At 33.2% G+C, this 115,343-nt stretch carries 107 protein-coding genes and 6 pseudogenes (2 of these 113 only partly in view); 29 read left to right on the forward strand and 84 right to left on the reverse strand.

The features are described from left to right. The 6 genes from IDG63_RS00840 to IDG63_RS00865 all read right to left on the reverse strand — a co-directional run. On the reverse strand, window positions 1-217 hold the beginning of the coding sequence (locus IDG63_RS00840) for an osmoprotectant ABC transporter substrate-binding protein (protein ID WP_000721550.1). It extends 725 nt beyond the left edge of the window; the window shows 217 of its 942 coding nt (coding positions 1-217); the start codon lies at window positions 215-217; its stop codon lies off the left edge, out of view. 16 nt (window positions 218-233) lie between these two features. Further along, the gene (locus IDG63_RS00845) at window positions 234-869 is read right to left on the reverse strand and encodes an ABC transporter permease (RefSeq protein WP_000569113.1); all 636 of its coding nucleotides are present in this window, start codon (window positions 867-869) and stop codon (window positions 234-236) included. After that, on the reverse strand, window positions 866-2,092 hold the full coding sequence (locus tag IDG63_RS00850; protein ID WP_000948972.1) for a betaine/proline/choline family ABC transporter ATP-binding protein: 1,227 nt from the start codon (window positions 2,090-2,092) through the stop codon (window positions 866-868). Before IDG63_RS00850 ends, IDG63_RS00845 begins: the two co-directional genes overlap by 4 nt. Before the next feature lie 326 nt (window positions 2,093-2,418). After that, on the reverse strand, window positions 2,419-2,538 hold the full coding sequence (locus tag IDG63_RS00855) for a hypothetical protein (protein WP_001789925.1): 120 nt from the start codon (window positions 2,536-2,538) through the stop codon (window positions 2,419-2,421). 79 nt (window positions 2,539-2,617) lie between these two features. Next, a complete protein-coding gene (locus tag IDG63_RS00860; protein ID WP_001791736.1) occupies window positions 2,618-2,758 on the reverse strand; it encodes a hypothetical protein in 141 nt (46 codons plus the stop codon). A gap of 3 nt (window positions 2,759-2,761) precedes the next feature. Further along, window positions 2,762-3,361 carry a YdeI/OmpD-associated family protein gene (locus tag IDG63_RS00865; RefSeq protein ID WP_001291519.1) on the reverse strand — a complete coding sequence of 200 codons (600 nt, stop codon included), beginning with the start codon at window positions 3,359-3,361 and terminating at the stop codon, window positions 2,762-2,764. Between the two features lie 179 nt (window positions 3,362-3,540). Between IDG63_RS00865 and IDG63_RS00870 the strand changes: the two genes are divergently transcribed. Both IDG63_RS00870 and IDG63_RS00875 read left to right on the forward strand, forming a co-directional pair. Beyond that, window positions 3,541-5,178 (forward strand): APC family permease, encoded by a 1,638-nt coding sequence (locus IDG63_RS00870; protein ID WP_001030711.1) that lies wholly within the window; start codon window positions 3,541-3,543, stop codon window positions 5,176-5,178. 665 nt (window positions 5,179-5,843) lie between these two features. Then, the gene (locus IDG63_RS00875; RefSeq protein ID WP_000700926.1) at window positions 5,844-7,196 is read left to right on the forward strand and encodes a carboxylesterase family protein; all 1,353 of its coding nucleotides are present in this window, start codon (window positions 5,844-5,846) and stop codon (window positions 7,194-7,196) included. 61 nt (window positions 7,197-7,257) lie between these two features. Here IDG63_RS00875 and IDG63_RS00880 read toward each other — a convergent pair whose 3' ends face one another. The 6 genes from IDG63_RS00880 to IDG63_RS00905 form a co-directional block, all read right to left on the reverse strand. Then, a complete protein-coding gene (locus IDG63_RS00880; protein ID WP_000026194.1) occupies window positions 7,258-8,445 on the reverse strand; it encodes an MFS transporter in 1,188 nt (395 codons plus the stop codon). A gap of 395 nt (window positions 8,446-8,840) precedes the next feature. Then, the gene (locus IDG63_RS00885) at window positions 8,841-9,617 is read right to left on the reverse strand and encodes an ABC transporter permease (RefSeq protein ID WP_000072147.1); all 777 of its coding nucleotides are present in this window, start codon (window positions 9,615-9,617) and stop codon (window positions 8,841-8,843) included. Further along, window positions 9,610-10,272 (reverse strand): ABC transporter ATP-binding protein, encoded by a 663-nt coding sequence (locus IDG63_RS00890; RefSeq protein WP_000923529.1) that lies wholly within the window; start codon window positions 10,270-10,272, stop codon window positions 9,610-9,612. The genes IDG63_RS00885 and IDG63_RS00890 overlap by 8 nt, the downstream gene beginning before the upstream one ends. Window positions 10,273-10,519: 247 nt before the next feature. Continuing rightward, the gene (locus IDG63_RS00895) at window positions 10,520-11,596 is read right to left on the reverse strand and encodes a M42 family metallopeptidase (RefSeq protein WP_001076673.1); all 1,077 of its coding nucleotides are present in this window, start codon (window positions 11,594-11,596) and stop codon (window positions 10,520-10,522) included. Between the two features lie 355 nt (window positions 11,597-11,951). Then, a complete protein-coding gene (locus IDG63_RS00900) occupies window positions 11,952-12,218 on the reverse strand; it encodes a Txe/YoeB family addiction module toxin (protein WP_000074045.1) in 267 nt (88 codons plus the stop codon). Next, window positions 12,218-12,475 carry a type II toxin-antitoxin system Phd/YefM family antitoxin gene (locus IDG63_RS00905; protein WP_000587619.1) on the reverse strand — a complete coding sequence of 86 codons (258 nt, stop codon included), beginning with the start codon at window positions 12,473-12,475 and terminating at the stop codon, window positions 12,218-12,220. The genes IDG63_RS00900 and IDG63_RS00905 overlap by 1 nt, the downstream gene beginning before the upstream one ends. A 358-nt stretch (window positions 12,476-12,833) precedes the next feature. Here IDG63_RS00905 and IDG63_RS00910 point away from each other — a divergent pair, with 358 nt between their 5' ends. Next, complete coding sequence (locus IDG63_RS00910) at window positions 12,834-13,289, forward strand: YehR family lipoprotein (protein WP_000732082.1); 456 nt, start codon at window positions 12,834-12,836, stop codon at window positions 13,287-13,289. A gap of 167 nt (window positions 13,290-13,456) precedes the next feature. On the opposite strand, the gene IDG63_RS00915 is transcribed toward IDG63_RS00910, so the two are convergent. Continuing rightward, on the reverse strand, window positions 13,457-15,034 hold the full coding sequence (locus IDG63_RS00915; RefSeq protein WP_000143491.1) for an FMN-binding glutamate synthase family protein: 1,578 nt from the start codon (window positions 15,032-15,034) through the stop codon (window positions 13,457-13,459). A 194-nt stretch (window positions 15,035-15,228) separates the two neighbouring features. On the opposite strand from IDG63_RS00915, the gene lnsB reads away from it, so the two are divergent. Then, window positions 15,229-15,978, forward strand: a complete 750-nt coding sequence (gene lnsB, locus IDG63_RS00920) for a CPBP family lipoprotein N-acylation protein LnsB (RefSeq protein ID WP_000072464.1) — start codon at window positions 15,229-15,231, stop codon at window positions 15,976-15,978. 223 nt (window positions 15,979-16,201) lie between these two features. Here lnsB and cntE read toward each other — a convergent pair whose 3' ends face one another. The 11 genes and pseudogenes from cntE to IDG63_RS00975 all read right to left on the reverse strand — a co-directional run bounded on the left by cntE (window position 16,202) and on the right by IDG63_RS00975 (window position 27,651). Then, complete coding sequence (cntE, locus tag IDG63_RS00925; RefSeq protein WP_000675406.1) at window positions 16,202-17,395, reverse strand: staphylopine family metallophore export MFS transporter CntE; 1,194 nt, start codon at window positions 17,393-17,395, stop codon at window positions 16,202-16,204. Window positions 17,396-17,406: 11 nt separating this feature from the next. Beyond that, window positions 17,407-18,156 (reverse strand): ABC transporter ATP-binding protein, encoded by a 750-nt coding sequence (locus IDG63_RS00930; RefSeq protein ID WP_000590515.1) that lies wholly within the window; start codon window positions 18,154-18,156, stop codon window positions 17,407-17,409. Next, window positions 18,149-18,964, reverse strand: a complete 816-nt coding sequence (gene cntD, locus IDG63_RS00935) for a staphylopine uptake ABC transporter ATP-binding protein CntD (RefSeq protein ID WP_000173870.1) — start codon at window positions 18,962-18,964, stop codon at window positions 18,149-18,151. Before cntD ends, IDG63_RS00930 begins: the two co-directional genes overlap by 8 nt. Next, complete coding sequence (cntC, locus tag IDG63_RS00940) at window positions 18,961-19,830, reverse strand: staphylopine uptake ABC transporter permease subunit CntC (protein WP_000584765.1); 870 nt, start codon at window positions 19,828-19,830, stop codon at window positions 18,961-18,963. Before cntC ends, cntD begins: the two co-directional genes overlap by 4 nt. Continuing rightward, complete coding sequence (opp1B, locus tag IDG63_RS00945; RefSeq protein WP_000472246.1) at window positions 19,827-20,762, reverse strand: nickel/cobalt ABC transporter permease; 936 nt, start codon at window positions 20,760-20,762, stop codon at window positions 19,827-19,829. Before opp1B ends, cntC begins: the two co-directional genes overlap by 4 nt. A 12-nt stretch (window positions 20,763-20,774) precedes the next feature. Then, window positions 20,775-22,373 (reverse strand): staphylopine-dependent metal ABC transporter substrate-binding lipoprotein CntA, encoded by a 1,599-nt coding sequence (cntA, locus tag IDG63_RS00950; protein WP_001229084.1) that lies wholly within the window; start codon window positions 22,371-22,373, stop codon window positions 20,775-20,777. A gap of 139 nt (window positions 22,374-22,512) precedes the next feature. Continuing rightward, window positions 22,513-23,817 (reverse strand): staphylopine dehydrogenase CntM, encoded by a 1,305-nt coding sequence (gene cntM / locus IDG63_RS00955; protein ID WP_000040587.1) that lies wholly within the window; start codon window positions 23,815-23,817, stop codon window positions 22,513-22,515. Beyond that, complete coding sequence (cntL, locus tag IDG63_RS00960) at window positions 23,810-24,628, reverse strand: D-histidine (S)-2-aminobutanoyltransferase CntL (protein WP_001058843.1); 819 nt, start codon at window positions 24,626-24,628, stop codon at window positions 23,810-23,812. Before cntL ends, cntM begins: the two co-directional genes overlap by 8 nt. A 10-nt stretch (window positions 24,629-24,638) precedes the next feature. Further along, window positions 24,639-25,460 carry a histidine racemase CntK gene (gene cntK, locus IDG63_RS00965; protein ID WP_001081680.1) on the reverse strand — a complete coding sequence of 274 codons (822 nt, stop codon included), beginning with the start codon at window positions 25,458-25,460 and terminating at the stop codon, window positions 24,639-24,641. A gap of 744 nt (window positions 25,461-26,204) precedes the next feature. Continuing rightward, window positions 26,205-26,570: a hypothetical protein gene (locus IDG63_RS00970; RefSeq protein ID WP_000931253.1), complete on the reverse strand. Its 366-nt coding sequence runs from the start codon at window positions 26,568-26,570 to the stop codon at window positions 26,205-26,207. 262 nt (window positions 26,571-26,832) lie between these two features. Continuing rightward, window positions 26,833-27,651 (reverse strand): annotated as a pseudogene (locus tag IDG63_RS00975) (SDR family oxidoreductase). Between the two features lie 231 nt (window positions 27,652-27,882). Between IDG63_RS00975 and IDG63_RS00980 the strand changes: the two are divergent. Further along, the gene (locus IDG63_RS00980) at window positions 27,883-29,421 is read left to right on the forward strand and encodes an AbgT family transporter (protein ID WP_000202037.1); all 1,539 of its coding nucleotides are present in this window, start codon (window positions 27,883-27,885) and stop codon (window positions 29,419-29,421) included. A gap of 111 nt (window positions 29,422-29,532) precedes the next feature. Here the strand turns inward: IDG63_RS00980 and IDG63_RS00985 are convergent, their stop codons facing one another. The 3 genes from IDG63_RS00985 to IDG63_RS00995 all read right to left on the reverse strand — a co-directional run bounded on the left by IDG63_RS00985 (window position 29,533) and on the right by IDG63_RS00995 (window position 31,772). Further along, on the reverse strand, window positions 29,533-29,955 hold the full coding sequence (locus IDG63_RS00985) for a carboxymuconolactone decarboxylase family protein (protein WP_001146762.1): 423 nt from the start codon (window positions 29,953-29,955) through the stop codon (window positions 29,533-29,535). A gap of 451 nt (window positions 29,956-30,406) precedes the next feature. Next, window positions 30,407-30,826, reverse strand: coding sequence for a DUF1433 domain-containing protein (locus IDG63_RS00990; RefSeq protein ID WP_001034771.1), 420 nt, complete (start codon window positions 30,824-30,826; stop codon window positions 30,407-30,409). A 250-nt stretch (window positions 30,827-31,076) separates the two neighbouring features. Further along, window positions 31,077-31,772, reverse strand: coding sequence for an SDR family oxidoreductase (locus IDG63_RS00995; protein ID WP_000217449.1), 696 nt, complete (start codon window positions 31,770-31,772; stop codon window positions 31,077-31,079). A gap of 288 nt (window positions 31,773-32,060) precedes the next feature. Between IDG63_RS00995 and IDG63_RS01000 the strand changes: the two genes are divergently transcribed. After that, on the forward strand, window positions 32,061-32,342 hold the full coding sequence (locus tag IDG63_RS01000) for a single-stranded DNA-binding protein (RefSeq protein ID WP_000220938.1): 282 nt from the start codon (window positions 32,061-32,063) through the stop codon (window positions 32,340-32,342). Beyond that, window positions 32,278-32,459: pseudogene (locus IDG63_RS01005) on the forward strand (hypothetical protein). The gene IDG63_RS01000 and the pseudogene IDG63_RS01005 overlap by 65 nt, the downstream one beginning before the upstream one ends. A 138-nt stretch (window positions 32,460-32,597) precedes the next feature. Here the strand turns inward: IDG63_RS01005 and IDG63_RS01010 are convergent. From IDG63_RS01010 to IDG63_RS01070, 12 genes and pseudogenes are all read right to left on the reverse strand, one after another. Beyond that, window positions 32,598-32,789, reverse strand: a complete 192-nt coding sequence (locus tag IDG63_RS01010; protein WP_001224379.1) for a hypothetical protein — start codon at window positions 32,787-32,789, stop codon at window positions 32,598-32,600. 560 nt (window positions 32,790-33,349) lie between these two features. After that, entirely contained in the window at window positions 33,350-34,144 is a 795-nt protein-coding gene (locus tag IDG63_RS01020) for a tandem-type lipoprotein (RefSeq protein ID WP_000581905.1), read from the reverse strand. Between the two features lie 113 nt (window positions 34,145-34,257). Then, entirely contained in the window at window positions 34,258-35,052 is a 795-nt protein-coding gene (locus tag IDG63_RS01025; protein ID WP_000581898.1) for a tandem-type lipoprotein, read from the reverse strand. Window positions 35,053-35,161: 109 nt separating this feature from the next. Next, a pseudogene (locus IDG63_RS01030) lies at window positions 35,162-35,925 on the reverse strand (tandem-type lipoprotein). A gap of 108 nt (window positions 35,926-36,033) precedes the next feature. Then, window positions 36,034-36,141, reverse strand: a pseudogene (locus IDG63_RS01035) (Csa1 family protein); the annotation flags it as partial. A gap of 316 nt (window positions 36,142-36,457) precedes the next feature. Beyond that, entirely contained in the window at window positions 36,458-36,745 is a 288-nt protein-coding gene (locus tag IDG63_RS01040) for a hypothetical protein (protein WP_000521958.1), read from the reverse strand. A 2-nt stretch (window positions 36,746-36,747) separates the two neighbouring features. Beyond that, complete coding sequence (locus IDG63_RS01045) at window positions 36,748-37,074, reverse strand: hypothetical protein (protein ID WP_000495498.1); 327 nt, start codon at window positions 37,072-37,074, stop codon at window positions 36,748-36,750. Beyond that, complete coding sequence (locus IDG63_RS01050) at window positions 37,074-38,399, reverse strand: hypothetical protein (protein ID WP_000083863.1); 1,326 nt, start codon at window positions 38,397-38,399, stop codon at window positions 37,074-37,076. Before IDG63_RS01050 ends, IDG63_RS01045 begins: the two co-directional genes overlap by 1 nt. Further along, a complete protein-coding gene (locus IDG63_RS01055) occupies window positions 38,396-39,181 on the reverse strand; it encodes a tandem-type lipoprotein (protein WP_000581876.1) in 786 nt (261 codons plus the stop codon). Before IDG63_RS01055 ends, IDG63_RS01050 begins: the two co-directional genes overlap by 4 nt. 247 nt (window positions 39,182-39,428) lie before the next feature. Continuing rightward, window positions 39,429-40,178 (reverse strand): annotated as a pseudogene (locus IDG63_RS01060) (tandem-type lipoprotein). Between the two features lie 291 nt (window positions 40,179-40,469). After that, window positions 40,470-41,708, reverse strand: coding sequence for a DNA cytosine methyltransferase (locus tag IDG63_RS01065; protein WP_001033636.1), 1,239 nt, complete (start codon window positions 41,706-41,708; stop codon window positions 40,470-40,472). Between the two features lie 99 nt (window positions 41,709-41,807). Continuing rightward, window positions 41,808-43,277 carry a Sau3AI family type II restriction endonuclease gene (locus IDG63_RS01070; RefSeq protein WP_000446878.1) on the reverse strand — a complete coding sequence of 490 codons (1,470 nt, stop codon included), beginning with the start codon at window positions 43,275-43,277 and terminating at the stop codon, window positions 41,808-41,810. Window positions 43,278-43,394: 117 nt separating this feature from the next. Between IDG63_RS01070 and IDG63_RS01075 the strand changes: the two genes are divergently transcribed. From IDG63_RS01075 to IDG63_RS01085, 3 genes are all read left to right on the forward strand, one after another. Next, complete coding sequence (locus IDG63_RS01075; RefSeq protein WP_072414260.1) at window positions 43,395-45,203, forward strand: phospho-sugar mutase; 1,809 nt, start codon at window positions 43,395-43,397, stop codon at window positions 45,201-45,203. A gap of 283 nt (window positions 45,204-45,486) precedes the next feature. Beyond that, the gene (scrA, locus tag IDG63_RS01080; protein WP_000678764.1) at window positions 45,487-45,753 is read left to right on the forward strand and encodes a SaeRS system activator ScrA; all 267 of its coding nucleotides are present in this window, start codon (window positions 45,487-45,489) and stop codon (window positions 45,751-45,753) included. Between the two features lie 143 nt (window positions 45,754-45,896). Then, window positions 45,897-46,205 carry a hypothetical protein gene (locus IDG63_RS01085; RefSeq protein WP_000217714.1) on the forward strand — a complete coding sequence of 103 codons (309 nt, stop codon included), beginning with the start codon at window positions 45,897-45,899 and terminating at the stop codon, window positions 46,203-46,205. A gap of 107 nt (window positions 46,206-46,312) precedes the next feature. Here IDG63_RS01085 and IDG63_RS01090 read toward each other — a convergent pair whose 3' ends face one another. The 4 genes from IDG63_RS01090 to sarT form a co-directional block, all read right to left on the reverse strand. Then, window positions 46,313-46,516 carry a hypothetical protein gene (locus IDG63_RS01090; RefSeq protein WP_072398205.1) on the reverse strand — a complete coding sequence of 68 codons (204 nt, stop codon included), beginning with the start codon at window positions 46,514-46,516 and terminating at the stop codon, window positions 46,313-46,315. A gap of 10 nt (window positions 46,517-46,526) precedes the next feature. Next, window positions 46,527-47,720: an MFS transporter gene (locus IDG63_RS01095; protein WP_086095916.1), complete on the reverse strand. Its 1,194-nt coding sequence runs from the start codon at window positions 47,718-47,720 to the stop codon at window positions 46,527-46,529. 382 nt (window positions 47,721-48,102) lie between these two features. Next, window positions 48,103-49,914 (reverse strand): G5 domain-containing protein, encoded by a 1,812-nt coding sequence (locus IDG63_RS01100; protein ID WP_049286609.1) that lies wholly within the window; start codon window positions 49,912-49,914, stop codon window positions 48,103-48,105. Between the two features lie 304 nt (window positions 49,915-50,218). Then, a complete protein-coding gene (gene sarT / locus IDG63_RS01105; protein WP_000998872.1) occupies window positions 50,219-50,575 on the reverse strand; it encodes an HTH-type transcriptional regulator SarT in 357 nt (118 codons plus the stop codon). Between the two features lie 323 nt (window positions 50,576-50,898). Between sarT and sarU the strand changes: the two genes are divergently transcribed. After that, complete coding sequence (gene sarU, locus IDG63_RS01110) at window positions 50,899-51,642, forward strand: HTH-type transcriptional regulator SarU (RefSeq protein WP_000386367.1); 744 nt, start codon at window positions 50,899-50,901, stop codon at window positions 51,640-51,642. A 211-nt stretch (window positions 51,643-51,853) separates the two neighbouring features. Here the strand turns inward: sarU and galU are convergent, their stop codons facing one another. The 14 genes and pseudogenes from galU to IDG63_RS01170 form a co-directional block, all read right to left on the reverse strand. Beyond that, on the reverse strand, window positions 51,854-52,720 hold the full coding sequence (gene galU / locus IDG63_RS01115; RefSeq protein ID WP_000721337.1) for a UTP--glucose-1-phosphate uridylyltransferase GalU: 867 nt from the start codon (window positions 52,718-52,720) through the stop codon (window positions 51,854-51,856). Window positions 52,721-52,899: 179 nt separating this feature from the next. Continuing rightward, a complete protein-coding gene (gene fnbB / locus IDG63_RS01120; RefSeq protein ID WP_000841393.1) occupies window positions 52,900-55,788 on the reverse strand; it encodes a fibronectin-binding protein FnbB in 2,889 nt (962 codons plus the stop codon). Beyond that, window positions 55,772-55,873 (reverse strand): annotated as a pseudogene (locus IDG63_RS14985) (hypothetical protein). Before IDG63_RS14985 ends, fnbB begins: the two are co-directional and overlap by 17 nt. Before the next feature lie 595 nt (window positions 55,874-56,468). Then, entirely contained in the window at window positions 56,469-59,495 is a 3,027-nt protein-coding gene (gene fnbA, locus IDG63_RS01125) for a fibronectin-binding protein FnbA (RefSeq protein WP_000794652.1), read from the reverse strand. After that, window positions 59,479-59,580, reverse strand: a complete 102-nt coding sequence (locus IDG63_RS01130; RefSeq protein ID WP_001790696.1) for a hypothetical protein — start codon at window positions 59,578-59,580, stop codon at window positions 59,479-59,481. Before IDG63_RS01130 ends, fnbA begins: the two co-directional genes overlap by 17 nt. Before the next feature lie 382 nt (window positions 59,581-59,962). Further along, the gene (locus IDG63_RS01135; RefSeq protein ID WP_086095913.1) at window positions 59,963-61,321 is read right to left on the reverse strand and encodes a gluconate:H+ symporter; all 1,359 of its coding nucleotides are present in this window, start codon (window positions 61,319-61,321) and stop codon (window positions 59,963-59,965) included. Window positions 61,322-61,437: 116 nt separating this feature from the next. Continuing rightward, window positions 61,438-62,991, reverse strand: a complete 1,554-nt coding sequence (gntK, locus tag IDG63_RS01140; RefSeq protein WP_000876662.1) for a gluconokinase — start codon at window positions 62,989-62,991, stop codon at window positions 61,438-61,440. A 23-nt stretch (window positions 62,992-63,014) separates the two neighbouring features. Next, window positions 63,015-63,695, reverse strand: a complete 681-nt coding sequence (locus tag IDG63_RS01145) for a GntR family transcriptional regulator (protein WP_000990133.1) — start codon at window positions 63,693-63,695, stop codon at window positions 63,015-63,017. Between the two features lie 153 nt (window positions 63,696-63,848). Then, the gene (locus tag IDG63_RS01150; RefSeq protein ID WP_000073993.1) at window positions 63,849-64,613 is read right to left on the reverse strand and encodes a MerR family transcriptional regulator; all 765 of its coding nucleotides are present in this window, start codon (window positions 64,611-64,613) and stop codon (window positions 63,849-63,851) included. A gap of 164 nt (window positions 64,614-64,777) precedes the next feature. After that, window positions 64,778-65,470 (reverse strand): GTP pyrophosphokinase, encoded by a 693-nt coding sequence (locus IDG63_RS01155; protein ID WP_000289136.1) that lies wholly within the window; start codon window positions 65,468-65,470, stop codon window positions 64,778-64,780. Between the two features lie 230 nt (window positions 65,471-65,700). Beyond that, window positions 65,701-66,117, reverse strand: a complete 417-nt coding sequence (locus IDG63_RS01160; protein ID WP_001117047.1) for a DUF2188 domain-containing protein — start codon at window positions 66,115-66,117, stop codon at window positions 65,701-65,703. A gap of 138 nt (window positions 66,118-66,255) precedes the next feature. Beyond that, window positions 66,256-68,079 carry an FUSC family protein gene (locus tag IDG63_RS01165; RefSeq protein ID WP_000586385.1) on the reverse strand — a complete coding sequence of 608 codons (1,824 nt, stop codon included), beginning with the start codon at window positions 68,077-68,079 and terminating at the stop codon, window positions 66,256-66,258. A gap of 511 nt (window positions 68,080-68,590) precedes the next feature. After that, window positions 68,591-68,794, reverse strand: coding sequence for a hypothetical protein (locus IDG63_RS14645; protein ID WP_001641230.1), 204 nt, complete (start codon window positions 68,792-68,794; stop codon window positions 68,591-68,593). Window positions 68,795-68,987: 193 nt separating this feature from the next. Then, on the reverse strand, window positions 68,988-70,265 hold the full coding sequence (locus tag IDG63_RS01170; protein WP_000660709.1) for a pyruvate MFS transporter: 1,278 nt from the start codon (window positions 70,263-70,265) through the stop codon (window positions 68,988-68,990). Window positions 70,266-70,811: 546 nt separating this feature from the next. Here IDG63_RS01170 and uptA point away from each other — a divergent pair. From uptA to IDG63_RS01195, 5 genes are all read left to right on the forward strand, one after another. Continuing rightward, entirely contained in the window at window positions 70,812-71,423 is a 612-nt protein-coding gene (gene uptA, locus IDG63_RS01175; RefSeq protein ID WP_000435044.1) for an undecaprenyl phosphate transporter UptA, read from the forward strand. Between the two features lie 517 nt (window positions 71,424-71,940). Then, the gene (locus tag IDG63_RS01180) at window positions 71,941-72,636 is read left to right on the forward strand and encodes an ABC transporter ATP-binding protein (protein ID WP_000382903.1); all 696 of its coding nucleotides are present in this window, start codon (window positions 71,941-71,943) and stop codon (window positions 72,634-72,636) included. A 1-nt stretch (window position 72,637) separates the two neighbouring features. Continuing rightward, entirely contained in the window at window positions 72,638-73,408 is a 771-nt protein-coding gene (locus IDG63_RS01185; protein ID WP_000536966.1) for an ABC transporter permease, read from the forward strand. A gap of 373 nt (window positions 73,409-73,781) precedes the next feature. Continuing rightward, window positions 73,782-75,746, forward strand: coding sequence for a fructose-1,6-bisphosphatase (locus tag IDG63_RS01190; RefSeq protein WP_000192173.1), 1,965 nt, complete (start codon window positions 73,782-73,784; stop codon window positions 75,744-75,746). A 341-nt stretch (window positions 75,747-76,087) separates the two neighbouring features. Continuing rightward, on the forward strand, window positions 76,088-77,167 hold the full coding sequence (locus IDG63_RS01195; protein ID WP_001549787.1) for a YkvI family membrane protein: 1,080 nt from the start codon (window positions 76,088-76,090) through the stop codon (window positions 77,165-77,167). A 104-nt stretch (window positions 77,168-77,271) separates the two neighbouring features. Here IDG63_RS01195 and mhqD read toward each other — a convergent pair whose 3' ends face one another. The 3 genes from mhqD to mhqR all read right to left on the reverse strand — a co-directional run bounded on the left by mhqD (window position 77,272) and on the right by mhqR (window position 79,366). After that, window positions 77,272-77,865 (reverse strand): methylhydroquinone degradation carboxylesterase MhqD, encoded by a 594-nt coding sequence (gene mhqD, locus IDG63_RS01200; protein WP_000680461.1) that lies wholly within the window; start codon window positions 77,863-77,865, stop codon window positions 77,272-77,274. A gap of 21 nt (window positions 77,866-77,886) precedes the next feature. Then, entirely contained in the window at window positions 77,887-78,855 is a 969-nt protein-coding gene (gene mhqE, locus IDG63_RS01205; RefSeq protein ID WP_000002679.1) for a ring-cleaving dioxygenase MhqE, read from the reverse strand. 76 nt (window positions 78,856-78,931) lie between these two features. Continuing rightward, a complete protein-coding gene (gene mhqR / locus IDG63_RS01210) occupies window positions 78,932-79,366 on the reverse strand; it encodes a MarR family transcriptional regulator MhqR (protein ID WP_000376238.1) in 435 nt (144 codons plus the stop codon). Between the two features lie 227 nt (window positions 79,367-79,593). Between mhqR and IDG63_RS01215 the strand changes: the two genes are divergently transcribed. Further along, window positions 79,594-79,878, forward strand: a complete 285-nt coding sequence (locus IDG63_RS01215) for a GNAT family N-acetyltransferase (protein WP_000067118.1) — start codon at window positions 79,594-79,596, stop codon at window positions 79,876-79,878. Between the two features lie 170 nt (window positions 79,879-80,048). Continuing rightward, on the forward strand, window positions 80,049-80,855 hold the full coding sequence (locus IDG63_RS01220; protein WP_000863985.1) for a VOC family protein: 807 nt from the start codon (window positions 80,049-80,051) through the stop codon (window positions 80,853-80,855). Between the two features lie 119 nt (window positions 80,856-80,974). Here the strand turns inward: IDG63_RS01220 and IDG63_RS01225 are convergent, their stop codons facing one another. Beyond that, a complete protein-coding gene (locus IDG63_RS01225) occupies window positions 80,975-81,646 on the reverse strand; it encodes an NAD(P)H-dependent oxidoreductase (RefSeq protein WP_000069102.1) in 672 nt (223 codons plus the stop codon). Window positions 81,647-81,915: 269 nt separating this feature from the next. On the opposite strand from IDG63_RS01225, the gene IDG63_RS01230 reads away from it, so the two are divergent. Beyond that, window positions 81,916-82,908: a D-lactate dehydrogenase gene (locus tag IDG63_RS01230; protein WP_000161536.1), complete on the forward strand. Its 993-nt coding sequence runs from the start codon at window positions 81,916-81,918 to the stop codon at window positions 82,906-82,908. Window positions 82,909-83,156: 248 nt separating this feature from the next. Here IDG63_RS01230 and IDG63_RS01235 read toward each other — a convergent pair whose 3' ends face one another. Continuing rightward, window positions 83,157-83,957 (reverse strand): Cof-type HAD-IIB family hydrolase, encoded by an 801-nt coding sequence (locus IDG63_RS01235; protein WP_000237517.1) that lies wholly within the window; start codon window positions 83,955-83,957, stop codon window positions 83,157-83,159. Window positions 83,958-84,277: 320 nt separating this feature from the next. Here IDG63_RS01235 and IDG63_RS01240 point away from each other — a divergent pair, with 320 nt between their 5' ends. Both IDG63_RS01240 and IDG63_RS01245 read left to right on the forward strand, forming a co-directional pair. Then, on the forward strand, window positions 84,278-84,913 hold the full coding sequence (locus IDG63_RS01240) for an ATP-binding cassette domain-containing protein (RefSeq protein WP_000773917.1): 636 nt from the start codon (window positions 84,278-84,280) through the stop codon (window positions 84,911-84,913). Window positions 84,914-84,918: 5 nt separating this feature from the next. Beyond that, window positions 84,919-85,650 carry a peptide ABC transporter permease gene (locus IDG63_RS01245; protein ID WP_001792480.1) on the forward strand — a complete coding sequence of 244 codons (732 nt, stop codon included), beginning with the start codon at window positions 84,919-84,921 and terminating at the stop codon, window positions 85,648-85,650. A gap of 161 nt (window positions 85,651-85,811) precedes the next feature. Here the strand turns inward: IDG63_RS01245 and srtA are convergent, their stop codons facing one another. After that, the gene (srtA, locus tag IDG63_RS01250; RefSeq protein ID WP_000759359.1) at window positions 85,812-86,432 is read right to left on the reverse strand and encodes a class A sortase SrtA; all 621 of its coding nucleotides are present in this window, start codon (window positions 86,430-86,432) and stop codon (window positions 85,812-85,814) included. Window positions 86,433-86,625: 193 nt separating this feature from the next. Here srtA and IDG63_RS01255 point away from each other — a divergent pair, with 193 nt between their 5' ends. After that, the gene (locus tag IDG63_RS01255; protein ID WP_000617355.1) at window positions 86,626-87,117 is read left to right on the forward strand and encodes a GNAT family N-acetyltransferase; all 492 of its coding nucleotides are present in this window, start codon (window positions 86,626-86,628) and stop codon (window positions 87,115-87,117) included. A 493-nt stretch (window positions 87,118-87,610) separates the two neighbouring features. Here the strand turns inward: IDG63_RS01255 and IDG63_RS01260 are convergent, their stop codons facing one another. The 5 genes from IDG63_RS01260 to IDG63_RS01280 form a co-directional block, all read right to left on the reverse strand. After that, a complete protein-coding gene (locus IDG63_RS01260; protein ID WP_001549802.1) occupies window positions 87,611-87,781 on the reverse strand; it encodes a hypothetical protein in 171 nt (56 codons plus the stop codon). 61 nt (window positions 87,782-87,842) lie between these two features. Beyond that, a complete protein-coding gene (locus IDG63_RS01265; protein WP_031774933.1) occupies window positions 87,843-87,941 on the reverse strand; it encodes a hypothetical protein in 99 nt (32 codons plus the stop codon). A gap of 18 nt (window positions 87,942-87,959) precedes the next feature. After that, window positions 87,960-88,859 carry an L-serine ammonia-lyase, iron-sulfur-dependent, subunit alpha gene (gene sdaAA, locus IDG63_RS01270; protein WP_000460421.1) on the reverse strand — a complete coding sequence of 300 codons (900 nt, stop codon included), beginning with the start codon at window positions 88,857-88,859 and terminating at the stop codon, window positions 87,960-87,962. Between the two features lie 13 nt (window positions 88,860-88,872). Beyond that, a complete protein-coding gene (gene sdaAB, locus IDG63_RS01275) occupies window positions 88,873-89,553 on the reverse strand; it encodes an L-serine ammonia-lyase, iron-sulfur-dependent subunit beta (protein WP_001140234.1) in 681 nt (226 codons plus the stop codon). A gap of 2 nt (window positions 89,554-89,555) precedes the next feature. After that, window positions 89,556-90,599: a PTS sugar transporter subunit IIC gene (locus tag IDG63_RS01280; RefSeq protein WP_000353634.1), complete on the reverse strand. Its 1,044-nt coding sequence runs from the start codon at window positions 90,597-90,599 to the stop codon at window positions 89,556-89,558. Between the two features lie 549 nt (window positions 90,600-91,148). Between IDG63_RS01280 and IDG63_RS01285 the strand changes: the two genes are divergently transcribed. Together IDG63_RS01285 and IDG63_RS01290 are read left to right on the forward strand one after the other, a co-directional pair. Continuing rightward, complete coding sequence (locus IDG63_RS01285; RefSeq protein WP_001177188.1) at window positions 91,149-91,352, forward strand: hypothetical protein; 204 nt, start codon at window positions 91,149-91,151, stop codon at window positions 91,350-91,352. A gap of 182 nt (window positions 91,353-91,534) precedes the next feature. Beyond that, window positions 91,535-92,470: a DMT family transporter gene (locus IDG63_RS01290; protein ID WP_072362001.1), complete on the forward strand. Its 936-nt coding sequence runs from the start codon at window positions 91,535-91,537 to the stop codon at window positions 92,468-92,470. 80 nt (window positions 92,471-92,550) lie between these two features. Here IDG63_RS01290 and IDG63_RS01295 read toward each other — a convergent pair whose 3' ends face one another. From IDG63_RS01295 to cidR, 8 genes are all read right to left on the reverse strand, one after another. After that, a complete protein-coding gene (locus IDG63_RS01295; protein WP_001228169.1) occupies window positions 92,551-93,519 on the reverse strand; it encodes an alpha/beta hydrolase fold domain-containing protein in 969 nt (322 codons plus the stop codon). Between the two features lie 132 nt (window positions 93,520-93,651). Further along, window positions 93,652-93,996, reverse strand: a complete 345-nt coding sequence (locus tag IDG63_RS01300; RefSeq protein WP_000240662.1) for a thioredoxin family protein — start codon at window positions 93,994-93,996, stop codon at window positions 93,652-93,654. A gap of 41 nt (window positions 93,997-94,037) precedes the next feature. After that, window positions 94,038-94,448 carry an acyl-CoA thioesterase gene (locus tag IDG63_RS01305; RefSeq protein WP_000206033.1) on the reverse strand — a complete coding sequence of 137 codons (411 nt, stop codon included), beginning with the start codon at window positions 94,446-94,448 and terminating at the stop codon, window positions 94,038-94,040. Between the two features lie 364 nt (window positions 94,449-94,812). Continuing rightward, the gene (ptsG, locus tag IDG63_RS01310) at window positions 94,813-96,879 is read right to left on the reverse strand and encodes a glucose-specific PTS transporter subunit IIBC (RefSeq protein ID WP_000473675.1); all 2,067 of its coding nucleotides are present in this window, start codon (window positions 96,877-96,879) and stop codon (window positions 94,813-94,815) included. A gap of 300 nt (window positions 96,880-97,179) precedes the next feature. Continuing rightward, window positions 97,180-98,919 carry a pyruvate oxidase gene (locus IDG63_RS01315; RefSeq protein ID WP_001062658.1) on the reverse strand — a complete coding sequence of 580 codons (1,740 nt, stop codon included), beginning with the start codon at window positions 98,917-98,919 and terminating at the stop codon, window positions 97,180-97,182. A gap of 46 nt (window positions 98,920-98,965) precedes the next feature. Further along, window positions 98,966-99,655, reverse strand: coding sequence for an LrgB family protein (locus tag IDG63_RS01320; protein WP_001001019.1), 690 nt, complete (start codon window positions 99,653-99,655; stop codon window positions 98,966-98,968). Continuing rightward, window positions 99,648-100,043, reverse strand: a complete 396-nt coding sequence (cidA, locus tag IDG63_RS01325) for a holin-like murein hydrolase modulator CidA (protein WP_000549734.1) — start codon at window positions 100,041-100,043, stop codon at window positions 99,648-99,650. Before cidA ends, IDG63_RS01320 begins: the two co-directional genes overlap by 8 nt. Before the next feature lie 212 nt (window positions 100,044-100,255). After that, complete coding sequence (gene cidR / locus IDG63_RS01330) at window positions 100,256-101,134, reverse strand: cidABC operon transcriptional activator CidR (protein ID WP_000351761.1); 879 nt, start codon at window positions 101,132-101,134, stop codon at window positions 100,256-100,258. A 166-nt stretch (window positions 101,135-101,300) separates the two neighbouring features. Here cidR and IDG63_RS01335 point away from each other — a divergent pair, with 166 nt between their 5' ends. Both IDG63_RS01335 and IDG63_RS01340 read left to right on the forward strand, forming a co-directional pair. Continuing rightward, window positions 101,301-101,519, forward strand: a complete 219-nt coding sequence (locus tag IDG63_RS01335) for a sterile alpha motif-like domain-containing protein (protein WP_000011687.1) — start codon at window positions 101,301-101,303, stop codon at window positions 101,517-101,519. 389 nt (window positions 101,520-101,908) lie between these two features. Beyond that, window positions 101,909-102,340, forward strand: a complete 432-nt coding sequence (locus IDG63_RS01340; protein ID WP_000455861.1) for a CHAP domain-containing protein — start codon at window positions 101,909-101,911, stop codon at window positions 102,338-102,340. Window positions 102,341-102,477: 137 nt separating this feature from the next. On the opposite strand, the gene IDG63_RS01345 is transcribed toward IDG63_RS01340, so the two are convergent. Beyond that, entirely contained in the window at window positions 102,478-103,755 is a 1,278-nt protein-coding gene (locus tag IDG63_RS01345) for a hydroxymethylglutaryl-CoA reductase, degradative (RefSeq protein ID WP_001180325.1), read from the reverse strand. 253 nt (window positions 103,756-104,008) lie between these two features. Here IDG63_RS01345 and IDG63_RS01350 point away from each other — a divergent pair, with 253 nt between their 5' ends. After that, window positions 104,009-105,175, forward strand: a complete 1,167-nt coding sequence (locus IDG63_RS01350) for a hydroxymethylglutaryl-CoA synthase (RefSeq protein WP_000151982.1) — start codon at window positions 104,009-104,011, stop codon at window positions 105,173-105,175. Between the two features lie 164 nt (window positions 105,176-105,339). Here the strand turns inward: IDG63_RS01350 and IDG63_RS01355 are convergent, their stop codons facing one another. Beyond that, window positions 105,340-105,861 (reverse strand): methylated-DNA--[protein]-cysteine S-methyltransferase, encoded by a 522-nt coding sequence (locus IDG63_RS01355; RefSeq protein WP_000455990.1) that lies wholly within the window; start codon window positions 105,859-105,861, stop codon window positions 105,340-105,342. A gap of 408 nt (window positions 105,862-106,269) precedes the next feature. Here IDG63_RS01355 and clpL point away from each other — a divergent pair, with 408 nt between their 5' ends. Further along, a complete protein-coding gene (clpL, locus tag IDG63_RS01360) occupies window positions 106,270-108,375 on the forward strand; it encodes an ATP-dependent Clp protease ATP-binding subunit ClpL (RefSeq protein ID WP_001058023.1) in 2,106 nt (701 codons plus the stop codon). Window positions 108,376-108,443: 68 nt separating this feature from the next. Here clpL and IDG63_RS01365 read toward each other — a convergent pair whose 3' ends face one another. From IDG63_RS01365 to farE, 4 genes are all read right to left on the reverse strand, one after another. After that, entirely contained in the window at window positions 108,444-108,614 is a 171-nt protein-coding gene (locus tag IDG63_RS01365; protein ID WP_000111118.1) for a FeoB-associated Cys-rich membrane protein, read from the reverse strand. 12 nt (window positions 108,615-108,626) lie between these two features. Then, window positions 108,627-110,621, reverse strand: a complete 1,995-nt coding sequence (feoB, locus tag IDG63_RS01370; protein WP_100127009.1) for a ferrous iron transport protein B — start codon at window positions 110,619-110,621, stop codon at window positions 108,627-108,629. A gap of 11 nt (window positions 110,622-110,632) precedes the next feature. Further along, entirely contained in the window at window positions 110,633-110,860 is a 228-nt protein-coding gene (locus IDG63_RS01375; protein ID WP_000932073.1) for a FeoA family protein, read from the reverse strand. Window positions 110,861-111,075: 215 nt separating this feature from the next. Then, the gene (gene farE / locus IDG63_RS01380) at window positions 111,076-113,565 is read right to left on the reverse strand and encodes a fatty acid efflux MMPL transporter FarE (protein WP_001051423.1); all 2,490 of its coding nucleotides are present in this window, start codon (window positions 113,563-113,565) and stop codon (window positions 111,076-111,078) included. A gap of 144 nt (window positions 113,566-113,709) precedes the next feature. Here farE and farR point away from each other — a divergent pair, with 144 nt between their 5' ends. Next, window positions 113,710-114,258: a fatty acid efflux pump transcriptional regulator FarR gene (gene farR / locus IDG63_RS01385; protein WP_000665238.1), complete on the forward strand. Its 549-nt coding sequence runs from the start codon at window positions 113,710-113,712 to the stop codon at window positions 114,256-114,258. A 76-nt stretch (window positions 114,259-114,334) separates the two neighbouring features. On the opposite strand, the gene IDG63_RS01390 is transcribed toward farR, so the two are convergent. Both IDG63_RS01390 and pruA read right to left on the reverse strand, forming a co-directional pair. Continuing rightward, on the reverse strand, window positions 114,335-114,502 hold the full coding sequence (locus IDG63_RS01390) for a hypothetical protein (protein WP_001798825.1): 168 nt from the start codon (window positions 114,500-114,502) through the stop codon (window positions 114,335-114,337). 111 nt (window positions 114,503-114,613) lie between these two features. Next, window positions 114,614-115,343: the end of an L-glutamate gamma-semialdehyde dehydrogenase gene (gene pruA / locus IDG63_RS01395; RefSeq protein WP_000259692.1), read on the reverse strand. It continues 815 nt past the right edge of the window; the window shows 730 of its 1,545 coding nt (coding positions 816-1,545); the start codon falls outside the window, past its right edge; its stop codon occupies window positions 114,614-114,616.

Genomic DNA, 115,343 nt, shown 5'->3' on the forward strand with positions numbered 1-115,343 from the left:
CTAAATTATTTACTAATGTTGGCTTTATCTTACCATGTGTATCATGCTCTATTAACAACCGTAACATATGTGAAATAATTTGCGATTCGCTTGTTGATAATGCTGTAATTTTGACATCATTTTTCGTGCTCTTACTACCTAGTCCGGGCAAACTACATCCAGATAATACGGTAAGCGATAAGACAAACACGACAAGTATATATTTAATTTTCTTCATTATCTTAGCCTCCTAATTATCCAGATACTTTTAAGCCTTTGGGAACTACCCATTTTTCAACTAAAGCTAATAAGGCATCAACACCTAATGCTAGTGCAGTAACGAGTACCGTTGCAGTTACAATCATCAGTGGATCATATAAATTTAAACCATTGAAAATGAAATCACCTAATCCACCCGCACCTACATAACTTGCAAGTGTAGCCCAACTAATTACATACACAGATGACAAACGAATGCCACCAATGATAAGCGGCAATGCTAACGGCAATTCAACATCCTTCATCAATTGAAATTGTGTCATTCCCATACTTTTTCCAGCTTCTTTAATGTTGCTATCAATATTTTGAACACCGAGTACCGTGTTATTTAAAATAGGTAATAATACATAAATAAATAGCGCTACAATTGCAGGCGTTTTACCAACACCAAAAATCGGTATCATAATAGCAAGTACAGCTAGTGTTGGAATAGTTTGTAAGACACCTGCCACAGTTAATATAATATTGGCAGTTCGCTTTGTTTTTGATAATAAAATGCCTATAGGTACTGCAACAATGATGGCAAGTAATAATGCCACTATAGAAATATAAAAATGTTCCAGTGTTTTCGACATCAACTGTCCACCATGTTCATGTAGGAACTCAATCATGATTTATCACCTCCTATGTCACGTACTTTGACATTAGTAGTGTGTTGCTCATGCATTTTTGAGGACGCAGTGTCTTCCCCCACATGTTCTGTTTGCACTGCATCCTCACTATCGCCCCAAATCGTGTCATATACAATGTCAACAACATTGGCACGCGTAATCAGTCCTACTAAACGTTGCTTATCATCTACGACAGGTACATTCCTAACGTTTCTTTTTAAAATCGTACGTACAGAATCTTGTAATTTAGAATCAATTTGAACGGTGTAAATATGTTGTTGCATGGTATCTCGTAAACTTTTGTGTCCACGTATACCCTGATTTATATCTTCAATATCTAAGAATCCAAGTAAATGGTTGTCACTATCAACGACAAAAATCGTATCTACACGCTTTTGTCTCATAATATGAACAGCATCATTAAGCGTTGCATCTGCCTGTATCGTGATTGGTTTAATCATTACACCTTCTACAGTCTTGTCATTGGGACGGTCTTGAATCAGTCTATTTTGTCCTATAAAATCACGTACAAAATCATTTGCGGGATGTCTTAAAATATTGTCTGGTGTATCAAATTGCACCACCTTACCTTCTGACATAATACAAATTTTGTCTGCTAATTTAATCGCTTCATCCATATCATGTGTTACAAAGATAAACGTCTTGCCTAATTTTCGTTGTAACGTTTTAACTAAATCTTGTAACGTATCTCTCGTAATAGGATCCAATGCACCAAAAGGTTCATCCATTAAAATAATATCTTGTTCGGCCGCAAGTGCTCTTACAACACCGATACGTTGTTGTTGCCCACCTGATAGTTCTGCTGGATAACGCTCTAAAAATGACTCCGGTAAATCCACAAGTTTAATTAATTCCTTTGCACGTTTATCCTTTTCTTCTTTAGTCCATTTCAACAATTTGGGTACCAATACAATATTCTCTTTAATCGTCATATGAGGCATTAACCCAATTTGTTGAATAACATAGCCAATATTTCTACGCAATTCGACAGGATTCATACTCCGAACATCTTTACCATCAATTTCAATTTGTCCTTCTGTCGCTTCAATCATACGGTTTATCATTCTTAAAGCAGTCGTTTTGCCACTTCCACTGGTTCCAATAAATGCGATAAATTCCCCAGATTGAATATCTAAAGAGATGTCATCTACTGCCTTTTTATTACCAGAATAAATTTTCGTTAAATGCTTAATACTTAACATAATCATTTCTCCTTCCTCATAAAAAATATGACGAATGATACGCATAAAATAAAAAGACCATTATCGCAATTGTTAAACAAATAGAGTCATAAGTTAAACAAGTACACATCATGGTCTTGATTATGTAGAATTTTATATTTTTCATCTGTAATGTGAATACTTAACAGTAAACGGCGCTATGTATGTTGAATTTCTACCGATTACTTTGTTTGCACATTCGTATATTCGACATTTAAAACTAACATACTCTATATGATGTTATTAAACATTATTATTTTATCTTTGGCAACTAAATAGATAACTCATATTTTTTAAAAGCGAATTTATTATCGCTCAATTGGTTGTTTTATAGCAAAAAAGTGTCGAAAATGTGAAATATTATTACAAAAGTCGAATTTTTGTAATAATGCACACGCATCCATTGTTACAGACGGACAACCGCCCATCCGCCACTCACAAAGTCATCCTTATATTTTAATATCTTCATCATTCATTGTAGACACCCTTGCCTTTTGCTAACATTTTCTACTCCCAAGCCTGTAACGGAATTCCAACGTCAAAGTGTTGCCCATGACAGACACACCTAAAAAAACAACCAACAGCATGAGCCATTGGTTGTTTCGTGTCATCTTGTATGTTGTTGTATAACCGGTATGCTTTACTCATTAATTACTTATCATGCATCCCTTTACCTTCTAGTATTTGGTTAATATACTTTTCAACACGCTTTTGTCTTGTTTCACTGCGTTTAGCTTGTCCAATATGATATATATATTGATGTTGTCTGCCTGGCGTTAATTTATAAAATGAAGACTCTAACTGTGGCATTTCTTCGAACTTAGCTTCTAACTCTTTAGGAATAACATATTCCTCTGTTTTCTTCATTTCAACTTTTTTACCAGCTTTTTCAGCTTTAATTGCTTCAGCTAGATAATATTTAATTTCTTCGGTACGTGCTTGAATCTCTGTTAAATTTTCAAATCGTAACTGACGAGCTGCTTGCACCTTTTCAGTCTGTTGAATGAGTGTATGATATTTATCCTCCAAAATGGCACCTTTATGAAATAATAGTGCAACATAATTTTTGAAGCCATGGATAAGTACTACATTTTTATTATTCAACGTGTAACAAGGATGCATCCATTTATACGCTTCCTCTAATTCTGTTTCATTAAAGATTAACGCTCTCAAATATTTATATTCTTCTTGCCATTGACTCTCTTTATTTAAAAATGCTTCAACTTGTTCATTTGATTGTTTCTCACTCATAGTCATCACTTCCATTTTGTTTTTCAATACACATTGTATTATATATCCTAATTTTATAAAAAACTAATTTTACAAATGCTTTTGCGTTCTTACAAAAAATACATTTGACTATTATTATAATAAGCGTATAATTGTCGCATATTATTTTTTGTATTTTTGGCAATAACGAAGGAGTATTTATGAATAAAGACAAGCAATTGCACAACGACAAAATCAATCTATCCCAATTAGTCTTATTAGGGTTAGGCTCTTTAATAGGATCTGGTTGGCTATTTGGTGCGTGGGAAGCATCATCAATAGCTGGACCAGCAGCAATCATATCATGGGTTCTTGGATTCCTAGTCATTGGAACCATTGCCTATAACTACATTGAAATCGGCACAATGTTTCCTCAATCAGGTGGCATGAGTAACTATGCCCAGTATACACATGGCTCATTATTAGGCTTTATTGCTGCTTGGGCGAATTGGGTGTCTTTGGTGACAATAATACCTATCGAAGCTGTGTCAGCTGTTCAATATATGAGTTCTTGGCCGTGGCATTGGGCGAAACCAATGAGATATTTAATGGAAAATGGCTCTATTAGCACATACGGATTGCTAGCTGTATATCTCATCATTGTTATTTTTTCATTATTAAACTATTGGTCCGTAAAACTTTTAACATCATTTACGAGTTTAATTTCTGTATTTAAATTAGGCGTACCCATGTTAACCATCATCATGTTGATGCTATCAGGATTCGACACTTCAAATTACGGCCATTCGGCAAGCACATTTATGCCTTACGGAAGTGCACCGATTTTTGCTGCAACAACAGCATCAGGGATTATTTTTTCATTCAATTCATTCCAGACAATTATTAATATGGGTTCAGAAATTAAAAATCCTGAAAAAAATATCGCAAGAGGCATCGCTATCTCACTGTCAATCAGTGCAGTGTTGTACATCATTTTACAAAGTACGTTTATCACTTCTATGCCTCAATCAATGTTACAACATAGTGGATGGAATGGCATCAACTTCAATTCACCATTTGCAGATTTAGCTATCTTATTAGGAATTAATTGGCTCGCAATTTTACTATATATTGAAGCTTTTGTATCACCATTCGGTACTGGCGTGTCATTTGTCGCCGTTACAGGTCGAGTTTTACGAGCAATGGAGAAAAATGGACATATCCCTAAATTTCTTGGGAAGATGAATGAAAAATATCATATCCCCCGTGTAGCAATCATCTTTAATGCCATCATTAGTATGATTATGGTTACATTATTTAGAGATTGGGGTACGCTAGCAGCAGTTATTTCTACTGCAACTTTAGTAGCCTATTTAACTGGCCCAACGACAGTGATTGCATTAAGAAAAATGGGACCAACAATGACTCGTCCATTTAGAGCAAAAATTTTAAAAGTAATGGCACCATTATCATTTGTATTAGCTTCATTAGCTATATATTGGGCAATGTGGCCAACAACGGCTGAAGTTATTTTAATCATTATACTTGGATTACCAATCTACTTCTTCTATGAATATCGTATGAATTGGCGTAATACAAAGAAACAAATTGGTGGTAGCTTATGGATTATTGTATATTTAATCGTGCTATCAATACTGTCATTTATAGGAAGCAAAGAATTTAAAGGCTTAAATATGATTCACTATCCATTTGACTTTATCGTTATTATTATTGTGGCGCTTATATTCTATTACATCGGTACAACGAGTTCATTTGAAAGCGTCTATTTCCGTCGCGCAACACGAATCAATACGAAGATGCGTGAGTCACTAAATAATGAATCAAAGTCATCTCATTAAATATTTTAAAATACAGTGCCATATATGATTTCAACACACACACATTAACCAACCATTGATTTCAACATCTTGGTTGGTTTTTTATTTTGAAAATCGGTTATAAATAACTAACATAACAAGATGATGATCAGGCTGGGACATAAATCAATGTTCTATGCTCTACGAAGTTATATTGGCAGTAGTTGACTGAACGAAAATGCGCTTGTAACAAGCTTTTTTCAATTCTAGTCAGGGGCCCCAACACAGAGAATTTCGAAAAGAAATTCTACAGGCAATGCAAGTTGGGGTGTGGGCCCCAACACAGAGAATTTCGAAAAGAAATTCTACAGGCAATGCAAGTTGGGGTGGGACGACGATAAAGAAATACTTTTTCTATAGAAATTAGTATTTCTTATGCATGAGTTTTACTCATGTATTCATATTTTTAAGTACACATTAGCTGTGGCTAATGTATAAGAACCACTACATAATAAATCATTAGTGGCTCTTTATCATTTCTGTCCCACTCCCGTAGAAGAACATCATATAATGCTGAAAAAGGTTTGAGTTAAAACGGATATCAAGTTCGTCTGATTCAGTCACAAAATTGTCTTGTTATACTTGTCACCTATCATCTATAGACCGTAGTATGATTATATTGGGGATGATAAAGGAGGTTAATAAATATGAAAATTAATACTACAGGTGGTCAAATTCATGGTATTACACAAGATGGTTTAGATATCTTCTTAGGCATTCCTTATGCAGAACCACCAGTTCATGACAATCGCTTTAAACATTCTACGTTAAAAACACAATGGTCAGAGCCAATTGATGCAACCGAAATACAACCCATCCCACCGCAACCAGACAACAAATTAGAAGATTTTTTCTCCTCACAATCTACAACTTTTACTGAACATGAAGACTGTTTATATCTAAATATTTGGAAACAACATAATGATCAGACGAAGAAACCTGTCATCATTTATTTTTATGGTGGTAGTTTTGAAAATGGTCATGGTACAGCCGAACTCTATCAACCGGCACATTTAGTACAAAATAACGACATTATCGTTATTACATGCAATTATCGTTTAGGCGCATTAGGGTATTTAGACTGGTCATATTTTAATAAAGATTTTCATTCCAATAATGGACTTTCAGATCAAATCAATGTCATAAAATGGGTGCATCAATTTATTGAATCCTTCGGTGGCGACGCTAATAACATTACTTTAATGGGTCAGTCTGCAGGCAGTATGAGCATTTTGACTTTACTTAAAATAACTGACATTGAGCCATACTTCCATAAAGTCGTTTTGCTAAGTGGCGCACTACGATTAGACACCCTTGAGAGTGCACGCAATAAAGCACAACATTTCCAAAAAATGATGCGCGATTATTTAGATACAGATGATGTTACGTCATTATCGACAGATGATATTCTTATGCTAATGGCGAAGCTAAAACAATCTCGAGGACCTTCTAAAGGGCTTGATTTAATATATGCGCCTATTAAAACAGATTATATACAAAATAATTACCCAACAACGAAACCAATTTTTGCGTGTTATACAAAAGATGAAGGCGATATTTATATTACTAGTGAACAGAAAAAATTATCGCCGCAACGCTTTATCGACATTATGGAATTAAATGATATTCCTTTAAAATACGAAGATGTTCAGACTGCGAAGCAACAATCTTTAGCGATTACACATTGTTATTTCAAACAGCCGATGAAGCAATTTTTACAACAACTTAATATACAAGATTCAAACGCACAACTATGGCTTGCTGAATTTGCATGGCATGATACTTCTAGCGCACACTATCGCAGTGCTTACCATATTCTAGATATGGTATTTTGGTTCGGAAACTTACAAATATTAGCAGCACATCAATATCCAACAACTGCTCACCTTAAATTTTTAAGTCGACAAATGCAAAATGATTTAGCTAATTTTGCTAAAAGCGGTAAAATGCCTTGGCCGATGTATCATAATGAACGTCGCTATTACCGCACATATCAATAACGTTATCGCATCTAAAAAAGCACACCTGAATTTGATAGCAGGCGTGCTTTTCATATGAGAATTATGATGATTTAAATGTTTTAGCATAATGATTATTTTTCAATGTGAAAACAACGATTAATCCTAATGCACCAATGATGGCACTCGTATACGTGATAGCTTGAACAGAAACATGTGTCATGACCAAGCCTCCAATAATGCCTCCAACACCAATACCAGCGTTTAAACTAGACATGTTCCAACTCATTACTTGACTTGTGTCGCCTTCAACATGTTGAATCACACCGCTTTGCACTGCTGGATTAGTACTCCATTGCATGATATTCCAAATAAATAGTCCTGCTAACAATAGACCTGAACCAGGTAAGATTAAATTCATAAGTAACATCATGACGATAAAAATAGAAACAGAAATCATTAACCAACGCTTACTTGTAATTTTATCGGAGAATATACCACCTAATGATGTTCCAATAACGCCAGCGATTCCATTTACTAGAAGTGCTAATGAAACGAATGACATATCATGACCATTAGATAAAATAAGTGGATTTATAAAGACGAATGTCACTGAGTTTGCAATCAATACTAAAAACGTAATAATTAAATATTTTGCTACTTCAGCAGGTCTTAATATTTTCGAAGTAACATGATTTTCATGAGATGGTGTCTCATGATTCACAGGGCCTCGTTGTATTTCCTGATCCTTCGGTAAATAGATCATCATCAAGAAGCCAACAATAATACTCACAATAATTAAGAATAGAAATGTATAGCGCCAACCTACTAAATCGCCGATAACCGTTCCAATTGGTACACCAAAAACATTGGCCCCACTAAACCCTGTATAGACAAGTCCAATCATTTTGCCACGATTTTTAGGTGCTGATAACATCGCTGTAATAGCTAATACTTTTACGATAATTAGTGCTGCTGCTGCAGATGAGATAATTCTACCAACTACTAATATTGAAAAATTTGGCGCTACAGCAATAATGCCATTACCAATGATAAATATAAGTAATGTCCATAATAATACAGGCCTTGATGAAAAACGGTTCGTTAATTTAACCAGAATAGGTCCACATATCGCAAATGTTAAAGCGTACATTGTCACTAATTGACCAACGACAGCTTCTGATACATGTAAGTCCTGACTCATCAAGTTCATAATTCCTGCAACCATCATTTCAACCATTCCTACGATAAAAATACTTAAAATGAATGTAAATAGTCGCATGATTGACATTTTAAAACTCCTTTCAAACAAAATTTCCGATATTCATTTCCCTTAGAATAACGATTTATTAAAAAATGTGTGCAACACAATTTTATATATAACCGTTCTATTATATAATATTTTGCTTTAATTTTCTGTGCTTAATTGGAAAATTATTGAAATTGTTTTTCAGTATTTGAAAAATTAACACAAGTATGTCATTTAATAATTATGTATAATTACTTCAGTTTCAACAATAACTCCAAAAAAGCACGCACGCTTTATATGTCAGAACAGATAACTGACTACAAAGTATGCGTGCCTTTATGAATATTTTCGCTGAGCTAAATAATAGCATTACTATATGTGCGCGTCACTTCATTTCCAATTAAAACTAATGCCTAAATCTGATGCGGTAAAATCTATCATGATTCACTCTTAACATCAGTATTTCGTGCTACTAATTGATGTCTTGCATTGAAAAATTGACCATAGCTTAAATATGTCGCAATCAAAGCAGACATAATGGTCGCAGTTGTATGAATAAACACGACTAACAATTGAAATTTAATCGCTTGTAAAGGTGGTACGCCACCAATAATTAAGCCTGTCATCATACCAGGAATCGACACAAGCCCATATGTTTTAACCGAATCAATTGTTGGCACTATAGCTAAACGAATACTTTCACGTATTGCACCTTTAGAAGCCAATTTAGGTGTAGCTGCAAGTGATAGTTTAGATTCAATATTAGTACCATCTTGTACGAATGCACGATCTAAATTCTGGTAAGCTAAATTAATTGCAATCAAGCCATTATTAGCAAGCATGCCGCCAATAGGTATAACTTCATTGGCTGTAAATTGAATGGCCCCTGTCGCAATAGTACCTGCAAGCGGTAATGCCGTTCCAATGAAGATAGCTAGAAATGATATCCAAAACACATGATGCATCACTGGTGATGCTCGACTAATTGTATTCCATGATGCATTAATAATAATGACCAATACACATAAAATAAGCAGCCATTTATCGTTTATTTTAAAAATATAATGCAGCAAAAATCCCAAAATGATTAATTGCACCACTGCGCGTAGTGTCGCAACAATTAAATCTTTAATAATATGTAAACCTTCTTTATATGAAATGATAATCGGAATGACTAAAAGCAATGCCGTCAATCCAAGTGCCGTATTACTCATGTTGATTCAACTCCTCAACCTTAGAAATTTTGCCATCAACAATCGTTATGCGCTTTTGAAAATGTCTCATACTTTGATCATCACTATGGGTAATCCACATGATAGCAACATCCTGTTCCACTAACTTAAAAATGATATTTTCTATCTTTTCTTTATTATGAACGTCTAATGCACTGGTCGATTCATCTAATAAAAGAATATCCGGTGTATACATCAGTTGGCGCGCTATAGCAATTCTTTGCCGCTCACCACCCGACATATTTTCCACTTCCGAACTTAATTGATAATGTCCCAAACCGACATCTTTAATTAATTGCTTTGCACGTTTTCTATCAAATTTATCATTACGTGCAAGTGATGGGAATATCATGTTATCTTCAATCGTTTCACCAAACAAGTCACTTTGCTGCATCAAATAACTGATTCGTTGACGCAATTCTTCCGGGTCATAATCATTATAGGGTTTACCTTTAAAATAAAGTTCTCCACTAGTTGGACTAATCAAATTACATATTTGCTTTTGAAATGTACTTTTACCACTACCTGATGGACCTATAATGGCAATACTCTCGCCTTTATCTACTTTTAGACTGATATGATTTAGTATGATTCTATCGCTCGCTTTATACACTAAATCTTTAATTTCTAACAACATTTGCACCGCTCCTCATGTAATATATCAGGTATATTATTCCCGTTTTTTTGGTTTTTAGTGCAATTACATTTAAGAAAAAATCATTTTCTTGTAATATCAAAATTTAGGCATAATTGATTTTCAGCATTTAAATTAAAAACAAAAAATCCTATTAACATGGATACTGTCTAATGACTAAGAATTAAAGTTAGACAATTGTTTAACAACCTACCATATTAAAAGGATTCTTTATTATTTATGGATTTGATTACCACATGATATTTTTATAACTTTCATCATTCAATGAACGGACAATTTCAGTAACAAGACGGATAGAATTTTCATAATCATCTACATTGAGCACTGAAACATTAGAATGCATGTATCGCAGCGTAACACCGATTGTCATCGTTGGAATACCTTCATTTGCGACATGAATACTTCCCGCATCTGTACCTCCACCTGGTGTCGTATCCCATTGTACTTCGATGTTATGTTCCTTAGCTACATCTTTAATATGCTTACGCAAACCTTGGTGAGCAATACTTGTAGCATCCATCATAATGACAACTGGACCACCGCCTAGTTTACTATCGCTCGTTTGACCTGACATACCTGGGGTATCATAAGCAATACCTACATCGACAGCTATCGCCAAATCTGGTTTAATTGTATTCGCTGCCACTTTCGCACCACGCAAACCAACTTCTTCTTGCACTGTGGCACCACTGTATAAGTTAATTCCAATATTTTCATCTTTTAAACGTTTTAATACCTCAACAGCTAATGCACAGCCATAGCGATTATCAAATGCTTTCGCAGTTAAATATTTATCATTTGCAAGCACTTCAAATTCACTATATGGCGTAACCATATTGCCTACTTCAACGCCAGCTTCTTCAGCTTCTTCCTTGCTACTAACACCAATATCTATAAACATATTTTTGATTTCCATTGGCTTTTTACGTTCTTCAGGCGTTAAGACATGTGGCGGTTTAGAACCGATGATACCTCTAATTTCTTTGCCCGAATCTGTTGTAATCGTTACTTTTTGAGATAACATGACTTGATTCCACCATCCACCAACTGGCGTAAATGAAATAAAACCATGTTTATCAATCTTTGTTACCATAAAACCAACTTCATCCATATGACCAGAAATCATAATTGAGTATTGACCATTCTCAGCATTTTTCTTTCCAAAAATGCCACCCAAGTTATCTTCAATAATTTGATCACTGACAGGCTCTATATAGTTACGCATTGCTTCTTTAACTTGCATTTCATAACCAGCAATGCCGTTTACATCTGTTAAATGTTTAAGTAATTTGACTGACTGATTCATGTTATTCATCCTCCTGTATTTCAACTTAAAACTATTGTATCACTAACTTTCAGAAAAACGTTCCCTACCGCTTTATCATTTTCAGGCTTAAATATTTTTAAAATTTTGTGAGGAATCCGCTTCAAAAAACTCATATTTCTAAAATTTAATATTCCGAAAAAGTCACAATTTAAAATTCCTTATTATAATACGTTATTCTTTTATTGTTACTAATTTCAATCTGTTTAGTCTTGCGCTATTATAAAATTAAAAAGTGTAGAGATAACAACGCATTAACGTCGCTATTTTCCCTACACTTAAATACTAGTTTCTTTAATTAACTTATCATTAAAGTTATTCAGATATTGAATATTCATTAATCATAATGTGACCATGCCGATAGTATTAATACTACTTTATTTCGATCATCTATGGTATAGACGACCCTGTGCTGAAGGTTAATTCTTCTTGAATATCGCTCTAAATATTTAGGTTCTAATTTTTCAAAGGATTGTGTTATTTTATAAGGATCATTTTTTAAAGTCTCAACAATTTCTATAAATGTCTTCTTTAAATAAGGATGTTTTATTTTCTTTAAATCTGATTTCGCTGAATTTTTAATCTTAACCGTGTAATTGCTCATTAAAGATTATCCCAATCAATATCATCTATATTTGTTGTACCACTACTATCTTTTTCTCTTTCTCTTACTTTGTCCATTGTACCAGTAGATACAAGATACATTGTCTCTTGTATACTTTTCCAATCTTCTAAACCTATAATCACAGCATTATTTTCGGCATTATTACCACTAATATAAATTGGTTCGTGATTATTATTAACATTTTTTAGTAATTGATAAAAATCTTTTCTCGCTTCTGTAGGGCTAGTGATAATCATATAAACCCTCCTTTGTTTTCTGTTACGCTAATTATAGCGTACGCACTTGAGTACGTCAATATTACCAACGATTTCATCGTATTCTTAATACCTATATGCTATCGTTCACAAACTTTTGTTCTTTTCTTCCAACATACCGCCTATAATGCTCAAAAAGAAATCAGCAGTGGAACACACTACGTTCCCTACCGCTTTATCATTTTCAGGCTTAAATATTTTTAAAATTTTGTGAGGAATCCGCTTAAAAAAACTCATATCTTCAAAAAAAATGACAAAATTTAAATTTTTGAATAACATCATTTTTTAGTAAATGTTATAATTTCTTTATAATACAAATATCGAAAGAAGGCGACTGACTTTGAAAAAATTATGTTCATTAATTGTAGTAGCATTAGTTTGTATCATTGCATTATCAGCTTGTGGTAAAGAACAAACCAAAACATATGAAGGTGATGTTAGTGGTAAACATGTACTAACTTCTATCACATATAAAGATGATAAAGTTTTAAAACAGTCTACAATCAACACAATTAAATATGACGATCTAGGTATGGATAAAGACGAAGCCAAAAAGTTATTCGCCAAATCTGAAAGTATTTTCAAAGACCTTAAAGGCGTAAAATACAAAGTAGACTATAAAGATAAAAAAGCAATTGAACACTTAGACATAGATTACACAGAAGTTGACATGAAAAAATTAAATAAACGTCTTGGTGTTTCAACTAAAGAAAATAAAGATATTAGTTTTGAAAAACTTGAAAAGCAATTAAAGCACAGAGGCTTAAAAGAAAAAGATAAAATGGACGACAAATAGTTTATAACATAAAAATGCCCTCAGATAAGACTAAGGTTACAAACCTTAACTCATATTCTGAGGGCTTTAATATTTGAAATTCTTGTGTGACCAGCATCCACTACTAATATAAAATTATTTGCAGTAACGCTAAAATCCGCTGCTTTCATTTTCCCGAAATAATTAAGTTAACTAATGAGTTTTAATTTATAATCATGTATCGTTTGTAACTCACCATCGACTTTTCGATATACAATATGATCAGCAGTAATTTCTGTAGGACTGGATACGCCAACAGCTGCTGCAATATTGAATAAGCCTTCATGCAAACTTGTTACATAGTTTGTGACACGATATTGCTTTTCTCCAACAATCAATGCTTTTTCTTTTTTCGCATCTGTCGTTGCAACACCTACAGGACATGTATTCATATGGCATTGTTGACTCATAATACAACCGACACTAATCATCATGCCACGTGCGATATTTACAAAATCTGCACCTAAACCTAGTGCAATCGCAATTTTATCTGGTGTCACTAACTTACCAGATGCCGCCAATTTCACTTTATCTCGAATACCATATTTTTCTAACATGCCAGACACAATAGGTAGAGCTGTAAATAGCGGTAAGCCAACACCATCTTGTAATTCTTGGAATGTTGCACCAGTACCACCTTCACCACCATCAATCGTAATAAAGCTTGGATACTTATCTAATTCCACCATCGTACGTACAAGTGTTTCAATTTCTGAAACTTTGCTTACTACAATTTTGAATCCTACTGGTTTTTGACCTAATTGCTGCAACTGATCGACGAAACGAATCAAATCTTCAGCATTATGAATAAATTCGTAACGGTTAGGTGAATTGATCGTTTTATAAGGTTCAACATTTCGGATTTTAGCAATTTCTTCGTTTACCTTTTCAGCTTCCATATGACCACCACGAGTCTTAGCACCTTGTGCCAACTTCAGCTCAAATGCGCGTACATTAGATAACTGTGCAACCTCTTTAAATAAATCTTCACTAAAATTACCTTCTTTATCACGAACACCAAATAAACCGGGACCAATTTGGAAAATGATATCCCCATTACCTTTTAAATGATATTCTGATAAGCCACCTTCACCTGTATTCATCCAAGTGCCCGCTTTAGCTAGACCTTTAGATAAAGCTGTAATGGCATTTTTTCCTAAGGCTCCATAACTCATACCAGATTGTCCTACGATACGTTTTAAAATAAATGGATGTTTTAAATGTTCACCTAATTTTATTGCATGGTCATCACTTAAGTAATACGGATCAATCTTTGTCGGCACACGATATTCTTCACGACTAAATAAACGCTCATTCGCGATTTTATAAATGAATGTTGATAACAATGTTGTATTATCTACTGAAATCTCATTACGTTGCATCGGAAACATTGTGTTCTGTATGTAAAAGCCGTCTTGATAATCTTTAGTAGTACCGAAGCTGGTCATACGAGAGTTATATTTTCCAGCCAAAACGATATTTTTATAATCATTACGTGAAAAAGGTTTCCCTTCATTATCCCCAGAAAATAAATACTGACGTAATTCCGGTCCCATTTTTTCTGAAATATATCTAATACGTGCTAGTAAAGGATAATTCCTTAATACACTATGTTGTGATTGTCTTTTATCTTTAATTAACCAAATAAGCCCGATAACAATAACCGTAAGCAGGAAGCCTACAACGATAATGTTAACTATAAATTGCATGACTGTAAGAAACGTCATTACAATACCTCCCCCCAAAATTTCAATTCAATATTTATGATACACCTTACAAAACAAAACACAATGGAAGCGCTTCATTTTATAAAACAATTTTATGATATGTTTTTCATTTTAAATTTTAATGTATAAAACATACAATACAAAGTAATATGTGCTAAAGTATCTATATAATACAACTATTTAAGAGGTATACTATGTCAAATACAAATAAACATTACATAGAAGAAGAATACGCTACTGAACAATCGCGTTTTTTCAAACGTGATATTGGATTTATTTTCCTTTATATATTTTTGGTTAACATCTTGCCAATCATTATCGTCTTTTTAACTTTTGGGTTAGTAGCTGTATTCACTCAACAAGCCCCATGGGGTTTCTCTTTTCCTATTTCAATGAACATTAGCTATTTACTCGCAGTTATTCTTTCATTAGCTATTTTTCGTCGGATGCATGAAGATGCGTTTATTCCAATGATACGTTCGCAAATCATTGCCAGCACCAAATATAAATGGCATATTCTTATATCATTTACATTAAGTATCGTACTCTTTTTACTTTTAAATTATTTCGATATTTTCGCACTAAATGTAGATGCCTTTACTGTCTTTGACATTTACCCGCTCATTAGAGATTATGGTTCCATCAGTTTAATAGTAATGTTGTGGTTAACCATTATATTAAATACTTTAATTTGTCAACTTATTTTCCGTCATATTTTAATTCAAGAATTAAGCAGAATCATGCCTTTAAAGATTACAATAGTATTGTCCATTATCCTTGAAACTCTGTTCTACTATCCATACATTGATACATGGTGGGAATTCATTCCAGCATTGATACTAGCTAGTAGTGCGACTTACTTATATTTAAAGTCAAACCGTAATTTTATGGTGAGCTATTTCTATCAATTAGCAGTTATACTCGTTTTGCATATTTTCATGTAAAATTTTTCAGAGTATTATCCATTATCCATACACATCAAAAAGCACACTTAAAAGTCAGTATCACAACTCACTTTTAAGCGTGCTTTATTTAGATATACTGTCGTTCTAAAAACGAGCCATATAGAATGTTTCATGTCCTAGCATGAAGCACATGAATCGCCATGCTCAATATACCTTTTAAAATTTAAATATTCATTAACTTAATATGCTTTAATTCACTTCATTAAAGACTACTCGCTGGACGTGGTGTTGGCTTTTTCAAGAAACTCATAATCATTATTACAATGACTAACATACCACAAATTAGATACATCCATTTAAATCCTACTAAATCGGAAATAGGTCCCATCAATGCGCCACCTAACGATATACCTAAGTCTGCACAGGCAATAAATAAACCTAACAACATATTACGACCTACTTTTGGTAAGACGAAGCTTAAGTATGATGTTAATGTTGGGTACACCATTGCTTGTGTCATTCCTATTAATATTGCACTACCATAGAAAATAATTGCACCTACTTGCGGACCAAATGCCACTACAAATGACGCGATCACTAATAATGATAGTACAGATACCATATATTTAGGATGCCACATACCATCTGACGGAATGTATTTCCTTAAGTAAAATCTTGCCACAACAACTGCGATGGCCTGTATTGTCAAAAAGATTCCCGCATTCGCGAATCCTAAACTCACTGTGTATAACGGTACAAATGTACTAACTGCACCAAATACAATCGATGCAACAATCATGATAATACCACTGTTCAACAACTCTTTATTTTTGAAAAATTGCGCAAAAACAGTTACAGCGTTAAACGGCATTTTTTCAATCTTATCTGACGTATCGGGTTCCTGTTCAGCAAAGGTCACGCGATAGCCAAAGAATGTTGTTGTTAATGCGATAAAGATAATGACAATTGCAAATAGTGAAATATTATTTGCATTCCAAATACCTACGGCAACTAATGGTCCAATTAAGTTTGGAATCGTTGAAAATAGCGAGTACAATGATACACCTTCAGAACGATGTTCCTCTGGTAATGCATCAATAATACCTAACTGTAAAGACATAGAAAAGAATGCCGTACACACACCTTGCATAACACGTGCTACGAAATAACCTTCTAATCCAGTAAAACCATAAATAATTAAAGCTATGGCATTGATGATCAAAATAATTCTTAATACTTTAATGGGACCGACACGAGCAATAATTTGTCCTGCCCATGGTCGAAACACCATTGCTGTTAACATGTATGCCCCCATAACGATACCGATAACCGTATTCGTTGCGCCTAAATCATGCCCTCGTAACGGTATAAATACGTTTAAGATTGCATTGGCACTAAAGAACATCAATGTTAATATATATAATCTCAAAAAGGGCCAAGCCATTGCACCTTTCATTATCTCACTCCTTAGAATGATAGTTGTTTTTCTATTAATTCTCTTGTATAAGCATTGTCACTTTTATGCAATGCGCTTGTCGGAATTTGTTCTTCTATTTTTCCGTTTTTAAAAATAATTAATTGATCACATAAATACGTGGCAGCTTGAATATCATGTGTGATAAAAATATAACTCAACTGACGCGTTTCACGTAAATGAATCAATAAATCTAATATTTGTGTTTGAATTGACATGTCGAGTGAACTAATGGCTTCATCAAACAAAATATATTTAGGGTTAATACATATTGCACGCGCAATCGCAACACGTTGCGCCTCTCCACCTGATAACATATTAGGATATTTATCCATGTATGCCTTAGATAGACCGACTTCTTCCAACAATGTAATTGCTTGAACTTCCATAACATCTTTAGGTTGTCCATCACATTGACACATCACTTCAAATAAGATTTCTCTAACAGTCTGAAATGGATGTAATGATGACGTATAATCTTGAAATACAGCACCAATTTGATGACGTCTCACTTTCTTCTTATGCATCGGTTGATCATTTAAGGTTACACAACCTTTATCCGGTTTCTCAATACCTAATATCATACGACTCAATGTCGATTTACCGCTACCACTTTCTCCGATAATCGCAATCGTCGCACCGATTGGACACTCAAATGACACACCTTTCACGATAGGTGTTCGACGACGCTTAAAAACATGTGCGCTTTGATATGACTTTTCAACATCTTTAATTTTAATCATGTACATCACCCCTCATCACATGTTTAAAATGATCATTAATCTTCTTCTTCGTTGATAATAAATACTTCGTATAAACATGTTCTGGATGATGCAAGACTGATTCACGTGTCCCTTGTTCAATAAGCTGACCATTTTTCATCACAACAACACGGTCTGCAATCTTGTTAATAACCGTTAAATCATGTGAAATGAAAATCATCGCACAGTCAAAGTGTTTTTTAATATCTATAAATGCTTCCAGTACATCATATTGTGTAATTGTATCTAAAGCCGTTGTCGGCTCATCAGCAATGATTAACTTTGGTTTCAAAGCTAACGCTAAAGCAATCATCAATCGCTGTAACATTCCTCCTGATAACATGTAAGGGTATGATTTTAATATACGTTTAGAATCTTTCAAACTTAAATAATCCATATATTCAATCAATGTCTTTTCAATTTCTTGTGTAGACATTGACGTATGTACTTTCATAGTCTCAAACATTTGTTTACCGACAGTAGTTGATGGGTCAAAGGCACGACTACCTTGTTGCATGACCATCGCAATGTCTTTACCACGGTACTTTTTCAATTGCGATTCAGATAATGACAACATTGATGTACCATCAAAGATAATTTCACCTGTCACCCCGAGTCGTTCGGGATTCAAACCAATAATCGATTTACAAGTGATTGATTTACCGCTACCACTTTCTCCAATAACGCCTAAAGTTTCACCCTTAGTTAATGTAAAATTCACATCACTCACGAGTGGTTGATCTGTCCAGGTATCTGTAATCGTCAAATGTTTAACTGTTAACAATGTCATGATTGCACCACTCCTTTTTTCACAGAACGAAGTTTATCTTTAGAAGAGATGCGGGGATCAATAGCAATTTGTAAAGCATCGGATAAGAAGTTAAATGCCATCACTATAATCACTATGGCAATACCTGGCGCAAACATCATTTCAGGATGTGTAAACATCACTTTTCTAGCTTCGTTAAGCATCATGCCCCACTCTGCAGTAGGCGCTTTGACACCTAATCCTAAAAATGAAAAGCCAGATATTTGCAAGATCATTGAACACATCGAACTACTAGAGATGATAGCAATATCTGCTAATGTTAACGGCATAATATGTTTGTGAATAATTTTCATATCATTCATACCGATTGTTTTAGCAAATCTTACATGGTCAGAAGCAGTGTACTGCATAACACTTGTACGTATAACACGACAGAACCATGCCCAACGCGTCAAAATAAATGCCATGATAATATTTTCGGCACCCATACCAAACAATGCAATTAATGCTAACGTTACAACATAACTTGGGAATGCCAACATAACATCACACGCACGCATGATTAAGGCGTCAACAAACCCTTGGAAATATCCTGATAAGAATCCTAAAATAGATCCAATAAGTACAGAAACAAATAGCGCAACAAAGACATATAACAAACTTGGTCTAATCGCATAAATTAACCTAGTTAAAATATCTCTACCTAAATGGTCAGTACCTAGTAGATGTTGAAAACTCATGCCAGCAAATTTGTTTGCTGTATCGATATGGTTAGGATCATAAAATGTCACAAGTGGTGCTGCTAATCCTAAAAAGACATATAATACAATAATGCCTAAAGCAATTACTGCACCTTTATCTTGTAATAATCGTTTTAAAATTATCATCGTGCGCCCTCCCTTAATCTTGGATTTAATAGCGCATTAATGATATCTGCTAATGTATTAAATACAATAAATAATACCGCTACAATTAATACATATGCTTGAATAACTGGAAAATCGTGTTCAAGTATTGCTTTTAAACTTAATTGACCTAGTCCAGGCCATGCAAAGATATACTCGATAACAACTAGTCCACCCATTATCATTGGTATAGACATACAAAAGATTGATACCGCAACTTGTAAAGCATTACGCAACACATGCAACATTAATGTGATAGATTTCACACCGCTTGCTCTTAAATAAAGTACATAATCTTCATTTAATTGTTCCACCATCGAGCGTCTAACATTTCTAAAGTAAATACCAGCATAGGCAATCGTAATAACGATCACTGGCAATATGTAACTTTCTGGACCTGTTAATCCAGAAGTCGGCAATATGTTTAACTTCACTGAAACGTAAATAATAAGTATTGAAGCTATCCAATATGATGGTAATGCAGTTAGAAAGAAAGCCACTGAACGTATCGCACGATCAGTGAACTTTCCTCTTTTTAATGCACTAACTACACCTAAAATAATTGATGTAATCATCACCATAACACTTGAAATTATTGTTAATTTCAATGTATTCATAAATGCTGGACCAATGCGTTCAGCAACAGGATCACCTGTAATGTAGCTTGTACCAAAATTAAATTGCATCGCTTCAAGTAACCAATTTTTATATTGAATTAATAATGGATCATTGAAACCGTACTTCTCATTCGTTTCTGCAATCAACTCTGGTGTTACATTTGGCGTCCCTTGTGCATGTAAAATTGTCACAGCTGGATTCTCATTTGTAATATACGTCAATAGAAATGTCATAAAACTTACTACAATCACTAATGGAAACATGAGCGCAATACGTTTTAAGATAAATTTGAACATCTAATTGCTCCTTTATTTATACTGCATTTCATTGAATGGTAATTCATACTGTGATTGTGTGAATGATACTTTTTCTAAATCTTTCGGCGCAACAACTGTCATACTACCGTGTGAAATAGGGATAAAGATACCTTCATCATCAATTTGTTTCAAAATGTTTTTATAAGCGCCTGAACGCTCTTTACCGTTTTGGATTTTAAATGCGTCATCAATGCTGTTGTATATTTTATCTTTGTTCTCAATGCCTGATGTTGCACTTTCATAACCATTTTTCGCTTTAAATGCTGCAATAGTACTTTGTGGATCGTACAATAATCCCCAAGTTTGGTTGAACATTAAGTCATAATCACCAGAAGTACGACGTTCAGCAATTTTATCTGATGTTTCGCCATTGATGTTTAACTTAATGCCCATTTTCTTAAATTCTGCTTGTAAGTATTCTGCTTGTTCTTTCTGACTTGAAGAACCTTTGTCATAGTACATTGCCATTTCAAGGTTTTTACCATCTTTTTGACGAACATCGCTGTCTTTACCTTTCTTCCAACCAGCTTCATCTAATAATGATTCTGCTTTTTTAAGGTCATACTTACGTGTTGGCATATCGAAATTAATGTCTGTTACATTTTTCGCAAATAATTGAGTTGCTGGTTTTTCTTGACCATCTAAAATTTCTTTGGCAATTTTATCTCTGTTTACCATATGACCAATCGCTTGTCTGACTGTTTTGTCACTGACAGCGTTATCTTTTTTACCAGAATTGACAACTAACATTTTCGTATTCATAGGTTGACTACGCTTAACTTGATAGTCACCTGTATCTTTCAATTGTTTTAAAGAGTCTTTGTCTAAGCTATCCGTACCTCTATCATCTGTGAAGGCAAAGTTCGTTTCACCTTTTTTCATTGATAGGAATGCTGTTTCACCAGCAGGCATTACTTTTGCTTGTACTTTGTTAAGTTTAGACTTTTCGCCCCAGTATTGATCATTTTTGTTAAAGTCTGCAGACTCATCTTTTTTGTGTTCACCTAATTTAAATGGACCAGTACCATCGAACTTTTTAACGCCATCTTTTGTTGTACCGTTTTTAAAGTCTTTTGGAGACACAAATACATATGGACGAGGCATCGCTAATTCAGCCAATGCAGGTTGATATGCTTCTTTCAAATTCAATTCAACCGTGTACTTATCTTTAACTTTAACATTGTCAATTAATGTTGAAATCTTTAACCAAGAATGCAATTTTTTATTTTGTTGAACCGCATCAATATTTTTCTTAACTGCGTCAGCATCAAATGGTGTACCATCATGGAATTTAACGTCATCTCTCAAATGGAATGTATATGTCTTCCCATCTTCAGACACATCCCATTTTTTAGCTAGTAAAGGCTTAATTCCATCTTTCGTGTTACGTACAAGCGGCTCGTATATCATACTTTCAGCAGACATCGATCCACCGTAAACATGCGGATTCATATCACCGATATCTTTAACCGTCGTATACGTTAATTGCTTGTTTTCTTTTTTCTCCTCTAAACCTTTATTACCGCCACAACCAGTTAAAATTAGCCCTGATGCAAGTAACATTGCACTCATTTTAGTTAGTTTTCTCATTTGCTTTTCCTCTTTCTAAATTGATAAGTTGCATTACTTAATCAAATCGTAATGATTATTTTTCTCAATTATTTGCTTATTTTTATGTAAATGTCAAACATAATTCAATAATTTTTTTCTATTATAAAACTTCAAACCCTTATTGTGAAAGCGTTCTATTGATTTCCAAAAATTTTGTGACGAGTGCTTTATCTCCTTCAAATAGATTTGTATTAAATTGAGAAGATAAGTGTTGATCTTGATGCATATCCTTGTACGCCTGGCAACTTGCTTCATAGCGAGTTAGGAACTGATCAATCATTGGCGTTTTGATACCTAGCATTTTCCCAATATGCTGAATCATCGCCGTTCTGTAATAATCTTCACTTGGCATTCTTGGAATTTGAACAACATCCTGTTCATTTTTATAGACTTGCTTAAATGGTACAGCTGAAAAATCAAAGTAATGTCCGTTTTCGTCTGGCTGTGAAAATGGATCAATGAGGATTGCGGTATATCTTACATAAAGCAGATATTCTTGTAAGATATCTGGCAAGATTTCGAAATGCTCAATATCACCTTCATCCAAAGTTTCAGGACGTACTGGATAATTTTCCTTCACCATAAATTGAAGCAGGTTGACTGACGGCACTCTAAATGCTTGTAAAATAGCCATCATTTCCTTCCACATTAAACGCATTTCACGGATTAGTGTCATCGTTATCGGTCCTTCAGGAAATAACTTATACACATAAACCGGTACATCCGTCCCTTCGAAAATGGCTTTCAATGAAAAGTCATTCATAAATAGTGGTGGGTGCACATAAAGCGAACTGTTTCGCGTTTCAGCGTGCAGTGGCGATTCAACGACTTCTAATTGAATTTTCAATTGCTCAGCTAAAGCAGAGATTCGTTGACACATTGTTGAGTTTGAATGTGTCGATCCCATGTACAATTTCTTTTTTACACCTGTTGTCAACACATGATTAGGCGCTTCTTTATCAACAATACGTGTATCGCCAAGATAAGTTGAAAATGAAATCACTTCGATATCCTGACTGAACTTAGACATAAATTGTTCCACAATCATTTGCGATCCAAATGTCGGTGAAATTAAAATGACATGTTTGACACTTTGCAAAGTTTCTAACGACAATTGCTGTAGTGTGTCATAATAAGCATCTGCTGTGCATGCCATGACAACCGTTTCGTATTCACCCTTAACGTTTTTAACATCTTTATACAAACGATTAATTTCAAACTTACCTTCCAGATGTTGATGCGCCTCGTTTTGTATTTTGACTTCAAATTGTTTCTCTTTTTTATACGCTTGATATAAGCGTTTTGATTTTTCTGATGTTGAGGCACGTCCAACCATATCAATCTCATAATCTGATTTTAAATAGCAAATATTCGCTAATTGGATTGCGACCGGACCAGTGCCTATCATTAATAATTTAGACATCCGTAATACCTACCTTTATAGCTGCTTTTTTATAAAGTGCTATATCAAAAATTTGCTGTGGTCTCATATGTTTATTCACACATTGCCACTTATCTTCCGCTGTTTCTTGTGACGGATAATTAAATATTGCTTTGATGCCATCACCAAAGCGCATTGCAACTACGACATTTTCATTTGTTAAATCATATAATTCTTCTAAAATGCTGTACTTTAAAGGAATTGTCGAGCTGAATATGATATGCGTCACATCTTTGATATCTTTAAGTTCAGATACCTTTTGATCCGTAATTGTTATATCTTCGTTTGGTGCTAAGACGTTAACGATTCTGCGCCCTAGGTCAACGGCTTGTGGATCAATATCAATACCGATAACTGAAGCACCTGTTTCTTTTGCTACTTGAATTAACGTCATTGGATATGCACCTGAACCAACTAACAATAATTTGTCATTGCTAGCTATACTACATTGTCCAAACTCTTCATCAATACAATGTTCTATATTGTCAAAGTAACCTGTGGTAGACGCCTGTCCGTCTAATAGACGTCTCGCTCTAATGACTTCCACTTGTTTAACACACTGCGCTGTAATATATTGCAGTGATTTTATTAATTGTGCTTTTTCTTCAACGTCACGCCAAGCATTAAATTGTTGTTCATAAATAGGATTTAAAATAAATTCACTATAGTCATCCATCAATGTTTCTAATGCTTCGATATATTGATCGTCTTGTAATACACGCTCGTAATGCGCTTCAAACTTTTCTAAATATTGTTGTAATATCAATTTGATTTCATTATTAAAGTTATTCATTGTAGGCTCCTTATTCTATATATGCTTTTCCTGTAGCTACAGTTGTAACCTGTCCTTTAATTGAAGTTTGATATCCCAATTGATGACATCGCTTTGATGTCACTAAAATACTGCCCCCTGGCTGATGTACTGTAAAATCTTTGCATGCGTCATTACGTTGATAATTATTAAAAACCCCAATTGATGCTGTACCAGAACCACAGCTATTTTCCCAAATTAAACTTTGGATTTCTGGTATATAGATTAATGGCTGTAAAAATTGACGTTGTTCATCAAAAAGCATCATACCTACTGTTTTATATTTGTGATTCCATTGTTGCTCACGCACAAACGCTTCAACCAAATGTTGAATTTCTGTTGTTACTTGTTTAACTGGAATCACATAATGTACATATGTTTCATAAATAATTTCTATTGCTTTCCATGAATGATTACCCATATTAATTGTTGTTGGCACAACACGATGGGCTTGTGGCATTTGAACTTCATAGTATTGGCAATCATGAATTGCGCATTGCACTAAATCCGAACAGCCAGACACCTTCACCTTAAACTGTTGATCTTTAAGCAAATGACTTTCTTGCAAATGATGTATATATGACATCGTCGCATTACCGCAAAATTCATTACCGCTCATAACTAAGTGAAAATCATTGCCATCATCATTTTGTGTTGATTCTATAAAGCCTACCTGTTCACAACATACATGTGTTGCGGCCATCAACTGATTGGCGATAGATGCATATTCACTAGCATCATGTTTTGAATGAACAAGTATCGTCATATTCCCCGAAGGATTATACTTAGAAAATTCTATAACCTGCCGATTCATACGACACTCCTTTAGATGTATTTTTAGAGCCTCTGTAATTTTAATTACTAGAGGCTCTTATGCAGTTGTTGCGAAGCAAGCAACTGTATTCCTCTAAAACTGTAATTTTTAGAAGATGAACCTAATAGTTTCCCATCTATTAGGTAAGTCATGCTAACCCGCAAAGTGGAAAGCATGACTTAGTAATCGGTTGTTGTATCAACATGCAACCGTAAACCTTATTTAAAGTTGCTTCTTGTGGCTCTACAAGCGAATGCAGTTGTCCGTTAACTACATTCACTTAGATGCTTTTACTGTTTTCACCTCAACTAAAACTTCAAAAAAGTTGCAGAAAACAAATCGTAACTATTACGATTTGATTATATACTATATTAGTTGAGAATCATTGTCAATAAAGGTTGTAAATGAATGCACATTTATATTTTGATAATCCTTCCATAAACTTCGTATTCTCAGCACATTCAAGTCTTTTTGAAAATTTTTATCAATAATTGAGTAGAAGTTCCGTTCTCGTCAGTTCAAAATTTTACGTAAGTTGTCTCTGCGTATTGCTTTAGTGAGAATAACCCACACTTGTGGAAACGTCCTTTTGTTAATCTACAATGGATACCCTTGTCTTTCGCTAACATTTCCTATTACCAATCCTGTAACGGATTTTCATCGTCAAGTTGTTGCCCATACAATACGCACCAAAAAAAGCTTTGTACAATTTCGTACAAAGCTTTAAAAATTTAAATAAAAATATCATTGTTTTAATGAACTAGCCATATCAGATTTTATTTCGTTTGCTAATACTTGTAATTCAGGGAAGTAATTATTAGCAAAGCCAATTATTATTTTATTTTTTACAAACGTGTTAATCTCTCGATCTTCTGGAATCGTATTTTCTATTAAATTCAAAAGCTCACTATGACTTATGTTCTCTATACTTACTGTATTTAAATATTTTAAAATCGCAAGATACAATTCATCAAATACTTCATGTTCAAAATCAAAGTCCAATAATAATAAACTAACGGAATTAGTTTCTAACTGATTATCTCCAATTTTATCTGCAAGCTCTCGTATAGCTTGATATAATAATCTAAAACTTTCTTTTTCATTTAACATAAAATTCTCCTTAACTTATTAAAATAGACAATATACAGCTTATTCTATAGATACTCCTAAAGTTTGAACTCGAGATTCTGATAAATTAGATGCACGACCTACAATACGTTAAAACAAGCTTTAAGCAATACACTTCAAATGAACAATATGTGATTTTCAAAGATTAATTAATCTCCGCTTTAAATGTCTGTCATTGCGACAATATACATACATTGCCTACTTCATGCCAAATTATTTTCCACTGGATATCGATTTTAAATAATTATTCCAATGTCTGCTTCCACGAATCATCACTTAACATCTCGCCAGGCCATGTGTAAGCCATCACACCACCATCAATTCGAATCGTCTCTCCAGTTATGAATGAACTGTCGTCAGATGCTAAGAAGACTACTAATTTAGCAACTTCTTCTGGTTTACCTAAACGTCCCAGCGGAGTCATCCATTTTTGATTTTCTCTAAATGTTTTACCTGCATCATCCTCACTCGTACCTGTCAGTTTATCTACTAACGGGGTTTCAATTGTACCTGGTGCAATTGCATTGGCTCGAATGCCCTCGCGGCCATACTCAATTGCGATTGATTTTGTAAAATTAATCACTGCACCTTTCGCAGCATTATATCCAGAGCGATACAAGTCTGCTGCTTGTCCGGAAAATGAAGACGTATTAACAATAGAGCCACCTTGATTCATCATTAAAGGTAACATCATTTTCGTCATTAAAAATGTCCCACGCATATCTACATTCATAATCTTGTCATACACATCTATTGGATACTCATGAATTCTATCAGCCGCATTATCCACACCGGCATTATTAAACAACACATCGATTCTTCCAAACTGTTCCTTTATGTCAGACACAAAGTCTACCACTTGTTGTTCGCTTGCAATATCCACATTATACGCCTTCGCATTGTCACCATTACTTTTAATTTTATCGACAGTCTCCGATACCGCTTCAGCTATGTCTACCGCCAATACATACGCACCTTATTGAGCTAAAGCGATTGCAGAAGCTTGACCGATACCTGTACTTGTTCCTGTTACGACTGCTACTTTATTTTCCAAACGTTTCATTCAGTCACTCCTATACAACATATCTTAAACTTACAGTCCTTATTTTCCACTGTTCGATGCTTCATAAACCTAATAGATAAGTCTTCAGGCAGTCTTAACTACTCTGCTATACACTTTCTATTGAATAACTCAAAATATTTAACAATATTAGTTTTTTATTTTCTGAAAATTGTTACTTTTGAGAGTATTTTTTGTTACACTTTAAATATTTAACAAAGGGGGGAATAATTGATGACATCAAAACATCAACAAAAGGGGTCTATCGTCAATCGTTTCTTGAATAGTGTTGAAAAAATCGGAAATAAATTGCCAGATCCTAGCGTCTTATTCTTTTTAATGTGTGTGGGCTTAGCCATTATGACATGGGTTATCTCATTATTTAATGTATCTGTTAAGCATCCAGGTACGCATCAAACCATTTATATTAAAAATATAATTAGCCATGATGGATTTACGATGATAATGAATGATACGATTAAAAATTTCTCAGAGTTCCCAGCATTAGGCTTAGTACTAGCAGTGATGATTGGTATTGGTGTTGCAGAGAAAACAGGATACTTCGATAAGTTAATGATTTCTGTTGTGAATCGCGCACCACGTTTCTTAATTTTACCGACTATTATATTAATTGGTATTTTAGGTAGTACAGCCGGCGATGCTGCGACAATTATCTTGCCGCCGCTTGCAGCAATGCTTTTTATTAAAATTGGCTATCACCCTATCGCTGGACTAACGATGGCATATGCTTCCGCTGTTGGAGGATTTGCAGCAAATATAGTTGTTGGTATGCAAGATGCTTTGGTCTATTCATTTACAGAACCGGCAACACGTATCGTTTCAGATTCTATTAAAACAAACGTTGCTATGAACTGGTACTTTATCGCAGCGAGTGTCGTTGTATTACTTCCTACGATATTGCTAGTTACAACTAAGCTCATTATTCCTAGATTAGGAAAATATGATGACAGTTTAATGCATGATGACCATGAAGAAACATCTTCACATATTACTGACAAAGAAGCACATGCTTTAAAATGGGCAAATATCAGTTTCATAGTCACAATTATTTTATTAATTATTACAGCCATTCCTGAACATAGCTTTTTAAGAAATGCTAAAACAGGCAGCTTACTAGACGATGCGCCATTAATTAACGGTGTCGGATTAATTATTCTTGTCGTATTTTTAGTACCTGGATTAGTTTATGGGATTTTAAGCAAAGAAATTAAAAATACAAAAGACTTAGGTAAAATGTTCGGCGATGCTGTAGGATCAATGGGAACATTTATCGTTATTGTGTTTTTTGCAGCACAGCTACTTGCGTATTTAAAGTGGAGTAATTTAGGAATTATCGCTGCTGTTAAAGGTGCCAAATTATTAGAACATCAAAACGGCATTGTATTGATACTAGGTATTATTGTACTAAGTGCAATGGTCAACATGTTAATCGGAAGCGCATCGGCTAAATGGGGTATTTTAGGACCGATATTCGTACCAATGTTAATCCTTATCGGCTTTCATCCCGCATTCACACAAGTCATTTACCGTGTAGGCGATTCAATTACCAATCCAATTACACCGATGATGCCGTACTTACCTTTATTATTAACTTATGCACAAAAATACGATAAACGCATGAAACTCGGAGCCTTACTTTCTAGTTTAATGCCGTATTCAATCGCGCTAAGTATTGTGTGGACAGTATTTGTCATCATTTGGTTCCTATTAGGTATTCCTGTTGGACCAGGTGGACCGATATTCGTTAAATAACAGTATTCAAAGGGATAAATTAAAATGCCACTATACAAGATTTGACCTGTATAGTGGCATGATTTGTTATGATATAGCGTTCGAGATGAAACTCTGTATTTATATGAACAATTATAGTTTATCACTAATAATATTTAGTCTGTTCCAACCGTTAATTTGGTTTACAACAAAGACAAGATCAATAATTTGTTCTTCATCATAAAATGATTTTAGCCGGTCAATAATTTCAAACTTCTTAAAGTCTTTGATTGAATTTAACATTTCTGCAAATTCAAGCGTCACTTTTTCTTGATCAGTAAATAAATCTAAATGTCTAAAACTCAAGACTTCATCAATTTTCATTTGTGTTACACCCAATTCCTTTAATTCTTTTTTATGGATATCAACACAATAATGACAACCGTTAATTTTTGAAATTAATAACTTAATCAATGCACTAAGTTCATCATTAACGGGTGATTGATGAATAAACTTTTCACCTTGGCTCATTACAGACATTAACTCTCCATTTTGTTTCTTGTAATTATAAGGCATTTGCAATCTCTCCTTTACATTGTTTAATACCAATCCAGTGATACTACACTTCGAACAATATTGGATAGAATTTGAAATTCTGTATAACATCTTGTCAATCTATGCTTTAGTTAAAACATTTAGCGCTTATATTTAAAAAATATATAAAATATGAAAACAGATTGAAAGGATATTATACCTTGCTCTACCCTTTTTTATAAAAAATCACACACATTTGAGAAAATTTGATAATGTCAATAAACCACGTCATCGACATTGTTATTAGGTATATATTGTTCTTATAATGGCCAAACTATTATTCCATTTACATTAATGGGATTCACTTTTGTTAATGTACTGTAAAAAACTGGGGAAGTATTGGTGATGATGAAGTGATTTATATTAATTGCGAAACACCTTCGATAGCAATGACATAGATTATTGGAAGATTAAATCAAAAATAAAGAAGACCCTAGTGGCCTTCTTTTTTGTCTAATTCTTCTTTGATTTTTTCTGGTGATTTTAATTCCTGTGCTGGTTTTAGTAATTCACTTAATTTTTCACTTTCTATCATATCTCCACCAAATTGATAATTATGTTCTGGAGACCCATATGCAACAAAATCAGCTTTTTTGTTTTCATTGATGTAACCTTCAATTACGGCATCGCCCATAGGTCCTCTTTTTAAACTTGTGAAATGCACAGATTTAATCGTGTTTGGTTCTTTAGTATTATGCTTGAGATAAAGTGTAATACGCTCCTGTTGTTCTTTATAGTAAATTGCTTTTTGTTTTTCTTTTTCGTCATATTTCACTTTTAAATAAATGACTGTAGCAACTATACATATACATAATATGACACCAATAATTACAAAAACATGTTTTTTGTTCATTAAAGTAACTCCTAAAATGTGGTGGAAAATGAAAAAATTTTTGTAATTTATAATTATGAACATTACAGATTATAAACCATAACACTAACATCGCCCCATTCATTAACTCGATTGTTAAAATCACCAGTTAGTGAAAATTGTGCAAGGAATAATTGCCTATCATGCTTTTATATCATTATTGCCTTACTAATATTAACAAAACCGATAGCTATTACATTAAATGTCTATCTCCCACACCTCAAACACATTTTTATACAGGACGCACTGTAATTTCATTCACGTTAACGTGACTCGGTTGTGTTAATGCATACAATACCGCTTCTGCAATATCTTGTGGATCAAGCTTTTTACGATCACTTGGATTATATGCGGCAGTTATTGCTGTATCTACCATTCCTGGTGAAATGCTTGTTACTTTAACACCTGTCTTTGCCAACTCTTTTTCTAATCCTTGAGTAATAGTGTGAACTGCTGCTTTCGTCGCACTATAAATCGTGCTGCTTTTCGTTACTTCAAAGCCAGAAATAGATGCAATGTTAATAAGATGGCCACTTGATTGTTCTAACATAGTTGGTAATGCAGCCTGTGCCGTATATAAAGTGCCTTTGATATTCACATCAATCATACTATCCCACTCATCTACTTGATAATCAGTAATCTTAGACGATAACATTTGTCCCGCACTATTGATAACAATATCCAAACCACCGAATGTTTGTTGTGCAATTTTTATCAATTCATCGACTTCTTCTTTTTTCGTTACATCTGTTGGCACTACCTTCACACTATCTTGAGCTAATTGATTCGCCACATTTTGTAGTTTATCTTTATTTCTACCGGCTAAGACAACTTTCGCCCCTTCTTCATGTAGCAATGTTGCAATTGCTTCTCCAATACCACTACCTGCACCTGTAACTACTGCTATTTTATCTGTTAATACTGTCATAATGATCGACTCCTTTGATTCTTTTTATTTTTTCAGGGTAAATCATAAATACATATTACTTTTAAAAAGCGTATCACAATTCATATAACGGTCATAATAACTCGCTTCATTTTCATAGATAAATTACATTACAAGCCATTCGAAATATACAATTAATCGTTGCTTATATTTTTTATTTTTAAAAATGTTGAAAAATCGTCACTTCTTTATTGTAAAAACATTATATTAGTACTAAAGTTAATACTGTGATTTATCATTCGATTGAATGATTAGAGGGAGGAATAAAACATGACATATCATGAGCGTGTTTTAGCATTAAGAGCTGAAAGTAAAAGAACCGCATTTGATTTTCGATTCGAAGATTTATTTAGCAAAGAAGAATGGCTAAGTATGTCGCTTGCAGAAAGACAAAAAGCTGAAAAAGCATTTCGACACGAAGTTAAAAATATGGACGATGTAAGAATGCCCTTCTCAAGTGTCCATGACGCCCAAGTAAAATTATATAATGTTGTATATTCTTATAACGGCATTAAACGTAATTTTAAACAAGTTGAAAATGAAGGATTCTAATATCATTTCGTTTATATATGACATGATAGAATTTTATATGTAAATCTTGTAGGTAATCGTTTTAAAAATAATATAAGCATGACTAAAGCCACATCCAATATAGGACGTGGCTTTTAGTATCGTTCCAGATTTGTGGGGAGTTAGGGTTTACTTAATTAAAGGGGTCTGCCCTCAATTGCTCACCAACGAGGGCAAGTTACATCAATCACACTTCAATTGCCGCCGACTAGGGGTAGTAATCATTGGCAATAAGAACTAGTTAGTGACTAACGATTTACGTTCCATAGCAAAGTGATACAAACGCTCAGCATCAATGTAAGGCATAGAATCAATAGTTAGGTAACCATCTTTGATGTCACCAATTAATCCTTGATTTACACCAGTGTTCACGTAAATATCATAGCTACTTACGTCTGAGAAAATAAGCGCTTCAATCTCTTTTCTCATAATCATCACTCCAATGTTTATATATTATTTATATAAACTCTCTCGTCTCTCTCTATTTATTAACTTCTTACAAGTCTAATATTACATGAATTTCCAAATAAATAAAGAGTTTTGTGATGTATTTCACAAATTCATCACTATTTTGGAAAATTAAGAAATATTTAATTATATAAAAGTTTAATAAGTAAGAAAATATGATAAAATGTAGATGTTCTTTAGACATTAAAAGCTTCTAACATGATATGGAATCCGAGGTTCCGATATCACATTAGAAGCTTTTTTGTTGCGGTGCTTATATTAATAATGGCATGAATGAACGCATGCTGTCTTAGTTTCAGGAATCGGCTAGAATATTAAACTTCCGTTCTTTGAATATTTTTTAATTTCTTACTAATATCATCCAGTTCATTCTTCGCCTTTTTAACCCAATCTCCTTGAGCTACATTATCAAATTCACCTTTAATTTTTTTGAAATGGCTACCTATATTTCACAGCTCACTTTAGATATCGAACTTGTTTCTTCAGAGTTACTTGTTATATTACCAGGTTTTATTTGATATTCAGTTTGACTCATAACTTGTACCCTCACTTGGAGTATATTGTACAGAATCTGTAAAATAAATGTTTTCTTCTTTATTTTCTACAAAGGTAAATTCTAGATTTTTTGATCCTACTGATGAACCTTTTAAATCTCCATCACCTTTTATTAATAATTTCGGAGCTTTGTTGGTTGGAATATTATATCTTTTTCGAAGTTGCTTCACATTGTAGTCATCGTTTTTCAATTGATATTTTGCGGAATAACTTGGAACATTAGGATTATATGAAATGTCACCATCTTTATAATCATTAATATCTTTAAAGTCACCGTATTGTACAAAAAACTTAAAGTCTTCAATTTCTTTTCTTAATTTATCATCAGCTATCGGTTTGGTTGGAATGATTCTATTATGTTCCATTTTCACTGGATATTTTGTATCTTTACTATGTGAATACCCTTTACTATCCTCGGTTATTTCTCTAACAACAAAATTACCTTTCGTTGTTCTAGTATTACGATTTATATAGAGCACCATTCCTCTAGATTCCATATTGCTATTATTTGTCTCAATAATCATTTTAGAGTGAATTATCCAAGTGCCTTTGTCACCCTTTTCAAACTCTTCATCTCGAAAACCTTCCTTATCATAAAAGTCTTCAATATTTTTGGTTGGATACAAGCTCAATGTTTTGTTGAAATTTTCTTTAATTTGTTTATCTTTACTACTTTCTTCTTTTTTCATTCCGCAAGCGCCTATAAAAACAGATAGTATTATCAGGCATAGACACAATTTTAACCTTTTTGAATGAATCATCATTTCTCCACCTTATATTTTTAATACTGACTCAATCTTTAATTTATACATTTAAAGCGAAAAATTTTTTAACACTTTATGAAATTTTCAATCCAAACTTCTATTAACCCTATTTAGTTTGACTCATAACTTGTATCCTCGCTTGGAGTAAATTCAACCGAATCTGTAAAATAGATATTCTCTCTTTTATTTTGTACAAAGGTAAATTCTAAGTCTTTAGAGCCTATGGATGAACCTTTTAAATCGCCATCACCTTTCAACAATAGTTCTGGTGCTTTTTTAGTCGGTATATCATATCTTTTTCTTAATTGTTGGATATTATAATCATCATTACTTAATTGATATTTTGCCGAATAACTTGGTACGTTTGGATTGTATGAAATATCCCCATTTTTATAATCTTTAAAATCTTTAAAGTTGCCATATTGTACAAAAAACTTGAAGTTTTCAATTTCTTTTTTTAACTTCTCGTCTTTTATAGGTTTTGTTGGTATGATTTTATTATGTTCCATTTTTACAGGGTATTTCTTTTTATTATCAATGGGTCTACCATCGTTATCATCTGTAATTTCATTGACAATAAAATTACCTTTTGTTGTCCTAGTATTGCGATTGATATAAAGCACCATTCCTCTCGTTTCCATATTTTTCCCTTTTGGCTCGATAACCATTTCAGAATAAATAATCCAAGTCCCTTTATCTCTTTTATCAAATTCTTGATCGCGAAAACCTTCCTTATCGTAAAAGTCTTCAAGATTCTTGGTTGGATACACATTTAATGTTTTATTAAATGCTTCTTTAATTTGAGCGTTTCGACCATTTGTTTTTGTCATAATGACATAACCTACAATCAATATAATGAGTAATACCAAACATATACCGAGCGTTAATTTCTTTGAATGAATCATCATTTCTCCACCTTATATTTTTAATACTGACTCAATCTTTAATTTATACATCTAAAGAGAAAAATTTTTTAACACTTAATGGAATTTTCATTCCAAATTTCTATTAACTCTATTCAGTAGGTTTGAAATTAATACTATCAGAAAAATAGATGTTTTCTTTTTTATTTTCGACAAAAGTAAATTCTAACTCTTTAGACCCTACAGATGAGCCTTTTAAATCACCATCGCCTTTTAATAACATTTTCGGTGCTTGTTTCGTTGGTATGTCATATCTTTTTCTTAACTGTTGCACATTATAATCATCATTCCTCAATTGATATTTTGCCGAATAACTTGGCACATTTGGATTATATGAAATGTCACCATCTTTATAATCATTAATATCTTTAAAATTGCCATATTGTACAAAAAATTTAAAGTTTTCAATTTCTTTTTTCAACTTGTCATCTTGTATTGGCTTCGTTGGGATAATTTGATTATGTTCCATTTTGACTGGATATTTTTTTCTTTTTCATACGTTTTTCCTTTTGTTTCACTTACAAAAAAATAACCTGTTGTCCTTTTTGTATTTCTATTCATATATAGAATCATTCCTCTTGATTTTAAACTTTCTCCCTTTAATTGAATATTCATTTCAGAGCTGATTATCCAAGTACCTTTGTCTCCTTTGTCAAATTCTTGATCTCGAAAGCCTTCTTTATCGTAAAAATCATCGAGATTTTTGGTTGGATATAATTTTAATGTTTGATTAAATGTGTCTTTAATTTGGGCGCTTCGACTATTTATTTTTGTCATAATGACATAACCTACAATCAATATAATGAGTAATACCAAACATATACCGAGCATTAATTTCTTTGAATGCATCATCATTTCTCCACCTTATATTTTTAATACTGACTCAATCTTTAATTTACACAACTAAAGCGAAAAATTATTTTGAACACTTTATGAAATTTTCATTTCAAACTTCTATTAACCCTATTCAGTAGGTTTGAAATTAATACTATCAGAAAAATACACATTTTCTTCTTTATTTCTTATAAAGTTAAATTCTAGTTCTTTAGAACCTACGGATGAGCCTTTTAATCGCCATCACCTTCATACAGTTTGAAGTCATATTTACCAATTGTAAATGACGACTAGATGATATATAGTTCAAGAAACATCAAAATTCGTTAAAACATAATCAAATTTTATTATGTTCAAAACTTTATTTTCCAAAAAATAAAAAAGAAGTTAAACAAAGATTGGTTGCTTAACTTCCATTATTGAATTCATTAGTCCGATTTGACATAGATCCCGAAAAATAATGGCTAATAGCCACTTATAGTCGAAATTACGAACTATATAATTCATTTATTATTAAATGGATTATATACTTATTGTGTTTCTTAATACCTTTTTATACTTTAATATCTTGAATTTTTTCTAAATCATTACTAATATCTTTTAATTCGTCTGTGGCATTTTTCACCCAAGCCCCTTGTGCCGCATTTTTAAAATCATCTTCAAATTTTTTGAAATGACTTACCATTTGGTCAAGTAATATTTTCTCATCACTTTTCAGCTTATTTTGATGATCATGATGCATACGAACATGTTCAGGCGCAATAACCTCACTAATCTGTTCTTTTTCCTTCATTTGTTCCAATACTGCTAAATCTGGTAAACCACTAAAATCAAGTCCCACGCTTATTCATCTCCTTCAATTCTGTCAGATTGTTTTAGATATTCTCTTCTTAACTCATCTTTATAATCTTCTAATTTCATTTCGTGATGTCGGATACGTTGATTCGTTTCTCTATCGAAAGATTCTATAATACGTGTCATCCTGATCATAGCGTCTTCACTATAATTCATTTTATGTTTGAGATATAAGAAATGATCATACATTTGTTCACATTTCTTGCGTGTTTGATGTCTTAATTCATCAATTTGATTGAATGCATCATTCAATTGTTTTCTTTCTTCATCATAGGCATTTTCAAGTTCATTAATATTTTTATACGTAGTAAACATTACATCATCCCATCAATCTGGCTCGCTAACATTTGGTCATTAGAAACAATTGCTTCGATACTCTGTTTAATTTTTGCGATATAGCCATTACAATTTTTATAAACATCATTTAATTTCTTTATCTTATCATCAATTTTTCTTTTGGGATCTGTTTCAAGTTTACTTTCATACGCGCCACCTTTTCTTAATTCATCTATAACCTCTTCAGAGGTTAATTTTTCACCAATTTCATTTCCAACTTCTTGCGCTTTTTTCCAGTTGTCTCCAAATTTATGTGCCATCGCGTGATACATTTTTTTCAAATGTTGGCTTTCTTCATTCACTAATTGATTTAAGCCTTCGGCAATGGTTAGTGCTGTTAAAGCTTCTAATAATTGTTGTTGGGAGGAAGAGAGTGATCCACCCGTTGTTTGAATCCAATTCGCTCTTAACGTCTCTACTTTATGTAATCTATGCCTCGTTTGTTTACGAACGGATTTTAATGCTTTATTATTTTCGTCTTGGTAGCCTTTAACTTTGTTTAATTCAGCTAAGATTATAGCCTGTGTTCTGCTCATTAAAATACCACTCATTGCATGGCCTTCTCCATTTTTAAGTACTATTTTTTCTCCAGCAGTTTCATATAAATGATTGCGGACACCTGCATCTAATTCGTCTTCATCAGACACAAATCTTACAATGTGACCATCGTACTTTTCAATCAATTTTTTAAGTTCTTCTTGATCGGCATAAAGGCCGCTCACATCTTTGATCGCTAATGGAGCTGGATTATACACAACGATATGTTTAATATCATTACTCATACCTAAAATCATCGCATCTCTACCGCCCAGCGAATGTCCGGTAATAATATCAATATCATAGTCTTTTTTGATATTTTTGATAAAGTCTTGGGTATTTTTATAATGTGGATCTTTATCTGTGACGGAATGAAGGCCAATATTGACATCGGCCCCAATATCCTTTAGCGTTTCACTCACATCTATATATCCTTGATAAGAAGGAACACCAAATGTTTGTTTTAATATTGCGTCTTTGTGTACATTAGTACCTGTCATACCTAAAGTAACTTTGCCAGTGTCTTTATTTAAAAAGGCGCTTGTAGTCGTGCCTGTTTTGGGGTCCGTATAACTTTTAAGATATGAAAGATTTTTAGGGAATTTATTTTTTTCTTGTAACTTTTTAATTTGTTTATCAATTTTATTTTGTTTTAAACCACTGTTATTTGCGTTTTCTATTTCATAACTTATATTAGATACTGTACTTGTTTCTTCAGAGTTACCTTTTATATTGCCAGATTTTATTTGATATTCCGTTTGACTCATGATTTATCATCCTCGCTAGGTGTAAATTCGACCGAATCTGAAAAATAGATATTCTCTTCTTGATTTTCTACAAACGTAAATTCTAGATCCTTAGATCCTACGGATGAGCCTTTTAAATTGCCGGATCCTTTCAATTTTAATTCGGGCGCTTGTTTGGTTGGAATATGATATCGTTTTCTTAACTGTTGAACATTATAGTCATCATTATTCAATTGATACTTTGCAGAATAACTTGGCACATTAGGATTATATGAAATATCACCATTTTTATAATCTTTAAAATCTTTAAAATTTCCATATTGTACAAAGAACTTAAAGTTTTCAATCTCTTTTTTTAACTTGTCATCCGGTATAGGCTTTGTTGGAATAATTCGATTATTTTCCATCTTGACAGGATATTTTTTTTCTTTACTACGTGAATATCCTTTACTATCTTCAGTTATTTCGGTGACAATAAAATTACCCTTCGTTGTTCTAGTATTGCGATTGATATAGAGCACCATTCCTCTCGATTCCATATTTTTCCCTTTTGGTTCGATAACCATTTCAGAATAAATAATCCAAGTCCCTTTATCTCTTTTATCAAATTCTTGATCTCGAAAACCTTCCTTATCGTAAAAATCATCGAGATTCTTGGTTGGATATACACTTAATGTTTTGTTGAAATTTTCTTTAATTTGAGCGTTTCGACCATTTGTTTTTGTCATAATGACACAACCTCCAATCAATATAATGAGTAATACCAAACATATACCGAGCGTTAATTTCTTTGAATGAATCATCATTTCTCCACCTTATATTTTTAATACTGACTCCGTTTTTAATATTTACACCTATTACGAAAAATTGTTTTGAACAAATGAATTTAATTGTAATTATTTTGTTTTTCAAATCTTCTTATCAGAATTATAAAACAATTAAATCAAAAGATAAAGTTTGTATGATTTACAATTAATTCCAGGAATTATCTTTATTATCTTTTACCTAATTAGAGCTTTATGAAAATTTAATTCCAAACTTCTATTAACCCTATTCAGTAGGTTTGAAATTAATACTATCAGAAAAATACACATTTTCTTCTTTATTTCTTATAAAGTTAAATTCTAGTTCTTTAGAACCTACGGATGAGCCTTTTAAATCGCCAGATCCTCTCAATTTTAATTCCGGAGCCCTTTTGGTTGATATATCATATCTTTTTCTTAATTGTTGGACATTATAATCATCATTATTCAATTGATAGTTTGCGGAATAACTTGGTACGTTAGGATTGTATGAAATATCCCCATCTTTATAATCTTTAAAATCCCCATATTGTACAAAGAACTTAAAGTTTTCAATCTCTTTTTTTAACTTATCATCCCTTATGGGCTTCGTTGGAATAATTTAATTATGTTCCATCTTGACAGGGTATTTTTTATCTTTATTATGGACGTATCCTTTTTTGTCTTCTGTTGTCTCACTTATTAAAAAATATCCCTTAGCTGTTCTAGTGTTACGATTGATGTAAAGTACCATCGCTCTGGATTTTAAGGCTCCCCCTTTTAATTGGATATTCATTCCAGAATTAATAATCCAAGTCCCTTTATCTCTTTTATCAAATTCTTGATCTCGAAAGCCTTCCTTATCGTAAAAATCATCGAGATTCTTGGTTGGATATAAACTCAATGTTTTGTTGAAATTTTCTTTAATTTGTTTATCTTCTTTCACGTTACACGCGCTAATAAAAACAGCTAATAATACTAAGTACAGCCAAATCCTCAACTTTCTTGAGTGAATCATCATTTCACATCCCCATTTTATTTTTGACTCAAAGTTAAGTTCAAATTATATAGCATAGTCGATAAATTTGAACCTATTAAATCATATTAAAATAAAAACGCCATGCGAATCTCAAATCATTATCGAGGCTCAAAAACCTAATAATAAAATGAAATCACATGACGCTACCTCCATTTTATAAAATTGTATATATTAAAATAATACGCTGATAAATACTGGTCAATATACAATAATCTATGAATCTTTAGTATACAAACTTGTTAAATCAAACGCACTCTACATTTGATTTATTTAAAATAAACGTAGCTGACTGAATTCATCATTTGTAATACTATCAATTTTTTCAATTTGATTACCTATTCTAGTAATCAAAGGCACAACAAGAGCATTGCCCATACAAAAGTATCTCATCTTAATTGGCATACCTTCTGTCCAATTATCTGGAAACCCATTCAACCTTTCTGCTTCAATAGGTGTCAAAGTTCTATAAACACCATCTACGTTTAAAAAATGAGTACTTCTATTAATAGATGATTCACTTGTAAGCATTGTTCTTGCAGGTAACTCTAATGAATCTGTTTCAGACATACCACCTTCTGAAAAATAATATTCATGACCATCTTTAGTAGTTCGTTTAATCTTTTTGGGTCCTCTTAAATATTTAAATTTATCAATTTGATCTTGATTTAATGAAAAACCATCATCTACATTACTTTCAATAATTTCTCCTAAGGTTACTGATTTTTCATATTTTGGTATTGTGTCAATAGTTAAAATTTCTCCATTTTTCATGATTCCACTATTATAAAATTGAAAACTGAAATTATCTGAAATATCGACTATATCATGAGTAATATGAGTCCTATTTACTCTATTTTTATTGGCATAATCTTCAATCGGAAAAGCTTCAGCAAACAAACCATTGTGATATATAATTTTATCCAACGGACTTTCTTCCATAGCTTTGCTATAGTTTAAATCTTGCTTATATCCAAATATAAATACCCTTCTACGTCTTTGAGCATTGCCATAATCAGCAGCATTAATCACGCGCCATTCAACATTATAGCCTAACTCATTTAAGGTTGATAACATTACAGCAAAGTCTCTCCCTCTCTGACTCGAAGGTGATTTCAATAATCTATCAACATTTTCAAGCAACAAGTATTTAGGAAATGTATTTTGAATATATCTAATAATTTGCCAGAATAAAACGCCCTTTTTTCCTTGTATTCCTAATTCTCCATTTAAACTCCTTGCAACTGAATAATCTTGGCAAGGAAATCCTCCTACAATCATATCAGCTTCAGTATTTGCCATTTCTTCATCAGATACCTGGGCAATATCCTTATTACTATGGATGCCGTTCTTAAATCTTTTACTATAACAATCAAATGCATGTTGGATTTTTCGTGAGGGCTCCCATTGATTTGCCCAAGTTATGTCAAATATACCATTTTTCGTATTTTCTAAACCTAAACGAAACCCGCCTACACCCGCAAACAATTCTACTACTTTAATTTTATTCATTAGGCGACCTCCTATACTTAATTCAACCTTATTATAACACAAAATACGAACGATCGTTCGATATTTTAAAAGAATATCTTATATTTTAACATACTTTAACTACAATAAATCTTCAACTTGCTTTTTTATGTAGTCATTATTTATCCAAAAACTTTGTTTAGTCATCCACTCATCCGAATAATCATCTGAGTCAGGTCTATTAATCCAGTTAATCTTTTTAGGAAGCTTATCTGCATTACTTCCTCCACGATAGTCTCTGTTATTAGTGTGTGGTCTAACATGGCAAATTAAATCATCACTTTTATCTACAAAATTATTTTTTATTCTCCAACCATCCTTTGTACTTTTGTCCGGTACAGCTTCTAATGTGACACCCTCTTTTAATTTCTTCACTGTATCATCCCACATTCTTTTGACAGGTCCGTTTATGTCTTCTTCAGGCATACTAAAAAATTTTATTCCTTTGAATATGTCTACACCATCTTCATCTTCTTTAACAACAAAAAATAAAAACCTTGTTTCTAACAAAAAGTTTCGCCATTGTGCACTAGGATATCCTTCACTATCTTCCCATTCCTCATTAGCTAGTTCTTCAAATTTAAAAGCTCCAAATGACATACTTTCTTTATTCACATTCTTTTTATTAAAATGAACTGTTTTGACTACTATAGATGATTTTTCAAACTCTTCAACTTCCGGGAATGGTTTACTTTTAGTAGTTTTACCTTTTAGATTTAAAATGGCAGAGGCTATTCTATAATTTAAACCTTTCTCACCTTTATTGATAGAAAAATGTTCGCATAATTTATCGATTGACCAGTTTATATATGGCTGAAATTTTTCAAAGACTATGTCCTCTATTGATTTTTCTTTTATTTCAAATGGGTCTTTGACAATTGAATCTATTTTTTCATCACCTAGAACATATTTGCGTAAAATAGATGTCATATACCCAGACTTCAAAGAAAATGCTCTTTGCTTTGCTTTTATGTCTGAATAAGGCTGATTTCTTAAAGAACTAGCATTCGCACCCTTTGTACATGGCGCTAAATAACTTGTCAAACCTTCACTCAATTCATGTGCCTTTCCTTCATTAATATATTGATTTATTATTTCCCAATCTTGTTTAATTATTTCATAATCAATCGGGTTTTTATGCATTTCATAAAGCACCGCTTCTTTAATAATCCAATTATCACTAGGTGTTCCCTTGATATATTCATAGAAAGCTAATTCTATAGTATTATTCTTAGATAAAAAACTACTAGTTTCAAAATTTTCATTTGCCACTTTCTCATAGTTTATAATATTTAATACTAATCTTTCTTTGGAGCTATACTTTCCGTTTTTCAACTTTTTAAATGGCGTTGCCTTAAGTTCCACCCCAGCTTCTGCCATATCTGGTTTACTATCACTGTCTTTTTTCTTACCAAACCAATTTTCAAATGCATCACCAACTGAACTCTTACTTTGTTTAATCGATTCACCACCATTTAATTCTAATACACTTTTACCAACAGCTTCTTTTGCGCGATTATGTACGGCTTGTTTTGTCAAATAACTTTCCAAAATTATCCCCTCTTAACATTAAATAATTATTTCCGCTATTTAAAATTTCAATAATATAATTATATAGAATTATCCATATTTTTTACACATTTTGAATATCACTCTTACATCTACTCCATGCATTTTCATACACATCTATTATATAATACTTGTGAAAAGTATTGTCTTGGGGCTGTGTTTTTTTACTTTTGGGGCGTATTTCTTTATAATTCATTACATAAATGTAAGGGCTTTAGTTTTCATGTTTTATTAAGTCTAACTGAGATTTTGAAAGGATGTTTAGCAACAATGGATAAAGAATTATGGATAGAAAGAGCTAATGATAGTTTAGTTAAACATTTTTATGAGCAGCAATCTGACATTGAACAGCGAGAAGGTTTTGAAAGTAAATTAACGTTTGGTACTGCGGGTATACGCGGAAAATTCGGTCTTGGTGAAGGTCGACTTAATAAGTTTACTATTGAAAAATTGGCATTAGGTTTAGCGCGTTATTTAAATGCCCAAACAAACAATCCAACAATAGTCATTCATTATGATATTAGACATCTTTCAACTGAATTCGCCCAAATCATTGCTAATGTATTAGCAAACCATCAAATAACAGTTTATTTACCTGATACATATAAAACGACACCGGAATTATCGTTCGCGGTGCGCAATCTTAATACTACTGCTGGCATTATGATTACAGCAAGTCATAATCCGAAAGACTATAATGGCATTAAAGTATATGGTTCTGATGGCGCGCAACTATCGACTGATGCTTCTGAGCTTGCAAGTCGTTATATCGAAGAAGTTGGCGATCCATTACAGATTGATATACCTATTTCAAAACAAAATACATCTTATATCAAGTCTTTTCCGAAATCTGTAACTGATGACTATATGAAACACATTCAAAATATGATTGGCTATATTCCTAAATCTGATTTACAAGTTGTGTTCACTAGTTTGCATGGTACAAGTGTTCCGATTGTACCTGAGTTATTACAATCTTTGAATTTCAATCAATTTAATCTTGTAGAAGCACAATGTAAACCTGATCCGAATTTCAGCTCAGTTCAAAGTGCTAATCCTGAAGATCATCGCGCTTTTGATCAAGCAGTCGAACTTGCAAATAAAAATCATGCAGACTTATTAATATCAACTGACCCTGATGCAGATCGACTTGGTATTGCTGAACGAGATGCACACGGTCATATCACATATTTTAATGGCAACCAAATTGGTGCGCTGTTACTTAATTATCGTATTCAACAAACGTCTCAATTACGTCACCGCTTAATGATTCAATCCATTGTAAGTAGTGAGTTAACAAAGTCATTAGCACGCTATAATAATGTTGAATACAAAGAGGTGCTGACGGGCTTTAAATTTATTGCTCAGGAAATAAGACAACTGGATGATCATCAAAATATGATTTTCGCATTTGAAGAGAGTTACGGTTTTCTATCAGAGCCTTTTGTACGTGATAAAGATGCCGTACAAATTGTGCCACTCATTATAAAATACGCTTCTGAGTTAAAATTATATGGCAAAACATTGAAAGATGAATTAGAACAGATTTATCAAACTGTTGGTAGACATGAGGATACATTATTCTCGCATACGCTAGAAGGATTAGAAGGGAAAAAGAAAATTAATGCAATAATGACCAAATTCCGTTCAAATCCACCGCAAGAGATTCAAGGACTGAAAGTGAAAGCAATTGAAGATTATTTAACTAGCGAGGTTTATCATTTGGATAAAGATACAACGTCACAGATTAATTCTCCTAAATCAAATGTTATTCGTGTCTTATTTGACGAAGGATTTATCGCTTTACGTCCTTCTGGTACTGAACCTAAAATTAAATTATATGTGTCGTTAAAATGTCCGAATTTTGATGATGTAGCTCAAAAAATTAATGCGATGATTTTTAGCTAATTAAAAATTTTATACATCGAAATATTACATTTCATTTTATACTTATCAGCCCTTTTGAAACTAGAATCCTTATGTTTTCGCGTTTTGAAGGGGCTAATTTGTAATAATTTTTCAAAAGTATATTAGAAAATTAATTTTCATGTATTTTTCATATTAAGCGGTAATAATATAATAATTAATACCGCGACCTATTTAATTGTTTTCGCGATGAAAAAGGTTTAGAATTACAAAAATAACTATTTTAAATTTAGTTACAAATATATTTTAGAAAGGATGTGAAATAATGAAAGGCTCTAAACAAATACTTTTGATTATGGGCATTATATCTCTTATTGTTTTATTTATTTTTACACTATTCATCATGGCACAATATGCAAAACATTATGAACAAAAATCCGACAGTTCCAACGCACATACTTTAAACTCATCATCAGCCATAATTGAGCAACATACTATGTCGAATTTAGCGTCTCTAGATTTATACGCTCCTGTTCGTAACATTACTTCTAGTCGTGATATTCATCCCATTTATTTCATGACAAAAGATTAAAACTTCCTTTTTCATAACCCCATTCATTCAACTAATAAATTAAAAATTGATAAAAACGTACTGTTTTTTAGAAACATACATATATAAGATACGCATTCATTACTAAAAGACAGTACATTATATTCTATCAGGAAGGTGCAACAATGACCGTCAACATCGTATTTAGTATCGTATTCTGCATAAGTATGGTTATATTAGGCATTTATGTCGCAATAACTAAAGATTTCACACTAATTTCTTATATAAATCAAACGACCATTGCAGATAAACACAAGAACCAAATTGCATATATATTTACGCTATGTATCAGTTTGAGTGCAGTATTTTTAATGTCTTCAATTCTATGCTTTGAATATGATTTTATTGCATTGTCATTCTTATTTTTAACGATAGCATTATTACTTATCGCATTATTCTACGTTTGCTTTTATAAAATCACAAAATATCCATAAATGTTTGCGATAGTGTGTTGGTTAGATTTATTGATGCGCTGTCATTAAGTAATTGTTTGCGAAAAAAATACAACCTTGTACGAATACAAAGTTGCATTAATATAGAATCATTTATGCTTTTTAATATCACAAATTAAATTGATTAAACTAGCTAAAATAGTCAAAATTGGAATCAAGATTACATATATATCATAACCTCTAGATATTAGTATACATAATATAATTAGCGACCCTATTATAATTGCTAAATTATAAGCCAAACTAATTTTATATTTCATTTCAATTCCCACCTTAATAGCATTGATTAAAATTCTATTATGTTTACATAGACTTCTTAAAAAACTTTAACCCCGATAAGCTAAGCATTGAAATAATTGCACCTCCTGATATAAATATATTACTTAAGCTTAGTAAAGGTATAATTAAACTTATCAGTCCTAAAGATAATGTATCCGCTGCGTAATTCGATGTAGATGAGATACTAAATACTTTCCCCATCAAATGATTTGGCGTTTTTATTTGAATGGCAACTGATCTTGTTAGTCCCTCTATAGATTGTCCAAGTCCCACTAATGTTGCACCTATATACAATATCGCCACACTTGGAAACACATTAATAATCGATAAACCAATTCCCCAAACTAAAACACCAATACTAAATTTAAAGATTAATCGTTTTTCTGACAGTAAACCCATAATCAATGACATTAATAAAGACGCTATACCTAAACATGATGTAGCTAGTCCATATACACCAACGCCCTCTTTTAATATATTGGAAATAAACAATGGTAATGCAACACGCCAAAGGCCAGTATTAATCAATATGCAGGTAAATTGAATGATTATAATAAATGAAATTTCTTTAGATTTTTTCAAGAATTCCCAAGTTTCAGAAAAATCTTCTTTTGAGTGTCTATCAATCATGTTGTTATTTGTATATTTTAAAAGTGCATTAAAAATAAATCCTAAAAATAGCAATATACTGCAAATAAAAAAGACGCCAACATTACCAACTAGTATTACAATGACACCAATTAAAGCAGGTAAAATAATATTTGAGCCTCTTTGCAAACTATCGATTAACGCATTACTTGTTGCTAAATGCTCCTCATCAATAATTTCAGGAAGAATTGCCCTAAACGCAGGATCCGTATAGCAGTTAATAATGGTGATAGCTGTAGATATGGTTAGAAGCGTCAGATAATTTAAATTTGATGTTATTGCAAGTAAAGGAATAATTATTATAATCAAACTTAGTATAAGATCAGATAGATAAAGTATTTTCTTTTTATTATGTTTATCAGAATATGCGCCACCGAAAATACCAAATATAATAAATGGTAGTGTTTGACTCATAACCATCATTGATAATTTTAAAGATGATTGGTTTGTCAATTCAACAGTAAACCAAATTATTTGTAACGAAAACAGCACAAAGCAACTCCGACGTAAGAAATTACCAATCAATAAATATGTAAAGTTTCTATTTTTCAAAACTTCTAAGTACAACATATTTATCACCTCTCATAAAAATAATTGAATGCATCCACCAGCTTTTTTAGACCTTCTTCTAAACTCTCTTTATCCAAAGCGCAATTAATTCTAATATAATTTAGTCAGTTAAATATCAATTATTTCGAAATTTACATACTACTTGAAACACCATACATAACCCCCAAAATGACTACTCAGAGGTTATATTCTACTAATTATGATTATATTAAATATGAAAATATTATCAAAAAATCAAATTTATAACAAAAATACACCCCTTAAAGTTAGGTCTTTCAATCCAACTTTTGGGGTGTATATCATTTTCATCATATTCTAGGTTGTTTTTAACAAACTAAATATAGTGAATGCAAATCAAGTATTATTTAAATAATGAATTATTTTAATTTTTTCTTCTACGTGCCAATAACATTAATCCAGCAATTCCAATTATACTACTAAAGATCAATCCTTTTTGTGTGCTTTCTGCACCTGTTTTTGGTAATTCTGCTCGTTTTTTCTCTTGATTAGCTACTGATTTTTTAGCAATTTTAGATTTTTTAACTTTATCATTTTTATCCATTGAATGAACTGGTTCATTTGGTTTTGCTCTGTCTTTCGATAATCCTGGATTGTCAGGATTTACTGGGCCACTTGGATGAGTTGGTCTGCTCGGCTTCTCTGGGTTTTCAGGTCCTTTTGGATCTTTTGGTTTCTCGCCACCAAACTCTACAATCTTATCTACTGGTTGTTTTGTGATCTCTTCTGTTGGTTGACCCTCACCAACTTTTTCACCTGTTAATGGGTTCACTGTGATTGGTGTTGTGATTGTCTTACTTCCTGGTTGTCCTTCTTGTTTCACTCGCTCTTCACCAGGTTGTAACTTCGGATTAAATTCACGTTTTGTCTCGAACGGTATCTCTACTGTTTTTGTTTCTGTTTTATTAACTAGATTAGGCGTTAGTTTAAATGTTGAGTTATTTAAATCTGTTCTCATCCAACCATTTGCATATACACCTTGAGATGTTCCCTGTCTTTGACTAGAAGTAATTAAAAAGTTATATGCTTCAGATTTATCCAATCCCAAATCTGATATATTAGCTTCCCAAATTTTACCAGCATATTCGGCTCTCATTATCCCCGATTTTTCATTGTACGCTAATTTTAAATTATTAAGTAATTGACCATGGAATTTTCCATCTGTTGTATCAATAGAATTATCTGCATATTGGAATGAATTATCCGCTTTACCTCTTGTTGGTATGTTTGTTCCAACCTTTGCTGTAGTTCCATCAGCACCTGTTTTTACAAACGTACCATACCCTTTAAATCCTTGTCCTGCCTGTTTCTCTTCTTTATCCATGGGATCTTTAAAATTATACCCTGTATCAATTTTAAATCCTGCTGAATTTTCCATTCCTTTGGGACCTAATATACCTCCCTTTTGTAAATATTCGTTACCGTCACCTTTACTAAATAAGAACCCCCATCCATCAGCGCCAGTTGTTACCGATTGATGATTATTAGCTACTCTAATGTTAAACTCAAAGTCATTTTTAAAAGAAACTTTATTCTTTAATTGTAATGCTCCTGTCAATTCGTTTTTTCCAATACTTTTATTATTGAAACGAGTGACTTCAGATACCTTTAGATCCTCTGGATTGCTTTGTATATCAACACTTCCGTAACCTTCAAAATGTTCTTTACCTTGAATTGTAATTGGGGTAGATTCAACTACATTTTTAGAATCTCTTGTAATATCAAAAGAGCCTTCATCAACAGAACGAGCTTTTCTAACCTTAGGTGTCTCTGCGTTATGAGTGACTGACGATTTCGGCTGAACTTCAGCAACATCAGCTACTTCTTTTGGTGTATCCTCCTTTTTTGATATATCTTCAGCTTTTACTGATGGTTCATGTTCGATTGTGTCTTTGTTTGAAGTTACTTCAGATTTAGCTTCTACACCCTGTGGTGCAGTGTCTTTGTTTGTTACTTCTTCAATCTTCACTTCTTTTGATTGGACATTATCTTTTAATGTAGTTGGATTCTCAATATTGTTTTCAGCTGCTTCTGCCTCTTGTTGAGTTCCCAAATACATTAGTGAGCCAATTAAAATAGATGCTGTTCCAACTGTAAATTTTCTTATTGAATATTTATTCAATTTATTTGATAGAAAATCTACTCTTTTATTTACCGGTCCTTTCTTATCTCTCATTTGCATACTCCTTTTTCCATATTTTCCACTTTACTTACAGTGAATTTACATGTAATTTTACAAATACAATAGGAGTTGCACAATGGAATATAACACTTATCTTTATAAAATTATTTTATATATTGAAACGCTTAAAACAATCTACAAATAAAATTATTATTTTTAGTTTTCAATGAATAATTCATTCTTATCTGTTGGAAAAACCCATCAACTCAATAGCATTGAATTTCTAAAATAAAAAATACCTTAACGCATTTAAAAATACATTTAACTGCACCAAGATATTAAAATCTCGAAACATACTTTATGTTTCATTAATATTTATTTCACTCAAAAGATTTTTAATATAATTGTGTTGTTTTACAGAAACAACAATGATTACATTTCTACTATCATGTGGGTCTCTACATTTATTCAAGTAACCCTTTTTTGATAATTCTTTTACGCTTTTAACAATTCTAGATTGGTCTATACCGATATAACTTATAATGTCTCTCATAAAATATTTACCTTCATCATTTTTAAATACATCTAAATATGCTAATACTAAATAATTATCTAATGTAAGACAAAAATATTTTTTTAAATATTTACGCAGCTCATATGTAGTTAATACTCTTTTCATTAATTTAATATTGCTCTTGCTTTTCAAATCATTCATCAAGTCTTCATCCCTTACTTTTAATTGTCACGTCAAATAATATTTGTCTTTAACTAGTAATAACTCCAAATATATTTAGTTTGTGGTGCTAGCTATAAACACAAATGAATCATAACACTATATTTTGATTTTGTTCAATTGTTTTTGTTTTTGGATAATAAATGAATTTGTCATTTGTTATTCCGTGATTTTTAGTTATTTATATTTTATATATATTATATATAAAAATATTTAGGTTAACATGTCTTCAAAAGAGATTGCTTTTATATTACTTTAAATAATATAAAGTATTGGGACATCAGAAAATAGTAGGAGAATGTAAGGTGGACTATCAAACTTTCGAAAAGGTCAATAAATTCATAAATGTAGAAGCGTACATATTTTTTCTCACTCAAGAGTTAAAGCAACAATATAAATTATCATTAAAAGAATTGTTGATATTAGCATATTTTTATTACAAAAATGAACACAGTATTTCACTAAAAGAAATCATTGGTGACATACTTTACAAACAATCTGATGTTGTTAAGAACATTAAGTCACTATCTAAAAAAGGATTTATAAATAAGTCTAGAAACGAAGCAGATGAACGCCGTATTTTTGTTTCAGTTACTCCAATACAACGTAAAAAGATTGCTTGTGTTATTAATGAGTTAGATAAAATAATTAAAGGATTTAATAAGGAAAGAGACTACATAAAATATCAATGGGCTCCAAAATATAGCAAAGAATTTTTTATACTTTTTATGAACATTATGTACTCAAAAGATTTTTTAAAATATCGATTTAATTTAACATTTCTTGATTTATCTATCTTATATGTAATATCATCTCGAAAAAATGAGATACTAAATTTAAAAGATTTGTTTGAAAGTATTAGATTTATGTATCCTCAAATTGTTAGGTCAGTTAATAGATTAAATAATAAAGGTATGCTAATCAAAGAACGATCCCTTGCAGATGAAAGGATTGTGTTAATCAAAATAAATAAAATACAATATAACACTATTAAAAGCATATTCACAGATACTTCCAAGATTCTCAAACCAAGAAAATTTTTCTTTTAAATTTAAACAGATTTACCTCTTGATAAAATAAATAAGCAATCATAATACTTCTCAATTTAGTATAAATAAAAATACATAATTAACTTTCTTTTGTTTTTATATTATTTCAATACCCTACTATATATCACAACACATAAATTAAGCATGACACTCATTCAATTTAGTTCACAATTTCGTGTTCCAATTTTATTGAGTATCATGCTTTTTAATGTTATAACCCTAATTCTTTAATAAATCGTGTTAATTCTTCTCGCATACTGTCATCTTTCAATGCATATTCTATCGTTGTTTTAACGAAGCCTAATTTTTCTCCAACGTCATAACGTTCGCCTTCGAAGTCATATGCATACACTTGGTTATCATTATTCATACGTTCAATCGCATCTGTTAACTGAATTTCGTTACCTGCGCCTTCTTTTTGCGTTTTTAAATAATCGAAAATTTCAGGCGTTAATACATAACGTCCCATAATAGCTAGGTTTGATGGTGCCGTACCTTGTGCTGGCTTTTCCACAAACTTTTTCACTTCATACTGACGTCCGTTTTTAGTTAATGGATCAATAATTCCATAACGATGAGTATCTGCTTCTGGAACTTCTTGGACGCCTATAACTGAGTGCCCAGTTTCTTCATAAACGTCAATCAACTGTTTCACTGCTGGTACTTCAGATTCAACAATATCGTCACCTAATAACACCGCAAATGGTTCATTGCCGATAAATTGACGCGCAGAACTAATCGCATGCCCCAAACCCTTTTGTTCTTTCTGTCTTACATAAAAAATATTCGCAAGTTCCGTTGAATACTGAACTTTTTCTAGTAATTCAGATTTACCTTTTTCTTTTAACACCATTTCTAATTCTTTTTGACTATCAAAATGATCTTCAATCGCGCGTTTGTGGCGACCTGTCACTATAATAATATCTTCAATTCCAGCTCTTGCAGCTTCTTCAACGATATATTGTATTGTGGGTTTATCTAAGATAGGAAGCATTTCCTTTGGCATCGCTTTAGTTGCTGGTAAAAATCTAGTCCCTAAACCAGCAGCGGGAATGATTGCCTTTTTTATTTTTTTCAAAGTTAATGTGCTCCTTTTCCTAAGTATTAAATCTATGTATCAACGTCATTTTAACACTAATTAGAACGCCTTCATAGTGTCATTGAGTATGTAATTATTTCTTGGGAAATTTGATTTAATTTTAAAAAACAGGCTTACTTCATATAATTTATGAAATAAACCTGCCAATTTTGGATTGATTATGCTTTGTGATTCTTTTTATTTCTACGTAATAACGCTAATCCTAAAATGCTAAATAATCCGCCGAACAACATACCTTTGTTTGTTGATTCTTCTCCACCTGTTTCAGGTAGTTCAGATTTCTTAGATTGTGCTTTTTTAGTTGGTGCCACTGCTTTAACCTTTTCATTGATTTCAATAACAGGTGTTACTACCTTACCTTGTTCCACTGGTTTAGAAGGCTTTTTAGGTTCTTCTTTTGCGGGTGGTACTGGTTTACCTGGCTCAGATGGTATTTCTGGCGTTGGTGGCGTTGGTACTTCCGGTTCACTTGGTACTTCTGGTGTCGGTGGCGTTGGTGTTTCCGGCTCACTCGGCACTTCCGGCGTCGGTGGTGTTGGTGTTTCCGGCTCGCTTGGTACTTCTGGTGTCGGTGGCGTTGGTGGCACGATTGGAGGTGTTGTATCTTCTTCAATCGTTTGTTGACCTTCATTATGACCACTTACTTGTGGAAGTGTATCTTCTTCAAAGTCAACACTACTGTGTCCACCGAATTGATAATTAGGTTTATCTTTGTTTGTATCTTCTTCAATAATTTCAGTGTGCTTATTGAATCCATGAATATGTGGCACACTATCGAAGTCGATATCAATGATATTACCACCTTGTTCATACTTAGGTTTGTCTTCTTCTGTGTCTTCCTCGAATGACTGGTCACCATTATTTTGACCTTGGATTTGAGGTACACTATCGAAATCGATATCTACGATATTGCCACCTTGTTCATATTTCGGTTTATCTTCTTCTGTGTCTTCCTCGAATGACTGATTACCGCTATTTTGGCCACCTTCGTAACCTAATTCACTCTTAATATCAACATGGCTATTTTCTTCGATTTCTTCAATCACGCCATAATTACCGTGACCATTTTCAGTTCCTAAACCAGAATGAGAAATATGCTGGTAATTTTCAGTAATCTCTTCGATTGGACCTTGAGCTTGACCATGTTCTTCAGGTAATTCATCCACTAGTTCGATAAGATTACTTTCAGTTGTATATTCTTTCGTATCTTCAACTGTTGTATGATCGCTCACTGCGCCAGTTACAATACCTTTTGTAGAATCTTCGTCAAATTCAACTAGGTTAGACTCAGTAGTAACCTGACCACCACCTGGGTTTGTATCCTCTTCATATTCAACAACATCAGCGTGATGTTTTGAATTTTCATGTGTAGATTCTTCAAAATCCACATGAATAGAATCTTCTTCAGTTTCAATAATACCTTCTGCATGACCTTCTGCACCTTCAACAGCTGTATGATATTCAAAATCAATTGGCTTAGAATCGTTACTTTCTTCGATTGTACCAGTCAATTCATGCTTCTCCACTGGCTGCTCTGATTTAAATTCAAGTTCGATAGGAGTACTATGTTCTATAATAGGTTCCTTTGGTTTATCTTTACCGTCGCCTTGAGCGTTATTAGAGTAAAATGCAACGCCGTTGTTCCAAGTTAATTGAACTGGGTAATATGGGTAGTAAGGATAGTATGGGTAATTTTTATGATAACCTGAAAGATGTGTTCGGAAATTTAGATCCTTAGCATTTTGATTATATTCACCTTCATATTTAATTACATAGTTTTTTGTATTGTCTAAATCATTAAAGTTCAAAGAATACCCGCCATCTCCTGTGTAACTTAAATTTACTTTGTTAGTCACATCTTCAAATTTGTTGGCATCATCAAGCTTTGCATAAACACTTTCAGCTAATTCATCTGAACCAATGTGTTTATATACTTTGACTGTTGGATTATTAGCATTTTGTTTATATCCAGATGTTACTTGACCAGTAACGGTCACAGAAGTTAACGACTGGTTGTTAGGCTTCACATATGCAAAATGGCTAAATTTACCCTCTTCTTTATTCAAAGTATCAATTCGACCATTAACAGTAACACCCATTCTATCTTTAACGCCGTCTAAATATTTGATATCAAATTCTTTTGAGACTTTATTTTGACCTAGTGTTACTTCAACTTTTTGACTCCCTTGCTTTGTCACTGTTGTTGGGTCAATGAATAGGTTTAAGTTTAATTCAGCAGTTAAATCATTTTTGTTATTTATATAATCAGTAAATGTATAACGAATTTTACGTTCGTCTATAACTTGACCATTTGCCATAACTTTATCTTCTGTTGAACTTTTTATCTCCGGAACTTTACGTAGAGTTGAGATACCATGAGTTTCAACATTATCACTTAACGTGAAATCAAAATAATCTCCTGCCTTAATTCCTTCTCCAAATTTCCATTTGTATTTTAAAGTTACTCTTTGAGCATTATGCGGATTAACAATATTCGAATCTTTATTATGTCCTTCTAAAGAGCTTTCAGTAACTTTCACTTTACTTGTTACATCTATACCTGTCCCTTTAGCTTCTTCCACTACTTCTTTCTCTGGAACTACGGCACCGTCAGCTGATCTTTTCATTCTTGGTTTAATTTCTGAGACGTTACTTGGTTGAGCTGTGTCAACTTGAGTTCCTGTAGTTTCCTTATCAGCAACTTTTTCCGATGGTAAATCAACTCGCGAAGTTTCTACTTTTGGTGCTTGCACAGTTTTCGGTGCTTCTTCTGTTGTTACTTGTGTTGATTGTGATGGTTGCTCAGTTGATGTCGCGCTGTATGAATGTGTTTCATCTATTGTATTAACGTTATTTGTAGTTGTTTGTGTTTCGCTTGCTTTACTTTCAGTAGCTGAACTCCCACTTTCCTCTACTGTAGTATTGTTTTGTTCCGATGCTGCAGCTTCTTTTTCTTGTCCCATTCCAACAACGATCATTGTTCCTAAGAATACTGAGGCCGCTCCCAATTTGTGTTTTCTTATGCCGTATCTAAGATTGCTTTTCACTATAATATTCTCCCTTAAATGCAAAATTCATTTATTTTTAAAACTCAATAAATGCAATTCTATATTGTTCGGTTTTTAAAAGCAATGAAAAAAAGCGAGTTAATAAAAAGTTAAGATTGTTGTTAACTTTATGTATAATGAGTTTTTTATTATTTGGAGCTCACATATATATTGCACACGAAGCTCTTGAATCCCTTGATATAACAGTCTTGTATTTTTTATACTTACTTTTTAAATTAAATTCAAATTCATCTAATTTAAAGCAATATACTAAAACATACATAATAATCGCCTGTACAATGCATCATTAACAAGTCACTGAAATGCCTTTCATTGTATTAATAACGTCATTATAATTTTATATCGTTCGGTTTTTGTTTGATTTTAATGATTATTTATACAGAAACAGCCGTATTTCAAGACGACATTTTAAATTTAACTAAATTTGCATCTAGTTAATAATTGCATTTATCAAATTTGCCTTATTGATTCAATCTAATTTGTACTAACAAACTAGTTTTAAATTCTAAATTTATCTCTCAGTTCGTTATCAATCATCAGACATAAACCAATGAAACAATCAGAAAACACTCTAATTTTCTATTAGAAATTTGATTTAATATAAAAAAACAGGCTTACTTCATATAATTTATGAAATAAACCTGTCAATTTTGGATTGATTATGCTTTGTGATTCTTTTTATTTCTGCGTAATAATGCTAAACCTAGAATGCTGAATAATCCGCCGAACAACATACCTTTGTTTGTTGATTCTTCTCCACCTGTTTCAGGTAGTTCAGATTTCTTAGATTGTGGTTTTTTAGTTGGTGCCACTGCTTTAACCTTTTCATTGATTTCAATAACAGGTGTTACTACTTTACCTTGTTCCACTGGTTTAGAAGGCTTTTTAGGTTCTTCTTTGGCAGGTGGTACTGGTTTACCAGGTTCAGCTGGTACCTCTGGTGTTGGCGGTGTTGGTGTTTCTGGCTCACTCGGCACTTCTGGTGTCGGTGGTGTTGGTGTTTCCGGCTCACTTGGTACCTCTGGTGTTGGCGGTGTTGGTGTTTCCGGCTCACTCGGTACTTCCGGAGTCGGTGGTGTTGGCGGCGTTGTATCTTCTTCAATCGTTTGTTGACCTTCATTTTGGCCGCTTACTTTTGGAAGTGTATCTTCTTCAAAGTCAACGCTGTTGTGTCCACCGAATTGATAATTTGGTTTATCTTTATTTGTATCTTCCTCAATAATTTCAGTGTGCTTATTGAATCCGTGAATATGTGGCACACTGTCGAAGTCGATATCAATGATGTTACCGCCATGTTCATACTTAGGTTTGTCTTTTTCTGTATCTTCCTCGAATGACTGATTACCATTATTTTGACCATGAATTTGAGGTACACTGTCGAAATCGATATCTACGATATTACCACCTTGTTCATATTTCGGTTTGTCTTCTTCTGTGTCTTCCTCGAATGACTGGTTACCGCTATTTTGGCCACCTTCATAACCTAATTCACTCTTAATATCAACGTGGCTATTTTCTTCGATTTCTTCAATCACGCCATAATTACCGTGACCATTTTCAGTTCCTAAACCAGAATGAGAAATATGATGATTGTTTTCAGTGATTTCCTCGATTGGTCCTTGTGCTTGACCATGTTCTTCTGGTAATTCATCCACTAATTCGATAAGATTACTTTCAGTTGTATATTCTTTCGTATCTTCAACTGTTGTATGGTCGCTTACTGCACCAGTTACAATGCCTTTTGTAGAATCTTCGTCAAATTCAACTAGGTTAGACTCAGTAGTAACCTGACCACCACCTGGGTTTGTATCCTCTTCATATTCAACAACATCAGCGTGATGTTTTGAATTTTCATGTGTAGATTCTTCAAAGTCAATTGGATTTGATTCCTCAGAGGACTCAGTGTATCCTCCAACGTGACCCGCTTCGCTATCCACAGCAGTATGGTAATCGATATCAATAGCTGATGAATCCGTTTCTTCTATTGTTTCAATGTATCCATCAACATAACCACCTTCACCATCTATAGCTGTGTGGTAATCAATGTCAAGAGTTGAAGAATCATATTCTTCTTCAACAGTAGTTACTAAATTCTTATCATATTGGCCTGTAAGAGTTTCTTTAATTGTATCTTCTTTATATTCAAATTTATTATTTTGAATAATCGGACCATTTTTCCCATTACCGTTCGCTTTATTGCTGTATAAAACTAAACCATTATCCCAAGTTAATGTATATCCTCTATCATAATAATATTTATAAAGTTGCTCTGGATGTCCTACCATTTGTGTTCTAAAATCCACTTCATCAGTACCATTTAAATACTCTCCATCATAATGAACAACATACGTTTTATCTAGATTTTCTAAATTCAATGAATAGCTTCCATTAGTTTGTACATTCAAATTCCCATTCATACTACTTGTGACTTCTTTAAATTTAGAAGTATCTGTCGTGTTTGCATATACACTTTTCGCTATGTCTTCATTATTACCCAAGTATTCAAATACCCTAACTTTTGGTTGATTTCCATTTTGATTACTACCTTTCATTAAAGTTCCAGTAACAGTCACACTTGTTGTTTTACCATTATTAGGTTTAATAAATGCAACATGCGTAAATCTATTATTCGCTTTATTAAATGTTTCAATCGATCCATTTAAATTGGCATAATAATTCCCAATACCATCTTTATATTTAACATCTAATTCCTTTGAAGTTTGTTCTCCATTTAGTGTTGAAGTTATAGTTTGATTTCCATTAGTTTGTACAGTTTTAGGATCAATAAATAAATTAATTTCTAGTTCAGCCGTTACATCAACCTTATCTTCAATATCATTTGTAAATGTATACCTAATCTTTCCGCCCTCTAAAATTTTACCCGTCGCCATAACAACCGAGCCATTTTTAATTTCTGGTACTTTTCTAGCAGTTGATACGCCATGCGTATTTACATTATTTGATAAAGTAAAGTCAAAATAATCCCCTTTGTGTAAACCCTTTTCGAATTTCAATTTATATTTTAGCACTGCTCTTTGTCCTGCATGAGGTTCTACTTTATTTGTATTGTTATGACCCTCGATAGAGCTTTCAGTAACTGTAACTTTACTTGTCACATCTGTACCCATTTCCACTTTCGCGTCACTAGCTTCCTTAGATTCAACTACATCTGCTGATCTTGTCACACGTGGCTTACTTTCTGATGCCGTTCTTGGCTGTGCCACTTCAACTTGTGTTTCTGTCCCTTGATTTTGTGTAACCTTTTTAGGTGTTAAATCTACTTGTCTTTGATTTCCGCTATTGTCTTGAGGTTGTGTCGTTTCCTTAACTTGAGGTTTCTCTTCTTCTTTAACTGTTTCTACATTTGCTGGTTGTGCAGTTTGTGGTTCTTGTACTGCATTTGGTGCTTCTTCAGTTGTTACTTGTGTTGCGTTTGACGGTTGTTCTGTTACTGTTGCGTTATATGATTGAGTTTCTTCTATAGTATTAACGTTAGTTGCAGTTGTTTGAGTTTCGCTTACTTTATTATCAGTAGCTGAATTCCCATTTTCTTCTACTGTTGTCTTTTGTTCTGATGCTGCAGCTTCTTTATCTTGTCCCATCCCAACAACGATCATTGTTCCTAAGAATACTGATGCTGCTCCCAATTTATGTTTTCTAATGCCGTACCTAAGATTGTTTTTCACTATAATATCTCCCTTTAAATGCAAAATTCATTAATTTTTTAAACTTAATAAATGCAAGTCTATATTGTTCGGTTTTTAAAAGCAATACAAAAAAGCGAGTTAATGAAAAGTTAAGATTGTCATTAATTTTATGTTAATTGATAATTTTATTATTTGAAATATACCTATAAATTGTATTCAAGTCATCAGAAACCCTTGTCACACAAGGCTTGTATTTTTTATACTTATTTTTTAAATTAAATTCATCATTATCTAATTTAAAACAATATACTAAACGTTTCATAATTATCGCCTGTACAATACGCACAAAAACATGTCTTGAAACGCCTTTCATTACTCTAAAATACCCAATATACTTTTTATATCGTTCGGATTCTGAGTATTTCAGACGATTTTCTGCATAAAAATAAACGTGTTTCAAGGCAATATATTGCAATTACCTAAAAACACGTTTACTTAATATTTAGTTAAACAAATAAGCTAATGAATAAAATGAAGATGATACCTGAAACGGAAATAATCGTTTCTAATAATGACCATGTTAAGAATGTTTCTTTTACAGTTAAACCAAAATATTCTTTAAACATCCAAAATCCTGCGTCATTTACATGAGACAAAATCACACTACCTGCACCTATCGCAAGTACAACTAATGCAACATTTACATCTGATGATTGTAATAATGGTAAGACAATACCTGTAGTTGAAATCGCAGCTACTGTAGCCGAACCTAATGCGATACGTAGCACAGCTGCAACAATCCATGCTAGTAAAATTGGAGACATCTCTGTACCTTCAAACATTTTAGCAATTGTATTTCCGACACCGCCGTCAATTAATACTTGTTTAAATGTACCGCCACCGCCAATAATCAATAACATCATTCCGATTGGATAAATCGCATTCGTCACTGATTCCATAATATGATTCATCTTACGCTTTCTCATTAATCCCATCGTAACGATTGCAAATAATACTGCTATTAGCATGGCTGTCCCTGCTGTTCCTATCATATAAATGATAGATTCAAATAGATTTGTAGGTTTGTCGTGCCCAGTTACAAGTTGCGTTATCGTAGACACTAACATTAATATGACTGGTAATGTTGCAGTTAATAAACTCATACCAAATCCTGGCATCTCTTGATCCGTAAATTCTTTTTGTGCACCTAACGCTGAAATATCGCCTTCTCGTGTATACGCAGACGGAATCATTTTTTGTGCAACTTTGTTAAATATAGGTCCTGCAATGAGTGTAACTGGAATGGCAATAATCATACCGTACAGTAATACATCTCCAACATTTGCCTTTAATTCTTTTGCGATGACTACCGGTCCTGGATGTGGTGGTAAAAAGCCATGTGTCACAGATAAAGCTGTTACCATAGGTAGTCCTAGTTTTAACACTGAAACATTTGCGCGTTTTGCTACTGTAAATACTAATGGAATCAGTAAGACTAAATCTACTTCAAAGAACAATGCAATACCGACGATAAATGCTGCAACAAGCATTGCCCATTGTACATGTTTTTGACCAAATTTTTGAATCAACGTGTCTGCAATTCGAGTTGCACCACCACCATCAGCAAGTAATTTCCCAAGTATGGCACCTAAACCGAATATTAGTGCAATGTGGCCGAGCGTACTGCCCATCCCTTTCTCAATCGTCTCCATAATTTTAGTCAATGGTATACCTAGCATTAACGCTGTAATCATCGATGTGATAATTAATGAAATAAATGTATTTAATTTAAACCCAATGATTAATACTAATAAAATAACGATACCTAAAACAACACTGATTAACGGCCATATTTCGTTAAACATGACATTCCCCTCTTTCTCTTTTCAATAGAATGTAACACCGTCGTCGCGCACGTATTCCAGATAATATATAGTAGTCATGGCACAACAACTTTATCTAAGTTGCTTGAGTGACGTATTTATTGTGTTTTATTTTCAGCCATATGTTGGCGTTGAAAATCTGCAATTTGTTCATAATTCTCTGTTAAAGAACGACTTAAATTGATAAAAATGGATACGAGCTCTTGGTAAACAGCGACATTTTCTTCAAACGGCGTATGATTATTTGTAGCACCGACCATCGATGAAACGATTGAAAAATCTTCAATGTCACCTACAGCTTTAAGTCCAAGCACGCAGGCACCTAAGCATGAACTTTCATAACTTTCAGGAACCACTAACTCTGTGTCAAATATATCTGACATCATTTGACGCCATACTTCACTTTTCGCAAAACCACCTGTTGCTTTTATCATCTTAGGCGTTTCATTCATTACTTCAATGAGTGCAAGGTAGACGGTATACAAATTGTAAAGAACACCTTCTAATGCAGCGCGAATCATATGTTCTTTTTTATGAGATAAAGTTAAACCGAAGAATGAACCTCTTGCATTTGCGTTCCAAAGCGGCGCACGTTCTCCAGCTAAATAGGGATGGAATATTAAACCATCTGCACCTGGTTTAACACGCTTTGCAATTTGAGTTAAGACATCATAAGGATCAACACCGAGACGTTTCGCAGTTTCGACTTCACTCGCTAGCAACTCGTCGCGCAACCATCTCAATACGACACCACCATTATTTACAGGACCTCCGATGACGTAGTGGTCCTCTGTTAAGACATAACAAAATATTCTACCTTTGTAATCAGTACGCGGTTTATCTATCACAGTACGAATCGCCCCAGATGTACCGATTGTGACAGCAACTTCTCCTTTACCAACGCTATTGACACCCAAATTAGAAAGGACCCCATCACTCGCACCAATAACAAACGGTGTATCTTCATTAAGCCCCATTAATGTTGCATAACGTTCTTTCATGCCTTTCATTACGTACGTTGTTGGCACTAATTCCGGCAACATTTCCTTGGAAATACCAAGCAATTCTAATGCCCCAACATCCCAATCTAATGTTTCTAAATTAAACATCCCTGTTGCGGAAGCCATTGAATAATCAATGATATATGTATCAAATAAATGATAGAAAATGTATGTTTTAATATCTGCAAACTTAGCAGTACGTTGAAATACATCTTGCCATTCATGTTTCATCCAAAAAATTTTCACTAAAGGCGACATAGGATGAATAGGCGTACCTGTTCGCTGATAAATCGCATTGCCATCATGCACTTCATTTATTACTGTTGCATATTTTGCAGCGCGGTTATCTGCCCAAGTAATATTATTTGTTAATCTTTGATGTTTCTGATCCATCGCAATCAAGCTATGCATTTGCGCACTAAATGACACAAATTTAATATCATCTTTATTAACTTTGGATTCTCTCATAACATATTTAATAGTCATTAATACCGCATCAAATAATTCATCTGGGTTTTCTTCTGAGACATCAACGTTTGGTGTGTGTAAATCATAGCCGATTTGATGTTTCATGATGAATGTTCCATTTTCATCATATAAGACTGACTTGGTACTCGTCGTTCCAATGTCGACACCAATCATATATTTCATGACAAATCCTTCTTTCTTTCATTTTAATTCAACCAAAATCCTTCAATATCTTTACCAACATCGTCGAAATTTAAGTGAAACGCTTCTTTCAAAATTTGACTGTCGTATTGTTCCACTGCATCAATAAACACTTGATGATTATGATGTATGCGTTCAAAATCTTGCGGGTTCTGTTGCATACGTTGTCGCATGGATGTTAAAACGAGTGCCATCATTACTGGTTTTAAATGACTCCAAAATGAGTTTAAATATTGATGATTAGATGCTTTGATTAATGTTTCATGAAATTCAAAGTCATGCTTCGTAAATGATTCTGCATCCTCAAATTTTACTGCCACTTTCATCATTTCAAGTTGTTTCTTCATTTCTTTTACGATAGGTAGTCGCTCTTGATTTTTAACTCTTGAAAATGCAAAAGACTCTAGCATCAGTCGCAAATCGTACATTTCTTTCTTTTCTTGTTCCCCAAACGGCAACACATGTGCACCCATTCTTTCTAATTGGATGAGTTGATTTTGTTGCAATAATTTAAATGCATCTCGAATTGGCGAACGACTCACATTAAATTGCTTTGCCATTTGATTTTCAGTGAGTAACGTACCTTCAGCTATGTGACCATTCACAATACCTAAGCGTAATTCTGCCGCGATACCTTCTCCAGTTGTCATACCTTCCAACCATTTCTCTGGATATCCATACATCATCAAAGCCACTCCTTCATTACACGACATACTTGTATACAAGTATGTTAATATAGTTCTTAATCGTTTGCAAGCGCTTTCTTTACGCGTACTAAAATAGTGACCATCCCTTTTCAATGTAAATTTAAAGGGAATGGTCACTATCACACGAATGATTTAATTGTTATGTTGTATGTGGGATATTTCTAATTGTTCTGTACTCATATGCGCTTTAGGTACTTCAATGCAATAATGCGTTTCATGACAGTTTGGACATTCGAATCGACGTGTTGTAGCAGTATGTTTCGCTTTGATAACTTGCCATAAAGATGGTGAGAATATATGCTGGCAGTTAGGACATAAATAGGCAACCTTTTGTTGGTAATAAAAAGTAACACCAATGCCGTATCCAATCATAAACGGCAACGCAATTAGAAACGGCCATTTATTTTTCATCAAAATTGCACTTATAATGCTAGAATATTGAATTATTCCTATAATACCCGCACTAATCCAAATGTTACGACGAATACTTTTCATTTCAGCTGATTTACTCATGACATGCTCTATGTCTTTTAAATGTGTGATTGGAGACGTCGACGCTTTATTTACGTAATATTGAACATTTTTAATTTTGTTTAATACCGCTTGTTGCTGTTTGACTTGTTGATTAATTTCTTGTTGTTTCATAGTTAGTAAAGTATTGAGTGTCTTCAAAGTACCTTCACCTTTTAGCAACATATCTATATCGCTTAACGCACAACCTAAATCTTTAAGCAATAAGATTAACTCTAATGTTTGTCGCTGGTGTTCTGTATACACACGACGCTTTCCTTCTGTAAATCCTTGTGGTTTCAAAATACCTTTGCGATCATAATATTGAATCGTTCGCGTTGTCACATTGCATAATTTCGCGAGTTCTCCAGTCGAATAGTTAGACATAGATTCCACCTCCTACAATCACCATAGTTGATGACCCGACGTCACGAGCAAGTACTTTTTCTACATTTTAAAGAAATTTATTATACTAGGCGTCTTATTTTTGTGATTTCGTACCATGTTGATTTACAAAATCACTCAAATTAAGCAACACTACTACTAAACGTCTACTCTGTTATTTCAGAATGAATTTGTTGTAATTTATCTTCAACTTCAGTAATCTCTGTCGCACATTCTTTCAGTAAATCTCGATACTTTTCCGTCTCTGCATTGTTTTTATAACGTATTTTATGTTCTAAACTTGCCCACATATCCATACCTATCGTTCTAATTTGAATTTCAACAGGCAATACCTCAACGCGTTCTGCTAAAAAGACTGGAATGGATACAACGATATGTAAACTGCGGTAACCATTTTCTTTAGGGTGCTGAATATAATCTTTACGTTTTATCAATTGTACGTCTTCTTGTTTAAGCAACATCTCTTCAATCAAATAAATATCATCTAAGTAATTACATACTACGCGAATTCCGGCAATATCCAGTATATGTTCTTTGGCAGTTTCTGCGCTAATCTGTAATCCTTTACGATTAAGCTTTTCTATTAAACTGCGCATTTCTTTCACACGTCGCTCCATATGATGTATAGGGTTGTGTTTATAAATGTGATTGAAATTATCGTCTAAAATACTCAGTTTAGTGCTTATTTCCTTTAGTGCTGACGAATAAATATGATCTAACTCTACGAAACCTAATAACGTATCAAATGCTTCATCACCATTTTCAAATTTACTTAAACTATTTTTAAAATCATGTCGCAAATCCTCTAAATATAGTGATGGTTTTCGATCTACATACATTTTTATACTAACCTCCGATATATAATCATCTTTATTGTACCTAACATTTTATTAAGATAATACTAATACACTATCGAACTTTGGGCTGATACTGAAACAGCACAAAGAAACTCAAACAATTCGAATTATGTATCAAAACCTTCAATTATAGGAAGTAATTTTAAAATGATTTAACGCAAAAAAACACCTGTTACCGTTATATAGGTACAAGTGTTTAATTGATAGAGATGTTATACGTCTTTAAATGATTCCACAACTTTTGGATGTGGACCATCCATAAGCGGTTCTCTTTGTCGAACGCCACCACTTTGGTTGCCAATTGATTCGCTATCAAAGTACGATTTATCTTGATTTGATTGTTCTTGAATATGTTCTTCATTATCAGTTGTTGCATATTCACTATCCACCTCTGTTTTTTCCATTGTTGCTGTATGGAATTGTACGAAGTTCTCTTCTTCTAATGCTTTGATTTCTTCTTTCGATAACGCTCGATACCAATCTTTCGCTTTTTTCGCCGCAATAGGAACAACATCTTTTTCAAGATATCCTTCTTTTAACATTGCATTCGCAATTTCTATCGCTTTTTGCCGTTTAATTACTTCAAAATCTTTCCATTTTTCGGGGTAACCTTTCATTGTAAAGGGCATTTCCTTAACCTCCAATATGTTATAATTCATGTTATATACCACCATAATTATAAAATGAAACATATTAAACACAATTTTTTAGACTCCCGTCATAATAACTTCAGACAAACGTTAGTCTGACCTGATAAATATTTTATTTTAAACGTTCTTGTCTCTCTCACAAAAACTATTGTGTTGAATATTCATCATTGCTGATTGAATATAATTATACTGTGGTAAATCTGGTAATATCTTTATTTCTAATTCTGTATTTAATTCTAAATGCTTAGCGATGTTTTCAAATGTTGCTAAATACTCGCCCATTAATTGTTCATTTATTGTAAGTCTATCTTCATTAGCCATGGCTCTATTTAACATAAAGCTAATTTCTTCTAATGCGAATAAGCTAGGATAATAATTTTGAATCAATGTCTTATCACTAAATAATTCACCATTAGCTGCATTATAAACTTGCGTCATGTTATTTAATTTCACAGATAGGTTCATAGCCGTGTTTTTCTGATACACATCATCTTTATATTGGTTTTCAGAAAACAAATAATGGAAGAGCGTTGCTTCTTTACGAACAACTTCAGCCATTACATTAGGAAGCAATGCGGATGCGGTACGTTGTCCAAGGACAAATAAACCTATGATTGCAATCACAATACCCATTGCAACGTCAATAACTCTTGGAAACGCAATGTTAATTGTTAAATTCTGTGATGCTAATCCATTCATTAAAATAACTTGTATTGTAATAAAAACTACTGCAATCGCATAATTTGCTCCCACCAATGCTTCAGTAAACAATGCTGCAATGCCCATTAAAATTACTGCAACAGGTGTTGGTATTGAAAACAACAATATGACTGAAAGTACTAACACACCTAAAATAGTACCTAAACCTCGTGCCATACCTCTCTCGATTGCATGTATAGTTGATGTTCCTAGTAATATTGTATGTGCAGATAACGGTATCCAGTATGCTTTTTCAAAATCAAACATTAACGCAATAAATATCGCTATCATCATAATCGCTGTATATCTCAATGTATTTCTAAAAACAATAGAGTCTAATGTTAAATTTTGATAAATGCGTTTACTATATAAAGGTTTTCGCATGTCTGCTTCATACGCAATACGCGCTTCATTTGCATGCACCATTTCATCAATTTTCAATATATGGTTGAATAAATTTTGAAATTCCTCTGTTACTGTCACTTCTTTTCGCCAATATCTTACATTTTCCTCACTATTATCTAGTTGTGCAATGATATGATCCATCATTTCAATTAACTCATCTGGCAATGGTCGAATTTGTTTAGCGTTCAACTCTAACAGTTCAGAATAAATCCCTTGAGCAGATGTGTGTAATAATAATAATTTTTGGAAACGTCTACTTAATTTATCGTTACTTGAAGTAGAAGTGATTAATAATTTATCAGATGCTTTAAAATTATCCACCGCTGTTTTTGCTACTTGTAAAAATGCAGATTTATCATTATAAGTGTGTAACAACTTAGATATGAGTTTAAAATCATTTTGAATTGCTTGTTCTTCAGCTTTGTTTTTAGAAAATACGATCGTGATTAACACCATCATAGTGGCAAGTATACCGCCTACTAAAATCGCAAAGCCTCTATATAATGCTTCTTCGGGAGCTATAGGTAAGTTAATGGGTAGACTGAATGTCACAATGAAGAATGTCGATGACGGTCCAGCTATTTTTAAGGCAGTAAATATATAAAATGGTATAACCGTAACAATTAATAATGTCATTCCAAAAACGAGTGGCGTTTTGGCTGTTAGCGTACCAAGCATCATACATATTGCAAACGCTAAATTACAAATTATTACAGTTCGCAGCTTAGATCGCGACGGACCTTTAAAAACATAAATATGGGCTAGTGTTCCGGTTGCAACTAATAATCCAAATTGGAAATTACCACATAAGTAACCGATTATTGCGGGAATAATCATTAACAGTCCCTGTCTTACACCTTTATAAAAGTCTAAGTTAAGTCGATTGATTTTTATGAGTGATGTCAAAAAGATGTCATTTCGACTTCTCCTTTCCTTGTCAAAATATTTCCATAATCTTTTTATTAGCATAGTTAAAATGAATTTGTTGCTATAAATTTTAATTACGCAACATATGTCATTATAACACCTTATGCTCAATTATCTAAATTTAAAAACTTTTAAAGTCCAATTAAAATTAATTTCTAATGTTATTTAACATCGTTGAACCTTTGGTCGCCCACCTTTGCGCTAGTTAAGATTTATTTGTGACATGTTGAAATTATTTTAGTGAATACGATATTTAGGGTTAGAAAAACATTCACATAGACTTAAGGTTTATTTACTTCATATTATTCCTAGGGTTCATGATCCAAACTATAGTGAATTTAAGAAAGTTTATAAAACATATTTGCCTCATAAGCTTGAATAGTTCCTATATTCGTTATTTAAAATGACATTCGATGTCAGTTCATTTCTTAAAATATCGAAAGATGATTACGTATAATATATATAGTGACGTATTTACAAATAATGGCAGTAAGCAGTACAAAATGATTACACAAAAATTTCCTTCTACTCGATAAATTAAGAAGTATAAAATAATTAAAAAAATACTTATAATCAGACTTATAAGAGGCAAACTTCTAATATATTTCTCTAAGTTTTCCTTCATATGTATAACCTCCTAAAATTTATATGTACTTTTACAAGCGTTACCTGACTAATGTTTTAAAACTTTATTTCTTTACATATATCATTTTAATAACTTCCCGTTCATCTTAAACCATATCTGTTTTAAAAAGTTTCAATTTCAACGTAAAAAAGCAATAAGCCCCAACAATGTGAAAGCTTACTGCTTGTTCAAATTATTTTTCTATTGCTTTATCATCACTAACAATTAAAGGTTGATCTGGTTTCACATAGAACCACATAATCACAGCGATTACTGCTGGAACGATTAACAATTGGAATGTCATTGTCCAACCTAAATGTTCTACGAATAGACCTGCTAATAGCGGACTGATTAATGCACCTATATTACCCCATAAGTTCATCCACCCTGATACTGTACCAGAGAAGTTACGTCCTAAGTCAGTTGCTGCAGCCCAACTCATACCCATTGAAATACCGATACCACCAAGACCTAGTGATAACCAGAAAATACTTACATATAAATTTCCTGTACGTACAGCAAAGATAATTGAAACTGCAAATACAATAAATCCTGCGATTGCAATTACACCTCTAGCTACGAATTTTGAACGACCTAATCCTAATACACGGTCAGAAATTGCACCTGCTGATAAGATTAAGAAGAACATTAATAACCAAGGTAATGAACTAATGCTCATTTCTTTAAAGTTAACGTGGAACACTTCTGTTAAATACGTCGGTAACCAAATTAAGAATAATGTAATGATAAATTGTACAACAAAGTATTGAATTGCAATTGCATAGAAGCTAAAACGTTTAAAGAAATCATTCCATGGTGGTGATGACTTTTCAGTAGCTACGATATCACGATTTTCCATAATGAAACGTTTCTCCGCTTCATTAACCATTCTATGTTGCTCAGGTAAGTCTTTGGCAATAATCGCCCATAATACAGCCATTAAAATACCTACTGCACCAAAAATGTAAAATACTGCTTGCCAGTTAAATGCGTTAACAATAGCAATTGTAACTATTGGTGCTAATACAGGTCCGAAATATGATCCTGCTAATAATGCACTTGATGCTCTACCTTTTTCATTTTTAGAGAACCAAAATGAGTTAAACACAGCATTAGAAGGGTACATTGGCGCCTCACCCACACCAAATAAGAATCTCACTAAATAAATTAAACCGTGGTTCTTAATCATACCCGTTAAGATTGTAAATGCACTCCACCAAACTAATGCAATAGTAATCATCTTACGTGGACCGAATTTTTCAGCCAACATCCCCGATGGTACTTGCATTAATGCATAACCTAGAGAGAAGAATGATGCCAATAAACCAAATTGTGGTTTTGTCATCCCTAAATCATCCATCATTTGCTTAGCGATATATGAAATGTTTGCTCTATCCATATACGCAATAACCCCAATAAAGAAGAACGCAAGCGCGAACATCCACCTTACGTTAGTTCGTTTTTCCTTCATAACTATTCCTACTTCCCTAATTAATTTTTTAAACCTTACCCTGAAACGTTAAAATTTTCGGACATCTGGCATGTCCACCCCTACTTTGTCACAAAATTGTACCAAAGTTATTTTTTATAATATTATCAGACATGGAAAGCGTTTACAATAGAATCTATAAAAATTTTATTAAATTCCGCTTAACTTTTGCTATTAAAACGATATAAAGGAACTTTTAGTTACATAGTAGCCTATCATTTGTTAATTAAAAATACTGCAATCCTAGTGTTTTAAAACGTATATTGCAGGCTTTCTTACATATTAGACATTCATTTTAAATTGCATAAAACTACATTGCTCATTCATTGTGCAGCGCCTGTTATTTAGATGATCATTTGTTGACTTTTCGTACTTATAGCAAGCAATTTTTTGATTTATTGCTTATAATACATTTTAAGACAAATGCTTGTTTCAACATCGCATACGACATCATTCATTATTCATTTGAATTTATCCAGTTTCTATTTGTCTGCAATTGCTGAAAATTAAAGGAGCTTATTTTTAATAATGGAACAAATTATCACTGAATTTATTAGTCGTTTTGGGTATGCAGCCATTTTTATATTAATTTTATTAGAAAATGTTTTACCTATCGTACCATCGGAAATTATTCTGACATTTGCTGGCCTTATGTCTGTTAAATCACATTTATCAATTTTAACCTTATTTATTATTGCAACCATCGCATCGTTTATAGGGCTGTTAATTTTATATTATATCTGTCGTTTAATTTCAGAAGAACGTCTATATCGCTTTATTGATCGACACGGTAAGTGGATTAAATTGAAAAGTAAGGATTTAAAGCGAGCAAATGATTGGTTTAAAAAGTATGGCGTATGGGCTGTATTTATCTGTCGTTTCATACCTGTATTACGTGTATTGATTACCATTCCAGCCGGTGTAAACCGCATGAATGTTGTGACATTTACCGTTATTTCATTAATAGGTACAACAATTTGGAATTTCGGTTTAATTTTACTAGGACGCACGTTGAGCGATAGCTTTGGTATGTTGATGACTGGTCTTCATACATATTCACGTATTATGTATGTTGTCATCATTATCGCAGTCATTTACTTTGCTATACGTTACATTGGCAAACGTAAGAGAGTAAAATAATATTGTTGTTAGTATAATGGTATATTTTCAATTGCTATAAATAAAAAGCAGTAAAATCATTTCGATGGCTGGAATGATTTACTGCTTTTTTAGGTTTATTTGGCATACTTTAGTTGAAAGTCATCTAAAACCCTTTACGTTAAGAGATATAATGAAGTTTCCCATAAAAGTTCAGTTCCCTCAGTATGTACCATTTATTCCGCAAACGCATCTCACAATCCATCTATAATACAAACTATCATCTTAAATAAGCAGAATTTATCCTGTCTTCCACACAAACTGTTTTCGTCACTTTAATATGCCTTCTATTCAAAAAAGTCACTCATAACAAATTGCGCATTTTAATAAATGTAGCAATGCCATTTGCATGCTACAAAAATACTCGTATTCATATTTATGTTTTATATTATTAAAGTTTTTTAAATCCGTATTTTTATAACAATTGCTATGTGATAAAATTAATTTTATATATAAAATCTTAAGATTCAGATTATTTAATAGCAAAGGAGATAGTGATATGGATGTTTTAACAATAGAACATTTAACAAAGAAGATAGGCAACAAAACGATTCTCGAAGATGTATCATTTAAGCTGAAACGCGGACAAATAGTTGGTCTCGTTGGAGCGAATGGTGCAGGTAAAACAACTTTAATGAAAGTTATATTAGGTTACTCTAGTTTCCAAAGCGGGAATTTTAATGTTATTAACAGCAAAGACAGCAAAAGCAATATCGGTGCATTGATTGAAAATCCAGGAATATATCCTTTTATGTCTGGATATGAAAACTTGAAGTTATTGAATGAATCAAAAAACACTCAAGATATCGATAAAATTGTCTCACAACTTCATATGGATGAATACATTCATAAAAAAGCTAAAACGTATTCTCTTGGTATGAAACAAAAATTAGGAATTGCTATAGCATTTTTAAATGAACCTCAATTTATTATCTTAGATGAACCAATGAATGGCTTAGATCCAAAAGCTGTGCGAGATGTTCGTGAATTGATTGTCCAAAAAGCGCAAGAAGGTGTTACTTTCTTAATTTCGAGTCATATTTTAAGTGAATTAGTTAAAATCACAAACTCTATCCTTATTATTAACAAAGGTAAAATTGTTACAGAAACATCGGAAGAAGAACTTAAACAATTTAAAGATAATGATTTAGAAAATGTATTACTAGAAATCATAGAAAGGGAGGACCAAGCATAAAATGGGAACTTTAATTAAACAAGAATGTTTCAAATTATTTAAAAAGAAATCAACTTTTATCGCACCTATTGTCTTTATTCTACTAATGGTTGCTCAAGGTTATATTGCTACAAAATACAATAAAATTTTTACGCCACAGGAATCTTTCACATCTGCTTATAATGGTTTTTCATGGTTTGCATTTTTATTAATTATTCAAGCAAGTACAATCATTTCAATGGAATTTCATTACGGTACGATTAAAAATTTACTCTATCGTGAATATTCAAGAACAACTATGATTGTTAGCAAAATCATCACATTATTTATTATTTCTTTAATTTATTTTGTTATTACAATTATTGCTTCAATTGTTATTGGGTCTTTATTCTTTAATGATTTAAATATATTTGAAAGTAGCGGTAATCAATTATCTTTATTGAATCAATTATTATTAGTTAGTTTAGGCACATTTGTTGGCGTTTGGTTAGTTTTAAGCTTAACGTTGCTATTATCATCTGCAACAAATTCAACGGGAGTAGCCATTGCTGTAGGTATTGTTTTTTATTTTGCAAGTTCTATTTTAGCAGTTATTCAAACGGCACTTTTAGAAAAAATAGACTGGCTAAAGTGGAATCCTATTAATATGATGAATATTATGCTTCAAACAGTTGAAAAAGGCTTTAGTAAGTCGACGAAATTAGAACTTCATGAATTGTTTATTGGTAATATTGCTTATATTTCTATTTTCTTAATACTTGTAGTATTTATTTTCAAGAAGAAAAATATTTAGTAACTTCAAGTTATTAAATGTCTAAATACACACATATTCCATCGTAATTCAAAATCATTTTCAAATCCCTTCACCCAAATAATGGTGCGGGGATTTTTTTATCCAAATTTTGGCAATTCCACATTTTACATATCGTAATTTTTTAGGAAACTAGTGAATATAACAAATTCCTCCTCTCATTTTTAAAATAAATATATCACTTTCCCACTTTTACTTAACTAAACTGCAACGACTCCTAATACCAAAATCCTGCCCTCTATTTTTATCAATCCAAGCATACTTATTGAAAAATGTTAACGTTTTCTTGATAATCATTGTAAGCGCATTTATTTTATAAACTAACGTTTGAAATATACTACAGGAGTGACACGTAATGACTCAAATTACTGAAAAAGAATTAAAAAAGAAGTATTTAGATTTACTATCCCAAAATTTTGATACTCCAGAAAAACTTGCAACTGAAATTATCAATTTAGAATCAATTTTAGAATTACCTAAAGGTACGGAACATTTCGTCAGCGATTTACATGGTGAATACGAAGCTTTCCAACACGTATTACGCAACGGTTCTGGGAATGTGCGAGCGAAAATCAATGATATTTTCAAAGAGAGACTTTCAACTAAGGAGCTTAATGATTTAACTGCTCTTGTCTACTATCCAGAAGACAAATTAAAATTGATTAAAAGTGATTTCCAAAGTTGCGGTCAACTTAATGTCTGGTATATCACAACAATCGAACATTTAATTGAGTTGATTAAATATTGTTCTTCAAAATATACGCGTTCAAAACTGCGTAAAGCATTGCCAAAACAATACGTTTATATTATTGAGGAACTACTGTATAAAAGTAATGAATATCAAAATAAAAAATCATATTACGAAACACTTGTTAACCAAGTAATTGAACTTAAACAGGCAGATGATTTAATTATTGGACTCGCTTATTCCGTACAACGCTTAGTCGTCGATCATTTACACGTTGTCGGTGATATTTATGATCGTGGACCACAACCAGATAAAATTATGGATACACTGATTAATTATCATTCCCTAGATATTCAATGGGGTAATCATGATGTGCTTTGGGTTGGAGCCTATGCTGGGTCAAAAGTATGCTTAGCAAACTTACTTCGAATTTGTGCACGCTATGATAATTTAGATATTATCGAAGACGCTTATGGCATTAATTTAAGACCACTGCTTACTTTAGCTGAAAAATACTATGACGCAGATAATCCTGCTTTTAAGCCTAAAAAAAGACCTGACAAACACGAACGTTTAACTCAACGTGAAGAAAGTCAAATTACTAAAATTCATCAAGCTATTGCGATGATTCAATTCAAGTTAGAAATACCAATTATTAAACGTCGTCCAAATTTCGAAATGGAAGAACGTCTTGTGCTTGAAAAGGTTAATTATGATACAAATGAAATTACAGTTTATGGTAATACATACCCATTGAAAGACACATGTTTCCAAACTGTCAATCGTGATAATCCAGCAGAATTACTACCTGAAGAAGAAGAAGTCATGAATAAACTATTATTGTCATTCCAACAATCTGAAAAATTACGTCGTCATATGTCTTTCTTGATGCGTAAAGGCTCTCTTTACTTACCATATAATGGCAATTTACTCATTCATGGTTGTATTCCAGTTGATGAAAATGGTGAGATGGAATCATTTGAAATTGATGGTCATACTTACAGCGGCCAAGAATTATTAGATGTGTTTGAGTATCATGTCCGTAAATCATTTGATGAAAAAGAAAATACTGATGACTTATCGACGGATTTAGTTTGGTATTTATGGACTGGGAAATATTCGTCATTATTTGGAAAACGTGCCATGACTACGTTTGAACGATACTTTATTGCAGATAAAGCTTCTCATAAAGAAGAAAAAAATCCATACTATCATCTACGTGAAGATGTGAATATGGTTCGTAAAATGCTCAGTGATTTTGGATTAAATGCAGATGAAGGTCGCATTATTAATGGTCACACACCAGTGAAAGAAATCAATGGCGAAGATCCTATCAAGGCTGATGGAAAGATGCTTGTCATTGATGGTGGCTTTTCAAAAGCTTATCAGTCAACAACTGGCATTGCAGGCTATACACTATTGTATAATTCATTCGGTATGCAACTCGTTGCACACCAACAATTTAACGCTAAAGAAAAAATACTTTCCGAAGGTATCGATGAACTTTCTATAAAGCGCGTCGTAGATAAAGAATTACAACGTAAGAAGATTCGTGATACCAATATTGGTAAAGATCTTCAAGCTCAAATAGATATTTTGAAAATGTTAATGCATGATCGCTACTTAGACTAAAGACGACATTTTATGCATGTATTGTATACTGTTGTATTGATGCGGTTTACGCATTGGCTACGCAAACGCGATGATAAATAGGCGACCTAGCTACACCGAAAAAAATCCCCTCACTATTGCGAGTAGTGAGGGGATTGGTGTATCTATGCTAATTCCTGTTAACTGTATTATAACAACTTTACAGCAAAAAAATGCAAAATCAACTAATAAATTAATGAAATGACCGACGCCCTCGCTTCTACTTCAATTTAACAAAATACTATATTAGTACTATATTTTTCATTAACATGTATGTTACATTTTCTATATTACTTAAAATTACGAAGGGACATTTTTAAATCATGCGTATCTTAAAAGAGTCCATTATTGTGGCATTTGCCTTTGTTGGTGTTGTCGTTGGTGCCGGCTTTGCTACTGGTCAAGAAATTTTCCAGTTTTTCACAAGTCATGGCGCATATAGCATTTCAGGCATTATTGTAACAGGACTATTGATTACTTTAGGTGGAATGGTTGTCATGCATACAGGTCATCATCTAAAGTCCAGAAATCATTCTGATTCAATTAACTATTTCTTATACCCCTCTATTGCAAGAGGTTTTGATATTATTTTAACAATGTTTATGTTGTCTTTAGCTATTATTATGACTGCAGGTGGTGCGTCAACCATTCATCAAAGTTTCAACTTACCGTATTGGCTGAGCGCACTCATATTAGTCGCCTTTATTTTAGCAACACTGTTTCTAAAATTCGATCGTTTAATTGCTGTGCTTGGTGGAGTTACTCCATTTTTAATTGCAATTGTCATTATGATTGCGGTCTACTATTTCACAACGAGTCATCTTGATTTTACTGCCGCTAATAATGATGCTCAGATTCATAAGCAGAAATCATTATCACCTGGATGGTGGTTTGATGCGATTAACTATGCAAGCTTGCAAATTGCTGCTGCCTTCAGCTTCTTATCAGTGATGGGTAGCAAAGTTAAATATCGTGACTCAACGTTATACGGGGGCTTAATTGGCGGTTTAATCATTACATTTTTACTCATGATGATTAATCTAGGTTTAATTTCTCAATTCGATAAAATTAAACACGTCGATTTACCTACATTAAAATTAGCGACACAAATGTCTCCGTCAATTGGTATTATTATGTCTGTCATTATGATACTTGTCATCTACAATACTGTTGTTGGATTAATGTATGCATTTGCGTCACGTTTCAGCGTTCCATTTAGCAGACGTTACTTCATCATTATTATTACAATGGCTGTCATCACTTATATTAGTACATTTATCGGTTTCATTTCATTAATTGGAAAAGTATTCCCTATTATGGGATTGTTCGGTTTCATCTTACTCATACCTGTACTCTATAAAGGTTTAATTAAGCGTATTACCGGCAAATCTCATATTGATTAAAATATCTATACTATTGTAAAATTTAGTACAACACTTCAAAATCAAAAAAGCGGGCAGATGAAAAGTAAAAATCTTTTCCATCTGTCCGCTTCTTAATAGAACTGTTATTTCCCAAGTATTTGTTGACCAGCCGTTAATCCAGTTTCTGTAATTTCATGACCATTCACCCAAACTTCTTCGACTTGTGCCCCACGTGTCTTAAACAAGTTAATGACTTGTTCACTTGCAGCTAATGGCACAATTGGATCATGTTTCCCCATAGAAAGCAACACACTGACATCTGATAAATTCTTTGTTGACGTTACTTCAACTGGGTATAACGGTGCATATAACAATGCTTTTTTAAATGGTGCTTCTGAACGCAACATTAAGTTAATCGCTATATTTGATCCATTTGAAAATCCAACAAGCACAGCCTTTTCAATATCAAATTCATAACGTTCAGCAGCTTCTTTAATGAACGTTAACAATTCTTGTCCACGAAATGCCAAATCTTCTTCATCATAAACACCTTCACCAAGACGTTTGAAATAACGGTTCATCCCATTTTCTGAAACTTGTCCTCTAATACTTAACAAGTGATAATTTTCATTCAATGCTTCGCCTAACGGTAATAAATCGAACTCATCACCACCTGTACCATGCAATAATATTAGTGTTGGCGCACCATTTTGTCCTTCTCTAAAAATATGTTTCATCACAAATCCTCCTCATTCCAATTAACCATGTTGACGCTTCGTATTAAAAGGTCTAACTTCCGATTCAATATATTCTCTTTTATTTTCTAAAAATGGTGGCAATGATAAACCTTCACCTAATGTTTCATACGGTTCATCTTCCATAAATCCTGGTCCATCTGTTGAAATTTCTATTAAAATATGCCCCACACGTGCATATAATGCTTCAAAATAGAAACGATTAACGATGCCTGAGTTGTTAATACCTACCTCTTTATATTTCGTTGCCCACGCTTCTATTGCATCATGATCTTTCACACGAAATGACACATGATGTACCTCACCATAACCTTGACGTGCTGCTGGCCCTTTATCATCTTTTATTAAGATTACCTGGCCACCATTGCCTCCTTCGCCAACTTCAAGTAATGCGACATTATCTTCATGCGCAATAGTTGTCATACCGTAAACAGTCTCTAAAATATTTTTAAAGTCGTCAAAATAACTTACTTTAATTTCAATGGGTCCTAATCCATAAATCGCTTTATCTACTGGAACCGGTCCATTCTTCCAAGGTACACCAGGTGCTACCCCTTCATTTAACTCATCTGAAATTAATTGATACACTTGGCCATCGACTTCTTCAAATGGCAACACTTTTTTACCAAATAATTCTTGAATACCTTCGTGTTTAACACCAAATTCATCAAAGCGCTGTTCATAATACATTAATGCGTCATCGTTAGGCACTCTAAAAGACGGTCTTGTAATGGAATTTGTTCCTGCCTGCCCTTTTGTAATATTTGGAAAATCAAAGAACGTCATGTCTGTACCTGCCGAACCTACATCATCTGCAAAAAAAGTATGATACGTATAAATATCATCTTGATTGACTGTCTTTTTAACTAAACGCATGCCTAGTACTTCTGTAAAAAATTTATAATTACGTTCTGCATCATCTGTCATTGCTGTAACATGGTGAATACCTAATAGTTCATGATTATTTGCCATTTTATATACCCTCTTTGTCTTTTAGTGTATTTATCTCGAAATCGAGATATTTTAATGTAAATTTTTAGTGCACGCCTTACACTTCTGTAGATTGTGCACTTAGTTTCTTAAACGCTTGTTGTAAGATTGTTAATTCATCCTTTGTTAACACATCAAACGCTTTTGTTAATGTCTCAGCATGCTTAGGGAAAATATCTACCATTTGACTTTGACCTTTTTCAGTTAAACAAGCCATATATACACGTTTATCATCTTTATCCTTTTCACGTGTAATCCAACCTTTGTCCTCTAATTGACTTACAACATATGAAATGCTGCTACTTGCAATTAATACGCGGTCTCTAATACGTTGAATTGGTTGCGGACCTTTATTATAAAGCAACTCGAGCACTGCAAATTCAGTAATATTTAATCCATATCGCTTTACGTCTTCTTTTGTAATTTGCTCTAATGTGTCTAACGCCCTATTCATTCCGACAAAAACATTGAGAGATTGTTTCGTTCGATCCATATGATCACCAACTTTTTTATTTTATTTCGATTTCGAGATAAATTATATAGCTGAATAGATTTAATGTCAAGATACGTGTTTTCATCTTCATTTCAAACTGTGCTTAATAAAAATAACTGCTTGTACAGTGGCAATGTCGTCACATGACTGTCATGCACCTTTGACTTCGTTTAAGTTAAAATAGAATAGGGAAATACTATAATCAATCATGATAGGAGTTGATATGTATGAGTAACCTTGAAATCAAACAAGGCGAGAACAAATTCTATATTGGTGATGATGAAAATAATGCTTTAGCTGAAATCACATACCGTTTTGTGGATAATAATGAAATTAACATTGATCATACAGGCGTATCTGATGAACTTGGTGGTCAAGGTGTTGGCAAAAAACTAGTTAAAGCAGTTGTTGAACACGCTCGAGAAAATAATTTGAAAATTATTGCCTCATGTTCATTTGCCAAAAATATGTTAGAAAAAGAAGATTCATATCAAGATGTATATCTTGGTTAAATAAATTTTGCGATGGTGCAACTGTACCATCGCTTTTTTGTTCGCATCAATATAAAATTGCAAAACGACTAGTTATTTTGCATTTCAAACTTTATGCTATCAATTCATTTTCTTTTCTGGTATACTTTTTATACTAACTTATAGAAAAATAGAAAAAGAGGCGATGCATAATGGCATTTCACGATAAAACAGCAACACAAGTGACAAACATTGTACTGAACGTAAGAGACTTAGACTTAATGACAACATTTTACAAAAACATTTTAGGACTATCCGTTAAAAGTTCTGACGATAATACAACCGTATTATCTGTTGGGACTGGTGGCCATACTCTAACGTTACATTTATTAGAAGACGGCCGTCAGACTTCCCCACGTGAAGCAGGGCTTTTTCATATAGCATTTTTATTACCAACTACTGAGGATCTAGCTAACTTCTTATATTTCGTGGCACAAAAAAATATGGGCATCGGCGCTGGTGATCATTTAGTAAGTGAAGCTTTATATTTCAACGACCCCGAAGGTAATGGTATTGAAGTCTATCGCGATAGACCTTCATCTTCATGGGAATGGCAAAATGGCAAAGTTAAAATGGATACTTTAGAAGTTGATAGCCAAACTTTATTAACACATCGTACTGATGAAGGTTGGCAAGGAATGCCAGCAAAAGGCATGATTGGACACTTACATTTAAAAACACATGATTTAGACGCAGCATATCAATGTTACATTGAACAATTAGGATTCCAACATGTGTCTGATTTTCCACGTGCGCTATTTATGTCAACGAATCATTATCACCATCATATTGCTGCTAATACTTGGCAATCCAATCAAGCAAGACAAAACAATTCACAAAGTTATGGATTAACACATGTTGATATTTATCAACCCGACGCCTCAACACATACATTTACGGCACCAGAAGGGTTTGACATCACAGTTCATTCAAATACTGACCTTGTTCCAGAAAAATAATCATCCATACTTTATTAATACAATTTTTTCACGCAAAAGCCTGCGATTCATTTATGTAATCGCAGGCTTTTTTATTGCTAACTTTTTAATTTTATATATTTAGACATACGGTATTCTATTTATTCTTTTGGTCCAACCCATTCAATAACATCTTCATAAGCTTGGCGTGTTTTATTTTTCGGTGGCACTTGTTGTCTGTAGCCAAATGCGACCATCACTGATAAACCAAATTGCTCAGTATCTAAGATCCCTTTATTTGCTAAAATGTCTGTCACTGTATCCAGACTAAAACCTTCCATCGGACATGAATCAATACCTAACAATGCGGCTGTCGTCATCATATTGCCTAATGCAATATACGTTTGTTTACTTGACCAGTCATACAAGGCTTGATCATTATCAGAAATATGGAAATCTGCTTGGAATGCATCGAATTTTTGTTCAACAGCTGGAATCGTTTGTGCCTCATATTTTTTAATATCTCTTAACATATGTTGTACATACGGTGATCTTGACGTTACATTTTTACGCGCAAAAATTAGCACAAAATGGCTCGCTGTATCTAATTGTTTTGCTGCGCCCCAACTGTGCGCTTTTAATTCATCACGTAACGCTTGATCTTGAATCACGACAAACTTCCAAGGTTCTAACCCAAGAGAACTTGGAGACAATCTACCTGACTCTAATATTGTTTCAAAATCTTCTTTCGAAACTTTCTTTTGTGGATCGAATTGCTTAGTCGCATGTCTGAAATGAAATGCATCCATAATTGTTTGATTCATATTGCTCATTGAACATAGCCTCCCATTTTTATATTTATTGCTATACAAATTATACTTCATGTTTTAAAAAGACTAAAGTAATCCGTTTGCAATTCACTATAACTTGCGCACATGTTATAAGTTTTCTGCAATAAAACACACTTTTGAATTTTGGGAAATTTAGTGTTATAATATATTTGTGATATTTTTCACAATTAAATTGTGGCGTGATTTTAATGTGCATAATCTTTAATTTCACTCATTTACTTTTCAATCTTTTAAAAGCGAGGTTTTTAATAATGACAAAAATTATGTTCTTTGGTACGCGTGATTATGAGAAAGAGATGGCATTAAATTGGGGGAAAAAGAATAATGTCGAAGTAACTACTTCTAAAGAGCTATTATCAAGTGCTACAGTCGATCAATTAAAAGATTACGATGGCGTAACTACAATGCAATTTGGTAAGTTAGAAAATGACGTTTATCCTAAATTAGAATCTTACGGTATTAAACAAATTGCACAACGTACTGCTGGATTTGATATGTATGATTTAGATTTAGCTAAAAAACACAATATTGTGATATCTAACGTTCCTAGTTATTCACCTGAAACAATTGCAGAGTATTCTGTTTCTATCGCCCTACAATTAGTGCGTCGCTTCCCAGATATTGAACGCCGTGTACAAGCACATGATTTTACTTGGCAAGCAGAAATCATGTCTAAACCAGTTAAAAATATGACTGTTGCAATTATTGGTACGGGTCGTATCGGTGCTGCTACAGCTAAAATATATGCAGGATTTGGTGCTACAATTACAGCTTATGACGCCTATCCTAATAAAGATTTAGACTTTTTAACTTATAAAGATAGTGTTAAAGAAGCTATTAAAGATGCCGATATTATTTCTTTACATGTTCCAGCGAACAAAGAAAGCTATCATTTATTCGATAAAGCAATGTTTGATCATGTGAAAAAAGGTGCAATCTTAGTTAACGCAGCACGTGGTGCAGTCATCAATACACCTGATTTAATCGCTGCAGTGAACGATGGTACTTTGTTAGGTGCTGCGATTGATACTTATGAAAATGAAGCAGCATACTTCACAAATGACTGGACTAATAAAGACATTGACGATAAAACATTATTAGAGTTAATCGAACATGAAAGAATTTTAGTAACACCACATATTGCTTTCTTCTCTGATGAAGCAGTACAAAACCTTGTTGAAGGTGGTTTAAACGCAGCATTATCTGTCATTAACACTGGTACATGTGAAACACGTTTAAATTAATATATATATTTAAAAGCAAAGGCGCGCCATGTGCCTTTGCTTTTTATTTTGTATATCTGTATCAAAATCGATTTGATTAAAATCCGCTTTATTTTATCATCTATTCAAATGATTTTAGTGCGCTTATTTTACTATGGCATTATTGCCTAACCTGTTTGAGATATATTAATATTTGATGATTCGTATTCAAAGTTTTCATTTAACATGTATTTAGTATCATGATAGCTGCTTCATTGATGATATACTACCTACTTTTTCAACACTTCTTGTTCGATAATCGTTAATACACCCTGCTTATCATTACTTGGAGCGACAGCAGAGGCAATATTGAACAATTCTTCATCATGACTATTTTCCATCACATAACTATGCTTAGCGAACGCTAACATATCTTTATCATTATTCGCATCTCCGAAGGCCATGAGCTCTGAAGGAGACATTTCCCATTTATCTAACAATCGTTTTAATGCCTGCCCTTTAGTCATGTTTGGCATAATAATATCAATGCTATCGTGCCCACTTGAGACAAGTTTAATATCATTGCTGAATTGCGTTGCTACTTCTTCGTCAACATTCGGATGCGTCTCACGATTAATATTAAATGCTATTTTGACATAATCATCCTCAGGTAATTGCTGTAGACTGTCAATTTCTTTTAACTGATGATAATAAAATCTCGTATCTTCTTTAAACGCTTCAGAAGTATGTTTTAAAATATACGCGCTTTTCAAACCACAGATGACGAGTTGATCAATACTTTGCTTCATATTTAAGTAATCGACAACCTGTTGAAACACCTGACGATTAAAGCTTTTATAATTATATAACTCATTGCCATTATAAATAACTGCACCATTTTCAGAAATAAAATACATATCTCTATCCCCGAAAATAGACTTCAACTTCGCATATTGATTGCCACTCGCAGCAATAAATGTAATATCTCTATTTCTAAGTTCAGTAAAAATCGCTTCAAATCTAAGTTTATCATATGTCTTTTTTGAATCTAAAAACGTCCCGTCCATATCTACCGCAATAGCCTTAACCATGATTATCCTCCTCATTGCTCTTTTAGTCGTCTTCATTATATCCATCTCATGACAAGCAATGAAGTTTGTCATACCACAATGAACCTATATTCACATTTTGAAATTGCTTTCATATATGCAAAACACATTACACTGGATATAGCATTCGGAGGCGAACATAAATTTCAGAATATTGTAAAAATATAACGATATATTTATCATTTGGACAAAATATAGTGTGATATACTAATTTATAACATCTATACATAATGTGAAAGAATTTTCAAAAATACAATTAAATATCGGTGTAATAAATCCCTTTATACATAGGAGTTGTATACATGAAACTAAATAACTATTCTTTAAAAGTTAAAAACAAACAACTAGTTGACAATTGTGATTTAAATTTCTATCTTGGTCAGATCAATCACATTGTTGGTAAAAATGGTGTAGGAAAATCTTTATTAGCTAAAGATTTCTTACTAAATCATAGTGGAAATATCCCTAAGTCCATTTCTCAAAATGTAACCTTAATATCAAGTTCATCAAATATTCCTAATGATATAACAAAAGATTTTTTATTATCATTGTTAAAATCAAAATTTGAAAACAATCGACAAACATTCGATAAGATTTATAACATACTAAACATCGAAGCAATACCGTCTAACGTACTACTAAAAAACTTGAGTGATGGTCAAAAACAAAAGCTTAAATTATTAAGTTTCTTATTGGAAGATCATGATTTAATCATATTAGATGAAGTTACAAACGCTTTAGACAAGAAAACAGTTAATGAAATTTATGAATTTTTAAATGATTTTATTCAAAGCCATCAAACTAAAACTATTATCAATATTACACATAATTTATCCGATTTAAGTGCTTTGCCGGGTAAATACTTTATTTTTAAAGACCTTCAAATAGAAGAGTACCAATCAAAAGAAGAAGTCATAAATGATTACATTAATTTATAATTGAGGTGTCCACTTTGAAATTAGAATTTAAAAAAAGTATTTCCAATAAAATTATTTACACGCTTGGTGTGCTATTCATATTCCTTTTCTTACTTGGGTATTTTTTACCAATAGGAATAGACAAAGTTAAAAGTTTAAGCTATAGCCAGTTTTTCTTCAGTTCATATACTGTTGCAACGCAATTAGGGTTCTTACTATTTTCATTTGTTATTGCATATTTTATTAATAAAGAGTATTCGAATAAAAATATCCTGTTTTATAAATTGATTGGCGATAATATCTTTACCTTCTTCTATAAAAAGGTAGCAGTGTTATTTTTTGAATGTTTAGTGTTCATAATTCTAAGTATCACAATTATTTCAATTATATATTCGGATTTCTCACATTACTTACTATTAATAATCTTATTTTCACTCGTTATCTTACAATATATCTTAGTTGTTGGAACGATTAGTATGGTTTCACCTAATATTTTAATCAGCTTAGGTATCAGCATTGTATATTGGATTGGTTCAGTCATCTTAGTTGCCATTAATAAAAATATATTTGGTATCGTTGCTCCATTTGAGGCGAGCAATACGATGTATCGTGCCGTAGAAAAAATATTGAATAACGAGTCAACATTTATGTGTCCTACTGAAATTATAAATACAGTATCATTCTTCGTTCTTCTATTTATAGTTAATACTATTGTCTTATTACTAAGTAGAAAGAGATGGTTGAAAATCGGTATGTAGTACATAAAAAGGAGCGGCATCCATTGTCGCTCCTTTTTATTATGTATTTTTACAATCTCCACCAATGACACGTCGTCATTGCTACCTCATACCAAACAAAAAAACAGTCTCGCAATCAAGACTGTTTTCCACTCAATATATTCATCCATTAGCGTAATAGATTATTTGACTTCTGTAGCTACAAAGATTTTACGTTTTTCCCAAACGCCTGTCTTTTCATTGTAATCATCACAAGTAATTAATGTTAATTGTTTATCTTTACCTTTTTGTTCATCTAGAACTTCCACATCTGTAGGCTTAACATCTCTTATACTTGTCATTTTATACTTACGTGTTTCATTACCAACTTTAAAGTACACCATACTACCTTTTTTGGCTGCTTTAAGATTTGTAAATTGATAGTTCGGACGGTCAATGAAAGTGTGTCCTGCAATTGAAATATTTTGATCATCTAGTGATTCGTTTTCTTCTGCAAAGCTTACACCTCTATTTAATTGTTCAGGTGTTGCTGGTCCTGGATATACTGGTTCTTTAATATCAGCATCTGGAATTTCAATATAGCCTGCCACTTTCGATTTATCTTTCGGAATTTGAGGTTTAGCTTGCTGCTTTTTATCCTTACTCGCCTGTTCTTTTACATTTTTATCATATTGTTCAATCTTTTCATCTTTATCTTTATCGTGAAGATAATTATCGATATGTGGTTTAGCAAACAAATATGCTGCCACTAGGATAAGTACCACACCAGCGATTGTCATTAATCGATTTGTCCATTTTTTCATACGTTAAGGCTCCTTTTATACATTTCACAATGCCTATTAACATTTCATATAGTATACCATTAATTTCAAAATGACTCATAGCAATTCATTTTATACTATAAAATTTACATGTATGCTTTTACGTTAGATTTCATTACACATATTTGCATTCAAATAACGAAACGCTTTTAATAATTACTAAGGGGGAATTATTATGATTCGATGTGCTAAAAAAGAAGATTTAAACGCTATATTAGCGATATACAACGATGCCATTATTAATACAACAGCTGTTTATACTTATAAACCGCAAACCATAGACGAACGTATCGCATGGTTTGAAACGAAACAACGTAATCATGAGCCTATCTTTGTATTTGAGGAAAATGGAAGTGTATTAGGATTTGCGACGTTCGGTTCGTTTAGACCTTGGCCAGCATATCAATATACTATCGAGCATTCTATTTATGTCGATGCTTCAGCTAGAGGAAAAGGTATCGCTAGTCAATTATTACAGCGTTTAATTGTAGAGGCAAAAGCTAAAGGTTATCGTACACTTGTTGCTGGTATTGATGCTTCTAATGAAGCGAGTATTAAATTACATCAAAAGTTTGCTTTCAAGCATGCCGGCACACTGACCAATGTAGGTTTTAAATTTAATCAATGGTTAGATTTAGCATTTTACGAATTAGATTTACAAGACTAGTAATGTTTGAATCACATAATATAAACAAGACGACCATGTCAATTCACTTAACATAACAAGCCAACATATAAAATTTTAAACTTCTCAGGGGAGTGAGACAGAAATGATAAAGAGCCACTAATGATTTATTATGTAGTGGTTCTTACACATTAGCCACAGCTAATGTGTACTTAAAAATAGGAATACATGAGTAAAACTCATGCATAAGAAATACTAATTTCTATAGAAAAAGTATTTCTTTATCGTCGTCCCACCCCAACTTACATTGTCTGTAGAAATTGGGAATCCAATTTCTCTTTGTTGGGGCCCCGCCAACTTGCACATTATCGTAAGCTGACTTTTCGTCAGCTTCTGTGTTGGGGCCCAAAAAGCTTGTTACAAGCGCATTTTCGTTCAGTCAACTACTGCCAATATAACTTTGTAGAGCATATTACATTGATTTACATCGTCCCTTTTATTTATTCTTTTCAAATACTATCCCCATAGCTTTGATTTAACGCTTTTTCTCAATAACAAAACGAATATAGTAGAACATGAAAACGATAATCATGCTGAGCGATAAAGATTTAAATAATAGATTGACCCACGTTCCCTCAGTCGTATATCCATATGTAATCGTTGTGTTAATGATGAATGCTATAAAGATGATTGATAGTCTTAGCATATCATCACTCCTTTTAAGTTATTTTAGATATACGGGGACGCTTTTGCAATCACTATTTTGATTAGCATGCATTTCCCATAAATCTTTCAACTTTATGAGAGATAATTAAGAAGCATCTATCTGGTACTAATGATCCAGACAGATGCTTCTTTTTTATCAATATCTTATTGTTATCTCATTAATTATTTTTAACCATATCTTCAGCTGTGCCAAAGATTTTACGTTTAATTGCTTCGCCAGTTGGTGTGCCTGCTAGTCCACCCAATCCAGTTTCACGTAATGATGCAGGAAGGTTACGACCAACCTTATCCATTGCTTCAATAACTTCATCAACAGGGATTCTACTCTCAATACCTGCTAATGCTAAATCTGCTGAAATTAAAGCGTTACCCGAACCAATTGCATTTCTCATAACACAAGGAATTTCAACAAGTCCGGCTACTGGGTCACAAACTAAACCTAATAAATTACTTATCGCTAATGCCATAGCGTGCCCGGATGCTTCTGGTGATCCTCCGAATATAGCTACTGCTGCAGCTGCGGCCATTGCAGATGCTGAACCAACTTCAGCTTGGCAGCCACCTGTTGCACCAGCTACACTTGCATTGTTTGCTACGACACGCCCAAACAATGCTGAAGTGAATAAGAAATCAATCATTTGCTCTTCTGTTAAATCATGTGTTTTTTCTAATTTAAAAAGTGCACCGGGAATGGTACCCGAGGAACCAGCTGTTGGCGTTGCACAAATAATACCCATCGCAGCATTGACTTCATTTGTTGCAATGGCACCTTTGACTGCGTCAATCATTTCATATCCAGACAAAGCATGATGTGTTTCATTATAATCACGTAGTTTAGCAGCGTCATGACCAGTGTAGCCCGTTACACTTTCAACGCCATCACCTGTCGTCCCTTTGATTACTGCGTCTCGCATGACATCTAAATTTTGTTTCATTTGCGCTCGCACTTCATCACGTGATTTACCGCTTAATTCCATTTCTTCTTTAACCATGATATCCGCAAATGACATATTATTTTCTACGGCATAATCTATAGTCTCTCTAATTGAATCAAACATGTTTATTCCCCCTCTAATTTATATAGGAAACGTTTACGTCACTGTATTTCTCTTTAATTGTATTTAATGTTGATTCTGAGATTGCTTTATTTAATGGTATTACAACCAAGCATTTATCTTCATCTATCTTAATAAATTCATCTTTACAGTCTAATTTCATATCGTTGATATCATTGATGAAATGATTTACTTGTGCTTTAGTCATATTTCCGTCAACAACTAAAATTGGTAATCCATGATTTAAATCTACTTCTAGTCCATTTATATGAATACCTTTAATTTTAATTGTACCACCACCGATTGAAATACCGATAATTTCAATGTAGCGACCATCATTACGAGATGATTTGATATAAGCACAGTTTGGATGTTGACCAATACTATCGCCTTCTTCTTCGATGATATCTATTTTAATACCATCATCAGCTGCAATTTCTAATGAAGATTTAATTCGGTTATCAAATGTTGAATATCCCATTGCTCCACCCACAATAGCGACATCTGTACCATGTCCTTGGTGTGTTTGAGCAAATGATTCATAATAATGTATTTCAATATTTTTAGGAATATCTCCCAATATTGCGCGTGCTGAATTCCCAATCTTTACTGCACCAGCCGTATGAGAACTTGAAGGGCCCATCATAACTGGTCCGATAATATCGAAAGCACTTTGATAATCATAGCTCTTTGCCATAATTAAACACTCTCCTTAATATGATTCTTTTTGCTCGGCATTTTAAAGTTGATATTCATTAAATTAAACTTATTAATTAGTGTTCCAATAATATAGGCTAAGACAATGCTGACAATAATCACTGTTGCGATTGTTACAATTGATGTCACTGCATTATTAAAGCCAAACAATACGATGGCGCCTGCAATTGGTGTTGCCATACCTTTGACACCTATTACTAGTCCGCTAAATGTCACGATACATGCGTTGACGACCCCAATCAGTGCATTTGTACCATATAGTTGTACTGGATATTGCGCTATTAAATCAATTTGCGTCAATGGCTCAATACAAACTGCAAATGCTTTTGACGGTCCACCAATGTTTAATTTTCGGAATAAAATAAGGTTAACAAATGAGCTACCTGTACATGTTAGTGCTCCAATAGCCATAGGAACACCTGTCAGTCCTAATAAACTTGTTAATACCATTGAACTTAGCGGTGTCATACCTGTAACAGGAATCACTAGTCCTAAAATGACCGCTAATGCATATGGATTGTTATCACCTACCGCAGTGACAGCACTACCTATTTGTTTTAATGTTGCTAGCACACCAGGTGTAATGATTGATGCAAGTCCGAAAGCAATTGCTGGTGCAAATAAGATCACCACAATTAAGTCCAAGCCTTCTGGAACTTTCTTTTCAATCCATTTAATTAAAAAAGCTACGCCATAAGCTGCGATGAATGCTGGTAATAATTTAAAGTCATGTAATACTAAACCAACAATAACCGCAAATACTGGTGCAACGCCTAAGTTTAAGCACGTTAGAATACCTACTGCGATACCGCTTAAACTTCCTGCTAAATCCCCAATATCTTGTAGAAATTTAATATCAAATACGCCACCAATAGCGTAACTTAAGAATGCTTGTGGTAGAAATGTCGCACAAGCTGCACCGGATAATGCTTGTAGTCCTTGTTTACCGTACGGTGCATACTTTAAAAATAGCGTCATGATCACTAAAACCAAGACTAATGTGCCTACACCTAACAGAATATCCATTTCCCAAAAACCTCTCTCTATGTTTATTTTATTTTCAGACCATAAACATCGTACACCCTTAAGAAAACGTTTTCAACTTTTATCTGTTATCAAATCAAATATTTAAGTGAAATATTTCATATTTGTGAAAGATTTTTAAAATGGATTGTTTCAAAAACTACTTATGTTGTCATTAATATTTACTAATTAACTTTTTACTCTATATTTCAAACAGTTGTGTGACAGTTTTTTGATAACTTTTTTACATCTGAAAGTGAGTAATATTTCTAAAAATCTTTAATATTTATACACTTTATCTTTCGAGCTATTTATTTTTTGTTTTTGTGCTGTGTTTATAAAACCGCACACTATATTCAAAAATAACTTATTACACATATATTTGCAATAAGATAATTAAAGTAGGATATTATTTTTAGTTTTCTGATAGGAATGATGATAGTCTATAGGTTGAATCTTTACTTTTTTTAAAGCTAAATTTACATCAACTTAACAATGGCTGGTTATACTGAAGATGAAAATATTTAGTATAACTTAGTGGAGGCGATAAAGGTGCAATTGAGTCATTCCGTTAAAGTTGCAATTTCTATCTATTTAACACTTATCTTTATAACGTTCACTTCTTATTTAGTCATTATTTTATATACGAGTATGACTGGACATGATGTATCACATTTCGTGTTAGATAGTCAGCATTCTCATCATGGATCTCTTACGCAAAAACATTTGAGTCTTCCTGAAATCTCATTTAAATAGTTTATCCTCTGTGTTTCAACATTCATTTCCCATATCGATTCATTTATCTATCATCTAGACCACTACATCTTAGATGATTTTTTTATTTTCTCATTTCACTCTTTCTTAAAAGTCGATATAATGAATTAAATCATTATCATACACCGACATATTTTATGTTGTTGGTGTTAAGTTTTAAAGGGGTGAGATACTTGGCGAATAATCATTCAGCTTTGCGTTTAAAAGGAATTATACTTGCCATTGTCGGTGCTTGTTTATGGGGATTAGGTGGTACTGTTTCTGATTTCTTGTTCAAATATAAGAATATTAATGTCGATTGGTACGTCACTGCTCGACTTGTAGTCAGTGGTGTTTTCTTACTTATTATGTACAAAATGATGCAACCCAAACGTTCTATATTTAGCGTATTCCAAGATCGACGTATGTTAGGCAAATTACTTATCTTCAGTATACTGGGCATGTTAGTTGTACAATATGCTTATATGGCATCTATTAATACAGGTAATGCTGCGATTGCAACATTACTACAATACATTGCGCCAGTTTATATTATTATTTGGTTTGTCATAAGAGGCGTTGCAAAACTAACATTATTTGATGTGCTTGCTATTATCATGACACTATTAGGAACATTTTTATTATTAACGAATGGTTCATTTTCTAATTTAGTCGTCAATCCTGCAAGTTTATTCTGGGGTATTTTAGCTGGTGTAGCACTCGCTTTTTACACAATTTATCCTTCAGACCTACTTAACCGCTTCGGTTCGATTCTAATTGTCGGGTGGGCAATGCTTATTTCTGGTGTTGCGATGAATTTACGCCATCCAATTTGGCACATTGATATCACTAAATGGGACATATCAATTATATTATTTTTAATCTTTGGTATTATCGGTGGTACCGCACTCGCATTTTATTTCTTTATCGACAGTTTACAATACATATCAGCGAAAGAAACAACATTATTCGGAACTGTTGAACCTGTCGTAGCCGTTATCGCAAGCAGTCTATGGTTACATGTGGCATTCAAACCATTTCAAATCGTAGGCATCATTCTTATTATGATTTTAATTTTATTACTATCACTTAAAAGACAACCTGAAGCATTAGATGAATAAGAAAACTCTGATAATCACTTTAGCAAGTAACTATTTTTAACAACGTAGCTACCTTGTATGTGATATCAGAGTTTTTTATTTTAATTAATAATATTTTTCACTTGGTATAAAAAGCGTCGGCGCTCTGGTATCGGAAATACTGGATAAATATGGAATTGGTAATATCCAGGTATAAAGTCATGTTCGATACCTTTTGCACTCAACAATTGCGATAAGTTCAAAGCATCTGGGTACAGTACTTCTTTTGTGCCAACAGTTAATGTAATACGACCTAAACCATCTAAGTCACCATTAATTGGTGATACTTTGTAGTTATCTAAAGGTGTGTCCCCTGCCCATTGTTCAGCTAAGAACACACTGCCATCCACACCTACCATTGGGTCTTTCTTTAAGTAGTCAGGAATTTCAGGATGCTGCATCGTTGCATCTAAAACTGGTGAAATTAATACAATATGTCCTGGTTGCACAATATGTTTTTCTTTTAACAATTGAGCAAATGATAAAGCAATTTGACCGCCCGCAGAGTCACCCATTACAACGATTTGTTTAGAATCTGCTACTTGATTCAATAAATCATGGTATAACTTTTCAAAAAGCACATACGTCGCTTGATAATCTTGATGCGGAATCTTCGGATATACTGGCATGATGACTTTAGCATTGAGTGTTTCTGCAAGTTCATCAATAAATTCGAAGTGAATTTTAAGTGGGTCTTGGAACCATGCGCCTCCATGTGCGTATAATACAACACGTTGATGCTTATCTTGTTTATCATTAACGGTATAAACGGTTGAACCGTAGTGCTTATCCACTGTTACTGGCATCTTAAACTGATAATTGGTGCCCTCATATTCACCTGCTGTCTGTGGCGCCATTTTTTCTAATGCTTTCATCGCTTCTTCTTTATACATAAAACGACGCTTAGCTCTAGATAATCGTATACCTTGTTCTAACATATAACTTTTCACACTGCGTTTTTCTTTAATTCTAATATGTGCGTATGCTGCTACTAAAAATCCAAACGCAAGTGTAGACCATTTTTTACGCATTTGTCGTCACTCCTCTTTGATGATTTCTACTATAGTTCTACTGTACCATGCTGATTCTTATTACTACCAATATTTACTGGGAAATAAGTTATGATGTCTACATAATCTTAGCAATGCTAATCATTTGCGATATTAATGCTCATCGACATCGTTATTTACACTATCATTCATTTGCTTAAGATGATGTTCAAAACGTTGCATATCGATAAAACGCCCTTGACGATGCATTTCTTTTCCATTCATAAAAATTAAATCCACAGGTACAGTGAAAATATTTAATTCTCCAGCAATAGCTTCCACCTGACTTTGATTAATCACAGCTAATGGCACATTGGGATATGATTGCATCAAGTCTTCAATTTGTGGTAAAACGGCATGACACACGCTACACTGATCGCGCATGACATGTACAACTGCTAACGGATATTGATGAATAAATTCACGGAATGCTTCGACACTATTTAATTGCTTAACCATTTCGAACACCTTCTTACTTTTTATATTTTAAAATGAAGTCATTATTTTGTTGCTAAAATGTCTTGAAACACTTGTGGCACAGAGGTTATCTTCTTATCGCTCAATCTGTAAAAACCGCCTGTCTGTGTACCAATACAATGCACGCCATGTGCGGACACAATTTCAAACTGAAACACCCATTTCATCTTGCTTGCTTTAACTAAGTAAATACGACCTACTGGTTTGTCATGTATTGTGACAGGTACTTTATACTCTGCTTCCGTTTTCATAAGTATAGGTGAAATGCCTTGATTGATCATTGTTGAGTAATTCATGTGCTGATTAATAAACGCTGTTCTCAAATCTTCGAACCATCTAATATAAACGATATTACTAACGACACCCATCGCATCAATGTCGTAACCATTCACTTCGATTTCTTTCTCTGCAACTAATAGACCTTCTGTTGTCATAATGACAAATCTCCTTATCTTACAAATAGATTTAAAATCATGTTAATTTATTTTTATTACTTTCATGATAAAAATACAAGCAATTGAACTTTATTACGGAAAATCAAACTTTTCAATGACGTTATTAATTTGACTAGTCGTGAAGATGCATTTTTCTAAAATGTACAAAAAGTACAATCCCTACTTTCTATCCCCCAAACTAACATCTATGCCATTGCTATACATCATTGCGCACTAAAAAGGCAGTAGCTTCATTTTAAGCTACTGCCTTTTGTAACGTATTCTCTTTCAACTCGCTACTTCGCATACGCACTACGAATGACTAAAAGTTCATTCATTTGATATGCTGTTTCATTTTTAATCATTATTTGACTGTCATAATTAGCTTACCTGGATCAGCATCTTGTACATCTTCAATGACAAGTTCTTTATTTTCAAGATTTGTAATAATCATTGGTGTAACGATGCTTGGTGCGTGTGCTTTCAAGTATGCTAAATTCACTTTCATTAATGGTTGACCTTGTGTTACTTTTTCATCAACGTTAATCAGACTTTCGAATCCTTCACCATTCAGTTTCACTGTATCGATACCAATATGAATAAGTACTTCGACGCCACTTTCAGATTCTAATCCTATCGCATGTTTCGTAGGGAAGATTGTTTTCACTGTACCATCAAACGGTGCTACAATTTCACCTTTTTCAGGGATAAAGCCAACACCATCACCCATCATTTTACCAGCGAATACTTGATCAGGTACTTCTGATAATGGAATGATTTGACCGATACCTGGTGCATAGATGTCTGTTGTTCCAAGTGCTTCTACGTGAACTGGTTCATCTGACATTTCTTCAGTCACTGTCGTTTCACTTGGTTTCGTAATTTCACCACTCATAATCTTGGCCATATCATGTTTAATTTGATCTGATTTTGGACCAAAGATAGCTTGCATATTGTTTCCAACTTCTAATACACCTGATGCGCCTAAAGCTTTAATACCTGCTACATCTACTTTTGATTTATCAACCACTTCTACGCGTAGACGTGTAATACATGCATCTAAATGTTTAATGTTTTCTTTTCCACCCATTGCATCTAAGACATCAAATGGTAATTTTGCGACACTAGAGTTACGAATTTCAGTTTCTTCATCTTCACGACCTGGTGTTTTCAATTTAAACTTACGAATTGCAAAGTCGAATAAGAAGTAATACACGATAGCATATACAATACCGACTGGAATAACTAATAATGCGTGTGAACGATCCCAGTTTAATAAACCATATAAAATATAATCTATGAAACCACCTGAGAATGTCATACCAATTTTAACGCCTAATAAATGCATTACTAAGAATGATGTACCAGCTAATAATACGTGAATTCCATAAAGTACTGGTGCTACAAATAAGAATGAAAATTCTAATGGCTCAGTGATACCAGTTAAAAATGCAGTTAATCCTGCTGATAACATTAAACCACCCACGACTTTTTTACGTTCTGGTCGTGCATTTTTATAAATAGCAAATGCCGCCGCTGGTAAACCAAACATCATAAATGGATATTTACCAGTAGTAAATGCACCAGCAGTAAATGGTACGCCATCTTTCAATTGTGCCATCCAAATACGTTGGTCACCACGAACCAATTCACCTGCGTGATTTGTATAACTTCCGAATTCAAACCAGAACGGTGAATAGAAAATATGATGTAAACCAAATGGAATTAATGAGCGTTCAATAATACCGAATATAAACGTTGTTAATGTTAAATTTTTATTTAATAAGAAATTCGATAAACTATTTAATCCATCTTGAATTGGTGGCCACGCAAAGCTTAAAAGCACACCTGTTGCGATTGCTACGACCGATGTCACAATCGGTACAAATCGTTTACCTGCAAAGAATCCTAAAAATGGTGGTAGTGTAATATTATAAAATTTGTTGTAACACCATGCGGCTAAAGCACCCATGATAATACCACCAAACACACCCGTTTGTAACGTTGGAATACCTAATACTAAAGCATGTGCTGGTTCTTTCGCTGCTTGACTTAATTCTTTTGCCCCTTTGGCATATGAGAAAATGTCATCAATTGTAATGTGCAACACTTTCCCCATTGTTGCATTCATAATTAAGTAACCTACTAGCGCTGCTAATGCTGCAACACCGTCTCCTCCTGCTAATCCAAGTGCTGTACCAACTGCAAATAATAATGGCAAGTTATCAAATACAACTTGTCCTGCTGCTTCCATGACCGACGAAATCATTACAATGATATCGTTTTTTAACCATGGTGCAATTTCTACTAATTGTTCGTTGTGCATTGCGTTACCAAACGCTAATAAAATACCAGCTGCTGGTAAAATCGCAACAGGTAACATTAATGCTTTACCGATACGTTGCAATTGTCCAAACAATTTCTTAAACATATAAACATCCCCTATCTCAATTTCCGCTTCCATGTACAAAAAAAGCAGGCATGAACAAACAAGACTATTCTCATAGTGCGGTTGTTTGCTCATGCCTGCATTACCAGTAACACGCAAGTGATATCTAATTCATAGCTATTATACATATTTGTAAAAGCGTTTTCAACAACTTTTTCACAATTTTATCATCAATTCAGTACGATCATTTGTGATAAATAAACAAAACGGCAATTCCCATTTTGTTGAAATAGAAATTACCGTTTTTATAGTTCAATTCAATTGTGATAACCTTTAAATCAGTTATAAGAAACGTTTTGCTGCCACTGAAATTGGTGGAATTTGATCTAAATCTAAATGTTTATCTTCAGTAATTGATCTAAATGCCCACTTACCATAACCAAGCGCTTCTTCATTTACAATTTTACCTGGTAATGGCGCAGCATTAGGATCAACATATACATCTACAATCGTTGGTACATCTTGTGCTAATGCCTCTTCGACTATAGCATCTACTTCGCTAGCACTCTTAATTGTATAACCTTTACCACCTGCTGCCTCAGCAAATTTTGCATGATCCATATCAGAAAAATCAACTGCATATTCTAATTCACCAGCTGCTTGTTGTTCATATTTAATAAATGCTAACTGTTTGTTATTAAGTACAAATACAGTTAAAGGTAAATCATATTGTACTGCTGTAGCGAAGTCTTGCATTACCATTTGGAATGCACCGTCACCAGCAATTGCGATGGCTTGTCTATTTGGATATGCAATTTTTGATGCAATTGCACCTGGAAGACCGCAACCCATTGTACCTAACCAACTTGAAATGATGAACTTGTTATTTACACCAAGGTTTAAGTATCGAGTTGACCAAACTGTTGCTGTACCTACATCTGCTGAAATCACTGCATCATCTTTAATAAATTTATTGATTGATGCCATTAATCGTTCTGGACGTAATGGTTTACTATTATTATTTTTATCTTGTTCCATCCATTTATCCCAAACCGCTTTACGTTCTAACGTTTTGTTTAAGAATGGTCTTTCAGCAACATGTTTAATATTTTCAGTTAACTGATGCAACGCAATTTTACTATCTCCAACAATTCCTACATTAATATTGAAACGATGTCCGATATTTTTAGGATTTGTGTCAATTTGAATGGCTTTAATATTTTTCTTAGGTAAGTAATCCACATATGGATAGTTTGTACCAACCATAATTAATAAATCCGCTTCCTGCATTGTTTGATAAGATGTTTTGGTACCGATTTTACCTAAGTTACCGATACTATATGGATGATCATCCGGCAAGATTGTTTTAGCTGGTAATGAATGAATGACAGGAATTTTAGCCATTTCAATAAATTCACGTAGCTCATCTTTCGCATGTTTCGCACCTACACCAATTAACATAACCGGCTTTTTACTCTTATTGATTAATTTAACAGCTTTTTTAATGTCTTTATATTTTGGTGATACTACTGTTGGTCTTGATGTATCTACTGGTTTATTCGTTGTATCTTTAATTTTTTCAGTTAATAAGTCGTTAGGACAAATAACAACAGCTACACCTTTTTGTTCATATGCCGTACGAATTGCTTCGTTAACGATTTCAAACACATTGTCACCTTTTTCAATTTGGTGATTATAAACGGCTACATCTTCACATAATTTTTGTAAATTTGTTTCTTGGAATGCTTTCGTTCCAAGTGCTGTACTATTCGTTTGTCCAGATAATATTAATTGCGGTACATTATCCATTTTGGCATCATACATACCATTTAATAAATGAATTAAACCAGGGCCACCGATACTTAATGCCACACCGATTTTACCAGTTAATTTTGTGTAACCAGCAGCCGCTAAGCTTGCTACTTCTTCATGACGTACATGATAAAATTTAAATTGATCTCTCACTGTACGTAAACTATCGACTACTGCGTCGATTGAGTCTCCTGGAATACCATACAAGTGATCTATATCCCATGCTTGTAATGCTTTAACTAATGCTTCATTTGCTTTTATTTTTGCCATTATTACTAATAGCCTCCCTTTCTGTCTATCATTTTAAATATCTAAATTAATAGAATAATAAAATTAGAACAGGTATTAACACTGAACTAATAACTGCAGTTAAAATCATCCCAATTGAACTAAATGCACCGGATTCAATATCCATTTCTAGTGCTTTAGCTGTGCCAAATGCATGTGACGCATTCCCATACGTTAAACCTTTGGCGATAGAAGATTCAAATCTTCCAAATCTTAATAACATCGAACCTAAAATACTACCGATTAAACCCGTTGTGATAATAAAAAGTACGGTCATCGTATCTGTACCACCTAGTTCATGTGACACTTCGATACCTACTGCGGCTGTTATAGATCGGGGCAATAACGTTACAATGACGTCTTTAGAATAGCCAAATGCTTTAAGTGTTAAGAACACTAACATGAAATTCAGCATGACGCCAGTTAATACACTTGCAAAAATGATAGAGACATTGTCTTTAATTTTCTCTCTATTTTTATAAAGTGGGTACGCTAAACATACGACCGTTGCGTTTAAAATATGGTTGATCCAACTGCCACCTTTCATATACCCGTTATAACTAATTCCAAAGATAAGTAAGACAAAAATAATTCCTAAAGATGCAATTAATGCTGGATTCAAAAATGGGTTCGGATATTTTTGTTGTAACCTTTTAGCGAAATAATATAAAACGACAGTCAACAAAATCATTAATAAGGCTTGCACGTAATCATTCATAAGCGTCTACACCTTTACGATGTTTATGTTTAACAGACATTTTTTCAGCAATATAACCTGAAGATAATGCAACGATACATGTTCCTATGATAATGACTGCGAAAAAGAGTATATAATTTAGCGTAATTTCGGAAGCAACATCCATAATACCTACAACTGACGGTATGAAGAAAAAGACCATCGTCTTTAATAAAAAGTTTGCACCGTCTTCTACCCAAGTTAGCGGTACAATCTTAAATTGTAATAGTAAATAAAATAAAAATAGACCAACAATACTGCCGGCTAAGGGAAGATGAAAAATCTTTTGAATTTCTGTGCCAATATAAGTAATCACAATGATGATTCCTAGTTGTAGTAGTAGTTTGATTATTAATTGGACTTTGTGCATGGCGCCATCCCTTTCTAAATATGTCTAAATTGTTACAATAACTATTATAAAGATGGCGTACACAATATAAAAATACTCTTTTTTTATAGTTTGTATTACTATTTTCTATGGAAACGCTCTCTAAATTTCACTTCATTTTCACAAAAAAACACTCATTATTTCAATGACCCACGTAATGATGCGCCTTAAATAATGAGTGCTTTATTAATATGTTAGCCTAAACGGTCTTTCAAAAATTCTATCCATTTCGTTGTGGCATGACTTAATTGTTTATCCTTCTTCCAAACAACACCTAATTCCCAATGTACATGAGCATCTTCAATGCGTAGCAGCTTCACATCTCCATTTAGTTGCTCTGAAATTGATGTTGGTAAAATACTAATACCTAATTCATTCGTAACTAAATCTTCTATAACATGCCATTGTGAAATTTGCGCTACAGTATTCGGAACAAAGCCAACGTTTTTAGCATTTTCAATAATTTTATCATTCAAGTAAAAGTCTTTATTAAATAAAATGAAGTCTTCACCTGCTAAATCTTCGAGTTTAACAGTTTCATATTTTGCGAGTCGATGCTCTCTGCTCACGATAAGTCGCAAATCTTCCTTATCTAGGGTAGTATAATCGAAAATATGATGATCGACTGGCAAAGTGGTCACGCCTATATCTACTTCATCATTGATAATTTGCTGTTCAATCGTTTTGCCGCCATTTTCTATTAAATTATATGTAACATTTGGATATTGTTGATGGAATGCACCAAGAATATTGATAAGAATCTTCATATTCATGACTGCCGACATACCCATGTTTATATGCCCTGTTTCCAGTCCATTCAAGCGTTCCATTTCAGATGGTAAATAATCATACAGTGCAACAATTTCTTTACTTTTCTCATAAAAAATTTGACCTGCATCGGTAAGAATTAAATGTCTTTTACTTCTATCAAATAAGGGCGTGCCCATTTCATTTTCAATATCTTTAATTGCTTTACTAATTGTAGGTTGTGCAATATATAATGATTTGGAAGCATTAGTCATGCCTCCTTGCTTAACGACTTCAATAAAATATTTCATATGTTTGATATCCACTAACATCATCCTAACTATTTCAACACGTTTATTTCATTATACACAACTTCTTAAACATTCAATAAATTTAGATTCATAAAATTGCTTTATAAAAAGTTTTATGTAAAATACACATTCTTTTATGGTATTATATTAATGGCTCAAGTTTGTTATTCGAGGTGAGGTATTGAGCTTTTACGAATTTATGCAAAGTTTTCTTGGTGATGACACACCATTAGGTGAATTGGTTGATTGGATTAATCAAGATAGCAATTTCCCTAGAGAAGTGAAGAGCCATAGTGAAATATTGTCATATTTTCGAACAAATCCATGTCCTGAAAGCATCTCAGTACCTGTAATTAAACGGGCACTATCAGTTTTCAACCAATTCACAAATGTACAATGATACATGAATACATGGAGTCACATCATCTCATGTTAGCGCTCTGATTGCAGGGCGCTATTTTTAATGTTATCGCTACATTTAGTATATTGTGATTGCTATTTTCTTTCAGTTATAGAACCACGTACCTTTTCTTTTAAATCATTTTATATTTTCCCACTAATATCCGCTGTTAATCAATTCTGACATCCTTGTATCACTATGACAATTAATTGTTAAATACATGAATTTCTACATTTTATGAAAAAATCCATTTTTATTACAATTCAACACTTTATATGACAACTTCATTACAGTTACTTTTATTGTTGATTGCTTGCATTGTTTTCTAAAAAAATTTTGTTATCATAATTAACGTTGAATAAAGAAAAAAATTAACTTGGGAGATAAAAATGGAATATAAAAAGATACTAATTCGTTTATTAATTGCTTTTGCAGTACTTTTCTCAGCAGATTTCACTTATCAATCCGTCGAACAAACGCATCAATCGCATGCCGCAGTTAATTATTATAGTAAAAACCAATGTACATGGTGGGCATTTAAACGTCGCGCACAAGTCGGTAAACCTGTTTCTAATAGATGGGGCAATGCTAAAAATTGGTATTACAATGCACGTAAATCAAAATATGCGACTGGTCGTACACCAAGAAAATTTGCTGTCATGCAATCAACTGCAGGATATTATGGACATGTCGCAGTTGTTGAACAAGTATATAAAAACGGTAGTATTAAAGTTTCAGAATACAACTTTTATCGCCCATTAAAATACAATACACGTGTACTAAGCAAAAAGGCAGCACGTAACTTTAACTATATTTACTAATCAAAAAACTTCTATCACGAACGCTTCAATTTCCTGTATGCGTGTGATAGAAGTTTTTATTTTTGTTCATATTAATTTATCTAAGCGCTACGATGGACTGACTTAAACTTTTCTTTAAAATCGCTATTCGCCATTTACTATTGTTGTCTAATTTCTTGTAAAATACGTTCCGCTGCTTGTGTATTTGCACGGGGTTCTTTTTTCAAAGCTTCAGCTACTTTAGCAATTTCATCACCTTTTGCTCCTACAACAATAGCTAATGATTTATATTGTAAACTCATATGACCTTGTTGAATACCTTCTGACACAAGCGCGCGACATGCTGCAAAGTTTTGCGCTAAACCAACGGCAGCAACTACATGACCTAATTCTTGTGCTGACTCTACATTTAGTAGCTCTAATGAAGCTTTAGCTATTGGTAATACTTTCGTACCACCCCCAACAATTGCCAATGTCATAGGCACTTCAATTGTACCAATCAATCGTTGACGATCTTGATCGTAACGCCATGTAGCAATACCACGATACTGTCCGTCACGACTTGCGTATGCATGCGCACTTGCTTCTGCCCCACGCGTATCATTTCCTGTTGCTAAAACAACGGCATGTATGCCATTCATAACACCTTTATTATGTGTTGCAGCACGATGAATATCAACTTGTGCAAGTACAGAAGCACGCTCCATTCGTTTGGCAACCTCTTCTCCAGTTCTCTCGCCCCTTGCTAAATCTTTAACATCAATTTCGCCTTGAACTTTAACAACGGACGCTGTTGCATGATTGGATAAAATACTCATTAAAATGTCGCTTTGCGGAAATTCATTTTTTAAAAATGCAGTTATGGCCTCTAAAATCGTATTAAGCATATTAGCGCCCATAGCATCTTTCGTATCAACAAATACTTTTAAAGATAGTAACTGTTGCTCAGGAAATGTATCAATCGCTATACGTTGGTAACCACCACCACGCGCTTTAATAGAAGGATATGCCTCATCCGCAATTTTATGAATTTGCTTTTCTAAAGCTTTAATGTCTGCTGATAATTTTTCAGTATCGTCAACGCCATCAAAGACGATTTGACCTATCATAATACGTTCAGAAGATACCGTTTTAAATCCGCCAGTCTGATTCACTAGCTTTGCACCATAACTAGCTGCAGCGACAACTGAAGGCTCTTCCACCATCATAGGTACAACATATGCCTTATCGTCCACAATGATATTCGGTAATAATCCAACGGGTAATGCACCTTGCGCGATGACATTTTCAATTAAACTATTGGCTACTTCTTCATCGATTAATGGATGATTCAGTAAAATGTCGAATTGTTCTTCTGATAACCATTGCTTATCAACCAATTGTTGTAACTTTTCTTTACGAGATAAATGTCGAAAATTCTTATCTAAATTTTGCATGGACGTACTCCTTTTACTTCACATAATTTTTAACATTTCAATCACTACTATTTTTACCACAAAATAACGTCATTCGTCTTAAAATTCAATTGAATAATTGTCGTTTTGACTTTAAAATAAAACAAGGTAAATTAAAACGCTTACAAGAAACGACAAATCATTTTTAAATTTAGTATATTTCTTTGTATAAAATTAGCATATTCTGATATGATACAAGTGTTGCTTTTATAAATTTGAAAGGATGTAAAACCTTATGACAATAGGTATCGATAAAATAAACTTTTACGTTCCAAAGTACTATGTAGACATGGCTAAATTAGCAGAAGCACGCCAAGTAGATCCAAACAAATTTTTAATTGGTATTGGTCAAACTGAAATGGCTGTTAGTCCTGTAAACCAAGACATCGTTTCAATGGGCGCTAATGCTGCTAAGGACATTATAACAGACGAAGACAAAAAGAAAATTGGTATGGTAATTGTGGCAACTGAATCAGCAGTTGATGCTGCTAAAGCAGCCGCTGTTCAAATTCACAACTTATTAGGTATTCAACCTTTTGCACGTTGCTTTGAAATGAAAGAAGCTTGTTATGCTGCAACACCAGCAATTCAATTAGCTAAAGATTATTTAGCAACTAGACCGAATGAAAAAGTATTAGTTATTGCTACAGATACAGCACGTTATGGATTGAATTCAGGCGGCGAGCCAACACAAGGTGCTGGCGCAGTTGCGATGGTTATTGCACATAATCCAAGCATTTTGGCATTAAATGAAGATGCTGTTGCTTACACTGAAGACGTTTATGATTTCTGGCGTCCAACTGGACATAAATATCCATTAGTTGATGGTGCATTATCTAAAGATGCTTATATCCGCTCATTCCAACAAAGCTGGAATGAATACGCAAAACGTCAAGGTAAGTCGCTAGCTGACTTCGCATCTCTATGCTTCCATGTTCCATTTACAAAAATGGGTAAAAAGGCATTAGAGTCAATCATTGATAACGCTGATGAAACAACTCAAGAGCGTTTACGTTCAGGATATGAAGATGCTGTAGATTATAACCGTTATGTCGGTAATATTTATACTGGATCATTATATTTAAGCCTAATATCATTACTTGAAAATCGTGATTTACAAGCTGGTGAAACAATCGGTTTATTCAGTTATGGCTCAGGTTCAGTTGGTGAATTTTATAGTGCGACATTAGTTGAAGGCTACAAAGATCATTTAGATCAAGCTGCACATAAAGCATTATTAAATAACCGTACTGAAGTATCTGTTGATGCATATGAAACATTCTTCAAACGTTTTGATGACGTTGAATTTGACGAAGAACAAGATGCTGTTCATGAAGATCGTCATATTTTCTACTTATCAAATATTGAAAATAACGTTCGCGAATATCACAGACCAGAGTAATCTGTGTATTTGAAAGACATTTAAATATAACCTAAAAACAGCAGTAAGACCACTTCTCATTGAAATCGTCTTACTGCTGTTCTCTATTTATAACACTTCGTATTGAATGAATTCATTATGCCTATTTGACACATTATTGAAATTTTTAATATACCCCTTATACGTTACGGCTTTGTACTGTGTTTAGGTATATAAAGCTTTGACATATCGATATTCTCCAACTCTAACAGCTTAATTTTATTATTAATCGTTCCACCGAATCCTGTTAAGCTACCCGTTTTACCGACAACACGATGACATGGCACGATAATTGATAATGGATTACTTCCGACTGCACCTCCAACCGCTTGGGCTGACATTTTTGGCTTATCAAGCACCTTGCCTACTTTTTTGGCAATAGCACCATACGTTGTTAGAGTCCCATAAGGAACCTGTCTTAATTCATTCCAAACACACTGTTGAAAATGACTACCTGTTGGCTTTAAAGGTATTGTGATTTCAGGATTGTCACCTTTAAAATACGCGTCTAACCACTGTGTCGCCTCTTTAAATATCGCTAAAGACGTATTTTCTTCCCTAGTACCATCACCTTGTTGATTTTCAAACAAAACAGCGGTCAGACTTCCCCCATCACTCACAAGTTCCAATCGTCCTACAGGCGAATCATAGTAACTCTTATACTCCATAAAAATGCCCCCTTTTTCTAATCATACGCCTTAATTGTTAAATTAGAAAATATTCATGTTCACATTTTTTAAAAATAAATAAGTCGTCAATTACGTATATAAACACGTAATACCAGCTATCACTTTGCTGCAATATACAGTTACATATCTTACTACACGCGCTAACCTCTTACTTTGTAAACCAAATCTTAAATTAAAATATTGAAAATGCAATGGATCCTTAATATTTTATTAAACCTATAATTACTTATTAAAAATAACACACAATATTCATAAAGTTTTAAAAATATTCTGTTTAATCATCTATTATTAGTGGAAAAATATAAGAGCAATTGTTTATAGTTTGCATAACGCTTCAAAAGTAATTTCTTTTTTGTTTAGTTCAAAAAAATTTAGAGGTGATGTTATATGAATAACGATTTTTTCAATAGCGACTTTGATTCAATTTTTCGAAGAATGATGCAAGATATGCAAGGTTCAAATCAAGTCGGTAACAAAAAGTACTATATTAATGGTAAAGAAGTTTCACCTGAAGAACTAGCGCAACTCACACAACAAGGTGGCAATCACTCTGCTGAACAAAGTGCGCAAGCTTTTCAACAAGCAGCACAAAGACAACAAGGGCAACAAGGTGGCAACGGCAATTATTTAGAACAAATTGGTCGTAACCTTACGCAAGAAGCACGTGACGGTTTATTAGATCCAGTCATTGGTCGTGATAAAGAAATTCAAGAAACTGCTGAAGTCTTAAGTAGACGAACTAAAAACAATCCTATATTAGTTGGAGAAGCTGGTGTTGGTAAAACTGCGATTGTTGAAGGTTTAGCACAGGCAATCGTTGAAGGAAATGTACCAGCAGCAATCAAAGACAAAGAAATTATTTCTGTAGATATTTCATCATTAGAAGCTGGAACGCAATATCGTGGTGCTTTTGAAGAAAATATTCAAAAATTAATCGAAGGTGTTAAATCTTCACAAAATGCCGTACTATTCTTTGATGAAATCCATCAAATTATCGGTTCAGGTGCCACAGGAAGTGATTCAGGTAGCAAAGGGTTATCTGATATTTTGAAACCTGCATTAAGTCGTGGTGAGATTTCTATTATTGGTGCAACAACACAAGATGAATATCGAAACAATATTCTTAAAGATGCTGCATTAACGCGCAGATTTAATGAAGTACTTGTTAATGAACCAAGTGCTAAAGATACTGTGGAAATTTTAAAAGGTATTCGCGAAAAATTCGAAGAACACCATCAAGTAAAATTACCAGATGACGTATTAAAAGCATGTGTTGACTTATCAATTCAATATATTCCACAACGATTATTACCAGATAAAGCAATCGATGTGTTAGATATTACAGCAGCACATTTATCTGCGCAAAGTCCAGCTGTCGATAAAGTTGAAACTGAAAAACGAATTTCTGAATTAGAAAATGATAAACGTAAAGCGGTAAGTGCTGAAGAATATAAAAAAGCTGACGACATTCAAAATGAAATTAAATCATTACAAGATAAATTAGAAAATAGTAATGGTGAACATACTGCTGTTGCTACAGTTCATGATATTTCAGATACTATTCAACGATTAACTGGTATTCCAGTTTCTCAAATGGATGATAACGATATTGAACGTTTAAAAAATATTTCTAATCGTTTAAGAAGTAAAATCATAGGTCAAGATCAAGCTGTAGAAATGGTTTCACGTGCAATTCGCCGTAATCGTGCTGGGTTTGATGACGGCAACCGTCCAATTGGCAGTTTCCTATTTGTTGGCCCTACTGGTGTTGGTAAAACAGAGCTTGCTAAACAATTAGCAATTGATCTATTTGGTAATAAAGATGCACTGATTCGACTTGATATGAGTGAATATAGTGACACAACAGCTGTTTCAAAAATGATTGGTACAACTGCTGGTTATGTCGGTTATGATGACAATTCAAATACGTTAACTGAAAAAGTACGCCGTAATCCATACTCAGTCATTCTATTTGATGAAATCGAAAAAGCAAATCCACAAATTTTAACATTGTTATTACAAGTAATGGATGATGGTAATTTGACTGATGGTCAAGGTAATGTCATCAACTTTAAAAATACAATTATTATTTGTACATCAAATGCTGGCTTTGGCAATGGCAATGACGCTGAAGAAAAAGATATTATGCACGAAATGAAAAAATTCTTCCGCCCTGAATTCCTTAACCGCTTCAACGGCATCGTTCAATTCTTACATTTAGATAAAGATGCATTGCAAGATATCGTCAACTTATTATTAGACGATGTACAAGTTACATTAGATAAAAAAGGTATTACGATGGACGTTTCTCAAGATGCGAAAGATTGGTTAATTGAAGAAGGCTATGATGAAGAATTAGGTGCACGTCCATTAAGACGTATTGTTGAACAGCAAGTACGTGACAAAATTACAGATTACTATCTAGATCATACAGACGTTAAACATGTGGATATAGATGTTGAGGATAACGAATTAGTCGTAAAAGGTAAATAACGACACTTTAACATATCGCGCATCAAAAATGAGCATCAGGTCGCCCTTGCCTGTGCTCATTTTTTTAATTATTTCCCTGGAAAATGATTCGCTGTGTGCTGTTCTGTTCCACAACAATCACGATTAATGTCACATGTACCACATTTTCCTTGTTTCGAACGTTTGAAAAATTTCACTAGTGTATACAAGGCATATCCGAAAATTGCTAAAAAAATTAAAATGTTAATAATGACTGACACTTTAACCACTCCTTAAACAAATAAATGTCCGATTTGATAAAAAATGAATGTTAAGACATATGCAGTGACTAGAGGATAGACAACTGCAAGTGCCGTCCATTTCCATGAATAAGTCTCTTTACGGATTGCTGCCACTGTAGAAACACAAGGAATATACAATAGTATAAATATCATAAATGCATACGCAGATAGCGGTGTGAATTGATTTTGAATCACATTAACAAGGCCTGCATCACCTGATGAATAGATAATCGCCATCGAACTTACGATAACTTCTTTTGCTAAAAATCCTGGCACTAACGTAGCACCTGCTTGCCATGTTCCAAATCCGAGCGGTTGCACTAACATACCAAAGAAACTACCAACCATATGTAAAAAACTTTGATTGATATTCACATTGATACCATGTGGTCCTACATAACTTAATAGCCAAATGACTACTGAGCCGCCAAAAATAAATGTACCTGCTTTACGAACAAAGCCCTTAGCCTTTTCCCAAGTACTACGCCACAACGTTTTAATGGAAGGCACACGGTATGTTGGCAATTCCACAATAAAGATTGCATTATCATTTTTTAAAATCGTCTTAGTAAGTACTGTACTGACTAAAAATGCCATAATAATACCTAAAACATACAAGCTTAATACTACTAAAGATTGATTCTCTTTGAAAAAGATACCTACGAACAACGCATACACTGGCAGTCTAGCAGAGCATGACATGAATGTTGCAATTAATATCGTTGTTAAACGCTCTTTTTCATTTTCAATACTGCGCGCAGCCATAATACTCGGTACGTTACAACCAAATCCGATAATCATCGGTATAAAAGACTTCCCGCTTAAACCGAACGATTCCATAATACGATCCATTAAAACTGCAATACGTGCCATATAACCTGAATCTTCTAATAAAGATATAAAGAAAAAGAGCACAACAATTTGTGGTACAAAGACTAATACTGATCCTACACCAGCAATAATGCCATCTGTAATTAAATCTTGTAAAAATGGTATAACGCCAAGATAATTCATAATCGTCTTCACACTATCCGTAAATGTACCACCTATAAATGCATCGAGTTGATCTGACAAAGGTGTGCCAATCCATGTAAATGTAGTTTGAAAGATCAACCACATAATCGCTAGAAAGATAGGCATCCCTATATATTTATGCGTTAATATCTTGTCAATTCTAGAGCTGAAATATTGCTTATCTTCATCTGGATACGTTACCACGTCTTGCAATAACGTCTCAATATAATGATTGCGTATACGCTCCATCTCTTGACGAACAGATACACCCTGTACTTTTTCAGCAACTTGATCACGTAAACTCGACAATTTATTTACAACCTCTGAATTAAGTTCGTTTGCAATTTGCATGTTATTTAATAAGAATTGAATCGCAATAAATCTAGCTTGATATTTATCATGAGATGTCTCTGTTATTATTATTTGACACATATTTTTAATTGTCTCTTCAATCTTCTCACCATAATTGATTTTAAAATGCGGTTGATACCCTTCCCCTAGATGCTTTATTTCGCCAAGTAAATGTTTAGTTCCTTTGCCTGTACGTGCCACAACTGGAAAAATAGGTGTTTTTAACTTTTTCATCAATTTATGATAATCGATTTTTATCCCGCGCTTTGTAGCTACATCAATCATATTTAATCCGATGTATATTGGTTGATTAAGTTCTAACAATTGTACTGTTAATTGCATATTCCTTTTTAGTTGACTCGCGTCAACAATGTTAATGATTCCTGAAAATGAATCGTTTAATAAATAGTCTGTCACTACAGTTTCATCTTTAGAAATCGGCGATAAATCATATGTACCTGGTAAATCAATTAATTGTCCTACATTTTCTTTTAGCTTCCCTATTTTTTTCTCTACCGTTACGCCACTCCAGTTGCCTATATATTCATACGAACCAGTTAAAGCGTTAAACAAAGATGTTTTACCAACATTAGGATTTCCTAAAATACAATAATTTTCCATTCGTCCGGCTCCTATTCTTCTAATGCAATAGAACAAGCATCGCAATGCCTAATACTTAACTGTTGTCCGTTTACTTCAATAATACATGGCCCTTTAAATAAACATTTTTGTTTAATCGTTATGATAGCGTCATCTGTTAACCCAAAGGCACTTAGACGATACAACATATTCTCATTAGCAATATCCATTCGCTTTATTTTATAAGCCTTATTCATTTCACCATTTTTAATGTTTAACATACTATTTCGCTCTCCTATTAGAAATAATAATCATTATCACTTAAAAATCATAACCCTTAAAATTGTAGCTCGCAATAATTTATTTAAATAATTTTCATTTTTCATGTAAAATTTGTGACATTGCAAAAATATTTTGTATAATCGCTTCCATGCAAAAAACCTCCGCTTCAAATGTCATTGATAGACATTTAAAGCGGAGGCATGTACATGTTATTTTATGATTTATTTCGTAGATTTTTTTCTAACAATTGATTGAGCTTTTCAATATTTTTATTCAACTGTTCTATATTCGTTACTTGTTGTTTTGAATTTAGTTGATGCTTGTTTTGATAATCTATTAAAGCATCATATAAGAAAAATGAACTTGCTGATTGCTGTTTCACTTCTTGGTACAATGCCATCGTTTTATCATCTAGTACTATTGAATGTGCATCATCTTGCCCATGTACATCTTGATGTTTCGATACATTTGTTGCACCTTGTGGATATACTTTAAAGGTTGTGTCGTATGTTTCCTTACTATCTTTAGCTTCAGATTCCTGTGATTCAACCGTTTTATATTTTTCAAGTGCATGTCCTTCAATATCAACTCGTGGAATAATGCGATTCAACCATGCTGGTAAATACCACGAACCTTTTCCAAACAATTTAGTTAATGCAGGAATTAACATCATTCTGACTACGAAGGCATCAAAGAGTACACCAAACGCTAATGCCATACCCATTGATTTAATCATGACATCTTCTTGGAATACAAACGCAAAGAAGACACTAAACATGATTAATGCAGCTGCTACAATAACAGGACCGCTTTCTTTCAACCCTACTTTGATAGAATAATCATTATCCCCTGTTTTACTATATTCTTCATGAATTCGCGACATAAGGAAGACTTCATAATCCATCGCTAATCCAAATAAGATACCTATAGTAATAACCGGTAAAAATGCTAGCATTGGTCCTGTCGTTTCAATACCAAACAGACCTTTCATAAAACCATCTTGCATTACTAATGTTGTAAATCCTAGCGTTGCCATTAATGACAAGACAAATCCTAAAACTGCTTTTAACGGTATTAGAATTGAACGGAAGACAATCATTAATAAGAAAAATGCCAATACAACAATTACTGTTGCAAATAAAGGTATCGCCTCATTTAACTTTTTAGACATATCAATATTAATGACACTTTGTCCCGAAATCTCCGTTTTGAACCCATATTTATCTTGTGCATCTTTATGATAATCTCGTAAATCATGCACTAAATCATTTGTACTCTCTGCATTAGGCCCTTTCTTAGGTATCACGACCATCAAAGCGTAATCATTATCTTTACTCATTTGTGGCGGCGTAACGATATCTACATTTTTCTTATCTTTAATATCTTTATATACAGACTGTAAATCTTGTTGTAATCCTTGTGGATCATCCTTTTTATCTTTCACATTTATCAACATCGGAATTTGGCCATTAAATCCTTCACCAAATTTATCCGAGATTATATCGTAAGCTTTTTTCTGTGTAGAATCTGCTGGTTTAACACCGTCATCTGGAATACCAAGTCGCATATGACTAACTGGTATTGCAGCTGCTACTAATATGATTAAACCTAGTAATACTGCCGCAAGTGCATTTCCTGTAATAAATTTAGACCAAGGCGTATCAATATCTTTTTTAAAATTAGACTGCAATTTGTTCACTTTAATGCGTTTATGGAAAATACTAATTAACGCAGGTAATAAAGTCAGTGCACTGAATACAGCAAATATAACACTAATTGCCGAAGCAAACCCCATCACTGCTAAGAAATCTATGCCAACTAGCGATAAACCGCATACGGCAATCACAACTGTCACACCAGCGAAGATGACTGCGCTACCTGCTGTTCCTATTGCAAGACCAATGCCTTTAATGTAATCTGTTTCAGTTTTCATAACTTGTCGATATCTGAATAAAATAAATAATGCATAATCGATACCAACTGCTAGTCCAATCATTACGGCTAATGTCAGTGTGACATTTGGTATATCAAATGCATAAGTTAACAAACTGATAATGCCAACCCCAGATGCTAGACCAATCAATGCACTTATAATTGGTAATCCTGCAGCAATGACTGAACCAAATGTAATCAATAACACTACAAATGCAACAATGATACCAACTAGTTCAGAATTACCGCCTACTTCTGTAGATGTCATTCCTGTACCAGTTAACTCTGTTTGTACATTATGATTGTCACGTAAGTCTTTCAAATGACTTTTAACATTATCTCTAGAGCCATCTTTTAAAGATGTTTGACTAACGTCATATGTGATATCTGCAAATGCAGTTGTTTTATCTTTACTAATTTGCTTATTTTCATAAGGATCTGATATTTTATCAATGTGCTTGTCATCTTTTTTAATATCATCTAACGTTTTCTTAATATCTTTAGTAATGTTCGGTTGCACAATACCATCATCTTTAGTCGTCTTAAAGACAACACGTATTTGTGCCTTTTCACTATCTTGATTAAAATGTTTTTCAATCTTTTTATTCGTATCTAACGACTCTAATCCTGTCATTTTAATATCATTGTCAAATTTCGGTGCATTTGTAGCAAGTGGTATCAATATTGCAGCTACAATCACTATCCATGCAATGACCGCGGACCATTTATGTTTTGCGATGAATGTCCCCATCTTATATAAAAATTTTGCCAAAGTATATTGCCTCCTTTTAAAATCAACGTTATAGTTTAAATATACAGTGTAGATTATTGTTCGATTATAGTATCTATCCCCGACCTCTTAAAGAATCAATTGGAAAATTTTGTATATTAAACTACACACAAAGGAGAAATGTAGATGAAAGAGACTGATTTACGAGTTATAAAGACAAAAAAAGCATTGTCGAGTAGCTTGCTACAATTGTTAGAACAGCAATTATTCCAAACGATTACTGTCAATCAAATTTGCGACAACGCACTCGTACACCGCACAACATTTTATAAACATTTTTATGATAAATATGATCTTCTAGAGTATTTGTTCAATCAATTGACTAAAGACTACTTTGCTAGAGATATCAGTGACCGTCTTAATCATCCATTCCAAACGATGAGTGATACGATTAATAATAAAGAGGATTTGAGAGAAATCGCAGAATTCCAAGAAGAAGACGCTGAATTTAATAAAGTATTAAAAAATGTCTGCATTAAAATTATGCATAACGATATCAAAAATAATAGAGACCGTATCGATATTGACAGCGACATCCCAGATAATCTCATATTTTATATTTATGACTCGTTGATTGAAGGTTTTATACATTGGATAAAAGATGAAAAAATTGATTGGCCTGGCGAAGATATTGATAACATTTTCCATAGATTAATCAATATTAAGATTAAATAGTAGATGAGAAACTCATGAGCGTTACCAACATTCATAATAAAAACGATAGTGTACACGTTAATGAATTCGTGTACTACTATCGTTTTTTATTTTTATCGTGCTTATCGCTATTAAAATAACTGATACACAACACATAAACTATGAAGAAAAAAATAAATCCGCTATCTAAATGACTTTGACTCAGTTGTTTAAATGACCAAATTGCTAATACAATTGCCATGATTATTAAAATAACATATCTCACATTCTTATGCCTATAATCCTTTTCTAAAAATATGGTTGCTATTACTTAATTTTTAAAGTTATAAATAAAAAGAGCCAACCGCAATGGATGGCCCTTGTTCATTATGAAGCATTAGAACATTTCTGAAACAACCTTTTGTTCTAAGAAGTGTAATAAGTAGTCTGGGCTACCTGTTTTAGCGTCAGTACCTGACATTTTGAAACCACCAAATGGATGGTATCCAACAACTGCTGAAGTACAACCTCTGTTAAGGTATAAATTGCCTACATCAAATTCGTTTACCGCTTTAATCCAATGCTCGCGATTATTAGTAATCACTGCCCCAGTTAAACCGTAATCTGTATCATTTGCAACCTCAATTGCTTCATCAAAATCGTTAACTTTCACAAAGCCAACAACTGGACCAAAAATTTCTTCTTGCATGATTCTATCTTTAGATTTAAGTCCTGAAATGATTGTTGGTTCTACAAAGTAACCTTTTGAATCATCAGTGCCGCCACCTTGTTCTAATTTACCTTCTTCTTTACCAATCTCGATATAATTTTTAATCTTATCAAATTGTTTTTTATTAATAACTGGGCCCATATACGTATTGTCTACAGTATTGCCCAACGTTAATTCTTTTGTTAATTTGATTGATTTCTCTAATACTTCGTCATAAACGTCTTTATGCACAATTGCACGTGAACATGCAGAACATTTTTGACCAGAGAAACCAAACGCTGACGTTACAATAGCTTCTGCCGCCATATCTGTATCAATATTTTCATCAACTACAATGGCATCTTTACCACCCATTTCAGCGATAACACGTTTCAAGAAGTTTTGACCTTCTTGAACT

This window comes from Staphylococcus sp. EG-SA-14, assembly GCF_017151935.1.
GTDB lineage: Bacteria > Bacillota > Bacilli > Staphylococcales > Staphylococcaceae > Staphylococcus > Staphylococcus aureus.

Bases quoted from the DNA above. Each gene is read 5' to 3' on its own strand.
- IDG63_RS01345 (WP_001180325.1), bottom strand. From the start codon at position 103,755: ATGCAAAATTTAGATAAGAATTTTCGACATTTATCTCGTAAAGAAAAG.
- IDG63_RS00995 (WP_000217449.1), bottom strand. From the start codon at position 31,772: ATGACAGTATTAACAGATAAAATAGCAGTAGTTACAGGTGCAGGTAGT.
- IDG63_RS00970 (WP_000931253.1), bottom strand. From the start codon at position 26,570: ATGTTAAATGAAAAAGAAAGTTTTAGATTATTATATCAAGCTATACGA.
- IDG63_RS01000 (WP_000220938.1), top strand. From the start codon at position 32,061: ATGACATATCATGAGCGTGTTTTAGCATTAAGAGCTGAAAGTAAAAGA.
- IDG63_RS01045 (WP_000495498.1), bottom strand. From the start codon at position 37,074: ATGTTTACTACGTATAAAAATATTAATGAACTTGAAAATGCCTATGAT.
- mhqR (WP_000376238.1), bottom strand. From the start codon at position 79,366: ATGGATCGAACGAAACAATCTCTCAATGTTTTTGTCGGAATGAATAGG.
- cntE (WP_000675406.1), bottom strand. From the start codon at position 17,395: ATGAAAGGTGCAATGGCTTGGCCCTTTTTGAGATTATATATATTAACA.
- uptA (WP_000435044.1), top strand. From the start codon at position 70,812: ATGGAACAAATTATCACTGAATTTATTAGTCGTTTTGGGTATGCAGCC.
- ptsG (WP_000473675.1), bottom strand. From the start codon at position 96,879: ATGTTTAAGAAATTGTTTGGACAATTGCAACGTATCGGTAAAGCATTA.
- sdaAB (WP_001140234.1), bottom strand. From the start codon at position 89,553: ATGGCAAAGAGCTATGATTATCAAAGTGCTTTCGATATTATCGGACCA.
- IDG63_RS00900 (WP_000074045.1), bottom strand. From the start codon at position 12,218: ATGAGCAATTACACGGTTAAGATTAAAAATTCAGCGAAATCAGATTTA.
- srtA (WP_000759359.1), bottom strand. From the start codon at position 86,432: ATGAAAAAATGGACAAATCGATTAATGACAATCGCTGGTGTGGTACTT.
- sarT (WP_000998872.1), bottom strand. From the start codon at position 50,575: ATGAATGATTTGAAAAGCAAGAGCAATATTAAATTAATGAAAAGAGTA.
- IDG63_RS01085 (WP_000217714.1), top strand. From the start codon at position 45,897: ATGACCGTCAACATCGTATTTAGTATCGTATTCTGCATAAGTATGGTT.
- IDG63_RS01220 (WP_000863985.1), top strand. From the start codon at position 80,049: ATGGCATTTCACGATAAAACAGCAACACAAGTGACAAACATTGTACTG.
- cntK (WP_001081680.1), bottom strand. From the start codon at position 25,460: ATGAATCGGCAGGTTATAGAATTTTCTAAGTATAATCCTTCGGGGAAT.
- IDG63_RS01050 (WP_000083863.1), bottom strand. From the start codon at position 38,399: ATGAGTCAAACGGAATATCAAATAAAATCTGGCAATATAAAAGGTAAC.
- IDG63_RS00980 (WP_000202037.1), top strand. From the start codon at position 27,883: ATGACATCAAAACATCAACAAAAGGGGTCTATCGTCAATCGTTTCTTG.
- IDG63_RS01020 (WP_000581905.1), bottom strand. From the start codon at position 34,144: ATGATTCATTCAAAAAGGTTAAAATTGTGTCTATGCCTGATAATACTA.
- IDG63_RS01230 (WP_000161536.1), top strand. From the start codon at position 81,916: ATGACAAAAATTATGTTCTTTGGTACGCGTGATTATGAGAAAGAGATG.
- IDG63_RS00860 (WP_001791736.1), bottom strand. From the start codon at position 2,758: ATGAGTAAAGCATACCGGTTATACAACAACATACAAGATGACACGAAA.
- mhqD (WP_000680461.1), bottom strand. From the start codon at position 77,865: ATGAAACATATTTTTAGAGAAGGACAAAATGGTGCGCCAACACTAATA.
- IDG63_RS01145 (WP_000990133.1), bottom strand. From the start codon at position 63,695: ATGATGTATGGATATCCAGAGAAATGGTTGGAAGGTATGACAACTGGA.
- IDG63_RS01215 (WP_000067118.1), top strand. From the start codon at position 79,594: ATGAGTAACCTTGAAATCAAACAAGGCGAGAACAAATTCTATATTGGT.
- cntC (WP_000584765.1), bottom strand. From the start codon at position 19,830: ATGATAATTTTAAAACGATTATTACAAGATAAAGGTGCAGTAATTGCT.
- opp1B (WP_000472246.1), bottom strand. From the start codon at position 20,762: ATGTTCAAATTTATCTTAAAACGTATTGCGCTCATGTTTCCATTAGTG.
- IDG63_RS00905 (WP_000587619.1), bottom strand. From the start codon at position 12,475: ATGATTATCACTAGCCCTACAGAAGCGAGAAAAGATTTTTATCAATTA.
- IDG63_RS01155 (WP_000289136.1), bottom strand. From the start codon at position 65,470: ATGTATGTAGATCGAAAACCATCACTATATTTAGAGGATTTGCGACAT.
- IDG63_RS01295 (WP_001228169.1), bottom strand. From the start codon at position 93,519: ATGCGTAAAAAATGGTCTACACTTGCGTTTGGATTTTTAGTAGCAGCA.
- IDG63_RS01075 (WP_072414260.1), top strand. From the start codon at position 43,395: ATGCATTTTCATACACATCTATTATATAATACTTGTGAAAAGTATTGT.
- IDG63_RS01170 (WP_000660709.1), bottom strand. From the start codon at position 70,265: ATGAAGGAAAAACGAACTAACGTAAGGTGGATGTTCGCGCTTGCGTTC.
- IDG63_RS01025 (WP_000581898.1), bottom strand. From the start codon at position 35,052: ATGATTCATTCAAAGAAATTAACGCTCGGTATATGTTTGGTATTACTC.
- gntK (WP_000876662.1), bottom strand. From the start codon at position 62,991: ATGAAATATATGATTGGTGTCGACATTGGAACGACGAGTACCAAGTCA.
- IDG63_RS00895 (WP_001076673.1), bottom strand. From the start codon at position 11,596: ATGAATCAGTCAGTCAAATTACTTAAACATTTAACAGATGTAAACGGC.
- IDG63_RS01150 (WP_000073993.1), bottom strand. From the start codon at position 64,613: ATGTCTAACTATTCGACTGGAGAACTCGCGAAATTATGCAATGTGACA.
- IDG63_RS01255 (WP_000617355.1), top strand. From the start codon at position 86,626: ATGATTCGATGTGCTAAAAAAGAAGATTTAAACGCTATATTAGCGATA.
- cntL (WP_001058843.1), bottom strand. From the start codon at position 24,628: ATGAATAACTTTAATAATGAAATCAAATTGATATTACAACAATATTTA.
- cntD (WP_000173870.1), bottom strand. From the start codon at position 18,964: ATGACATTGTTAACAGTTAAACATTTGACGATTACAGATACCTGGACA.
- IDG63_RS01315 (WP_001062658.1), bottom strand. From the start codon at position 98,919: ATGGCAAAAATAAAAGCAAATGAAGCATTAGTTAAAGCATTACAAGCA.
- IDG63_RS14645 (WP_001641230.1), bottom strand. From the start codon at position 68,794: ATGAAGGAAAACTTAGAGAAATATATTAGAAGTTTGCCTCTTATAAGT.
- IDG63_RS01065 (WP_001033636.1), bottom strand. From the start codon at position 41,708: ATGAATAAAATTAAAGTAGTAGAATTGTTTGCGGGTGTAGGCGGGTTT.
- IDG63_RS01260 (WP_001549802.1), bottom strand. From the start codon at position 87,781: ATGCTAAGACTATCAATCATCTTTATAGCATTCATCATTAACACAACG.
- IDG63_RS01160 (WP_001117047.1), bottom strand. From the start codon at position 66,117: ATGCCCTTTACAATGAAAGGTTACCCCGAAAAATGGAAAGATTTTGAA.
- IDG63_RS01095 (WP_086095916.1), bottom strand. From the start codon at position 47,720: ATGTTGTACTTAGAAGTTTTGAAAAATAGAAACTTTACATATTTATTG.
- IDG63_RS00915 (WP_000143491.1), bottom strand. From the start codon at position 15,034: ATGACGTTTCTTACAGTCATGCAATTTATAGTTAACATTATCGTTGTA.
- IDG63_RS00985 (WP_001146762.1), bottom strand. From the start codon at position 29,955: ATGCCTTATAATTACAAGAAACAAAATGGAGAGTTAATGTCTGTAATG.
- IDG63_RS00855 (WP_001789925.1), bottom strand. From the start codon at position 2,538: ATGGGCGGTTGTCCGTCTGTAACAATGGATGCGTGTGCATTATTACAA.
- IDG63_RS00850 (WP_000948972.1), bottom strand. From the start codon at position 2,092: ATGTTAAGTATTAAGCATTTAACGAAAATTTATTCTGGTAATAAAAAG.
- IDG63_RS01135 (WP_086095913.1), bottom strand. From the start codon at position 61,321: ATGTTTAACGAAATATGGCCGTTAATCAGTGTTGTTTTAGGTATCGTT.
- clpL (WP_001058023.1), top strand. From the start codon at position 106,270: ATGAATAACGATTTTTTCAATAGCGACTTTGATTCAATTTTTCGAAGA.
- IDG63_RS00865 (WP_001291519.1), bottom strand. From the start codon at position 3,361: ATGAGTGAGAAACAATCAAATGAACAAGTTGAAGCATTTTTAAATAAA.
- IDG63_RS01320 (WP_001001019.1), bottom strand. From the start codon at position 99,655: ATGAATGATTACGTGCAAGCCTTATTAATGATTTTGTTGACTGTCGTT.
- farR (WP_000665238.1), top strand. From the start codon at position 113,710: ATGAAAGAGACTGATTTACGAGTTATAAAGACAAAAAAAGCATTGTCG.
- IDG63_RS01165 (WP_000586385.1), bottom strand. From the start codon at position 68,079: ATGATTATTCCCGCAATAATCGGTTACTTATGTGGTAATTTCCAATTT.
- IDG63_RS01010 (WP_001224379.1), bottom strand. From the start codon at position 32,789: ATGAGAAAAGAGATTGAAGCGCTTATTTTCTCAGACGTAAGTAGCTAT.
- scrA (WP_000678764.1), top strand. From the start codon at position 45,487: ATGAAAGGCTCTAAACAAATACTTTTGATTATGGGCATTATATCTCTT.
- IDG63_RS00930 (WP_000590515.1), bottom strand. From the start codon at position 18,156: ATGATTAAAATTAAAGATGTTGAAAAGTCATATCAAAGCGCACATGTT.
- IDG63_RS01350 (WP_000151982.1), top strand. From the start codon at position 104,009: ATGACAATAGGTATCGATAAAATAAACTTTTACGTTCCAAAGTACTAT.
- mhqE (WP_000002679.1), bottom strand. From the start codon at position 78,855: ATGGCAAATAATCATGAACTATTAGGTATTCACCATGTTACAGCAATG.
- IDG63_RS01190 (WP_000192173.1), top strand. From the start codon at position 73,782: ATGACTCAAATTACTGAAAAAGAATTAAAAAAGAAGTATTTAGATTTA.
- sdaAA (WP_000460421.1), bottom strand. From the start codon at position 88,859: ATGTTTGATTCAATTAGAGAGACTATAGATTATGCCGTAGAAAATAAT.
- IDG63_RS01355 (WP_000455990.1), bottom strand. From the start codon at position 105,861: ATGGAGTATAAGAGTTACTATGATTCGCCTGTAGGACGATTGGAACTT.
- IDG63_RS00890 (WP_000923529.1), bottom strand. From the start codon at position 10,272: ATGTTGTTAGAAATTAAAGATTTAGTGTATAAAGCGAGCGATAGAATC.
- cntA (WP_001229084.1), bottom strand. From the start codon at position 22,373: ATGAGAAAACTAACTAAAATGAGTGCAATGTTACTTGCATCAGGGCTA.
- IDG63_RS01055 (WP_000581876.1), bottom strand. From the start codon at position 39,181: ATGATTCATTCAAAGAAATTAACGCTCGGTATATGTTTGGTATTACTC.
- feoB (WP_100127009.1), bottom strand. From the start codon at position 110,621: ATGGAAAATTATTGTATTTTAGGAAATCCTAATGTTGGTAAAACATCT.
- cidA (WP_000549734.1), bottom strand. From the start codon at position 100,043: ATGCACAAAGTCCAATTAATAATCAAACTACTACTACAACTAGGAATC.
- lnsB (WP_000072464.1), top strand. From the start codon at position 15,229: ATGTCAAATACAAATAAACATTACATAGAAGAAGAATACGCTACTGAA.
- cntM (WP_000040587.1), bottom strand. From the start codon at position 23,817: ATGTCTAAATTATTAATGATAGGCACTGGTCCGGTCGCAATCCAATTA.
- IDG63_RS00880 (WP_000026194.1), bottom strand. From the start codon at position 8,445: ATGTCAATCATGCGACTATTTACATTCATTTTAAGTATTTTTATCGTA.
- IDG63_RS01280 (WP_000353634.1), bottom strand. From the start codon at position 90,599: ATGGATATTCTGTTAGGTGTAGGCACATTAGTCTTGGTTTTAGTGATC.
- IDG63_RS01225 (WP_000069102.1), bottom strand. From the start codon at position 81,646: ATGAGCAATATGAATCAAACAATTATGGATGCATTTCATTTCAGACAT.
- IDG63_RS01195 (WP_001549787.1), top strand. From the start codon at position 76,088: ATGCGTATCTTAAAAGAGTCCATTATTGTGGCATTTGCCTTTGTTGGT.
- IDG63_RS01185 (WP_000536966.1), top strand. From the start codon at position 72,638: ATGGGAACTTTAATTAAACAAGAATGTTTCAAATTATTTAAAAAGAAA.
- IDG63_RS01300 (WP_000240662.1), bottom strand. From the start codon at position 93,996: ATGGTTAAGCAATTAAATAGTGTCGAAGCATTCCGTGAATTTATTCAT.
- IDG63_RS00885 (WP_000072147.1), bottom strand. From the start codon at position 9,617: ATGAGTAATACGGCACTTGGATTGACGGCATTGCTTTTAGTCATTCCG.
- IDG63_RS01235 (WP_000237517.1), bottom strand. From the start codon at position 83,957: ATGGTTAAGGCTATTGCGGTAGATATGGACGGGACGTTTTTAGATTCA.
- IDG63_RS01180 (WP_000382903.1), top strand. From the start codon at position 71,941: ATGGATGTTTTAACAATAGAACATTTAACAAAGAAGATAGGCAACAAA.
- IDG63_RS01240 (WP_000773917.1), top strand. From the start codon at position 84,278: ATGAAACTAAATAACTATTCTTTAAAAGTTAAAAACAAACAACTAGTT.
- IDG63_RS01100 (WP_049286609.1), bottom strand. From the start codon at position 49,914: ATGAGAGATAAGAAAGGACCGGTAAATAAAAGAGTAGATTTTCTATCA.
- IDG63_RS00875 (WP_000700926.1), top strand. From the start codon at position 5,844: ATGAAAATTAATACTACAGGTGGTCAAATTCATGGTATTACACAAGAT.
- IDG63_RS00845 (WP_000569113.1), bottom strand. From the start codon at position 869: ATGATTGAGTTCCTACATGAACATGGTGGACAGTTGATGTCGAAAACA.
- IDG63_RS01375 (WP_000932073.1), bottom strand. From the start codon at position 110,860: ATGTTAAACATTAAAAATGGTGAAATGAATAAGGCTTATAAAATAAAG.
- IDG63_RS00990 (WP_001034771.1), bottom strand. From the start codon at position 30,826: ATGAACAAAAAACATGTTTTTGTAATTATTGGTGTCATATTATGTATA.
- IDG63_RS00870 (WP_001030711.1), top strand. From the start codon at position 3,541: ATGAATAAAGACAAGCAATTGCACAACGACAAAATCAATCTATCCCAA.
- IDG63_RS01305 (WP_000206033.1), bottom strand. From the start codon at position 94,448: ATGACAACAGAAGGTCTATTAGTTGCAGAGAAAGAAATCGAAGTGAAT.
- IDG63_RS01340 (WP_000455861.1), top strand. From the start codon at position 101,909: ATGGAATATAAAAAGATACTAATTCGTTTATTAATTGCTTTTGCAGTA.